Annotated in this window: 111 protein-coding genes and 6 tRNA genes (2 of these 117 cut by a window edge); 29 read left to right on the forward strand and 88 right to left on the reverse strand. The window is 31.5% G+C overall.

Features of this window, described 5'->3' with window-relative positions:
• On the forward strand, positions 1 to 507 hold the 3' portion of the coding sequence (locus tag BXY80_RS00270) for a hypothetical protein (protein ID WP_120199226.1). Its footprint begins 240 nt before the window's first position; only the last 507 of its 747 coding nucleotides appear in the window; the start codon falls outside the window, past its left edge; the stop codon is at positions 505 to 507.
• Positions 508 to 652: 145 nt separating this feature from the next.
• Here the strand turns inward: BXY80_RS00270 and BXY80_RS00275 are convergent, their stop codons facing one another.
• The 19 genes from BXY80_RS00275 to BXY80_RS00365 all read right to left on the reverse strand — a co-directional run bounded on the left by BXY80_RS00275 (position 653) and on the right by BXY80_RS00365 (position 19,917).
• Complete coding sequence (locus tag BXY80_RS00275; RefSeq protein ID WP_120199227.1) at positions 653 to 1,441, reverse strand: class I SAM-dependent methyltransferase; 789 nt, start codon at positions 1,439 to 1,441, stop codon at positions 653 to 655.
• An 18-nt stretch (positions 1,442 to 1,459) separates the two neighbouring features.
• On the reverse strand, positions 1,460 to 2,551 hold the full coding sequence (locus BXY80_RS00280) for a glycosyltransferase family 4 protein (protein WP_120199228.1): 1,092 nt from the start codon (positions 2,549 to 2,551) through the stop codon (positions 1,460 to 1,462).
• A gap of 78 nt (positions 2,552 to 2,629) precedes the next feature.
• Positions 2,630 to 3,478, reverse strand: coding sequence for a glycosyltransferase family 2 protein (locus BXY80_RS00285; RefSeq protein WP_147376087.1), 849 nt, complete (start codon positions 3,476 to 3,478; stop codon positions 2,630 to 2,632).
• Complete coding sequence (locus tag BXY80_RS00290) at positions 3,475 to 4,173, reverse strand: sulfotransferase family protein (protein WP_120199230.1); 699 nt, start codon at positions 4,171 to 4,173, stop codon at positions 3,475 to 3,477. Before BXY80_RS00290 ends, BXY80_RS00285 begins: the two co-directional genes overlap by 4 nt.
• Before the next feature lie 8 nt (positions 4,174 to 4,181).
• Positions 4,182 to 5,114 (reverse strand): glycoside hydrolase family protein, encoded by a 933-nt coding sequence (locus BXY80_RS00295; protein ID WP_120199231.1) that lies wholly within the window; start codon positions 5,112 to 5,114, stop codon positions 4,182 to 4,184.
• On the reverse strand, positions 5,111 to 5,773 hold the full coding sequence (locus BXY80_RS00300) for an acetyltransferase (protein WP_120199232.1): 663 nt from the start codon (positions 5,771 to 5,773) through the stop codon (positions 5,111 to 5,113). Before BXY80_RS00300 ends, BXY80_RS00295 begins: the two co-directional genes overlap by 4 nt.
• Before the next feature lie 5 nt (positions 5,774 to 5,778).
• Entirely contained in the window at positions 5,779 to 6,417 is a 639-nt protein-coding gene (locus tag BXY80_RS00305) for a class I SAM-dependent methyltransferase (RefSeq protein ID WP_120199233.1), read from the reverse strand.
• A complete protein-coding gene (locus tag BXY80_RS00310) occupies positions 6,414 to 7,118 on the reverse strand; it encodes a WbqC family protein (protein ID WP_120199234.1) in 705 nt (234 codons plus the stop codon). The genes BXY80_RS00305 and BXY80_RS00310 overlap by 4 nt, the downstream gene beginning before the upstream one ends.
• Positions 7,115 to 8,188, reverse strand: coding sequence for a DegT/DnrJ/EryC1/StrS family aminotransferase (locus BXY80_RS00315; RefSeq protein WP_120199235.1), 1,074 nt, complete (start codon positions 8,186 to 8,188; stop codon positions 7,115 to 7,117). The genes BXY80_RS00310 and BXY80_RS00315 overlap by 4 nt, the downstream gene beginning before the upstream one ends.
• A complete protein-coding gene (locus BXY80_RS00320) occupies positions 8,189 to 9,322 on the reverse strand; it encodes an FkbM family methyltransferase (protein WP_120199236.1) in 1,134 nt (377 codons plus the stop codon).
• 5 nt (positions 9,323 to 9,327) lie between these two features.
• Positions 9,328 to 10,557, reverse strand: a complete 1,230-nt coding sequence (locus BXY80_RS00325) for an ABC transporter ATP-binding protein (protein ID WP_120199237.1) — start codon at positions 10,555 to 10,557, stop codon at positions 9,328 to 9,330.
• A gap of 88 nt (positions 10,558 to 10,645) precedes the next feature.
• The gene (locus BXY80_RS00330) at positions 10,646 to 11,491 is read right to left on the reverse strand and encodes an ABC transporter permease (protein ID WP_120199238.1); all 846 of its coding nucleotides are present in this window, start codon (positions 11,489 to 11,491) and stop codon (positions 10,646 to 10,648) included.
• A 149-nt stretch (positions 11,492 to 11,640) separates the two neighbouring features.
• The gene (locus BXY80_RS00335; protein ID WP_120200308.1) at positions 11,641 to 12,498 is read right to left on the reverse strand and encodes a class I SAM-dependent methyltransferase; all 858 of its coding nucleotides are present in this window, start codon (positions 12,496 to 12,498) and stop codon (positions 11,641 to 11,643) included.
• 167 nt (positions 12,499 to 12,665) lie between these two features.
• On the reverse strand, positions 12,666 to 13,601 hold the full coding sequence (locus BXY80_RS00340; RefSeq protein ID WP_120199239.1) for an NAD-dependent epimerase/dehydratase family protein: 936 nt from the start codon (positions 13,599 to 13,601) through the stop codon (positions 12,666 to 12,668).
• A 165-nt stretch (positions 13,602 to 13,766) separates the two neighbouring features.
• Positions 13,767 to 14,747 (reverse strand): SDR family oxidoreductase, encoded by a 981-nt coding sequence (locus tag BXY80_RS00345; RefSeq protein ID WP_120200309.1) that lies wholly within the window; start codon positions 14,745 to 14,747, stop codon positions 13,767 to 13,769.
• On the reverse strand, positions 14,747 to 16,039 hold the full coding sequence (locus tag BXY80_RS00350) for a nucleotide sugar dehydrogenase (protein ID WP_120199240.1): 1,293 nt from the start codon (positions 16,037 to 16,039) through the stop codon (positions 14,747 to 14,749). Before BXY80_RS00350 ends, BXY80_RS00345 begins: the two co-directional genes overlap by 1 nt.
• Entirely contained in the window at positions 16,040 to 16,627 is a 588-nt protein-coding gene (locus BXY80_RS00355) for a sugar transferase (RefSeq protein ID WP_245977124.1), read from the reverse strand.
• Between the two features lies 1 nt (position 16,628).
• Entirely contained in the window at positions 16,629 to 19,121 is a 2,493-nt protein-coding gene (locus BXY80_RS00360; RefSeq protein ID WP_120199241.1) for a polysaccharide biosynthesis tyrosine autokinase, read from the reverse strand.
• 4 nt (positions 19,122 to 19,125) lie between these two features.
• Complete coding sequence (locus tag BXY80_RS00365) at positions 19,126 to 19,917, reverse strand: polysaccharide biosynthesis/export family protein (protein ID WP_120199242.1); 792 nt, start codon at positions 19,915 to 19,917, stop codon at positions 19,126 to 19,128.
• 100 nt (positions 19,918 to 20,017) lie between these two features.
• On the opposite strand from BXY80_RS00365, the gene BXY80_RS00370 reads away from it, so the two are divergent.
• The 6 genes from BXY80_RS00370 (at position 20,018) to BXY80_RS00395 (ending at position 27,816) form a co-directional block, all read left to right on the forward strand.
• Entirely contained in the window at positions 20,018 to 21,886 is a 1,869-nt protein-coding gene (locus tag BXY80_RS00370; RefSeq protein WP_120199243.1) for an ABC-F family ATP-binding cassette domain-containing protein, read from the forward strand.
• Positions 21,876 to 22,643 carry an O-methyltransferase gene (locus BXY80_RS00375; RefSeq protein WP_245977126.1) on the forward strand — a complete coding sequence of 256 codons (768 nt, stop codon included), beginning with the start codon at positions 21,876 to 21,878 and terminating at the stop codon, positions 22,641 to 22,643. Before BXY80_RS00370 ends, BXY80_RS00375 begins: the two co-directional genes overlap by 11 nt.
• Before the next feature lie 75 nt (positions 22,644 to 22,718).
• Positions 22,719 to 23,294 (forward strand): cob(I)yrinic acid a,c-diamide adenosyltransferase, encoded by a 576-nt coding sequence (locus BXY80_RS00380; RefSeq protein ID WP_120199245.1) that lies wholly within the window; start codon positions 22,719 to 22,721, stop codon positions 23,292 to 23,294.
• A gap of 149 nt (positions 23,295 to 23,443) precedes the next feature.
• Positions 23,444 to 23,665 (forward strand): DUF2795 domain-containing protein, encoded by a 222-nt coding sequence (locus tag BXY80_RS00385; RefSeq protein ID WP_010177336.1) that lies wholly within the window; start codon positions 23,444 to 23,446, stop codon positions 23,663 to 23,665.
• A 214-nt stretch (positions 23,666 to 23,879) separates the two neighbouring features.
• Positions 23,880 to 27,233, forward strand: coding sequence for a preprotein translocase subunit SecA (secA, locus tag BXY80_RS00390; RefSeq protein WP_120199246.1), 3,354 nt, complete (start codon positions 23,880 to 23,882; stop codon positions 27,231 to 27,233).
• Between the two features lie 178 nt (positions 27,234 to 27,411).
• Positions 27,412 to 27,816, forward strand: coding sequence for a hypothetical protein (locus BXY80_RS00395; protein ID WP_120199247.1), 405 nt, complete (start codon positions 27,412 to 27,414; stop codon positions 27,814 to 27,816).
• Between the two features lie 23 nt (positions 27,817 to 27,839).
• On the opposite strand, the gene BXY80_RS00400 is transcribed toward BXY80_RS00395, so the two are convergent.
• From BXY80_RS00400 to BXY80_RS00420, 5 genes are all read right to left on the reverse strand, one after another.
• Entirely contained in the window at positions 27,840 to 30,221 is a 2,382-nt protein-coding gene (locus BXY80_RS00400) for a T9SS type A sorting domain-containing protein (protein ID WP_120199248.1), read from the reverse strand.
• 114 nt (positions 30,222 to 30,335) lie between these two features.
• Positions 30,336 to 31,028: a peptidoglycan DD-metalloendopeptidase family protein gene (locus tag BXY80_RS00405; RefSeq protein WP_211328337.1), complete on the reverse strand. Its 693-nt coding sequence runs from the start codon at positions 31,026 to 31,028 to the stop codon at positions 30,336 to 30,338.
• Between the two features lie 29 nt (positions 31,029 to 31,057).
• Positions 31,058 to 32,701: a hypothetical protein gene (locus tag BXY80_RS00410; protein ID WP_120199249.1), complete on the reverse strand. Its 1,644-nt coding sequence runs from the start codon at positions 32,699 to 32,701 to the stop codon at positions 31,058 to 31,060.
• 14 nt (positions 32,702 to 32,715) lie between these two features.
• Positions 32,716 to 33,282 carry a hypothetical protein gene (locus BXY80_RS00415; RefSeq protein WP_120199250.1) on the reverse strand — a complete coding sequence of 189 codons (567 nt, stop codon included), beginning with the start codon at positions 33,280 to 33,282 and terminating at the stop codon, positions 32,716 to 32,718.
• Positions 33,266 to 33,817, reverse strand: coding sequence for an RNA polymerase sigma factor (locus BXY80_RS00420; protein ID WP_120199251.1), 552 nt, complete (start codon positions 33,815 to 33,817; stop codon positions 33,266 to 33,268). The genes BXY80_RS00415 and BXY80_RS00420 overlap by 17 nt, the downstream gene beginning before the upstream one ends.
• Positions 33,818 to 34,001: 184 nt before the next feature.
• Between BXY80_RS00420 and BXY80_RS00425 the strand changes: the two genes are divergently transcribed.
• Both BXY80_RS00425 and meaB read left to right on the forward strand, forming a co-directional pair.
• Positions 34,002 to 34,577, forward strand: a complete 576-nt coding sequence (locus BXY80_RS00425) for a DUF2911 domain-containing protein (RefSeq protein WP_120199252.1) — start codon at positions 34,002 to 34,004, stop codon at positions 34,575 to 34,577.
• A gap of 6 nt (positions 34,578 to 34,583) precedes the next feature.
• Positions 34,584 to 35,663 (forward strand): methylmalonyl Co-A mutase-associated GTPase MeaB, encoded by a 1,080-nt coding sequence (gene meaB / locus BXY80_RS00430; RefSeq protein ID WP_120199253.1) that lies wholly within the window; start codon positions 34,584 to 34,586, stop codon positions 35,661 to 35,663.
• Here meaB and BXY80_RS00435 read toward each other — a convergent pair.
• Positions 35,653 to 36,591: an NAD-dependent epimerase/dehydratase family protein gene (locus BXY80_RS00435; protein ID WP_120199254.1), complete on the reverse strand. Its 939-nt coding sequence runs from the start codon at positions 36,589 to 36,591 to the stop codon at positions 35,653 to 35,655. The two genes, meaB and BXY80_RS00435, sit on opposite strands and share 11 nt — an antisense overlap.
• Before the next feature lie 101 nt (positions 36,592 to 36,692).
• On the opposite strand from BXY80_RS00435, the gene BXY80_RS00440 reads away from it, so the two are divergent.
• The 3 genes from BXY80_RS00440 to BXY80_RS00450 are packed head-to-tail and all read left to right on the forward strand — an operon-like array spanning position 36,693 to position 39,653.
• A complete protein-coding gene (locus tag BXY80_RS00440) occupies positions 36,693 to 37,406 on the forward strand; it encodes a glycosyltransferase family 2 protein (RefSeq protein ID WP_120199255.1) in 714 nt (237 codons plus the stop codon).
• Positions 37,406 to 38,041, forward strand: a complete 636-nt coding sequence (locus tag BXY80_RS00445; protein WP_120199256.1) for a lipid-A-disaccharide synthase N-terminal domain-containing protein — start codon at positions 37,406 to 37,408, stop codon at positions 38,039 to 38,041. The genes BXY80_RS00440 and BXY80_RS00445 overlap by 1 nt, the downstream gene beginning before the upstream one ends.
• On the forward strand, positions 38,022 to 39,653 hold the full coding sequence (locus BXY80_RS00450; protein WP_120199257.1) for an ArnT family glycosyltransferase: 1,632 nt from the start codon (positions 38,022 to 38,024) through the stop codon (positions 39,651 to 39,653). Before BXY80_RS00445 ends, BXY80_RS00450 begins: the two co-directional genes overlap by 20 nt.
• On the opposite strand, the gene BXY80_RS00455 is transcribed toward BXY80_RS00450, so the two are convergent.
• Genes BXY80_RS00455 through BXY80_RS00465 form a run of 3 tightly spaced genes read right to left on the reverse strand, consistent with a single transcriptional unit; the run spans position 39,643 to position 41,825 of the window.
• Positions 39,643 to 40,212 carry a phosphatase PAP2 family protein gene (locus BXY80_RS00455; protein ID WP_120199258.1) on the reverse strand — a complete coding sequence of 190 codons (570 nt, stop codon included), beginning with the start codon at positions 40,210 to 40,212 and terminating at the stop codon, positions 39,643 to 39,645. The two genes, BXY80_RS00450 and BXY80_RS00455, sit on opposite strands and share 11 nt — an antisense overlap.
• Positions 40,212 to 40,439: a hypothetical protein gene (locus tag BXY80_RS00460; protein ID WP_120199259.1), complete on the reverse strand. Its 228-nt coding sequence runs from the start codon at positions 40,437 to 40,439 to the stop codon at positions 40,212 to 40,214. The genes BXY80_RS00455 and BXY80_RS00460 overlap by 1 nt, the downstream gene beginning before the upstream one ends.
• Before the next feature lie 3 nt (positions 40,440 to 40,442).
• Positions 40,443 to 41,825 carry an MATE family efflux transporter gene (locus BXY80_RS00465; RefSeq protein WP_211328338.1) on the reverse strand — a complete coding sequence of 461 codons (1,383 nt, stop codon included), beginning with the start codon at positions 41,823 to 41,825 and terminating at the stop codon, positions 40,443 to 40,445.
• Positions 41,826 to 42,201: 376 nt separating this feature from the next.
• On the opposite strand from BXY80_RS00465, the gene BXY80_RS00470 reads away from it, so the two are divergent.
• Together BXY80_RS00470 and BXY80_RS00475 are read left to right on the forward strand one after the other, a co-directional pair.
• On the forward strand, positions 42,202 to 43,128 hold the full coding sequence (locus BXY80_RS00470) for a TolB-like translocation protein (RefSeq protein WP_120199260.1): 927 nt from the start codon (positions 42,202 to 42,204) through the stop codon (positions 43,126 to 43,128).
• Positions 43,129 to 43,244: 116 nt separating this feature from the next.
• Positions 43,245 to 43,748, forward strand: coding sequence for a hypothetical protein (locus BXY80_RS00475; RefSeq protein WP_120199261.1), 504 nt, complete (start codon positions 43,245 to 43,247; stop codon positions 43,746 to 43,748).
• Here BXY80_RS00475 and BXY80_RS00480 read toward each other — a convergent pair.
• On the reverse strand, positions 43,745 to 44,545 hold the full coding sequence (locus BXY80_RS00480) for a LytTR family DNA-binding domain-containing protein (protein WP_120199262.1): 801 nt from the start codon (positions 44,543 to 44,545) through the stop codon (positions 43,745 to 43,747). The two genes, BXY80_RS00475 and BXY80_RS00480, sit on opposite strands and share 4 nt — an antisense overlap.
• A 202-nt stretch (positions 44,546 to 44,747) precedes the next feature.
• On the opposite strand from BXY80_RS00480, the gene BXY80_RS00485 reads away from it, so the two are divergent.
• On the forward strand, positions 44,748 to 45,365 hold the full coding sequence (locus BXY80_RS00485; protein WP_120199263.1) for a DinB family protein: 618 nt from the start codon (positions 44,748 to 44,750) through the stop codon (positions 45,363 to 45,365).
• Between the two features lie 49 nt (positions 45,366 to 45,414).
• On the opposite strand, the gene BXY80_RS00490 is transcribed toward BXY80_RS00485, so the two are convergent.
• The 8 genes from BXY80_RS00490 to BXY80_RS00525 all read right to left on the reverse strand — a co-directional run bounded on the left by BXY80_RS00490 (position 45,415) and on the right by BXY80_RS00525 (position 54,961).
• Positions 45,415 to 46,104 carry an SGNH/GDSL hydrolase family protein gene (locus tag BXY80_RS00490; RefSeq protein ID WP_120199264.1) on the reverse strand — a complete coding sequence of 230 codons (690 nt, stop codon included), beginning with the start codon at positions 46,102 to 46,104 and terminating at the stop codon, positions 45,415 to 45,417.
• Between the two features lie 6 nt (positions 46,105 to 46,110).
• Positions 46,111 to 47,052 (reverse strand): NAD(P)H-dependent flavin oxidoreductase, encoded by a 942-nt coding sequence (locus BXY80_RS00495; RefSeq protein WP_120199265.1) that lies wholly within the window; start codon positions 47,050 to 47,052, stop codon positions 46,111 to 46,113.
• The gene (locus BXY80_RS00500; protein WP_120199266.1) at positions 47,053 to 48,660 is read right to left on the reverse strand and encodes a S8 family serine peptidase; all 1,608 of its coding nucleotides are present in this window, start codon (positions 48,658 to 48,660) and stop codon (positions 47,053 to 47,055) included.
• 33 nt (positions 48,661 to 48,693) lie between these two features.
• A complete protein-coding gene (gene mnmA, locus BXY80_RS00505) occupies positions 48,694 to 49,941 on the reverse strand; it encodes a tRNA 2-thiouridine(34) synthase MnmA (protein ID WP_262603132.1) in 1,248 nt (415 codons plus the stop codon).
• A gap of 129 nt (positions 49,942 to 50,070) precedes the next feature.
• Positions 50,071 to 50,769 (reverse strand): toxin-antitoxin system YwqK family antitoxin, encoded by a 699-nt coding sequence (locus BXY80_RS00510; RefSeq protein WP_120199268.1) that lies wholly within the window; start codon positions 50,767 to 50,769, stop codon positions 50,071 to 50,073.
• Positions 50,770 to 50,976: 207 nt separating this feature from the next.
• Positions 50,977 to 51,330, reverse strand: a complete 354-nt coding sequence (locus BXY80_RS00515; protein ID WP_120199269.1) for a hypothetical protein — start codon at positions 51,328 to 51,330, stop codon at positions 50,977 to 50,979.
• A gap of 7 nt (positions 51,331 to 51,337) precedes the next feature.
• Positions 51,338 to 53,248 carry a membrane protein insertase YidC gene (yidC, locus tag BXY80_RS00520; protein ID WP_120199270.1) on the reverse strand — a complete coding sequence of 637 codons (1,911 nt, stop codon included), beginning with the start codon at positions 53,246 to 53,248 and terminating at the stop codon, positions 51,338 to 51,340.
• 75 nt (positions 53,249 to 53,323) lie between these two features.
• Positions 53,324 to 54,961, reverse strand: coding sequence for a CTP synthase (locus BXY80_RS00525; protein WP_120199271.1), 1,638 nt, complete (start codon positions 54,959 to 54,961; stop codon positions 53,324 to 53,326).
• A 231-nt stretch (positions 54,962 to 55,192) separates the two neighbouring features.
• On the opposite strand from BXY80_RS00525, the gene BXY80_RS00530 reads away from it, so the two are divergent.
• A complete protein-coding gene (locus BXY80_RS00530) occupies positions 55,193 to 55,540 on the forward strand; it encodes a YciI family protein (RefSeq protein ID WP_120199272.1) in 348 nt (115 codons plus the stop codon).
• A complete protein-coding gene (locus BXY80_RS00535) occupies positions 55,540 to 56,784 on the forward strand; it encodes an RNA polymerase sigma factor (RefSeq protein WP_120199273.1) in 1,245 nt (414 codons plus the stop codon). The genes BXY80_RS00530 and BXY80_RS00535 overlap by 1 nt, the downstream gene beginning before the upstream one ends.
• Positions 56,785 to 56,797: 13 nt before the next feature.
• On the opposite strand, the gene BXY80_RS00540 is transcribed toward BXY80_RS00535, so the two are convergent.
• From BXY80_RS00540 to bshC, 6 genes are all read right to left on the reverse strand, one after another.
• Positions 56,798 to 57,028: a DUF3820 family protein gene (locus BXY80_RS00540; protein WP_120199274.1), complete on the reverse strand. Its 231-nt coding sequence runs from the start codon at positions 57,026 to 57,028 to the stop codon at positions 56,798 to 56,800.
• Positions 57,029 to 57,034: 6 nt separating this feature from the next.
• Complete coding sequence (locus BXY80_RS00545; protein ID WP_120199275.1) at positions 57,035 to 57,577, reverse strand: DUF922 domain-containing protein; 543 nt, start codon at positions 57,575 to 57,577, stop codon at positions 57,035 to 57,037.
• A complete protein-coding gene (locus BXY80_RS00550) occupies positions 57,578 to 57,979 on the reverse strand; it encodes an OsmC family protein (RefSeq protein WP_120199276.1) in 402 nt (133 codons plus the stop codon).
• Entirely contained in the window at positions 57,976 to 59,880 is a 1,905-nt protein-coding gene (locus tag BXY80_RS00555) for a PBP1 and LysM peptidoglycan-binding domain-containing protein (RefSeq protein WP_120199277.1), read from the reverse strand. Before BXY80_RS00555 ends, BXY80_RS00550 begins: the two co-directional genes overlap by 4 nt.
• Positions 59,881 to 59,978: 98 nt before the next feature.
• On the reverse strand, positions 59,979 to 61,514 hold the full coding sequence (gene guaA, locus BXY80_RS00560) for a glutamine-hydrolyzing GMP synthase (RefSeq protein ID WP_120199278.1): 1,536 nt from the start codon (positions 61,512 to 61,514) through the stop codon (positions 59,979 to 59,981).
• A gap of 211 nt (positions 61,515 to 61,725) precedes the next feature.
• A complete protein-coding gene (gene bshC / locus BXY80_RS00565; RefSeq protein WP_120199279.1) occupies positions 61,726 to 63,327 on the reverse strand; it encodes a bacillithiol biosynthesis cysteine-adding enzyme BshC in 1,602 nt (533 codons plus the stop codon).
• A 125-nt stretch (positions 63,328 to 63,452) separates the two neighbouring features.
• On the opposite strand from bshC, the gene BXY80_RS00570 reads away from it, so the two are divergent.
• Positions 63,453 to 64,688 carry a DEAD/DEAH box helicase gene (locus BXY80_RS00570; RefSeq protein WP_120199280.1) on the forward strand — a complete coding sequence of 412 codons (1,236 nt, stop codon included), beginning with the start codon at positions 63,453 to 63,455 and terminating at the stop codon, positions 64,686 to 64,688.
• A gap of 62 nt (positions 64,689 to 64,750) precedes the next feature.
• Here BXY80_RS00570 and BXY80_RS00575 read toward each other — a convergent pair whose 3' ends face one another.
• Positions 64,751 to 65,164 (reverse strand): hypothetical protein, encoded by a 414-nt coding sequence (locus tag BXY80_RS00575; protein ID WP_120199281.1) that lies wholly within the window; start codon positions 65,162 to 65,164, stop codon positions 64,751 to 64,753.
• A complete protein-coding gene (locus tag BXY80_RS00580; protein ID WP_120199282.1) occupies positions 65,145 to 65,735 on the reverse strand; it encodes an RNA polymerase sigma factor in 591 nt (196 codons plus the stop codon). The genes BXY80_RS00575 and BXY80_RS00580 overlap by 20 nt, the downstream gene beginning before the upstream one ends.
• A gap of 140 nt (positions 65,736 to 65,875) precedes the next feature.
• Between BXY80_RS00580 and BXY80_RS00585 the strand changes: the two genes are divergently transcribed.
• From BXY80_RS00585 to BXY80_RS00595, 3 genes are all read left to right on the forward strand, one after another.
• A complete protein-coding gene (locus tag BXY80_RS00585) occupies positions 65,876 to 66,223 on the forward strand; it encodes a DUF6249 domain-containing protein (protein ID WP_120199283.1) in 348 nt (115 codons plus the stop codon).
• Positions 66,224 to 66,327: 104 nt separating this feature from the next.
• The gene (locus BXY80_RS00590) at positions 66,328 to 68,118 is read left to right on the forward strand and encodes a DUF885 domain-containing protein (protein WP_120199284.1); all 1,791 of its coding nucleotides are present in this window, start codon (positions 66,328 to 66,330) and stop codon (positions 68,116 to 68,118) included.
• Positions 68,119 to 68,122: 4 nt separating this feature from the next.
• Positions 68,123 to 69,106, forward strand: coding sequence for a peptidase associated/transthyretin-like domain-containing protein (locus BXY80_RS00595; protein ID WP_120199285.1), 984 nt, complete (start codon positions 68,123 to 68,125; stop codon positions 69,104 to 69,106).
• Position 69,107: 1 nt separating this feature from the next.
• On the opposite strand, the gene BXY80_RS00600 is transcribed toward BXY80_RS00595, so the two are convergent.
• Positions 69,108 to 69,788, reverse strand: a complete 681-nt coding sequence (locus BXY80_RS00600; protein ID WP_120199286.1) for a M15 family metallopeptidase — start codon at positions 69,786 to 69,788, stop codon at positions 69,108 to 69,110.
• 593 nt (positions 69,789 to 70,381) lie between these two features.
• Here BXY80_RS00600 and BXY80_RS00605 point away from each other — a divergent pair.
• The 4 genes from BXY80_RS00605 (at position 70,382) to BXY80_RS00620 (ending at position 73,684) form a co-directional block, all read left to right on the forward strand.
• On the forward strand, positions 70,382 to 71,242 hold the full coding sequence (locus BXY80_RS00605) for an SPFH domain-containing protein (protein ID WP_120199287.1): 861 nt from the start codon (positions 70,382 to 70,384) through the stop codon (positions 71,240 to 71,242).
• A gap of 140 nt (positions 71,243 to 71,382) precedes the next feature.
• Positions 71,383 to 71,568: an Arc family DNA binding domain-containing protein gene (locus BXY80_RS00610; protein WP_120199288.1), complete on the forward strand. Its 186-nt coding sequence runs from the start codon at positions 71,383 to 71,385 to the stop codon at positions 71,566 to 71,568.
• Positions 71,569 to 71,630: 62 nt separating this feature from the next.
• Entirely contained in the window at positions 71,631 to 72,941 is a 1,311-nt protein-coding gene (locus tag BXY80_RS00615; protein ID WP_120199289.1) for a DUF819 family protein, read from the forward strand.
• A 50-nt stretch (positions 72,942 to 72,991) separates the two neighbouring features.
• Complete coding sequence (locus BXY80_RS00620) at positions 72,992 to 73,684, forward strand: DUF4369 domain-containing protein (protein ID WP_120199290.1); 693 nt, start codon at positions 72,992 to 72,994, stop codon at positions 73,682 to 73,684.
• A gap of 38 nt (positions 73,685 to 73,722) precedes the next feature.
• Here the strand turns inward: BXY80_RS00620 and BXY80_RS00625 are convergent.
• The 5 genes from BXY80_RS00625 to idi form a co-directional block, all read right to left on the reverse strand.
• Positions 73,723 to 73,796, reverse strand: a tRNA-Thr gene (locus BXY80_RS00625).
• A 58-nt stretch (positions 73,797 to 73,854) separates the two neighbouring features.
• Positions 73,855 to 74,121 (reverse strand): hypothetical protein, encoded by a 267-nt coding sequence (locus BXY80_RS00630; protein WP_120199291.1) that lies wholly within the window; start codon positions 74,119 to 74,121, stop codon positions 73,855 to 73,857.
• A 31-nt stretch (positions 74,122 to 74,152) separates the two neighbouring features.
• Positions 74,153 to 75,124: a type I phosphomannose isomerase catalytic subunit gene (locus tag BXY80_RS00635; RefSeq protein WP_120199292.1), complete on the reverse strand. Its 972-nt coding sequence runs from the start codon at positions 75,122 to 75,124 to the stop codon at positions 74,153 to 74,155.
• A gap of 5 nt (positions 75,125 to 75,129) precedes the next feature.
• Complete coding sequence (locus BXY80_RS00640; protein ID WP_120199293.1) at positions 75,130 to 75,540, reverse strand: 6-pyruvoyl trahydropterin synthase family protein; 411 nt, start codon at positions 75,538 to 75,540, stop codon at positions 75,130 to 75,132.
• Positions 75,524 to 76,063, reverse strand: a complete 540-nt coding sequence (gene idi / locus BXY80_RS00645) for an isopentenyl-diphosphate Delta-isomerase (protein WP_120199294.1) — start codon at positions 76,061 to 76,063, stop codon at positions 75,524 to 75,526. Before idi ends, BXY80_RS00640 begins: the two co-directional genes overlap by 17 nt.
• Before the next feature lie 128 nt (positions 76,064 to 76,191).
• Between idi and BXY80_RS00650 the strand changes: the two genes are divergently transcribed.
• Both BXY80_RS00650 and BXY80_RS00655 read left to right on the forward strand, forming a co-directional pair.
• Positions 76,192 to 77,781 carry a peptide chain release factor 3 gene (locus BXY80_RS00650; protein ID WP_120199295.1) on the forward strand — a complete coding sequence of 530 codons (1,590 nt, stop codon included), beginning with the start codon at positions 76,192 to 76,194 and terminating at the stop codon, positions 77,779 to 77,781.
• A 182-nt stretch (positions 77,782 to 77,963) separates the two neighbouring features.
• Complete coding sequence (locus BXY80_RS00655; protein WP_120199296.1) at positions 77,964 to 78,197, forward strand: (4Fe-4S)-binding protein; 234 nt, start codon at positions 77,964 to 77,966, stop codon at positions 78,195 to 78,197.
• A 67-nt stretch (positions 78,198 to 78,264) separates the two neighbouring features.
• On the opposite strand, the gene BXY80_RS00660 is transcribed toward BXY80_RS00655, so the two are convergent.
• The 31 genes from BXY80_RS00660 to BXY80_RS00810 form a co-directional block, all read right to left on the reverse strand.
• On the reverse strand, positions 78,265 to 78,579 hold the full coding sequence (locus BXY80_RS00660; RefSeq protein WP_120199297.1) for a DUF3467 domain-containing protein: 315 nt from the start codon (positions 78,577 to 78,579) through the stop codon (positions 78,265 to 78,267).
• Positions 78,580 to 78,684: 105 nt separating this feature from the next.
• Positions 78,685 to 82,986, reverse strand: coding sequence for a DNA-directed RNA polymerase subunit beta' (gene rpoC, locus BXY80_RS00665; protein ID WP_120199298.1), 4,302 nt, complete (start codon positions 82,984 to 82,986; stop codon positions 78,685 to 78,687).
• Between the two features lie 75 nt (positions 82,987 to 83,061).
• Complete coding sequence (rpoB, locus tag BXY80_RS00670) at positions 83,062 to 86,874, reverse strand: DNA-directed RNA polymerase subunit beta (RefSeq protein WP_120199299.1); 3,813 nt, start codon at positions 86,872 to 86,874, stop codon at positions 83,062 to 83,064.
• A 124-nt stretch (positions 86,875 to 86,998) separates the two neighbouring features.
• Complete coding sequence (gene rplL, locus BXY80_RS00675; protein ID WP_120199300.1) at positions 86,999 to 87,376, reverse strand: 50S ribosomal protein L7/L12; 378 nt, start codon at positions 87,374 to 87,376, stop codon at positions 86,999 to 87,001.
• A 59-nt stretch (positions 87,377 to 87,435) separates the two neighbouring features.
• Complete coding sequence (gene rplJ / locus BXY80_RS00680) at positions 87,436 to 87,957, reverse strand: 50S ribosomal protein L10 (RefSeq protein ID WP_120199301.1); 522 nt, start codon at positions 87,955 to 87,957, stop codon at positions 87,436 to 87,438.
• 20 nt (positions 87,958 to 87,977) lie between these two features.
• Entirely contained in the window at positions 87,978 to 88,667 is a 690-nt protein-coding gene (gene rplA, locus BXY80_RS00685) for a 50S ribosomal protein L1 (RefSeq protein WP_120199302.1), read from the reverse strand.
• A 12-nt stretch (positions 88,668 to 88,679) separates the two neighbouring features.
• Positions 88,680 to 89,120, reverse strand: coding sequence for a 50S ribosomal protein L11 (gene rplK, locus BXY80_RS00690; RefSeq protein WP_120199303.1), 441 nt, complete (start codon positions 89,118 to 89,120; stop codon positions 88,680 to 88,682).
• Positions 89,121 to 89,189: 69 nt separating this feature from the next.
• The gene (gene nusG / locus BXY80_RS00695) at positions 89,190 to 89,747 is read right to left on the reverse strand and encodes a transcription termination/antitermination protein NusG (RefSeq protein ID WP_120199304.1); all 558 of its coding nucleotides are present in this window, start codon (positions 89,745 to 89,747) and stop codon (positions 89,190 to 89,192) included.
• A 14-nt stretch (positions 89,748 to 89,761) separates the two neighbouring features.
• Positions 89,762 to 89,956, reverse strand: a complete 195-nt coding sequence (gene secE / locus BXY80_RS00700) for a preprotein translocase subunit SecE (protein WP_120199305.1) — start codon at positions 89,954 to 89,956, stop codon at positions 89,762 to 89,764.
• A gap of 148 nt (positions 89,957 to 90,104) precedes the next feature.
• A tRNA-Trp gene (locus BXY80_RS00705) sits at positions 90,105 to 90,177 on the reverse strand.
• Between the two features lie 62 nt (positions 90,178 to 90,239).
• Positions 90,240 to 91,427, reverse strand: a complete 1,188-nt coding sequence (gene tuf, locus BXY80_RS00710; RefSeq protein ID WP_120199306.1) for an elongation factor Tu — start codon at positions 91,425 to 91,427, stop codon at positions 90,240 to 90,242.
• Positions 91,428 to 91,486: 59 nt separating this feature from the next.
• Positions 91,487 to 91,558 (reverse strand) — tRNA-Thr (locus BXY80_RS00715).
• Positions 91,559 to 91,571: 13 nt separating this feature from the next.
• Positions 91,572 to 91,644, reverse strand: a tRNA-Gly gene (locus BXY80_RS00720).
• A 26-nt stretch (positions 91,645 to 91,670) separates the two neighbouring features.
• A tRNA-Tyr gene (locus BXY80_RS00725) sits at positions 91,671 to 91,752 on the reverse strand.
• Positions 91,753 to 91,859: 107 nt separating this feature from the next.
• A tRNA-Thr gene (locus BXY80_RS00730) sits at positions 91,860 to 91,933 on the reverse strand.
• A gap of 101 nt (positions 91,934 to 92,034) precedes the next feature.
• The gene (gene hpf / locus BXY80_RS00735) at positions 92,035 to 92,337 is read right to left on the reverse strand and encodes a ribosome hibernation-promoting factor, HPF/YfiA family (protein WP_120199307.1); all 303 of its coding nucleotides are present in this window, start codon (positions 92,335 to 92,337) and stop codon (positions 92,035 to 92,037) included.
• Positions 92,338 to 92,363: 26 nt separating this feature from the next.
• Positions 92,364 to 93,254, reverse strand: coding sequence for a tyrosine-type recombinase/integrase (locus BXY80_RS00740; protein ID WP_120199308.1), 891 nt, complete (start codon positions 93,252 to 93,254; stop codon positions 92,364 to 92,366).
• A gap of 131 nt (positions 93,255 to 93,385) precedes the next feature.
• Entirely contained in the window at positions 93,386 to 93,580 is a 195-nt protein-coding gene (gene rpsU, locus BXY80_RS00745) for a 30S ribosomal protein S21 (RefSeq protein WP_120199309.1), read from the reverse strand.
• A gap of 367 nt (positions 93,581 to 93,947) precedes the next feature.
• Positions 93,948 to 94,373 carry a hypothetical protein gene (locus BXY80_RS00750; RefSeq protein WP_120199310.1) on the reverse strand — a complete coding sequence of 142 codons (426 nt, stop codon included), beginning with the start codon at positions 94,371 to 94,373 and terminating at the stop codon, positions 93,948 to 93,950.
• The gene (locus tag BXY80_RS00755; protein WP_120199311.1) at positions 94,370 to 94,618 is read right to left on the reverse strand and encodes a hypothetical protein; all 249 of its coding nucleotides are present in this window, start codon (positions 94,616 to 94,618) and stop codon (positions 94,370 to 94,372) included. Before BXY80_RS00755 ends, BXY80_RS00750 begins: the two co-directional genes overlap by 4 nt.
• A gap of 584 nt (positions 94,619 to 95,202) precedes the next feature.
• Complete coding sequence (locus tag BXY80_RS00760) at positions 95,203 to 96,630, reverse strand: carboxypeptidase-like regulatory domain-containing protein (RefSeq protein ID WP_120199312.1); 1,428 nt, start codon at positions 96,628 to 96,630, stop codon at positions 95,203 to 95,205.
• A 181-nt stretch (positions 96,631 to 96,811) separates the two neighbouring features.
• Entirely contained in the window at positions 96,812 to 97,978 is a 1,167-nt protein-coding gene (locus BXY80_RS00765) for an acyl-CoA dehydrogenase family protein (protein WP_120199313.1), read from the reverse strand.
• A 21-nt stretch (positions 97,979 to 97,999) separates the two neighbouring features.
• On the reverse strand, positions 98,000 to 98,878 hold the full coding sequence (locus tag BXY80_RS00770) for a ComEA family DNA-binding protein (RefSeq protein ID WP_120199314.1): 879 nt from the start codon (positions 98,876 to 98,878) through the stop codon (positions 98,000 to 98,002).
• A 41-nt stretch (positions 98,879 to 98,919) separates the two neighbouring features.
• A complete protein-coding gene (locus tag BXY80_RS00775) occupies positions 98,920 to 100,539 on the reverse strand; it encodes an alanine/glycine:cation symporter family protein (RefSeq protein ID WP_120199315.1) in 1,620 nt (539 codons plus the stop codon).
• 94 nt (positions 100,540 to 100,633) lie between these two features.
• Positions 100,634 to 101,659, reverse strand: coding sequence for a potassium channel family protein (locus BXY80_RS00780; RefSeq protein WP_120199316.1), 1,026 nt, complete (start codon positions 101,657 to 101,659; stop codon positions 100,634 to 100,636).
• A gap of 3 nt (positions 101,660 to 101,662) precedes the next feature.
• Positions 101,663 to 101,890 (reverse strand): PspC domain-containing protein, encoded by a 228-nt coding sequence (locus BXY80_RS00785; RefSeq protein WP_120199317.1) that lies wholly within the window; start codon positions 101,888 to 101,890, stop codon positions 101,663 to 101,665.
• Positions 101,891 to 101,906: 16 nt separating this feature from the next.
• Positions 101,907 to 103,178 carry a DUF2851 family protein gene (locus tag BXY80_RS00790; protein ID WP_120199318.1) on the reverse strand — a complete coding sequence of 424 codons (1,272 nt, stop codon included), beginning with the start codon at positions 103,176 to 103,178 and terminating at the stop codon, positions 101,907 to 101,909.
• A gap of 68 nt (positions 103,179 to 103,246) precedes the next feature.
• Entirely contained in the window at positions 103,247 to 104,554 is a 1,308-nt protein-coding gene (locus BXY80_RS00795; protein WP_120199319.1) for a YCF48-related protein, read from the reverse strand.
• Positions 104,555 to 104,621: 67 nt separating this feature from the next.
• Positions 104,622 to 105,425 carry a helix-turn-helix domain-containing protein gene (locus BXY80_RS00800; protein WP_120199320.1) on the reverse strand — a complete coding sequence of 268 codons (804 nt, stop codon included), beginning with the start codon at positions 105,423 to 105,425 and terminating at the stop codon, positions 104,622 to 104,624.
• A gap of 142 nt (positions 105,426 to 105,567) precedes the next feature.
• Positions 105,568 to 106,548, reverse strand: a complete 981-nt coding sequence (locus BXY80_RS00805) for a PLP-dependent cysteine synthase family protein (protein WP_120199321.1) — start codon at positions 106,546 to 106,548, stop codon at positions 105,568 to 105,570.
• 215 nt (positions 106,549 to 106,763) lie between these two features.
• Positions 106,764 to 108,002 (reverse strand): ABC transporter permease, encoded by a 1,239-nt coding sequence (locus BXY80_RS00810; RefSeq protein WP_120199322.1) that lies wholly within the window; start codon positions 108,000 to 108,002, stop codon positions 106,764 to 106,766.
• 8 nt (positions 108,003 to 108,010) lie between these two features.
• Between BXY80_RS00810 and BXY80_RS00815 the strand changes: the two genes are divergently transcribed.
• Positions 108,011 to 109,309 carry an exo-beta-N-acetylmuramidase NamZ family protein gene (locus BXY80_RS00815; RefSeq protein ID WP_120199323.1) on the forward strand — a complete coding sequence of 433 codons (1,299 nt, stop codon included), beginning with the start codon at positions 108,011 to 108,013 and terminating at the stop codon, positions 109,307 to 109,309.
• Between the two features lie 2 nt (positions 109,310 to 109,311).
• On the opposite strand, the gene BXY80_RS00820 is transcribed toward BXY80_RS00815, so the two are convergent.
• The 4 genes from BXY80_RS00820 to BXY80_RS00835 form a co-directional block, all read right to left on the reverse strand.
• Positions 109,312 to 109,710 carry a hypothetical protein gene (locus tag BXY80_RS00820; protein WP_147376088.1) on the reverse strand — a complete coding sequence of 133 codons (399 nt, stop codon included), beginning with the start codon at positions 109,708 to 109,710 and terminating at the stop codon, positions 109,312 to 109,314.
• A 159-nt stretch (positions 109,711 to 109,869) separates the two neighbouring features.
• Positions 109,870 to 110,685 carry a glycerophosphodiester phosphodiesterase family protein gene (locus BXY80_RS00825; RefSeq protein ID WP_120199325.1) on the reverse strand — a complete coding sequence of 272 codons (816 nt, stop codon included), beginning with the start codon at positions 110,683 to 110,685 and terminating at the stop codon, positions 109,870 to 109,872.
• Between the two features lie 27 nt (positions 110,686 to 110,712).
• Complete coding sequence (locus tag BXY80_RS00830) at positions 110,713 to 111,558, reverse strand: sterol desaturase family protein (protein WP_120199326.1); 846 nt, start codon at positions 111,556 to 111,558, stop codon at positions 110,713 to 110,715.
• A 195-nt stretch (positions 111,559 to 111,753) separates the two neighbouring features.
• The gene (locus BXY80_RS00835; protein ID WP_120199327.1) at positions 111,754 to 112,248 is read right to left on the reverse strand and encodes a YkgJ family cysteine cluster protein; all 495 of its coding nucleotides are present in this window, start codon (positions 112,246 to 112,248) and stop codon (positions 111,754 to 111,756) included.
• Between the two features lie 99 nt (positions 112,249 to 112,347).
• Here BXY80_RS00835 and BXY80_RS00840 point away from each other — a divergent pair, with 99 nt between their 5' ends.
• Positions 112,348 to 113,043 (forward strand): class I SAM-dependent methyltransferase, encoded by a 696-nt coding sequence (locus tag BXY80_RS00840; RefSeq protein WP_120199328.1) that lies wholly within the window; start codon positions 112,348 to 112,350, stop codon positions 113,041 to 113,043.
• Positions 113,044 to 113,133: 90 nt separating this feature from the next.
• Here BXY80_RS00840 and BXY80_RS00845 read toward each other — a convergent pair whose 3' ends face one another.
• Together BXY80_RS00845 and BXY80_RS00850 are read right to left on the reverse strand one after the other, a co-directional pair.
• Positions 113,134 to 114,750, reverse strand: coding sequence for an amidohydrolase (locus BXY80_RS00845; protein WP_120199329.1), 1,617 nt, complete (start codon positions 114,748 to 114,750; stop codon positions 113,134 to 113,136).
• Between the two features lie 211 nt (positions 114,751 to 114,961).
• Positions 114,962 to 115,343: the 3' portion of a TonB-dependent receptor gene (locus BXY80_RS00850; RefSeq protein WP_120200313.1), read on the reverse strand. The gene runs 1,355 nt beyond the window's last position; only the last 382 of its 1,737 coding nucleotides appear in the window; its start codon lies off the right edge, out of view — the gene reads right to left on this strand; it ends in the stop codon at positions 114,962 to 114,964.

Consider the following 115,343-nt stretch of genomic DNA (forward strand, 5'->3'; position numbering starts at 1 on the left):
GTCACATCCAGATTAACACAAACCATGAGTCGTGTTAAAAATGAAGATGTAACATCGCCACGTGGCTTACGTACCGTAGCCATTGGCTTGGCAACAGCACCAGGTAAAGCATGGTTAAAAAATTTCGACTTCAATAAAAATGCTGTGCTAGAAAGTGTTTTGCTCACTAACTTTACCCTAAATACCACAAATGGTGAAATTGTTATTACAGATTTAGTACCTAGACAACAATTAGGCACGCCTGAAGGTGCAACACATGTAACCTTTAGTAGCGGCTTTCTAAACCTAGATATGGCAACAGACGAAAAGGACATAGAGTTAAGTGCAAGTGTTAACCTGCCCATCAACCTAACACCTACAACCGTAACCTTATCGCCTGCAACACCAGCAGGTACAGGGCAAGCGTACTTCTTCTTAAAAGTAGCATTCTATCAGGAAATTAACGGCACACAATACCCTCTTAACAACGGTGCATTTAATGCCTTACAGTTACTAGAAGTAGTCTAGTGCTACTACAACACAAAGGCAAGTAATATTTTTACTTGCCTTTGTTATAACATAAAATGCTCTAGCTCCTAAGCGGTCTCTAAAAGTTCCTGCAATAAATATACTAATGCTCACTATTATAAGTAAAACCTAGTACATCAATTTACTATTTAGTACAATTATAAATGAGTTCTGAAGGTATAAAACCATACATTTTCAATTCTTTTTTTGAAAACTTTAAAACGTAATCATCCTCTTTAACTTTAAAACCAACAGCATTTAATCTGTCTTTGTAATCTCTACCATAAAGTCTTACATGGTCATTTTGTCCAAAAGCTTTCTCTCGACCTTCTGGTGTTGTAATAGAAAAATCTTCATAGGTGTCTTCGTTATTGTAATCAATTGGAACCTGAAATATGCCAGTGCCTCCTTTTTTCATAACTCTAAAAAGCTCGCTCATAGCTAATTTATCATCTGGAATATGCTCTAAAACATGACTGCATATAATAAAATCGAAAGTTTCATCTTTAAAGGGAATCTTTGTGATATCAACTTTCATAGTTTTTGTATTACCTGCATAATTATATTCCTCAGGGTTTAAATCACAAGGTATATACGCTACATTTTGCATGTTATCAAAATGATTATAAAACATTTTTTCTGGCGCAAAATGTAGCATTTTAATTTTAGTGCCTTTTCTTAAAAAATCTAACTCTTCTTCAAAATATGTCCAAAGTAATCGATGCCGCTCTAAAGAACCACAAGTAAAACACCTTGCATTTTGCCTTTTAACCAATCCATACGCTTGAAAATACTTAAATTGAGATTTACAAATAGTACACTCTACACCGGTACCAACATGAGCGTTATTCTTTTTATAGCTATTATACTTATAATAGCTATAAAGCAAGCTTTTCGGAAGTACTTTCTTTATAATTTTTTTAATTAAATACATTATCAGTTAGCTTTTTAGTTAAATTATAAGCATTTTGTCAAGCTTTTTTATATGCCGCTCTAAAGAAAAATACGTTTTAATTCGTACTCTACCTGCCACTCCTAGTTGCTTAGCATAGTCAGTAGAATTCAATACGCTTAACATATGTTCACGCATTGTAGCAACATCATGCGCCTCACAAAGCAAGCCTGTTTCTTTATGTAGTATCACATCAGGTATCCCAGCATGGTATGTAGAAATCACAGGCAAACCTGCTGCACTGGCTTCTAAAACAGCAAGAGGTGTCCCTTCCATATCACCATTATCGGCGGTAACAGAGTGCTGTACAAAGGCAAGAGATTCAGATAAATAACCTCGAAACGCTTCTGGTGTAATAACACCTAAAAACTTTACATTACTTTCTATGTTGTAATGCTTTACTAAGTTTCTACAAGCATTAAGCAACGCACCATCTCCTGCCATTAATAATAGGGCTTCTGGGTATTTGCTCAACACCTCTTTAAAGGCCATAATAGTATAATACGGTGCTTTTTTATTAGTAAATCTGCCTATAGCAATAAACTGTTGCTTACTAAACGTTGCTTCAACCTCCAAAAACTCAGGCTGAGGCCCATACACATTATAAACCAATTTAGCCTTAGGGCATCCCAGTTGCAAAAGCATTTGTTCCATAGGTTTTGAAACCGCAATGACCTTATGGGCAAGAGCAAAAACATCTTTATAATAATTACAATGTTCTATCACATGCTTCACGCTAGCATCATAACCATGAAAGTGTACCACAATTGGTATATTCAATATATTTAAAACAGGCAGCAAATGATAAGCATGTGTACCATACTCTATTAAAACGCTATCAATACGGTGCTTTTTTAAAGATGTAATAATTGCATTTGTCCAAAGATAATGATATGGTTTTTTAAAAACCTTACGCTTTATTTTTTGTATTAAGGCAGATACACCTGTTCTCAATAGTTGGTGACCTTCTATCTTTATATGTTCACCAACGCCATAATAATAAAACACATTGCCCTTTAGGTAATTTTTATGTGCCTGAATAAAGGTTTCAGAATATGGATTTTGATTTGGTGTAAAAATTGCGATATTCATTTCTTATTTTTTTGCAATACCATATAGTCCTGTAATCATTTGTCAATTTTACATTTATGAATTGTCTCAAACCCATGATTAAAATTTAAATAGATTTTTAAGTTTCTTATAAGTACTATTACTAAGTTTATTTAATTCTAAAGTATGAAACCTTATAATATCATCTATTTTTTGATGAACACTAACATTAAAATTTTCCTTAAAATGTAACTGTAATACTATCCTGCTTTTATGATATGCCTTTTTTGTAATATGGTTTGTAATTCCTTTTTCATTTTTTCTGTATACACTCATGTATTCATCAATTCTATGAAGACTCCCTTTTGATGCAATAATAGCAAACAATGCCATATCGCCACTTTGTACCTTCAAAACCCAATCAGGAATAAACTCTACATTTTTTCTAAAAACAAAAGAACTAGTATGAAATAAAGCTATTTTTGAAATAGTATCATCTAAATTATAGACTTCTTTATTATAAACTCTCCAAGGTACAAAACTAGTATTAACATCACTTTCATTTGTACTCATTGTATTATGAAAGCTACCAGAAAACGAATCATTCTTCTTCAAAAAATCAATCTGTTTTTGTAATTTTAATGGGTCTGTCCAATAATCATCTCCCTCGAGCATAGCAATATACTTAGCATCACTCTTTAAACACAAATCATATATCTGTTTGGCATTTTTTGAAGGCCCTAAATTTTTTTGATTTAAAATCAAATAAATTTTATCTGGATACCTTTTTTTAAGTTGTTTACATATCTCAGCAGTCTTGTCAGTTGAGCAATCTTCACCGATGAAAAGTTTATAATTAAAGTTCGTCTTCTGCATTAAAACAGACTCTATAGCTTGCTTAATATATGCCTCATGATTATACGTGACCATCCAAATAGCTACAGTCAAACTTGATTCAAATTTATTCAATTTCCAAACATTTTTTTTAATACCGTCTTTGTTTTAAGAACTAAAGATTTATTTTTAGAATCTACAACTAATAATTCTTTTTTTTGAATTTCCGCCTTATTAGCATGAGGGAACTTAGTCTCTGGTATCGGTTTATTTAAAAAAGCACATAAAGTATCCCATCCATCATTCTTAAATAAATTCATAGGTAAGTAGTGAAAATCATTATTATCAAAATGTGTCATTAATTCCTTGTTTGATTCCAAATAATAACTCTGAATATGCTCTTTAGTATTCTCTAAAGTTGTAATATTAATTATTTTTTTTAAATAATAAACTACCCCATATCTTCCTTTAGAATGAAAGACATTCAAAGCTGTATTCAAATTAGAATCAAACTTTGTTAACATTTTTAACAACGAACTATACCATGACTCTACTTCTCTTTGTGTATGTATAAATTTTGCGCGAGGATATTTTGTAGTTAAATATTTGTATAAGTCTGTACCTCCCCAAGGTAAATCAGTAAAAGCGTCATAATAATTGATAAGTCTATCAATTTCCTCAAAATCATTATTAACATATAACCCTATTAAATAGTTTGTATGATTATTATCATAATGACCTTTACAAGTTTTATATCCTAAAATCGTTAATGCTTCTTCTAAAGACGTAGTTCCTGTTTTTGGAAATCCTATGCAAAATATTTTGTCCATTTTATTAGTTAATTCAATATTGCATAACCAAACCCTGTAACACCAAAGCCATTGCCATTATAAAACATAAATTTACTGTTATTATGTTCAATAACATTTGGGTAAGACATCATTTCACTATCCCAGCCATTTTCAGATATGTCAATACCTACCAACGCATCTTTTCTTGACCATTTAATACCATCTATAGACTCAGCATATCCAATTCTATATGAGCAATTTTTGTCTATTCTATAACCTTTTGCTTTTCTGTAGCCATACCACATTTTATAGATATTATCTTCTTTTAATACTGAAGCACTTACAATCCCGCCTTCCTCTTCATTTTTAAAATCTATAGCAATAACACCTTGCCTTTTCCAGTTTATTCCATCTTTTGACTCAGCATACTTAATATGGTAAAACGGTTCTAATTTTGAATCGATAAATTCCCACTTTACACATGACAAATACCACATTTTCCATGTACCATTTTCAATAACTACATTAGAAGTTCCAGTAAAATAAGGTTCTAAATGTGTTGATGGTAAAATCGAACCTTCAAATTGTCTTTTAAAAGTCACTCCATCATCTTCACTTACAGCCAATCCAATTGAATTATGGTAAGGAACAGTTTGTTTAACTGTCCAACCTATATAATAAAGGTATTTTAAATTTCCATATTTGATGATTGACGAAGGCATAAGTCCACTATCATCAAAAGTGCCAATATTTCCAAAATCAAAAAGAAACTTATCATTTCGATATAAGATATTATTTGGGTTACCTGCTTCAACTTCTATATAACTTATTTGACTTTGACCTTTTATATTTCTGGTAGCGTAATAGATTCTCCAAATCTCATCGTTGAGCTTATCAACCACTGGACATTGCGCATGTGTTTTATTCCATTCAAATTGACCATCAACATTAAAGATTAATCCTTTTTTAATCCACTTCATATATCTAGCTCTAAACTGTCTTTACTCTCTAATTTTTTAGCAGGATTACCTACATAAACACCCCAAGCATCTGTGTTTTTAGTTATAGAAGCCGACATTGCTACTAAACTGCCTTCTGCTAAAACAATGCCATCTCTAATGGTAGCATTTACTCCAAAAAAACAATTAGACTCAACTATACAATGACCAGATAAAACCACATGAGATGTAAACATAACATGATCTTTAATAACAGAATGATGTCCTATATGATTACCACTCCAAAGAATTACATTATTTCCTATTTTAGTAAAAGGTTGTATGGTATTATTTTCTAAAATAAAACAATTATCTCCAATTTGGTTATCAAAAACAGTTGCTTTAGAACTAATATAACTTATAAAACTATATCCTTTATGCTGAGCTTCTAAGTAAACTTTTTCTCTAATCTTGTTCATTTTTTTGGGAGACATTGGGGCAAAGAACTCAAACTTTGAAGGTGGATAACTTGTTTCTACATTTTCAAATTCAACTATGGGCAAGCCTCTAAATAGCTTAATTTCTGGCATATATGCTTTATGCAAGCAAAATGCAACAACTTCATGCTCAGAATCATGCTCTAAATAATAATGTGCTAATTCAGCAAAGTCTTGAATTCCAAAAATAATAACTTTAGCCATCCAAACTATTTTTTAAAAACATAAACTGTATATTCAAATAACCCATAATCATTACGAATAATAAAATTTCTTGTTAATTTTTTTGATAAAAAATCACTTAATGCATCTAAAGAAACATGAAACAAATCGTCTCTTTCCCATTCTACAGTTTTAGACATCACATTAAATGCAAAACCTTTTTTTGTTTTGCTATAAATAACTGCAATTAATTTTGTGAAATAGTTCCACATTTCATCAAAAGAAAGTTCTCTTTTTTCTGTAAATATGCCATTCATTATTACGTAATCAAAATTTGGAATACTTTTATTAGAATCTAAAATATCAACACAATAAAATGTACTATTTGGGTATTTATTTTTTGCTATATCAATAAATTTTTGTGAAATATCTAAACCTATATAACTAATGTTATGATAGTTTTTTCTGTCCAAAAAACCAAAAAGATGTGCTGTTCCACAGCCAAAGTCTAGCAGTGACACTTTATTATCAGAATCATTATTAATTCTAATAATATCAACCATTACTTCGTAACGTTTATCAACATCTTCCAGTTTAGGCCAATCGACACCAAGATGCGTATCTCCATGCTTTTTTAAACAATTCTCATAATGCTTAACAATCTTTTTATAACCATCCTCTTTCATAATAATTCATAATTATTAAGTAACTGCTTAACGCTGTTTATAGAATTAAACATTAAAACATCTATAATTGATAACCAAGGTACAAAATCATTATTGAACTGCTTATAAGGTATTGCATTGGGTTTTAAAAAGTTCAAATCTATATTATGAACTTTAAACTTTGGTTTTTCATATAAATCAACACCACCTATTGGATTAATATATTGGATAGCTTTTTCTTTTTTACAAATTGTAATTATTCTGTTTTCTCCTTTTAAAGAAATAGAATCGTGATGAGATATTGAGCTATATTTAAATGTTGTATTTAGGTTTAAGTATTTTGCAACAAGCATTGTGCTTTCTGCTGCCATAACTGAAATAGTTTTTTTATTATCTAAACAAAAAAAGTTTTCTAATAATGGATAAATATTTTTAAAATATGGTGCTTTATTATAATTATGCTTAATAGTGAAGAGTAATTTTGAGATCTCCTTCGAGTCAAAATTTAATTCTGTTTTATTAATAAATTTATTCTGACTTATTTTTTTACAAGAGATTGTAAATGGAGATCTTTCTCCTTTAATTAATAAATTATTTCTGTTTATAAATCCTTTTTTTATAAAATTTACATCATCAAAAAACACAAAAGTATCTACTGCATTTATTAACTGAAAATAGCCAATATATGGAAATATGTAGGGCTGCATTATTGCTACTTTCATAATTGCTTTAATACTAATGCTATAATTTTATTGACATCAATTATAGGCAAATCATAAAATAAAGGTAAGCATAACACTCGTTTAGATATCGTATCAGAAATTGGCTGAGAAACCTTATTTACATAGTCTAAATTATTTAAACTAGGATAGAAGTAACGTCTTGTAAAAATTTGTTCTTTTTCTAAAGCTGCTTTTACGTTTAATAATTGAGTTTCGTTTTTAAAAATTACAGGAAAGTAACTATAATTCCAATTAGTATTCTTTCTAATTTTTAGTGATTGCAATTCTGTCTTACTAAATGCACTTGAATAAGCTTCACAAATAGCCTTTCTTTTATCTATAACATCTTCAATATATGGCAATACAGCTAATCCCATTGCAGCTTGCAACTCACTCATTTTGGCATTAACACCAATACCTTGAATACTTTCCGGTCCTTGATGTCCAAAATTGTGATGATAAAATAAAGTATCATGTATTGCTTTTGAATTGGTAAACATAGCGCCTCCTTCTCCTGTGTGAAATAACTTAGTGGCATGGAAACTACAAGTACTTATATCACCATAATTAAATATGGACTGACCTTTATAAGTAACTCCAAAACAATGTGCCGCATCATAAACTACTTTTAAATTGTGTTTCTTTGCAATGACTTCAATGGCTTTGACATCACATGGGTTTCCAAAAACATGAGTTGCAAAAATAGCTGTAGTTTTTGTGGTAATAGCAGCTTCTATTTTTGTTTCATCAATCGTTAAATATTCTGGGTGAATATCAACAAATATTGGTGTACAACCTTCCCAAACAATACTACTTGTAGTAGCAACATAACTAAAGGGTGTGGTGATTATTTCTCCTGTTAACCCTAAGGCTTTAATGGCAATTTGTAATGGCAATGTCCCGTTGGTGGTTGCAATGATGTTTGGAACTTGTAATTTTTTTTTTAGCCTTTCTTCTAGTTCTTTTACTAATACACCTCTATTAGTTATCCAACCAATATCCCAAGCTTGTTTTAAAATAGCTTGATATTCCTCTTGTGGTGGTAAAAATGTTTTAGTAACATTTATCATTTAGTAATTTTTTGGTTTAGCAAAACATATTGTTTCCTCAGAATGAATCGTATAATGACCTAAGAATATTTCGTAACCTAAATTTAAGTCCAAAATCCAATTAGGTATATTCACAAAGTCGTCAAAACTATGATAAGTTGCTATAGCTAATTTAGGCCTAAAAGTTTTAATGGTTTCAATAGCTCCTTCAAGTGCCATTGGTTCAGCTCCTTCTATATCCATTTTTATAAAATCTACTTTTTTAAGATTTTTTGATTTTACAAAATCATCTACTGAAATAGTTTTGCAGCTACCTGTTTGACCTTCAAATGGTTTAAGTTCAACTCTACTCCCAGGTCCATTATCCATATAATAAATGGTATCCTCCGATTTTTTTGAAACAGGTAGTTGAATTAATTCAATTCTCTTTAGCAACATAGGGTTAAAGGATGTATTGATATTGAACAGTTTAATGTTGTTGGGAATAAATTCAAATGAAAATATTTTTCCATTATCGCCAGACTTATGGGCGAAATATAGAGCTGTATCTCCCCAACATGCGCCAATGTCCAAAACAACATCATCATTTTCAACAGCTACAATATCTTTATCATTAATTTTATAAGCATACTGTTCAATGATATAATCAATAGCTATCCCTATTTCAGAAAAATATAATTTAATATCATAATCAATAGGCTCTAAATCAAACTTTTCGAGAATAAAATGCATGAAATTTGGGTCATACGTATCATTTGAATTGGATAATTTTTTTGCCTGTTCAATAGCATTCCAATATAGTACATTATTACGTGGTAATTTGACTTTTTTAAAGCCCAATAACCTATAAGCAATTAAACTAATTAATAATTTTTTATCTTTCTTAGAAATAATGTCCCAAAGGGAATATATTCCGTGTAGGTAATCTTCAACAAATTCATCTGCTCTTTTATAATACAACTCAATTTCAGCATGATAGCCTATAGTTTTTTTTATTACCTTTTTTAAATTCTTCAAACTTACATTATGCTTTTTAGAATCATTTGTTTTTGATTCATAAGCTCCAAACCTATATTCATCATAGTTTTCAATTCCATAATTATTATTAATGGAATATCTAATTTTTTTATAAAGTGCCTTTTTAAAGTTACTCATGCTATTTAATTAACATATTTTAATTCTGAATCGATCAAATAAGGGTTCCAAATTTGGAGGTCATGATTCACTTGAAAGGTTATTGCCTTATGTACTTTATAAAAAATATTTTTAGATAATGTTTCGGAAGCACTAAACGTTATATTGTAAACTCCCTTTGATAAGTTTATATTTTTAATTTCAATAAGGAATTCAATTTCTGTATTGTGTTCTATCTCTTTTGTAATTTGTTTTAAAGGTATTATCTCTGCTATAGATCTTTGTTCTTTATCATAAATTGCAAAACTTAAAAATGGTGTTTTATTTAAGTTTACATTTTTTATTGTACACTTTAAGTTTATCGTGTCTCCCCAATTAATTTTATAAATCCCATTGTCGCTTTTTGCATTTTCTAAAGTAGCACTAATCAATTCTAAAGAATTATCAGTAAAAACAACATCTGAGTCTTCATTTGTTAAAAAAGAATTATAATATAAATCTATACCTTTAGATACATTTTCGCCTTGAAATTCAGTTTTACCTTTACTCAATAAAATAATTTGATTACAAATTCTAGATATCATTGGCATACTATGAGATACAAAAATAACTGCTGTATTAGGTAAAACAGTATCTATAGCTTTAAAGCATTTTAAAATAAATCCTAAATCCCCAACCGCCAATACCTCATCTATAATAAGTACATCTGGTTCCATTTGAGCGGCTACTGCAAAACCTAAACGCACTTTCATTCCAGAACTATAATGTTGTACTGGCATATCAATAAATTCTTCTAGCTCAGCAAATTCAATTATGGCGTTTAATTTTTCATCTATTTCGTGTCGGCTAAAACCTAAAACTGCACCATTATTATAAATATTTTCGCGACCACTTAAAATAGGATTAAAACCTGCGCCTAGTTCTATTAGCGCACCCACACGACCTTTAATCGTGACTTTGCCTTCGTCAGGATTAATCAAGCCGTTTAGTATTTTTAACAAGGTTGATTTCCCTGCGCCATTATGGCCAATAAGCCCTAAACACTCACCACGACGCAACTCAAAACTAACATCTTTAACAGCCCAAAACTCTTTAGATCGTAATTCACTCCCCTGAGTACTCCCACGCACACCACTTACCAAATCTTTGACACCATACCACAAGCCTGTTTTAAGGTCTTTGCAAAACTTCTTGCCCAAGCCTTCTACTTTTACTAGAACTTCCTCACTTGCTGCTATGTGCTGCGTATCAAACATATCTATTTATAAACTCTTTTTTCTTTATTTTATCCTCTTTCTTCTTCTCCATATTCCCACTATTCACTTTAAACTCAATTTCATCATCCTAAGCACTCAACCGCTCCACAATAATTGGGATTGAAATTCTATAAATAACCAAACCAATAAACAACAAAGGCACACAAACAGCTAAAACAACTAAAAAATAAGTTAAGTATTCTGGGCTTAAACCAACTGCCAAATCGCGTGCTGTTAAAACAATAGGTGTTATAGGGTTCCACGTCATAATACTTTGCATCATACCGCTTTTTGGTATCGCATATACCACAGGAGTAACATACATTAAAAACTGCATCCCAAAAGTAATAATCTTACCTATATCTTTATACAACAACCCCATAGGTGTTACAAACAAGCCAAGGGTAGTCCCAAAAAGGATAGCACCTAAAATGGCAACAGGAAACAATAACAAACTCCAATGAAAGCCTACGCCATAAAAAAATACAAATAAAACTAAGAGTAAAACCTTAATAGAGCTATCAAATAATAACTTATAAATACCAGACACAATCAAAGCCTCCTTAGGAAAGTTAATTTTACTAAGAATACCTTTAGCAGCATTGGTATTTTGAATAGGTGAGTTAATAGACGCTACAACAACAGACCATATTAAAGTCCCTGAAAATGCATAAACCGGATAAGGTATACCTGTATCAGATAACTTAATAGTACCACTACTATTTAAAAAAATCCAAACAAAAGCAGTTGCTATTGGTGTTATCAAAGCCCAAACTATACCTAAGTACGATTGTCTATACTGAGCAGTAATATCGCGTTTTGCTAGTTGTCGAGCCAAAAAACGAGATTGATACATATCTTGCAAACTGGCTTTTAAAAGCGTACCAATTTTAAGAGTACGCTGTTTTTGATAAATGCGAGTTTCTAACGCCATAGATACTTTAAACTAATCCTATATTGATTGGAGCTAATATACTAAATGCATTAGAAATTTCCAGTAGCTCATACAGTTAATTTTGAGTGTAGTATATAGAGTAAATATCGTTTTTAAAACCATAGATATACATCAAAAAATACTGCACCTTAAAATCTAGAATTTCTATATATAACAACTTGACTTCTAGCTCCAAAACAACGTACACCTTTTGGTAACACCTTTTCTAGCTCTAATGCAATACGCTTAAAACGACCTGCATGCTTTTTGTTAACTGGCAACATCCTGCAAAAACGTTCAAAAATCCCTAAAGGGAGTATATCTACAGATCTAAACAATCGATTGCCAACATTCTTATAATGGCGGGAGCTATTATCTCGTGGCGGATGTGGATCTGCGGCTTCCCATGCTTTAAAGGCTTTTGGCTGTAACCATTTTGATGGACGGTCATTCATAGGCACCGCCCAACGCAACTCATCTAAAACCTTACTATTTACTGCAGTTTCAAAAAAACGAGCTTCTCCATCTGGTTTTAAAACGCGAGAAACTAACTTTAATATTTCAAATTCTAAATCTAAGGTGAGATGATGTAAAAAAGCTTTTCCTATAACAAAATCAAAACATTGTGCTTCCAAATTAGTTTTTGTAAAGTCTCCACTAATAAACGTGATGTTATGCTTAAAAGGATAGCTTTTGTTAAGCGCAGCTATGATAGTACCACTACGATCAGATATATCATTTGCAACAACCTTTGCCCCTAAAGCAGCCATAATAGCCACATTAACACAATCGCCACAACCCAACTCCAAAATAGTTTTACCTTTAATACGCTCTTTAAATCCGTTAGCATACATACCAACCCAACTAATATCCGATCTCGTAGCTGCTTTTAAATAACGGTCTACATGATTTAATATTTGTAATATCGCTTTAATATTAACCGCCTTGTATTGCGCATCATAGTGCAACTTATTATGATTAATAGTCGTTTGGGTAGTATTAGGCATTTCCATTATAATACAGCATTAAGGCGTCTTTTTACCAAAAAAAGCAATGGTTTTATACTAAATCATTACACTCCTAGCTAATAATAAAAAGGCTTACAATAGATTTAAGGTTCTAAAATAAAATAAATACAGATGCACTCCTAATATTTATTGGCACAAAATACGTACTAAACGGTAGAGTGCTCTTTATGCAAATGAATGAGATTGATGATGCCTTCATCCAATGTAGTTAACCTTCTATCTAAAAGGGCTTTCATTTTAGAAATGTCTGGACATCGACGTTTCATATCGCCTTCTTTTAAGGCAGGTAAATGTATAATGTCTGAGCTTGAATGCGTTATTCGTTTTATAATTCGAGCCAATTCTAGTATGGTAATTTCCTTATCATTACCTACATTTAAAACATCATTTACATAAGCATCTTGTAACATGGTGTTAACACAAGCGTGAATGGTATCGTTAATATAACAAAAGGAACGTGTTTGCAGACCACTACCATAAATCTCTATAGGCTCATTTTTTAATGCCGCTTTTATAAACCTAGGGATTACAAAATCTTCACTTTGATGTGGACCATAGGTATTAAAAAACCTAAAAATAGTATAGTCTAAACCATAGGCTTTTTGGTACGATCTAAAAAATGCCTCGCCTACGTTTTTAACAATAGCATAAGGCAATCTCGAATTTAATGGTGTGGTATTCTCATTTTGAGGTATTTCAAAAGGTTCGCCATATACTTCAGAAGAACTAGAATAAAACACACGCTTTACTCCAGAGTTTTTAGATAATGACAGTACGTTTTTAATGCCTTCTATATCATTTAAAACCAAAATTGGGTGTTCTAAAGTACGCTTTACACCTACTACTGCTGCAAAATGAAACACATAATCAAAATCATAACGCCCAAAAATAGGCACAACATCTTCATACTTATTAATATTTGCGTTAATAAATTTTACAGTATCGTACTTTGGAATTTTGTCTAAACTACCTGTTAATAGATTATCGACAATTACTATAGTATGGTTTTTATTAACCGATAACTGTTCAGCCAATGCACTACCAATATTACCTGCGCCTCCAGTAATTAAAATGTTTGACATCTATACAAAATTTAGGTTAGACTTCTTAATAGAAAACTATTAAGCCCTAAACATTTTGAGGTCAAGTAGTATTACGTTAAATCACAAAGGCGATTTAAATATAGTAAAATACATTGATAATCAAATCTATAAACAGAAAGTATTTATTTTAAAACAAGGCAGAGTTTAGATAAAGCTATCCCAAGTTACTTTTAAACCTTCTCTAACGGTAAACTGAGGCTGGTAGCCTAAAAGATGTTCTGCTTTAGATATATTAGCTAAAGAATCGCGTACATCACCTTGTCGTTCTGGACCATAATTAGCAGCTAGGCTTGAACCGGCAGCATCTTTTAAAGCATTCCACAGGTAATTTACACTTATACGCTCACCACAGGCAATATTAAACACCTGATTACTAGCCGCTTTTGATGCAAAAAAACCTTTTACATTGGCTTGAATTGCATTATCTACAAAAGTAAAGTCCCTAGTTTGCTCGCCATCACCATTAATCTTTGGTGGTATATTATCTTTTAAAGCTTGCATAAACAACGGAATAACCGCAGCATATGCACCATCTGGACTTTGTTTTGGCCCAAAAATATTAAAATAGCGTAAGCCTATAACATCAGTATTGTAAGTTTTACCAAATACATCAGCATACAATTCGTTAACGTATTTTGTGACGGCATAAGGTGATAATGGATGCCCTATATTTTCTTCAACTTTAGGAAGCGTTTTACTATCTCCATAAGTAGAACTTGATGCAGCATAAACCATACGTTTAACCGTTTTTGATTCCTTTAAAGCAATCATCATATTTAAAAATCCTGAAATATTTACAGCATTTGTAGTCGCTGGATCGTTAATGGATCGTGGTACTGATCCAAGTGCCGCTTGGTGAGACACATAGTCTATTCCATCTATAGCTTTAACACAGGTTTCATAATCTCTTATATCGCCTTCTAATAACTCAAAAGATGGATTGCTTGCAAATGCCTCTAAATTCTCACGATGACCATTAGAAAAATTATCTAGCACTCTTACTTTTTTAGCATTATACTTTAATAAGTATTCTACAAGGTTAGAGCCTATAAAACCTCCACCACCTGTAACTAGAAAAGACAGCTTACTTAAATCGTTTGTATCGTGATATATATTAGTGTACATCATAATCTTGCATCTACTATCTGCTTTGGAAATAAAGACTTGACATCAAAAATAACACCATCTGCAGATTTTAATTGTTTTAAATCGAGTGTTAAAAATTCTTTATGAGATACAGCCAACACAATAGCTTCATATGAAGTTTCTAACGCAGCGGCTTTAGTTAATAATTCTAATCCATACTCGTGGCTTACTTCTTCTTTTGAAGCCCATGGATCGTAAACAGTTACATCAACATGATAGGCTTGAAACTCCCTTATAATATCTATTACTCTTGAGTTTCGAATATCTGGACAGTTTTCTTTAAACGTAATACCCAATACTAAAGCTTTTGCGCCTTTTATCGTTGCTCCCTTTTTTATCATCATCTTAACGGTTTCCTGAGCAACATAACTTCCCATACTGTCGTTCATTTTTCGTCCTGCTAAAATAATTTCTGGATTATATCCAGATTCAATAGCTTTTTGTGCTAAATAATAAGGGTCTACACCTATACAATGCCCACCAACAAGCCCTGGTGTAAAATTAATGAAATTCCATTTGGTGCCTGCTGCCTCTAAAACGGCTTTGGTGTCAATATCTAAAAGACGAAATATTTTTGAAAGCTCATTAACAAAAGCAATATTAATATCACGTTGTGAATTCTCGATAACCTTGGCTGCTTCTGCAACTTTTATGGATGGTGCTTTATGCGTTCCTGCGGTTATTATAGACTTATATAAATGATCTACTCTATCTGCTATTTCTGGTGTAGAGCCAGAGGTTACTTTTAGTATTTTAGTAACTGTATGTTTTTTATCACCTGGATTAATTCGTTCTGGAGAATATCCAGCAAAAAAATCAATATTAAATTTTAACCCCGATTCTGCCTCAAGAATAGGCACACATATATCTTCTGTAACACCAGGATATACTGTAGATTCATAAATAACAATATCACCTTGCTTTAAAACTCGACCAACATTTTCACTAGACTTAATTAAAGGGGTGAATATGGGTTTATTTAAAGCATCTGTAGGTGTTGGCACTGTAACAATGTAAATGTTAGAGTCTGCAATATCACTAGAAGAGTTAGAAATAAATAAACCTTGATCTGCATCAGTAGTATTAACCAAAACAGCTTTTAAATTATCATCTTCAACTTCTAAGGTCTGGTCTATACCTTGTTTTAACTCATCAATACGCTTTTGATTGATATCAAAACCAACAACATGAAACTTTTTTGCAAACTCTACTGCTAAGGGCAAACCTACATACCCTAAGCCTATGATTGTAATTTTATCTTTTTTAGCCATTTAATTAACTATCGATTTAAGTATATACTTCAAATCTAAATAAAAACTCCAATTCTGCACATATTTTTTATTGATTTCAACCTTATCTGTCCAAATAATCGTTCTATTGTATGTTTCAGGGTCAAGTTGTTGTGATAAAATATACTCTTCATCCTTATATTTTAAGGTTGCTGGTCCTGTTATACCAGGTTTCACTTTTAAAATCACTCTATCTTGTCCTTTAAGGATATCTGCAAAGCCTTGCAAATCTGGTCGTGGTCCAACAAAACTCATGTCACCAAGAATAACATTAAATAATTGAGGTAATTCATCCAACTTAGAAGTTCTTAAAAAGTACCCAATAGTAGTTGCTCTAGATGCTAAGGTCCCCAATAGATGTTTGCCTTTTTTTAAAGTTCTAATTTTTAAAATCTTGAAAAGCTTTCCATGTTGTCCAACTCTAGTTTGCATAAATAAACCAAACTGTCTTGTATCTAGTGTTGCTATAAAAACAAGTAGAAAAATAGGCAGCAACAATAGTGGCAAAAGTAAAAGGCTCAAAACCAAATCAAATGTTCTTTTTAAGCTGAGTTCCTTAGAAGTAATCAAATTACAAACGTTTTAAAAAGCGTCTTAAACGGTATAGTATTGAAGGTTTTTCATCGGTTTCATGGTAAGCACTACCGTAAGTACCGTAGCCATAACCGTAGCCATAACCATAGCCGTAGCCATAACCATAACCGTAATTATGGTTTGTTTTGTGTTTGTAAAAGTTAAGCACAAAGCTTATGTTTTTTACTTCTCCAATTTTATGTTTTGCATTGATGAGTGATAACATGCCTTTTTTTGTATAATCCAAACGCACCATAAATATGGATGCATCTGCATATTGAGTTAACTCTAAGGCATCTGTAACCAAACCTAAAGGTGGTGTATCAAGAACAATCATATCATAAGTTTGACGAAGTTTGTCAATAAGTGTTTTCATAGATGCTCCCATTAATAACTCAGATGGGTTAGGCGGTACTGGTCCAGATGGAATGATATCAAGATTTTCAATATGAGCTTTATATTTAATTGTTTCTAAATCACTTTCTCCTATCAAATAATTAACAACGCCTTTATCATTACCTATATTAAAATCTCCAAATATTTTTGGTTTACGTAAATCGAGTCCTAATAGAATTGTTTTTTTACCCGAAAGTGCATATACTGTAGCTATGTTTATCGAACAAAATGTTTTACCTTCTCCACTAACAGACGAAGTTATCATTAAGGTACGTCCTAAACCATCTTGAGCTTGCTTTTTATAAATAAACTGCAAACTAGAACGTATAGATCTAAATGATTCTGAAACGGCAGACTTTGGTTTCTCATAAACAACTAAATTGTTTTTATAATTATACTTACCAACTAAACCGAGAATTGGTATTTTAGATAAGCGTTCTACTTCATCAGACCCATGAATGGTATTGTCTAATAAGAAAATAACAAAAATCATAAACAAAGGCGCAAAAAATCCTATCATAAGCGCCATCATATAATTAAGGCTCTTGTTAGGACCAATCAATCCGCCACCAATATCTTTAGCCTCGTCAATGGCCACAATATCAGATACATTTGCTGCCTTTACAATTGCAGCTTCACTACGTTTAGCTAAAAACACATCATAGGCCTCTTGGCTTATATTCATTTGGCGCTGTATTTTTAAATACTCTTGTTGTTCTTCTGGCAAATCAGTTAATTGAGCTTCAAGCTTATAAATGTTTGCATTAATTGTACTTAATAATTGGCGTATGGTTTTTTTAGTACCATCTAACACTTCTAATAACACATTTTTTTCAGATTCAATTTTTCTATCAATATCCTTAAAAAGCACATTACCTTCTTTTACGGTATACTCTAAATTTTGACGCTCGATGGCTAAACCTGTTATTTTAGAAACACTAGATAAAATGTTACGCTCTTCTATACCTACTGAGGTTGGAGCTGCAATTTTTGTATAATCTGTTTTAGTTTTTAAATAGGTTTCTAACGAATTTAAATAATCTATTTTAGTGTTTTCAGCTTCTTTTTGTACGTCAAATTTTTTAAGTTTCGCAGTTACTAGCTTCATTTCTTGACTAACATCAAATATTTTATTCTGCTTTCTAAAAGCATTCATCTCATCAGTAGCACCTTTTAAATTCAAATTCACAGCATTTAAACTGCTATCAATAAATTTAATCGTATTTGAAGCATATAAATTTTTACGTTCTAATTCTGTTCTACTTAAAATTGCAGTAGTACAATTGAGGTAATCAACAATTTTAGCTTTATTATTACCAATAAGAGATAATTTTAAAACAGAGGACGATTGCTTAGAGAAAGGCTCAATCTTAATAGCGTTTTTATAAGCATTAACTATACCATCAAAATTTGAAAACCGAATAAAAAACTCAGAATTAGGCAACACTTTTTTTCGCTCTCTTTTTGTTATCGTTCCAGAAAAGAATGAGAGTTCTATTGGCTGCCCAAATTGGTAAGTTTGTTTAAAAGCACCTTTTGGCACAGTTACGCTATATTTAGCTTTGTCTAAATACCGTTGAACTTGTCTGCTCCCAGACGAAAAATTAAGAAACAACTCAAAATGGGTTTCATCTAAAAACCGGATTCCTATGGGTTGATTTAACAACTGTCCCTTTTCGGTATTTATAAGAACTTTAAAAGGAGCATCTTTGTATATATCTACTAATCGATATTTCCCTTGAACCAAAAAATTCATATAAGATTGTAAGGAGTCTACAACCTTTTCATTATGAGTTCTCGTTTTTATAGAAGTCATAATTTTTCCTGTCTTTCCAGAAACGCCACCCCAATTAAATGAAATACTTGTATTTGCAGTAAAAAATGGGTTTTGTTCACTCTCTACAGTTATTAAAGAATCTAAACGATAAATATTTTGCTTTCTAATATTAACCCAATAGGCAACTATCAAAGCAACTCCTATACTTAATAAAACAAGCTTCCATAGGTTTAAGACTTTAAATAAAAATCCCTTAAAGTCAAAAGTCATTCCTCTTGCTTCGTTAGCATCTATATCCTGAAAATCATAGTCTGACATAATACTATCTGTTTATTAATAGAATAGTTGTGGTAATCAAACCTAAAACAGATACAATAGTACCCATAGTTTGCACAGCAGTTGTCCCGGTGCCTAAAGATTTTTGCTTTAGGGGTTTAACATAAATAATATCATTAGGTTGTATATAATAATAAGGTGAATTCATAACAGCAACATCGGTCATGTCTAAATGATGAATTTCTTGACCTTGTGGATATTGCCGGATTATTAATACATCTTTCTTATTACCTGTTACTGGAATTTCGCCAACATTAGCAATAGCTTCAAAAATATTAACGCGTTCTTGAAATATGGTTATAGTTCCTGGATTCCCAACCTCTCCATTAGCAGTAAACCTCAAACCAGCCAACTTAACTGTAATAAAAATATTTGCTGTTGCTTTAAATTGCTCTTCAAGAAGTTTCTCTTCAATCATCTTCTCGATTTCCTCTGTAGTAAAACCTAATACATTTAAAGTCCCTAATGTAGGTACTCTAATATTACCGTGTAAATCAACAGTAAAGCCATCAAAATATGCACGTTCTTCACTAGAGGCATTTAAATTACCTTCGCCAACTGGATTAAAAATTGACACATTATCTTGATCTAAAACTTTTACTCTAATATTTAATATATCGTTAATTTGAACACGATATGCTTTTTGTTGCTCAACGAGAACTTGTGTAGAATCTAAAGCCTTTCCTTTGTTTTGTAAATAAAGCGTATCCTTATAAGGAATACAAGAGGTTAATAATACACTTATTACCAATACTGTAACCAATAAAATGCTTTTCATATTAAGGCGCTTGTTGCTTCACAAATATAGTTTATCACTAGGAATATCAAAACTATTATCTATTTTTTTGGTTTATTTACGTTATTTGTAAAAAAACACTTTGAACTACCTTACTGTCGAAAATATTTCAAAAGCTTATGGCGAATTAGAACTCTTCTCTAATTTATCATTTAGCATTCATAAAGATGATAAAATTGCCTTTGTTGCAAAAAATGGAAGTGGCAAAACCTCTATACTAAATATCTTATCTGGAAAAGACACTCCAGATGCAGGACAAATTGTTATGCGTAATGGTTTACGCATTGCTTTTTTATCACAATCTCCAGATTTTGATAAAAACTTAACCATAGAATCTGCAATATTCAATTCAGACTTACCTATACTGAAAATTATTGGTGATTACGAAAAAGCATTACAAAATCCAGAAGATGAAGATGCTTATCAAAAAGCATTTGAACAAATGGAGGTTCATAATGCTTGGGAATTTGAACTTCAGTTTAAACAAATTCTTTTTCAGCTTAAACTAGATCAACTAGACCAAAAAATAAGCACAATGTCTGGTGGACAAATTAAACGCTTGGCATTAGCCCAAGTATTAATTAGCAATCCCGATCTATTAGTTTTAGATGAGCCTACCAATCATCTTGACTTAGAAATGATCGAATGGTTAGAACAATATTTTGCTAAAGCAAAGTTTACTTTGTTTATGGTAACTCACGACCGCTATTTTCTAGAACGAGTCTGCAATGAAATTATTGAACTTGACCATGGCAAGCTATATACTTACAAAGGAAATTACAGCTATTACCTAGAAAATAAAGAAGCCCGCATTACACAAGAGCAAGTAGAAACCGGTAAAGCCAAACAACTCTTTAAAAAAGAATTAGAGTGGATGCGACGCCAACCTAAAGCGCGTACCACAAAATCAAAATCTCGTATTGATGATTTCTCAGATATAAAAAAACGTGCTCATAAACGCAGAAATGACCATAAAATCGAGCTTGAGATTAATATGGAACGTCTTGGCAGCAAGATTGTCGAGTTTCATAAAGTATCAAAAGCATTTAAAGACAAAAGCATTTTAAATGCTTTTGAATATGTGTTTAAAAAAGGTGAACGTATTGGTATTATTGGAAAAAACGGAACTGGAAAATCCACTTTTCTTAATATGCTTACCCAAAATATCCAACCCGATTCTGGCAAAGTCATTATTGGCGACACAGTAAAATTTGGCTATTACACGCAAGGCGGCATTAAAATAAAACCGCAACAAAAGGTCATTGAAGTTATTAAAGAGTTTGGTGAGTACATTCCGTTAACAAAAGGGCGACAAATAAGTGCAAAACAACTTTTAGAACGTTTTTTATTTGACGGAAAAAAGCAACACGATTATGTTGAAAAACTAAGTGGTGGCGAGCAAAAACGCTTATATCTATGTACCGTTTTAATTCAAAATCCAAATTTTTTAATTTTAGATGAACCTACTAACGACCTCGACATTGTAACACTTAATATTCTTGAAGATTTCTTACTCGATTTCCCTGGTTGTCTTTTAGTTGTTTCGCATGACCGTTACTTTATGGACAAAATTGTAGATCATCTATTTGTATTTAAAGGTCAAGGTGAAGTTCAAGATTTTCCTGGTAATTATTCAGATTACAGAACTTATGAAGCTTCTGTTCTGCCTGTAAGTAAAACTAAAGATGACGTCGTTAATAACTCTGAAGAAAAAAATAAAACTAATAAAGCTGAAAAACTATCTTACAACGAACAAAAGGAATACAAAAACCTTGAAAGCAAAATAAGAGCTTTAGAGTTTGATAAAAAAGCCCTTGAAGAACAATTTAATGATACTACATTAACTCAAGATGAGATAACAAAACTATCAGATAAACTTCAGCAAGTAATTAATGACATTGAAACTAAAGAAATGCGCTGGTTTGAACTTTCAGAAAAATTTGAATCTTAGTCACGTGTATCAAATTATTGAATATATAAAGTTTCTTTTTAAATCTACAAATCAGCATGGTGTGCATTCGCCTTTTGTATATCATCTAATCACTAAATGCTTTTATGACAAATACAATTACCCTGAATATTCAGCTTTAAAAAAATACCGAGAAGCACTTTACAAAAATCATAAAACTATTACCGTTAATGACACTGGAGCAGGCAGCAGAACATTTAAGTCTAACTCAAGAAAAATATCACAGATTGCTAAAACAGCAGGAACATCGTCTAAAAGAGTTAGATTACTGTATCGCTTAGTTAACTATCTATCTATTAAACAGATATTAGAGCTAGGTACATCGGTAGGTTTAGGTACTTCGGCTTTAAGGTATGGCAAAAAAGTGATAACCATTGAAGCCTGTCAAGAAACCTCTAATGTTGCTCAACAAAATCTTAACTCTAATACCATAGATTTTAGAGTTAATACTTTTGAGAAAGAACTACCTTTATTAAAAGATAAAATTTTTGATTTAGTCTTTATTGATGGCAATCATCAAAAAGAAGCTACTTTAAGTTACTTTAATCAATTAATAGAACAAACCCATAACGACTCAGTGTTTATTTTTGACGATATACATTGGTCAAAAGAAATGGCAGAAGCTTGGGAAATTATTAAACAACACCACAAAGTAACACTAACAATTGATACGTTTTTTTGGGGATTTGTATTCTTTCGTAAAGAGCAAGCAAAAGAACATTTTATAGTTAGAGTATAATATAGAATTTGAAACTGTTCAAAATTCATTTTAAAAACTTTTAACTTTTAACTTTTAACTTTTAACTTGCATAACATGAAGATTTACACAAAAACAGGAGATAAAGGCACAACAGCTTTATTTGGAGGTACACGCGTACCTAAACACCATATACGTATTGACAGTTACGGCACTGTAGATGAACTCAATTCTCATTTAGGATTAATTAGAGATCAAGAGATTGACCAACACTACAAAGATGTTATCATTGATATTCAAGACCGATTATTTACCGTAGGAGCAATTTTAGCTACAGACCCAGAGAAAGCAATTTTAAAAAGCGGGAAAGAGCGTTTAAATATTCCAAAAATTTCTAAAGAAGATATTAGCAAACTAGAACATGAAATGGATCGTATGAATGCGTCACTTCCGCAAATGACACATTTTGTTTTACCTGGTGGCCATCAAACTGTGTCATTCTGTCACATAGCACGTTGTGTGTGCCGCAGAGCCGAACGTTTAGCGAGTGCACTCAACGATTTAGAGCCTTTTTTACCAGAAGCACTCACCTATTTAAACCGCCTTTCTGACTACCTCTTTGTATTGGCACGAAAGTTGTCCTATGACTTGCAAGCTGATGAAGTAAAATGGATTCCTAAAAAAGAATCTTAATTAGTATTTGCAGATCTAAATATTAGAGTTCTAGGCTTAAAAATCAGTAAAAATTGCACGTTCTTTCAAATTATTTATAATTAATACGTTTTTTTCTTGACTTTTTGAACTATAATTTTATTTTTGCACAAATTTAAAACGCATAACAAATGTATTGGACATTAGAATTAGCATCGTATTTAAGTGATGCACCTTGGCCAGCAACAAAAGACGAATTAATTGACTACGCTATTAGAACAGGAGCTCCTTTAGAAGTTGTTGAAAATCTACAAGCGATAGAAGACGAAGGCGACTCTTACGATTCAATTGAAGAAATCTGGTCAGATTATCCAACAGACGAAGATTATCTTTGGAACGAGGACGAGTACTAACAACGTTCTTAATCTAAATATAAAAACATAACAAATATGCTATGTTTAGAATAAAAAGAAAAGTTAAAAAGTCTCATTTTGAGACTTTTTTTATTCGCTATTCTTTAATAAATATAGTACAACCCTTATCTTTGAAAATGCTTTTAAAAGCGCAAAGATGTAACTAAAATATACAACTGATTTTACAACATCAGTTCAACTAAAATATAAACACATGAGTTTTTTAAATTCAGTATTAAAAGTATTTGTAGGCGACAAATCTAAACAAGATGTCAAAGCCATTAACCCAATTGTAGAGCAAGTTAAAACATTTGAAAGTGCTTTAGAAGTCTTATCTCACGATGAGTTAAGAGGAAAAACAGCAGAATTTAAAGCTAAAATCGCTGATGCAAGACAACCTCTTAATGATAACATAGAAAACCTTCTTAAAGAAGCTGAAGATACAGAAGACATAGACAAAAGAGAAGACATCTATGTTGAGATAGATAAAATTAAAGACGAGGTTTACAAAGTTACTGAAGATGTATTAAACGCCATTCTTCCTGAAGCTTTTGCAGTCGTAAAAGAAACTGCAAAACGTTTTGTACACAATACAACTATTCCTGTAAAAGCAAATGAATTTGACCGTTTAATTTCTGGAGATAAAGACTATGTAACCCTAGAAGGCGAGCAAGCCGTTTGGGCAAACTCTTGGGATGCTGCTGGAAAAGCCATCACTTGGGATATGATTCACTATGATGTGCAATTAATTGGTGGTATAGCAATGCACCAAGGTAAAATTGCCGAAATGCAAACTGGTGAAGGTAAAACTTTAGTAGCAACGCTTCCTATGTATTTAAATGCACTTGCTGGTCGTGGTGTGCATTTGGTAACTGTAAATGATTATTTAGCAAAACGTGATAGCGCTTGGATGGCTCCTATTTTTGAGTTTCATGGTTTAAGTGTTGATTGCATTGATTATCATACACCAAACTCTCCAGCACGTAAAAAAGCATATTTAGCTGATATTACTTACGGAACAAATAACGAATTTGGTTTTGATTACTTGCGTGATAATATGGCTAATTCGCCTGACGATTTAGTACAACGTCCTCACCATTTTGCAATTGTAGATGAGGTAGATTCTGTATTGGTTGATGATGCAAGAACACCATTAATTATTTCTGGACCAATACCAAAAGGAGATGTTCATGAGTTTACAGAATTAAAACCTAAAGTAGACGATATTGTTAATGTACAACGTAAATACCTTACTGGTGTTTTAGCTGAAGCCAAAAAATTAATTGCCGAAGGTGATACCAAAGAAGGTGGTTTTTTATTACTTCGCGCTTATAGAGGTATTCCAAAAAACAAGGCATTAATTAAGTTTTTAAGTGAAGAAGGTGTTAAACAATTACTTCAAAAAACCGAAAACTTTTACATGCAAGACAACAATCGTGAGATGCCTAAGGTAGATGCTGAGTTGTACTATGTCATAGAAGAAAAAAATAATCAAGTAGAATTATCTGATAAAGGTGTTGAATTCCTTTCAGGAAAAGATAATCCAAACTTTTTCGTCATGCCAGAAATTGGTATTGAAATAGCAAAAATTGAAGCTAAAGGTTTATCTAAAGAAGAAGAAGCTGAAGAAAAAGAAGGCTTATTTAGAGAGTTTGGTATAAAATCAGAACGTATACATACACTTAACCAATTGCTTAAAGCTTACGCTTTGTTTGAAAAAGACAACCATTATGTTGTTATGGACAACAAAGTAATGATTGTTGATGAGCAAACGGGACGTATTATGGATGGTCGTCGTTATAGCGATGGTCTACACCAAGCTATTGAAGCTAAAGAAAATGTAAAGATTGAAGATGCTACACAAACCTTTGCCACAGTAACGCTTCAAAATTACTTTAGAATGTATCGCAAACTGTCTGGTATGACAGGAACAGCTGTAACAGAAGCTGGTGAGTTTTGGGAAATATACAAGCTTGATGTTGTAGAAATCCCAACAAACAGACCAATTGCTCGTGACGACAGAGAAGATTTAGTTTATAAAACAAAGCGAGAAAAATACAATGCAGTTATAGAAGAAGTAACGCAATTATCACAAGCTGGTCGTCCAGTATTAATTGGTACAACCAATGTTGAAATTAGTGAGTTATTAGGTAAAATGTTGAGCATACGTAAAGTGCCTCACAATGTCTTAAATGCAAAACTTCACAAAAAAGAAGCCGATATTGTAGCTCAAGCAGGACAACCTGGTCAAGTAACAATTGCAACCAATATGGCAGGTCGTGGTACAGATATTAAGCTTATTGACAAAATAAAAGAAGCTGGCGGATTAGCCATTGTTGGTACAGAACGTCATGATTCGCGTCGTGTAGACAGACAGTTACGTGGTCGTGCTGGTCGTCAAGGAGATCCAGGAAGTTCTCAGTTTTATGTGTCTCTTGAGGATAATTTAATGCGCTTATTTGGTAGTGAGCGTATTGCCAAAATGATGGATAGAATGGGATTAGAAGAAGGTGAAGTTATTCAGCATTCTATGATTTCAAAATCTATTGAGCGTGCTCAAAAGAAAGTAGAAGAAAACAACTTTGGTGTTCGTAAGCGTTTATTAGAGTATGATGATGTGATGAATGCGCAGCGTGAAGTAGTTTACAAACGTCGTCGTCATGCATTACATGGCGAACGTCTTCGTGTAGATTTAGCAAACATGATTTATGATACCTCTGAAGGTATTGCTGAAACAAATAAAGAAGCCAACGATTACAAAAACTTTGAGTTCGAATTGATTCGTTATTTTTCAATGAGTTCTCCAATAACTGAAGCAGAATTTCAAAAATTATCTGTAATGGATATCGCTGGTAAAGTATATAAAGCAGCTTTTAATCATTATAGAGAAAAAATGCAACGTAATGCAGATTTAGCGTTTCCTGTAATTAAAAATGTATACGAAACACAACGTGACAAATTTAAGCGTATTGTAGTTCCTTTTACAGATGGCGTTAAAAACTTACAAGTTGTTACAGACCTTGAAAAAGCATACGAAACACACGGAAAACAACTAGTAAATGACTTTGAAAAGAATATTACATTAGCCATTGTTGATGATTCTTGGAAAACACATTTACGTAAAATGGATGAGTTAAAACAATCGGTTCAATTAGCAGTACATGAACAAAAAGACCCATTATTAATTTATAAGTTTGAAGCTTTTGAATTGTTTAAACAAATGATTGACCAAGTAAATAAAGATGTCATCTCATTTTTATTTAAAGGTGAATTACCTACAGAAACCCAAGACACCATTCAAGAAGCGCGTACTCGTAAACAAGAAAAGTTGCAAACGCAAAAAGACGAAATTCCAAATATGGACGAACGTGCTGCACAAAGTAGAGCGGCTGGAAACACCCAACGTCAACAAGAAGTTATAGAAACTATTGTACGTGATAAACCAAAAATTGGTCGTAACGATCGTGTTACAATTAAACACGTTATGAGTGGTGAAAATAAAACAGTAAAATACAAACAAGCAGAACCTTTAATCGCAAAAGGCGAATGGGTTTTAATTGAAGAGTAGCCACTAATTGGCATTTAATTACTACACACTTTTGACCAAAAACTAATTATTTTGTGTCACACTTAGCGTAGCCGAAGTGTCTCTAATATTAAAAATTTAAACATAGTACATTAATCCTGATAGCATAACTATCAGGATTTTTTATTACCTTCAAACCACTAACTAAACTATACTTATCATGAAAAATATACTAGCAACCATTGTAGGTTTTATTGTTGCATCACTAACCGTATATGTTTTTGAAACATTAATTGGTCATAGTTTATTCCCTTTACCAGAACATATTGACCCAATGAATATGGACTCTATAAAAGAAAACATGCACCTCATACCAACTGGAGCAAAAGTGTGTGTTGTTATAGCACATTTTATGGGAATAGTTGTTGGAATGCTTGTGGCTGCTCTAATTTCTAAAACCAGTATGATTCCTGCCTATATTGTTGGTGGACTTATGCTTGCGGCAACTGCATTTAACTTGATAATGCTTCCTAAAGACACATGGTTTTTAATTGCAGATGCAGGTTTAGCTATTTTAGGGTTTTTATTAGGTAAAAAACTAGCGCAATCAAAAATTAAATCTTGATTTTATAGCTTTTAAAAGTGTATTTATTGTTTCACTATTTTTTGAAGATACTCACCTTTAGTAGATTTCAAATTCACAAAATATACGCCTTTTGATAATTGTCTTACGTCAATAGATTGTAATGATTGCTTACCAATTATAGTAACGGTTTGTAACAAACGTCCATTTACATCGTAAATCGTAGCAGATACAATTGGTTCCAGGCTTTCTATATACAACTTATCTTTAACAGGATTTGGATACACGCTTAAACTTTCAGACAATGTGTTTTCACCAATTGATAAATTGTTTTCAACAGTTGTTAGATAGTCATTGGTAATTATTGGTGCATTAAAATCGAAATAAATTTCGGCCTCATTTGTAAATGTATCTCCAATAGATAAACTAGGCAAGGTTTCTATTTTAAACGTTATATAGCCATCATTATTAGCGTCATCAAATGGTAATTGTATATTCTCAAAAATGAATTCTACTTCATTGGTGTTTCTAACCCTTGTTACAAAATTATGACTTGAACTTAACAGAATTAAAGAACTAACATCAAACTTAGACGTGTCAATAACATCTTTTACAACTACATTAATTGCATTTGCTGTTCCTGTATTTTCAAAACGAATAGTATAATGTACATATTTACCAATCATATCTTCGGTAATGGTTTCGCCTTCTAAACAGGTTTTATCATTTGGATCATAAGAGTTAACTACGGTTTGATTTAAAACAAACATATTATCATCTGGTGTTTCATCTGAAACCGTTGGGTTTACCGTTGCATCAAACACTAAAACATCATCTCCGTTTAATGGGAAATTAGCATCTGTTGGTGTGTTTAAATTCATTGTGAAATCAATTTCTCTAGTTTCAAAAGGTGCTAAATCAACATAATTCCAAGTTAATTGACTTTGTATTTGAAAATCTACCGATGGATTTGCTGATACTAAATTCATCACATCATCTAAAAATGTTAGCATTATATTTCCAGATAGTGTTGATGTGCCTTTGTTTTTATAAATTAATTTATAATCTGTATCAAAACCTGGTCTTGCTAGCTCAAGCGGAACTACAACAACCTCTAAGTCGTTAAAAACACCATTTGGTGTTACACAAAAATCTTGATTATAAGGACTCGTTTCTGATGGGAAATCTATAGTTATACTTGATGGCGTAACAGAATAATAGGTTGGATTTTCAACAATTGGTGTTATGGTATGACTTCCATCTTCAACAGGAAATGAATATGCTCCAGATTCGTCAGCAATAATGATTCCTGAATTATTTCCATCTGTGACATTAAACTTAAAATTTGGATAATTTAAATCACTAACATCGCAGTCATTACTATCACTATCAAGTTTATTTACACCTTCAATAACAAAATATTCGCCTCCTGGATTAAATGAACAATAGGTATTTGCCACTGTATTTGGATGCTGATATAAAGCTGAATTTTGAATATAGCTTAATTGATCTAAATCACAACATATATAAGCTAGATTAGGAGTTGAGCTAATCCCAAATGAACCTTCTACTTTTCCGTTTTTTATAAATAATGATGTAAGTGCATCATTAGTATGACAGTTTAACGTATTTAATTTACTACAATTAGATACGTCAATACTTTCAATTAGCGTATTATTACAATCAAATTCAAATAACTCATAAGCTGTAGATAAATCTATTGCAGTAATATTATTATGATAACAATGCAGCCTTCTTAAAACAGGACAACCAGAAACATCTAGAGTTGTTAACAAATTTCTTCCGCATTTTAATATACTTAGACTTGTACATGTAGATACATCTATATTGGCTAAGTTATTTTGGCTAACATCTAACGAATATAGACTAGTACAACCTGAAACATTTATTGAACTTATTCTTGGCGCATTATAAAGATATGAACCTATGCACTCTAAAGTATATAAGTTAGCTAAACCTGAGACATCTAAAGCGGTAAACATTTCATTGTCTTCAACGTACAAACTTTCTAAATTAGCACATCCCAAAATATCCATTGAAGATAATAAATCATTATTTTTAATTGAAAGCCATGTTAAAGCTTGAAGGTTAATATTTAATGTCGTTACATTAGTTTTTCCAACAATTAACTTATTTATATTCACAAAGCTATTTATACCTTCAAGAGATGAAATAATTGGAGGGCTAGATACAGAATACCCAAGATAGATATAGCTTACTTGTTCTACTTCACTTACTTGAAACTGCCCATCATTATTTGCATCAACATTAGTTATGATACTATTGTTTAAATCTCTTATGAGTGCTCCATTAGCAGAAGGATCCGAAAGTAAATCTCTAAAATCTGCATCTGGTATTGTTACAACTTGAGCTTGCGCAACAGAAAAAAATATAAAAGCAAAAAAGAAAAAGTAGATATGTCTCATAGGTAAATTTAGGTTTTATCTTACAATAATAACCATAATAAGTTTTGTGCAAAAACTTACTCGTTACTTTTCGTTATAAACCTTATAATTTAACCTAAAATATTAATAATGAAGCTATATTAATTTTAAAAGTAAATTTGGGTTTGGACAATTTACTTTGTAAAACTCTAAATCTATTTTATTTGAAACACCAGGATAATCGCCTTTATAATTTTGCAAATCTTTAATAATTTGAAAATGCAAATGTGGCGGATAATCTCCATTTACTGTGGCATCTCCCAAAGTTGCTATTTGCTCGCCTTGTTTAAACTCCTGTCCTACTTTCAGATTCTCTATTGAAGCAATACTTAAATGACCATAGAGTGTATAAAACTCAACACCTTCAATACTATGCTTTAAAATTAGTGTTGGTCCATAATCCCCAAAATTGGTATTGTTTTTAAAACTATGCACCATGGCATGTAAAGGTGTATAAATTGGCGTTCTAGCAGCAATCCATAAATCAACACCTAAATGTATATTACGTTCAGTTTTTGGATTATCATCATTAAAATAATTACTTCGCTTATAAATAGAACGCTGCTCTAAATAACCGCCAAAAGCTACTTTTGCTGTATTTAATTTTATATGATTACTGATATAGTTCTCTAATGCTTCAGAAGATGAAACATCAATAGATTTAAGCGCTTTATTATCTTTTGATAAATCTAAAGCTATGTATTTTGAATTTGAAATGGATGCATCTAAAACGCGAAGTGATGCTGAGGAGATGCTATTTAGGAAATTAGAAAAGTTATTAATGGACATGAAAACAATGTTTCCTCAAAAATAGGAAACTATTGCATAATCACAGTACTAAACTTTGCATTTACAACAATGGTTTTATTACTAGACAAATTACCTGTAGAAAAATTAGAAACACTTTTATTTGCCGCTTTTTCTGGATGACTAAATCGAGTTCTATTGCCTTTATATTGAAAATTATATGCAGTTGTATTTGGTAATGAAATGAGTGCATCACTATTTTCTAAAATCACATTTAAATTATTAAATGACTCATCAATTTTAGCAATTGAAAAGTCGCCAAAACTTCCATCAATAATTGCATTACCAGTTAAATTACCAATTGTAATATTTGAAGAGTTAGAATTTAAAACCATTCTATTAACCGTTTTAATTTCTGCTTCATCAACATAATTTAAGTTTAACTCGCCCAAACCCCATGTTGTAATTAATACTGGCGAATAAGACACATTGATGGAAGTCTCGCTTCCATCAATGTGATTTGCTACTAATGTAGAGTGTGATATATCTGCTTTTAAATTATAAATTACAGAACCAAACTTTAATTCGCCATGCCTAACATTCATTTTTAGCTTGGCTTTTTTAGGCATTTTAATTTTAATTGCCCTTTTTACCTTACCGCTTCTCTTCTCAAGACTTCTAGCGAGTTCTTCACGGCGCTTTTCTAGGCGCTCTTGACGTTCTTCCATGCGCTCAGCAAGTTCTTCTTCCCTTTGTGCCTGTCTCTCTACACGTTCTTCCATACGTTTTTCTAAGGCTTCGTTTCTTTCTTCTAAAGCTTTTGAACGCTCTTCCATTTCTTTCTCAAACTTCTCTCCCCAAGCTTCCATTTTTTTCTCATAATCTTTTCCCCATTCTTTCTCCATTTTTTGGCTCCACTTTTCCATTTTCACTTCCCATTCTTTACCAAATTGTTTTCCAAATTTTTCTCCCCAAGCTTCCATGTCTTTTGCCCATTTACCTTCAAACTTTTTCCCATAGGCTTCTCCCCATTTTTCCATTTTTCCTTGATAATCAGACTCACCAAACTTTCTTCCCCATTCTTTCATTTTATCTTTTAACTCTTTACCATACTTAGCTTCATATTCTTTACTCCATTTTTCAAGATACTTTTCACCATCTTTTTTATAAGCATCATAATCAAAATTAATTGAATGTAATCCATCAGGCAACTCAGGTAACTCAGGGAATTCTGGCATCTCAGGCATATCTGGCATATTTGGCATTTGTACCATTTCTGGCATCATAGGCAACTCTGGTATCTCAGGCATCTCAGGAAGTTCTGGCATATCAGCTAACTGTATTTCTAAGTCTCTAAGCACATCTGCATAGTCACCATCAGTAGTATTTATTACAAATCCAGACCAACCATTTCTGTTTCCTTTTGATTTTATACTAACATAATCTCCAGAACCTTCTATATTTACATTCCAATCGTCTAAAGCTTCTTTAAGCTCTTCTTTAGAGAGTTTATCACTTTCTATATAAGCTTCAATCTCAATCTTGTCTTTGTTCCATGTATCCACTTCAATTTGCACATAACTTGTATTAAGATCAATGGTTACATCTTTATCAGCATTTATAGTTTTTGATAACTTATTTAATTTTTGCTGGGCAATTGCACTAACTGAAAAGCATAGCAAAAGCATTATTAATTTTATTTGTATTGTTTTCATGTGTTTATATTATTTTAAGAAATACTCGCTTGTGTTTCTGGAGTATTTAAATCTTTTAACTGTTCTTTTAAGCGATACAATAGGTTAAGACGTAGTTTTAAATTATCTATTAGAGCACTAACTGTTAACTCATTAGGGCCATGATCCGTTAGCTCAATAGATAAACGCTCGTATTCTTTATTTAATTCTTCAAGACGTAAAACATAACTATCAAACAACTCTTTGTTATCTGGCGTTAGCTTTACTTTAGATAATTCTAAATTAATATTAGCCAAATAATAATTTTCTACCTTTTTTAAGTCTGGTGAAATGTCTCCAAGTGTTTTTAAATTTGTAACGACTTCTTCGCCTTTAATTGACTTTATTGGAGTTTGATTAAAATACGTATATGCTCCAAAACTCAGGCAGAAAAAGACGGCAGCACTTGCAGCAATTTGTAACCAACTGAAACGTTTTTTGATTGATGGTGTTAAAAGCGACTCATCTAATTTTTCTAAAAATCGAGCCTCATGTCCGTTAGGCATTTTTAAGTTGGATACCTTTTGTTCGTTTTCAAACAGTTTTCTAATATCTTGTGCCATTTTGAATTGGTGTTAATAGTTCTTTTAATTTTACTTTTCCTCTAGATAATTGCGTTCGAGAAGCGACTTCAGTAATATTTAATATTTCTGAAATTTCTTGATGGTCATAACCTTCAACTAAATACAACATAACTACATATTTGTATTTATCTGGAAGCCTTTTAATAGCCTCTTTAACTTCATCTAACGTAATTGTATCATCAACTAACCATTCGCTTTCATAAGTTTCATCAACTACTTTGAGGTGCACCTCATCTAACTCAAGCATTTTTTGCTTTTTAGATTTTAGTAAATCGATACTTTTATTAATTACGATACGTTTTAACCAAGCTCCAAAAGTGACTTCTGCTTTGTATTGATCTAGCTTTGCAAATGCTTTAATAAAGGCTTCTTGTACGATATCTTCAGCTTCCATAGAATCCTTTACAAATCGCATAGCAACAATATACATACCATCACAATATTGATTGTATAGCTTTAATTGCGCAACACGATTGTTTTGCTTGCATTTTTCAATAATATCTACTTGAAACATGCTTTAGTTTGCTTTTGGTTTTTGATTAGTTCACTTTAAAGACGATACAAAAAAGTAAGTGTTGCAAAATTTAATCATTTTTTTAAAGTGTAAGAAATTTTATTAAAACAACGTTAAGTATATATTAGATTTTGTTTTTAAAATTATCTTTGCAATTCAACTCGTTTTTTTTTATCCTTTTACTATGAATACGTTTTTAAAGCGACTCTTAATTTTACTTTCAATTATTGCAATTGGGTTATTTTTATATTCTTATTTTGTTGAAGATATTTTCTCAAAACGTTTGAGCCCAAAAGATACTGTTGAGTTTAAACTTAATGACCTTGAGTTAAACGTATTTTATAATAGACCATCAAAAAAAGGACGTGAAATATTTGGCGCATTAGTCCCTTACAATAAGGTTTGGCGTACTGGAGCAAATGAAGCCACCACATTCTCTACCAATAAAAATTTAATGATTGAAGGTCATTATCTTCCTTATGGAGATTATACCTTGTGGACAATCCCAAATGATACATCTTGGCAAGTTATGTTTAACTCAAAGCAATATCCTTGGGGAGTTAACGAGCAAATGCAACCTATGCGTGAGCCAAAATTTGATCTTATAAATATTAATGTTCCTACAGAAAATTTAAATACTATTGTAGAGCAATTTACCATTGCTTTTGATAACACTACAGATAATCTCAAACTAACTATGGCTTGGGATAATACAAAAATTGCTGTACCTTTAAAAGTAATAAAGGATGCTAATGACTAAGGAATTTTGACTAAAAAACCCAAAACTTCTGCTTTACAAGAAAAAGATGGTGTTTCTCAATCTGAAATCACCAATACTATTTCTATAGAAAACATTCAACTAAAACGAAAAGCACAACCAAGCTCTACTGAGCTAGTAGCTCAAATTATAAAAGGAAATATTACAGCATTAAGTAGAGCTATCACACTTGTTGAAAGCTCAAATATAAATCATTCTAAAAAAGCTAATGACGTCATTAAGCAATGCTTACCGTATGCAAACTCATCGGTTAGAATTGGAATAACTGGTGTTCCTGGCGTTGGCAAAAGCACCTTTATTGAAGCTTTTGGAACTCACCTCACAAATCTTGGTAAAAAAGTAGCCGTTTTAGCTGTTGACCCAAGTAGTTCTTTAAGTAAAGGAAGTATTCTTGGTGATAAAACAAGAATGGAAGATTTGGTTAAAAATAAAAACGCATTTATTCGTCCTTCTCCTTCTGGTGATTCTCTTGGAGGTGTTGCACGAAAAACACGTGAAACCATAATTTTATGTGAAGCTGCTGGTTTTGATACTATTGTTATAGAAACCGTTGGTGTTGGTCAGAGTGAAACTGCTGTGCATAGCATGGTAGATTTTTTTTTATTGTTAAAACTTGCTGGAGCTGGTGACGAATTGCAAGGTATTAAACGTGGCATTATAGAAATGGCTGATGCAATTGCAATAAATAAAGCCGATGGAGACAATTTAAAATCGGCTAAACTTGCAAAAGTTGAATTTAATAGAGCGCTGCATTTGTATCCTCAAAAAGCATCTAACTGGCAACCTAAAGTTACGCTTTGCAGTGCTTTAAAAAATAAAGGTATTTCTGAAATTTGGCAATTGATTGAAAATTATATTGAGCATACAAAAAATAATAGCTTTTTTAATATAAACAGAACCGAACAAAATAAATTTTGGTTGTTGCAAACTATTGAAGAACGCTTAAAATCTGATTTTTTTAATCAATCTCAAATCAAAAAAGAGCTCAAATCTCAATTACAATTAATTGAAGCTGGAAAAATAACACCTTTTGCTGCTGCAGAATATTTATTGAACCTTAAAAATTAGCCTTAAACCATTCTACCTGTTTTTTAACAGCTTCTAACAACGTAGTTTGCGGATTATAATTAAGCAGGTTTCTTGCTTTATCAATATTTGCTTTTGTTCTCGATTGATCACCTGGTCGTTTCGGGATTACGTTAATTGCAATTGGTTTTCCTAAAACTTGCTCAACAGCTTCAATACCTTCTTGTGTGGTATGCTCTACTTCGGTTCCTAGATTTATAATTTCACCATCTACAATAGACTCCTTACCAATAACACTTACAACTCCATCAACAATATCTCCAACATAGGTAAAACTTCGTAAATGCTTATCGCTACCTTCAAACAAAGGAAAGGCTTCACCTTTTAAACCTAAATCTATAAGTTTAGTATACATTTTTTCTGGTCGTTCTCTTGGTCCAATTACAGAATAGAGCCTTAAAGAGCAAGCTTTAAAACTAAATCCTCTACTTTTTTGAAGCACTAATTGTTCTGCAGTTAATTTAGTAACGCCATAATGAGATGCTGGCTTTGGGGCAACACTTTCTGGATATGTAGCTTCTATACCATAAATAGAAGACGTCCCAATATTTACAAACAAACTTAAGCTCTTACATGTTTGAGCATAATCTATTAAGTTTTTTGTAGCAATTATATTATTTGTAAAATAATCTTCAAACGTAGAAGTTGATGAAATTCCAGGTTGAGCAGCGAAATGAAAAATATAATTGATATCGTTAGGCAAGACTTCAGCTAAATTAGAATCCCTCAAATCTTGCTTTATAATTTTAATTCCTTGATTTTTTAAAACATTAGCATTTAATTGCTTTAACTCTAAACTATAATAATCATTAAAATTATCTAAGCCAATGACTTCATGACCCAAGCTATGCAAACGTTCAGCAGTATGTGACCCTATAAAACCAACTGCTCCAGTAACGAGTATCTTCATTATAATTTTTTAGATATCACAAAATAACGCTTTTTATGTAAATAAGAATTACTTACTGTTAGATAAAAAAAGAATATTTTTGCATAACTAACTTTTATTAGATGAATTATAAATTCACAATTATTGTTCCTGTTTATAATGAGGAAGACAATTTAGAACGTGTTGAAAAAGAACTTCTTGCTTATAGCAAAATTGCAACACAACCCACCACAATTTTATTTGTAAATGACGGCTCAAAAGATAGTAGTCAAACCCACATTGAAACTATTTGTAATAGAAACGAAAACTTTAACTATATTTTATTTAAAGAGAATAGAGGTTTAAGTGCAGCTATTAAAGCTGGTTTTGACCATACAAACACAGAATTGGTTGGTTATATAGATTCTGATTTACAAACTGCTCCAGAAGATTTTAATTTGCTCTTAGAACATATTGGCGAATACGATTTAGTTACAGGTGTTAGATCTAATAGAAAAGATAGTTTTGTAAAAAACATGTCCTCAAAAATTGCTAACGGAATTCGTCGTAGCTTCACACACGATGGTATGGATGATACCGGTTGCCCTTTAAAAGTTATTAAAACTGAGTATGCAAAACGCATCCCGATGTTTAAAGGCTTGCATCGTTTTTTACCAGCCATGATTCTTTTACAAGAAGGTAAAGTGATTCAAATTTCTGTTCAGCATTTTCCAAGAATTGCTGGTACTGCAAAATTTGGCGTTTGGAACAGGCTTCTTGGTCCTTTAATGGATTGCTTTGCTTATTTATGGATGAAAAAAAAATACATTAATTATCAGGTTGCCAAAAAGAGTTAATGAGTAATTGGGTTATATATAGCATAGGTTTTTTGGCTCAGATTTTATTCTCATCTAGATTAATTATACAATGGATTACTTCTGAAAAACAAAAACGTGTTATCACACCTACGCTTTTTTGGACCTTAAGTTTACTAGCTTCGGTACTTCTTTTTATTTATGGCTATTTACGTTATGATTTTGCCATCATGCTTGGTCAATCACTAACATATTATATATATATTAGAAACCTACAACTTCAAAATCAATGGAAAAAATTTCCAAAAATAGCACGTTGGTTTTTAGTTATTTTCCCTTTACTTATTGTTATTTATTATTTCAATAATAATAAGATCGACGTAAATCTTTTATTTAAAAATGAAGCCATTCCTTTTTGGTTATTAGGTTTAGGCATTATTTCTCAGGTCATTTTCACACTTCGGTTTGTTTATCAATGGTTATATTCTGAAGCAAAGAAAACCTCAACATTACCTTTTGGGTTTTGGTTGTTAAGTCTTGTTGGTTCTATTCTTATTTTAACTTATGCCTTTATAAGAAAAGATCTAGTTTTAATTTTAGGCCATGGTTTAGGCTCTATAATCTATTTAAGAAACATTTACTTAATCCACAAAGCAGATGCTACAGAAGCTTCATAAAAATCCGATACTAACAATAGCCTTTTTGGTTATCATCATGCTTGGGTTTAATCTAGATGCCTTACAAGTAAGCATTATGGAAGCGCGTAATTTTATTACAGCAAGAGAAATGTTAGTAGATAACAATTGGCTTCTAACAACAATGAATGGTGAAGCGCGTTATCAAAAACCACCATTACCAGCTTGGATTAGCACTGTTTTTGCTTTTGTTCTTGGCATAAAAAATGTGTTTGCATATAGGCTTCCTGCATTACTTTTTATAATTATTACAGGAATTTATACGTACCTCATTTCAAAAAAAATAGTTTCAAATTCTGTACATAGTTTTAATAATGCATTAATTATTATCACGTCATTTTATGTTATAGGTATCACTTTTGAAGCACCTTCAGATATATTTACACATAGCTTCATGCTTATTGGTATGTATTATCTTTTTCAACTCTTTAGTAACTATGGTAATTATTTAAAGCACAGTATAATTGCTGGTGTTTTTATTGGTCTTTCTATATTGAGTAAAGGTCCTGTATCATTTTATGTATTATTACTGCCCTTTTTATTAGCCTACGGATTTTCATACAAATACAAGTTTAACAAGCGTCTTTTATTTTCGTTTTTACTTTGCCTTATTATAGCATTGATTGTTGGTGGTTGGTGGTATTTATATGTTAGAGTTTATGATGCTGAAACATTTACTGCTATTGCAAAAAAAGAAACTGGAAACTGGTCTAGTTATAATGTAAGGCCTTTTTATTATTACTGGAGCTTTTTTACACAAAGTGGATTATGGACCATTCCAGCATTTATTGCGCTTATTTATCCATATTTAAAAACTAGAGTTTCAAACTTAAAAGCTTACAAGTTCAGTTTTTATTGGACTATTTTTGCAGTGGTCTTACTCTCTATAATTCCTGAAAAAAAATCAAGATATTTAATGCCAGTTTTAATTCCGTTGGCAATCAATACAGGGTTTTATATTGAGTATTTAATACGAAAATTTAAAGACTTAAAAGATAAAAGAGAAACTATTCCTGTATATTTTAATTTTGGGTTAATTGCCTTAATAGGAATTACTTTTCCAGTAATTGGATATATTTTTCTAGGCGAAAAACTATCTAATCATTGGCTGTTGTTCTCCTTAGCTTCTATAGTCTTATTTAATATTGGATTGTTTATTTTGATTAAACTTAGAAAGAAAAACATACAATCTGTTTTTAATCTAGCTGTTTTATTTTTTATAGCACTACTCTTTTTTGCACTGCCTTTATCTAAGCTTTTAATAAGTGAAAATTACAAACCTATTACAAGCTTGAATGAAAATGCAATGAATAAGAATTTAAACGTTTATAGTATTGACTTATTAACGCCAGAAATTGTTTGGCAATTTGGAGATAAAGTAAAAACCATAAAAAAGGGCTCTGAGTTTGTATTTCCTAAAGAACATACATTTGGTTTATTAGCTAATACTAACAATTTGAATGATATAGAAATTTTAAAAAATGACTATATCGTAGAATATCAAAATACTTACGATATAAATATTTCTGATACCAACTCAAGACAGTATAAAGACAGGTTAGTTAATCAATATTATATTTTAACTAAGAAGTAAATCGTCTTAAAGCAAGTTGGCTAAGCTTATAAAACATAAAGCCAGAAAGCGCTCCAAAGGTCATTCCGCAGACGATATCTAAAGGATAATGTACACCAACATAAATTCTACTGTAAGCAACAATAACGCTCCAAAATAAAAGTATAAATATTAAATTTTTATAATAAGATTTTAAAAGTAAGCCACCAAAAACAGCTGCTGCCATAGAGTTTGATGAATGCCCTGAAAAAAAGCCGTAACGTCCACAATAATTTGCTACTAACCTAATAGTTTCTTGTATCTCTCCATCCTGACAAGGTCGTAATCGTTTTACCAAAACTTTTTTAAATAGGTTCGTTATTTGGTCTGTAAACGTTATCATTAAAACCACAATGACAATAATTATTAGTAGTTGTTTTAAACCTAACTTTTTATATATTAAAAATAAAAGTAAAGCATATAATGGCGCAAAAGTCAACTTATTTGTAATGATTAACCATAAACCATCCCAAGTTTGAGAACCCAAGTTATTTAGATATACAAAAAGCTCTGTGTCGTATTCTATAAGTTGATCTAACATTAGTTATCGTATCGTTCTACTTCTCTATCGTAAAAATCTGTAGCCTGTTGAATTAATCCTTCTGTTTCGGTTTCTAACTCTTTTTGGTCATGCTCATCAAATTCTTCTAACCATTCAACCTCATCGTTTTCTAGATTGATTATAAATCTCGGAAAATCTGTATGAATCACATAGATTGCGTTTGGATGATCTGTATTATCACCTAATATAAATTTTGGAAGTTCCATAAACTATGTCGTTTCTTTCTGTAAAATTAATTTCTTAGTTAAATAATTAAATCGAATATACAATAAAATTGCTGCTGTGGTTAATCCTGCTAATAAACCCATCCATATTCCAAAGCTTCCATAGGCTTCTTCTTTTCCCATACAATAGCTAATTGGAAACCCAATCATCCAATATGAAACAAATGTAATAATCGTTGGTATTTTTACATCTTGCAAACCACGTAATGCACCAAGTACCACAACTTGAATACTATCACTTATTTGAAATATGGCAGCTGCAAGCAATAATTTTGAAGCAATACTAACCACTTCTTTATTATCAATTAAGTTTTCAGCATCATCATAATCCACATAAATTTGAGGAAGATAATCATGAAATAAAAAGAAAATTAGTCCAAAAAAAACAGCTAAAATCGTTCCTAATAAAAATAGAGAAAATGCAATACGTCTCAGTTCAAAATACTTTTGCAATCCTTTTTGGTTTCCAACTCTAATCATTGATGCTACACTTAATCCCATAGCTACCATAAAGGTCATTGAAGATAAGTTTAATGCAATTTGATTTGCTGCCTGAGGGTTTTTTCCTAACAGACCACTTAACCATATTGCGGCTGTAAAAATAGCAACCTCAAAGAACATTTGCATAGCACTTGGCGCACCCAAACTAATTAGCTTATTAAGCATTAATTTATCTAACACAAATATTTTTATTTGAGTAACATAGGCTTTAGATTTTTCCTTTTTTGTTAAAAGCCACCATAAATGCGCAACCATTATAAATCTAGAAATTAAAGTTCCGTATGCAGCTCCTACAATACCCAATTCTGGAAAACCAAACTTCCCGAATATTAAAATATAATTAAGAATAACATTAATAATATTAGCTATAATTGTAGCATACATAGGATATCTAGTCATAGATAAACCATCACTAAATTGTTTGAATGCTTGAAAGATAATTAATGGAATTAACGAAAAAGCCACTAAATCTAAATATGGAATTGCTAACTCAACAACCTCAGCAGGCTGCTTCATTAAATACATTAAGGGCTTAGCAAAAAGCACCAATAAAAACAGTAAAATCCCAAGAACTATACATAAAAACAAGCCATGCTTAAAAGCAGATTTTCCTTGTTTAAAATCTTTTGCAGTATCTGCTTCTGCCACTAAAGGCGTAATTGCTGTAGAAAAACCAATACCTAATGACATTGCAATAAACATAAAGCTATTACCAAGTGAAACTGCCGCTAGTTCTGCAGTTCCTAATTGCCCAACCATAATATTATCTACAAAACTCACAAAGGTGTGCCCAAGCATGCCTAGCATAACTGGTGCAGCTAACTGCCAATTATATTTAAACTCTTTTGTGTATTGTGATAAAACCAACTATATCTTTTTTTGAGTTGCCAAAGATAAGACATCAACTTTATCTTCATCTTTTAAATCTAAAGTATTTGCCATTAGCAATACAACAAACTGTTAATCATTAGTTTGTATTAATAAAATGTTGATAAAATAAAACTTATTCGCACCGCTTAATCTATAAAAACAATTATTTTTATACTATCAAATGTTTTTTTAAACATTTAGAAACTTTTTCAGCTATTATTTTAGAGGGATTTAAAAATTTTGTTGCAAAACGTTTCAATCAAAGAGAGGAAAACTTTCCTCTCTTTGATATTTATATAAAGATTTAAATTAACAAAAAATTAAATTTTAAACCTTCTTGCTTTTGTAAATTGTATTCTAAATTTTCTTTTTTATGAAACAATTTATACTATATTTTATCTTTATAGTTTCTTTTTTCTCTTTTGCTCAACCAAAAGAAGTTCCAACTCCATTTTTAGAAAATGTAGTAAAACAATTCCCAAATGTTAGAGATATTGCGCTAACCAAAAACCAAGACGAAGTTGTGTTTTCTGCCCAAAGCTTTATGGGCGATATGTCTGCCCTAATTGCATGCAAAAGAGTAAATGGCATATGGCAAGCACCAGAATTAATATCGTTTTCAGGACAATATTTTGATATTGAACCTTTCTTTTCTAAAGATGGGTTAAAACTTTTTTTTGCTTCTAATAGACCAATAGATGCATCTTCTAATGAAACTAAAGATTTTGACATTTGGTACGTTACACGAAAAAGTAAATTAGACGATTGGTCTAAACCTATTAATTTAGGAGCTCCAATAAATACGACTATGGATGAGTTTTATCCTGTAATTACTGATTCTAAAAATATTTATTTTACACTTGACAATCCTAAACTAAAACAAAAAGACAACATTTATGTTAGTGAATATATTAATGGTAGCTATACAAACCCTAAGTCTTTAGGAAATGAAATAAATTCTGACGGCTATGAATTTAATGCGTTTGTAGCTCCAGATGAAACCTTTATTATTTATACTTGCTACAATAGAAAAGACGGTTTAGGAAGTGGAGATTTATATTTAAGTAAAAAGCAAGATGACAGAACTTGGAGTGTTGCTACAAATATGGGAGAAAAAATAAACTCCAATAAAATGGATTATTGCCCTTTTGTTGATATTACTAGTAACACACTGTATTTTACAAGCAAACGATTAGGAAATCACACCAAACTTAACTCAAAATCAATTGAAGATTTGCAAAGTATATTTAATCAATATAATAATGGTTTAAGCAGGCTTTACAAAGTTAAATTAGATTAAGTATTAAAGACTTAATCTATTCATAATAAAATATAGTACCATTTGTATAAAAACCAAACAGTTAATAAGAAACGGTGTTACTAAACAATGTATTTTGCTTTATAAATTTTTATTAAATGAATTTAAAATACATTTCTCTTTTATTATTCCTTCTTTTTAATTTTCAAAAGCAAGGCTCAAAAAATAATTTATCAGCTTTTGATACTCTAATAAATAAAACTTGGGTTGCAGAAGGCAAATGGGGAAACAACTCAAACTTTAAACAAGAAGTAACATTTAAATATGGCTTAGACAAAAAAATTATCATTGTAACATCAAAAGGATTTACAAATATTGAGCAGACAAAATACGGATTAAGAAATCATGGTATTAGAAAGTTTGATTCTAAAACAAATAAAATTAAGTTTTGGGAATTTGATGTATTTGGTGGCTTAACAGAAGGTACTGTTAGTTTTAAAGGCAAAAACATTATATACACCTATAATTATCAAGGCACCGAGGTAACAGATATGTGGGAATATGTAAACAACTCTCTATACAATTTTAAAGTTGGTGTTTATAAAGATGATTCTTGGAAAAATGTATTTTTAAGCACTCAATTTATTTTAAAAAAGGGCTAACTACTATACCACGCTTTAAACTCACTATTTAAGTAACGACTTACATTTAATTCAATTATTTTATCATCTATAGTGCTAGGTTTAACTTCAATTCTCAATTTTCTATTTACGTCATTTTTTACAGTTTTGATAGCGTTTTTATTTACTATAAACTGCCTGTTAACCTTAAAAAAAATAGTTTTTGGCAAGACCTCATCTAACTGTTTTAATGATGTGAACTGAGTTGTTTTTTCTGATGTAAACTGATTGAGAAATATTGTCACAATTCCGCCTGAAGATTGGAAACACGAAATAGCTTCATACTTAGGGCGTAACAGTTTACTTCCATTTTTTATTAAAATCTCATCTTTTACTACTACAATAACTTCTTCTTTAGTAGTTAATAATGCTTTTCTAAAAACATATTCAAATAAAATAATTAAAAGGGATATAAATAAATATTTAAAATAGTTAACTAGTATAAAATCAAATCCAAAAACAACCTGATTAATAATTATATATAAGATTGTATAAACAATTGTTGTAATTACAAAGTGAAATATAAAGTCAACAAAAAAGTGTTGCTGTTTTTTTTCACTATAAAAAGCATTAACATTTATCTTATTAACTAGTAAGTGATTAGAAGAGCAAAGAATTAATCCAAAGCTTAAAATAACTAAAAACGAAACCATTGGAAACTTATAGTCTACAGAAAAAGGAAGCTTATTGTAACTCATAAGATGTACAATAATCAAACATAACAAAGTAATTAAAGTATATCTAGTAATTGTGTCTCTGTTGTTTAAAAAAAATTTCATTTAAATAAAATCTCACATATTATCTTCTAAAAATATAGAATAAAACAATGGCTCTATGTTTAAAATTTGTTAAATCACCATGCTATATAAAACACAATACCATTGGTTAATATATTTACTACCATTGGGCATTAATTAATAAAACATTATAAATCTTAAAACTCAGCAATGCTTTAATTTGATTAAACTTAAAATATTAATCATGAAAAATTTATTACTTACATTCTTATTTATCACAACCATTACCTATGGTAGTACAAATTCTGAATTAAAAAAAAATGATAGAGCATTTGCTATTAATTACTTAGAAATGACTTTACAACAATTAGTAGATGAAATTAAAAACTTATCTAAAGAAGAGCTTCTTTACACCCCAAAAGATGGTGGTTGGTCGATTATGAACTGCTTAGAGCATATAGCAAGCACAGAACCAGCTATAATTGAAGGTGCAAAAAAACTAATTATAAAAAATGAAGTTTTAGTAGATAAAGATTTAACAACTAATGATGGTTTGGTAATTACAAATGTAACAGACAGAACAAAAAAAGTAAAATCACCAGAATTATTTAATCCTTCAAATAAATGGACTTCATTAGAAGAAGTTATGAAAGTTATTAAAGCAAATAGAGCATCAACTATTAAATTATTAAAAGAAACTAATGCCGATTTAAGGCACCTAATTGGTAAATATGCTTATGGTGATATAGATGCCTATCAATTATTTATTGTTAGTGCTGCTCATGGGTATAGACATACATTGCAAATAAGAGAAATACTTGACGAACTTAAAAGTGATAAAACAGAAGAAAGTACTGATTGATTTTTTGGTTAATTAGTTTATTTTAACAATAGCTTGAAGATAATTCAGGCTATTTTTTTGTAATTAAATCAATTATTGCGTTAAAAGATGCTTCATCTTTAACCCACTTTTTATACGTCTTATAATCTATTTTATGAAGTTTTTTCTCAGGATAAAGACCATGAAATATTGTTAACGCAGCTAAAAAACTACCAGCTTTAGAGGGATGAAAATCATCATGACTATAAAGACTTACATTGTTTTTTTGTTCCTCATAAGCTTTCCAAATAACACCAACAGGAAATAACTTAGCATCATTAACTTTTGCTGCTTCTCTATGATTATCAATAACACCATCAAATGTATAGTAATAGTATTTAGAAGGCCATACCATAAAATAAGCTAGCTCTGTGCTTTTTACTTTACAAACCGCTTTCATCTTTGCTCCATAATCTAAAAGCATTTTTCTTCCTGGTGGTTGTGATGAAGGTCCTTGCTGCACAATTACAAAATCATATTTGTTTTGATTCATTAATTTATGAAACTTACCTTCAAGCCAATGATCTTCTAAACCATAGTTTGGAAAACATAATGAAGTAGTTTCGATAGATTCATTAAAATCTTTAGCAATACGCTCTAAAATCTCAGGAAGATTATTTGAATACGTTAAACTATTACCAACAAACAATACGCTTTGAGTGTAACCAAAATTACTAACAAATAGTAATGATAAAACCAGTATTTGCAAACGTTTTTTCATAATGCATTACAAACTAGATACATTCTGTTTTGCTGTTTTAAACTCTTGCATCATGTCTTTAACAATTTGAGCTGCTGGTTTGATATCATGAATCAATCCTGCTATTTGACCAATTTCTAATTCACCATCTTCTAAATCACCTTCAAACATACCTCGCTTTGCTCTTGCCCTACCTAGCAATGATTTTAAATCATCAACTGTTGGGCTTTTTTTATAGAGTTCTTGCAGCTCTAAAAAGAACTTATTTTTTATAAGTCTCACAGGAGCCAACTCTTTTAATGTTAGCTGAGTATCTCCTTCTTTAGCATCTACAACTACTTTTTTAAATGCTTGATGTGCAGAAGACTCTTCACTTGCAACAAACCGGCTACCAACCTGTACAGCATCTGCACCCAAAATCATAACAGCTAACATAATTTGACCTGTTGCAATTCCTCCTGCAGCAATTAACGGAATCTCTAACTGCTCTTTAACCATAGGAATTAAAGTAAGTGTTGTAGTTTCTTCTCTTCCATTGTGCCCGCCAGCTTCAAAACCTTCGGCTACAACTGCATCAACTCCTGCATCTTGAGCTTTTAATGCAAACTTTACACTACTCACAACATGAACCACAATAATTCCTCGTTCTTTTAACCAAGGTGTCCATGTTTTAGGATTTCCAGCAGACGTAAAAACTATTTTAACACCTTCGTCAACAATAATATTCATTATCTCCTCAATGTTAGGATATAACATTGGTACATTAACACCAAAAGGTTTATCTGTTGCTTGTTTACATTTTTGAATGTGTTCTCGCAATACATCAGGATACATAGAACCAGCTCCTATTAATCCTAATGCACCAGCATTACTAGCTGCTGAAGCTAATTTCCATCCGCTATTCCAAATCATTCCAGCTTGAATAATAGGATACTTAATACCAAACAGTTTGGTTATTTTATTTGTCATTTACGATTTTATAAATTTGAATGTTTTTGATTCTTTTTCAGATTCTAAAGACATAATATATACACCTGAAGACATTGATGATGTATCTATTGTACTACTATGAGTAGTCATTATTTTTTGAAATACTGCTTTTCCTAAAATATCATAAATGAGTAATGACGTGACTTCATTTGCTGATGGAATCTGAATGTTTAACACATCTTTTACTGGATTAGGAAAAATATTGAACTCAAAAAATTCATCTTCTTGAAGTGATAGACCTATATTGTAAGCTAACTCTAAGTTAGGAATACCAAAACCTAAAAAGAAATCGGGAGTATGATACTGTGATGCAGACATACGTACATATTGCTTAATTTCTTCATTAGTAGCATTTGGTAAAGCTTGCCACAATGAGGCTATTCCGCCAGCCATTATTGGTGAGCTAAATGAAGTTCCGTTATTATTTACAATCGCATTATTTTCATTTATAACAAAAGTGCTTGCGCCACGAGCTGCAACATCTGGTTTTTGGGTAGATTGAAAAACACTTCCTTGCGAACTAAAAGAAGCATAATTACCTTCAAAATCTACAGCACCAATACTTAAAACGCCAGTTCCGTCAGCTGGTGCTCCAACACCACTTATTCCTGAGTTTCCAGCAGATGTAACTACTAAAATCCCTTTTTCATTTGCAATATTTGCTCCTTTGGTTATAAAAGTTGTATTGCCATCTAAATCTTCAGGCAAATGCGTATAGTTTCCATTTGTATATACTCTATAACCTAAAGAGGAATTAATTATATCTACACCTAAGCTATCTGCTCTTTCGGCTGCTTCGACCCAATAACTTTCTTCTACAGGCGTTTCACTTCCAGCATCTTCGGTTCTAAACACATAATAAGAAGCATCTGGCGCTGTACCTACAAACATGTCTTGTATAAATCCAGCCATATCACTCAAAACTTTGGTGCCATGCGTATTACCAGTAAAAGCATAAGGATTTGCTACTCTATCTACAAAATCATAACCACCTAGAAGATCATCATTATCTCTTAACCTTTGAAAAGCTCCCATTGTATTTACATTAGGAAAACCTGCATCTAAAACCGCTATTGTAATGCCTTCGCCTGTAAAATCATCAAGATGCAATTTATCAACATTAATCATCTCTACTTGATTTTGAGTATCACCATATACAAAATCTACAAGTGTTTCTTCTACTTCAAATTTATTATTTGCAGCTGCCATTCTCGATTCAGAATTTAAGCTTTTATCGGCAAAATCAATATGATCAACAAAACTCAAACTACTCAAGGCATTGATATCATCTTCAAGTCCTATAACATGTACAGCGTTAAACCACTTAGATTTAGCTTTCACTTCAATACCTACTTGCTGTTTTAATTGTAAAATATAATTTTCATTAACAGGAACATCGCGTTCATCAATGATAACATTATGAGTGCTTTTTCTGTCAATTGCCTTTTGTGTAAGAATTGTAATGGGATTTTGTATAGATGCATCTACATTTTCTTTATCTGCCAGATAAATCCATGCGTGTTCTGTTTGCGCGTAAGAAATGTATTGAAAAAACACAAAACTTAATAATAGTATTTTCTTAATCATTAGCTATTAATTTGGGCAATTCTTTTATGCAATTTAAGAAATTACTCCCGAACCAACTAATTCATCATTTATATACCAAGCAACAAACTGACCTTCTGTAATTGCAGATTGTGCATTTTTAAATTCTACATACAATCCTGAGTCTACTTTATATAATGTAGCTTTTTGAAGTGGCTGACGATACCTTATCCGTGCTTCTAGCTCCATAGTTTCATCAACTTTTAAAGCTAAATCTTCACGAACCCAATGTAATTCATCATTTGACACAAATAATGCTTTTTTAAATAATCCAGGATGTTCTTTTCCTTGTCCTGTATAAATAACATTATCGTCTACATTTGTATCTATCACAAAAAGAGGCTCTACTTTTCCACCTACGGCAAGCCCTTTTCTTTGACCTTTTGTAAAATAATGTGCACCTTGATGTTTACCTACAACTTCTCCGTCTGTAATAGCGTATTCAATTTTTTTAGTAAAATAGGCTAACTCCTCTTTCTTTGAATCGAATGCCGGCACTTCGTTATTATAAAGTGCTTTCTCTTTAGAAATCTCAACAATAACACCTTCTTTTGGTTTTAATTTTTGTTGCAAAAATTCTGGCAATCTAACTTTACCAATAAAACAAAGTCCTTGTGAATCTTTTTTATCTGCTGTAACTAAATCTAATTTTGAAGCAATTTCACGAACCTCAGGTTTTGTAAGTTCACCAATTGGAAATAAAGCCTTTGATAATTGCTCTTGAGATAACTGACATAAAAAATAAGACTGATCTTTATTATTATCGACACCAGCTAACAAATGAAAAACCTCTTTTTCTTTTCCTGTTTGGTTGCTGAGCTTAGTCGAAGTACCTTTTCTACAATAATGTCCTGTCGCCACATAGTCTGCACCTAAGTCTAAAGCGATCTTCATAAAGACATCAAACTTAATCTCTCTATTACAAAGTACATCAGGATTTGGTGTTCTTCCCTTTTGATATTCATCAAACATATAGTCAACAATACGTTCTTTATATTGCTCACTTAAATCTACCGTTTGAAAAGGAATACCAAGTTTATCTGCAACAAGCATTGCATCATTACTATCATCTAACCAAGGACATTCATCTGAAATTGTTACAGAATCATCGTGCCAATTTTTCATAAATAAGCCAATCACTTCATAGCCTTGCTCTTTTAATAAATAAGCAGCAACACTTGAATCAACTCCTCCAGAAAGCCCAACAATTACCCTTTTATTCATGAGATCAATAATCTTCTTTTTTTTAAAATCACATGTGATTCGCTATTCATAATTTTTATAAACAACGATACTTCTTACACGCTCATTTCACACTGCAAAATTAAGAAATAAAAATAGCAACTATAAAAAGTTGCTATTATAAATTACTATGCTTAAGATAAGTATTATCTATTGTTTTTTAGGATTTTTGCTTCGCCTTGTATGGTCCTTCTCCTCATAGAGTTTACCATTTTTATAATATTTCCAAATACCGTGTTTTCTTCCTTTTTGATAGTTGCCTTCAGCTTCAATCGTTCCATTTACATTATAATATTTTGACAAACCGTGAAGCTCATCATTTTTATAAGTAAATTCTTTTAAAACTAGGCCTTTATCTGAATACCAAATAGATAAGCCTTCTTGCTTTCCATTGATATAGTTAGCTTTTTCTGCTACTCTTCCATCTTTATAATATACAATCCGTTTGCCATCTAATTCTCCTTTATCATTATATTGCTCTGTAGACATGATGGCTTTAGTTTTATTATGATAAAAAGTCCATGATCCAATATATAATTTACCATTCATCTGACCTTCACTAATCAGCTTTCCTGATGACGATAAAAATTGAACTGATGCTATATTATTAGAGTCGTTAAACACTTTTTTAGCACTTAATACACTTTTTTTGTTTTTTAATGTATAAAACTTAAACGTGCCTACTTCTTTACCATGATTAAACTGTCCTTCATAACGAATCTGCTTTGTTTTATCAAAGTTTTTTCTCCAATTACCATGACGTTTTCCATCTGCATCAAATTGGTTAATCTCTTGTCCAAAACTAAAAATTGAAACAAGAGTTAAAATTATAATATATACTTTGTTCATTTTTATACATTAAAAAATGGATTCATACTTGTACAGGAATGACAATAACGCCAAAATCATTTTGAAATTGTATCAATAAAAAGAATCTGTCTGAAAAGTGTCCAACAAGTTTTCATAAAACATATGCAGAAATGACTCAAAACTGAAACCATTATTTATTCAATTGTTGCTCCTATTTAAGAGATTAACTCCGTTTTAGAATTAATATTAAATTCTATTGTATGTCAATTCACTATCAGAATCTAAAACAAGTTGTCCTTCTGAGTTTATAATGTAAGTGAAATTAATTTGAATATTATTCTCACCTGTAGTATAAAGCTCATTTTCTTGAGTGCTCCAGTTAATAGTTTGCGTATTTGTAAAAGATCCATCATGAAAAAAATGAATCCCTGTATTATCTGAATTGAATGTGAATTTCTCTTCAAAAGTGTCACTAAATTCTACGCGTTGCCAAGTTCCTACTAATTCATGTATGCTTTCAGAATCGTCATCGTTATTACAGGATAAAGTTGATGATAAAATAATTAAAGATAAAATGAGGTAAACTACATTATTTTTCATGGTTTTTCTACTTTTTACGTTGCTGAGCTTTCTTTTGTTGTTCAGCTTGTTCCATCATATCTGCCATTCTTTTCTGAAACTTGTTCTGTTTTTTAGGCTTAGCCTTATTGACTTCTATTTTGGCAAGTACTTTATCTTCATCAATGATGTAGTTTTTAATAACTAACATAATACCTATACTAATTAAGTTAGAGATGAAGTAATATAAACTCAATCCCGATGCATATTGATTAAAGAAAAATAGCATTAATAATGGTGAGAAGTAAATCATATACTTCATCATTTTTGCCATATCAGGCATACCTTCTTGCGTTGGTTGCGCCATAGCTTGTTGTCCTGTTGTCATTTTCATATAAAAGAAAATGGCTATTGCTGCTAATATTGGAAATAAACTCACATGACTTCCATATAATGGGATATTAAAAGGTAATTCTGCTATTACATCATAAGATGATAAATCATCCGCCCAAAGGAAACTTTTTTGTCTTAAAGCAAAAGCAGTTGGGAAGAACATAAATAGCGCATAAAATACTGGCAACTGTATTAATGCTGGTAAACAACCACTTAAAGGGCTAGCTCCAGCTTTATTTTGAAGCGCCATAGTTTCTTGCTGCGCTTTCATTTTATTGTCTTTATACTTTTCTTTTATAGCTTCTAATTCTGGCTTTAAAATTTTCATTTTTGCTTGAGACAAAAATTGCTTGTATTGTACAAAAGACATTAAAAGTTTAATTAAAACTGTCATTACAATAATGGCAATTCCATAAGGCAAGAAAGAACTTAAAAAGCTAAATAAAGGAATAAATAATGCTTTATTAATCCAACCAAAGATGCCCCAACCAAATGGTATGCTTTCTTCTAAATTGTCCCCATATTGCTTTAATGTCTTACTATCTGTTGGTCCAAAATACAATCTTAAAGGTTCGTTTAATTCGCCAGAAGCAAAGCTTAAAGGTATTTTAGATGTGAATTGTTTTGTAAAAACCGTGTCTATTTCTTCGTCTTCAACCAAATCTTTAGATGTTAGTTTTACAGTTTTAAAAGGTTTGTCTGCAACTAAAATTGAACTAAAAAAGTGTTGTCTATAAGATATCCACTTAACGTCTTTTTCAGTTTCTTCATCTTCTCCAGCTTGTGCTAACTTATCAATTTTATCCTCTTCATATTGGTATGTTAAACGTGTATATCGATTCTCATAAGTTATACTTTGATCATGACGATAAGTGTTAAGTTTCCAATCTAAATTAATTTCATTAGAGCTATTAATCACGTTTGCTAAACCTTTTGATTGAATAGAAAAACCAATCATATAATCATCAGGCTTCAACTCGTAACGGTATTCTAAAAACTTAGTCTCAGACACTTTAAGTTTCATAGAAACCACTGTGTTTTCACCATTTTTAGTGACTGATGGTTGAAAATATAAATCTTGAGTATTTAAAATTCTATTATCTGTAGTAGGAAAGTTAATATTAAACGCTGCATTACCATCTTTAATAATGTAAATTGGCAACGAATCGTAGTCTACAAACTTCTTTAGTTTAACTTCAGAAATATAACCACCTTTATTGCTAAACTTTAAATCTAGCACATCTGTTTTAACCTCTGTAGTTTTATCTGTTGCAGAAGACAATGTTGATGCATAAGCAAAAGCGCCTAACTTATTTTTTAAACTTTCAAGTTGAACTGAATCTGCTGCAGAAGTATTAGAGAAGTTTTCACTTGAAGTTACAAATGTATCTTCAGTTTTTTTAACTGCTTCTTCTTTTTTCTCTGCATCAATCTGTTCTTGTTTTGCTTTTTCCTGTTCTGCAAGCTCTTCAGGCGTTGGCTGATTTTGCCATAGCATGTATAATAATATCCCAAAAATAAGCACGAAGCCTATTATGGAGTTAAGGTCAAATTTTTTTTCTTCCATTTATTCTTTTATCAATTGATATAATAAGGTTGTAGTTTAACACGAAATTTTCTAACGCAAAAAACTATCCAATACTTAATTTTGTGCCATACTGACACCTTTTCTATTTTCTTTATAATTTAAGGCTGCATTTACAAATGCAACAAACAAAGGATGTGGGTTTGCAACTGTGCTTTTATATTCTGGGTGATACTGCACGCCAACAAACCAGTTATTAGTTGGAATCTCAACTATCTCTACCAAGCCAGTTTCTGGGTTTAGCCCTGTAGCTTTCATTCCTGCTTTTTCTATTTGAGACTTATAATCGTTATTAAATTCATAACGGTGTCTATGTCGTTCTTTTATTGCATTGGTTTTATAAACATTTTTTGCAATACTATTATCTAAAATATTACAATCCCAAGCTCCAAGACGCATTGTGCCTCCTTTATCTGTTACGGCTTTTTGAGATTCCATTAAACTAATAACTGGATACTCAGTAGTTTCATTCATCTCAGTTGAGTTGGCATTCTTTAATCCCAAAACATTTCGAGAAAACTCTATAACTGCCATTTGCATGCCTAAACAAATTCCAAGAAATGGAATATTTTGTTCACGCACATATTTAATAGCTTCAATCTTTCCTTCAACACCTCTTTCTCCAAATCCTGGCGCTACTAAAACGGCATCTAAGTGTCCTAATTTTTTAGCTGAATTTTTAATCGTTAAATGTTCAGAATGTATTGACTCTACCTTTACTTTTACTTCATTCTCTGCTCCTGCATGAATGAAGGCTTCAAGAATAGATTTATACGAATCTTGTAATTCTACATATTTACCAATTAAACCTATTGTAACTTCGCCTTTAGGATTTTTATGTTTGCTTAAAAACTGATTCCATTGTGTTAAATCTGGAGCTTTGCTTTTAAGCGCAAGTTTTTTTAATACTACCGTATCTAAACCTTCATCTAACATTAAATTTGGCACATCATAAATTGTTGATGCATCAATAGATTGTATTACAGAATCTTGGGTAACATTACAAAAACGTGCTAATTTTTGTCTTAAATCTTCAGGCAATTCATGTTCTGTTCTACAAACCAAAACATCTGCCATTACGCCACTTTCCATAAGCGTTTTAACACTATGTTGTGTTGGTTTTGTTTTCAATTCGCCAGCAGCAGATAAAAATGGAACTAAAGTTAAGTGAATTACAATGGCATTATTGTCTCCTAATTCCCATTTAAGTTGACGTACAGCTTCTACATATGGCAAAGACTCAATATCTCCAACAGTACCTCCAATTTCTGTAATTACAATATCATAATCTCCAGATTTTCCTAAAATCTGAATACGATGTTTAATTTCATCTGTGATATGAGGAATAACCTGTACCGTTTTACCTAAAAACTCTCCGCGACGTTCTTTTTCAATAACGCTTTGATAAATACGTCCAGTTGTGACATTATTAGATTGGCTAGTAGGTACATTTAAAAAACGCTCATAATGACCAAGGTCTAAATCTGTTTCTGCACCATCATCAGTAACATAACATTCGCCATGCTCGTAAGGATTTAATGTACCTGGATCTACATTAATGTAAGGGTCTAATTTTTGAATAGTAGTTCTGTAACCTTGTGCTTGAAGCAATTTTGCTAAAGACGCTGCAATAATTCCTTTACCTAGTGAGGACGTTACACCTCCAGTTACAAATATATATTTAGTAGTTGTCATGTTGCGCTGTTAAACGCAGGCAAATTTACAAAATTTAAATAGTTATTTACGAATTACTATTGTTATTAATTAAGAAATGTATGAATCGCTTACTAGCCTTAATCTGCTTGACTTTTTATAAAAAAAAGTCGAACTTCGTTTATTTCGTTTTTATTAAAAAAAGTTTCATAAATGTCCCTCTTTACTATTTAACAAACGTCTTAATGATATAAACAAATTAAACTTAAAATTATGAAAGAATTTATGATGATTTTTATCGGAGCAGATTATGCAGATTTAGGGCTTTCTCCTGAAGAACTTCAAAACCGCATGGGAAAATGGTTTGCCTGGGGAAATAAAATGGAACAAGCTGGCATACTTCGCGGAGGAAACGCACTAACACCTCAAATACGCCGTGTTGTTGGAGAAAATAGAACTGTTACTGATATTACTTCTGCCGAGGTAAAAGAAATTGTTGGTGGTTACTACCTGGTTGAAGCAAAAGATTTTGACGCTGTTCAAGAAATAGCTCAAGATTTTCCAGATTATGATTTAGGCGGTACTGTAGAAATTAGAGAAATAATGGTTTTTGATAGCTAATGGAATCTAAACTAATAGACCATCTTTTTCGCCATCACAGTGGAAAGATGGTCTCTGTGCTTACTCGTATTTTTGGATTATCACATCTTGAAATTATTGAAGATGCCATTCAAGATACATTTATAAAAGCAAGTATTACTTGGAGAAATCAAATACCAGACAACCCTAAGGCTTGGTTAACTCAAGCTGCAAAAAATAGGGTTCTCGATATTTTCAGAAAGCTTAAAACCGAAAAAAGACATCTCCCAAATTTTAATCTAGAAAAAAACACATTAGCAATTGATGATTTTTTTCTTGATACAGAAATTGAAGACGCTCAACTGCGGATGATTTTTACAGCTTGTCACCCAAGTTTAGACTCTAGAGACCAAATCTCTTTCGCTTTAAAAACGGTTTCTGGATTTAGTATTAAAGAAATTGCTTCAGCTCTATTAACAAAAGAATATACTATAAAAAAGCGCCTTAGTCGTGCTCGAAAAACTATAAGTAAATCTCATTTACAGTTTCAAATCCCGCAAGGTAATGAACTTCCAATAAGACTAAATCGTGTTATGGAAGTCCTATATCTTATTTTTAATGAGGGTTTTCATTCTAATAAAAAAGAAAAATTAATTCGAAAAGATTTATGTGGTGAAGCCATGCGGCTATGCAAACTATTATTAAAAAATGAACGCACACAAACTTCAGAAAGTTATGCTTTATTTGCCTTAATGTGTTTTCATTCTGCTCGGCTAGAAACAAAAACCAACGCAGAAAATGAAATTTTAGATTTAAAAAATCAAGATAGAAGTCAGTGGTATAAACCATTAATAGTGTTAGGTAATACTATAATGCATAAAGCAGTTAATGTTACTTCTTTTTCTTGTTATCATTATGAAGCAGCTATCGCTGCAGAACATCTTCGTGCGGCTAGTTTTGAAGACACAAACTGGGAAAAAATACTCTATTGGTATCAATGCCTGTACAAACTACAACCTATGTCTATTCACCTCTTAAATATGGCTGTTGTTTGTTTACAAAAAGAAGATCTCTCTAGTGCCAAAAATTATCTTGACAAACTCAATCCTCAAGATTTTGAACAACGTATTTATCTTTATTATGGTACAAAAGCAGACTATTACAACGCAATAGACAACAAAAAAAACGCCCTATTTAATATAGACTTAGCCTTAGAAACAGTAAACAATTCACTAGAAAAAGAATACCTACTAAAAAAGAAAACAGCTTTTCAGAAAAACTTGTAGTAGCTTGAATATTTTATTTAGAATATTGCTTCTGTATATTTCTAATCAAATCCTCCAAACCATTTAATTTAAGCTCATATACTTGTTTAAGCATATCGCCTAATTTTCCTTTTGGAAAACCTTTGTTGTGATACCAAACCACATAGTATTCAGGTAAATCAATAAGATACTTACCCTTATATTTACCGTAAGGCATTTTGGTATGTGCTAATTTTATTAGGAAATCTTTATTAGGCTGTAACATTATAAACTATTCAGATTTATATGCCTCAAACTCTTTAAGTGCTTTAGCAACAAGGTATTCCCATTGTTCTTGAACTTTAACATTAATTGAATTGTCTGTCTGACTATCGTATTGAGATTGCATTATTGCCAACTCATCATTAATACGTTGATGTAATCTACTCAACTCGTTTCTAAGATTTTGTGTTATACTCAATTTAGAAATTTCGGCTCTAAACTTACGCACATGCAGTTCTGTAATATCAAAATGTAATTGTTCATGTGCCAAAAGACGTGCATTCCCTTTTTCCTTAATGTACCATGATTTCTCTGGATAAAAATGAGCTTCTACACTGGGATTAAAACTTACAATTTTACCATTAGATGTTTTAACAGAATATCCAAATGTAATACCAGAGGCAGTGATAGCAGCAGCTGCTGTATTTGGTTTAATTGGTCCTTTAAAATCGTCCCAAGTTAATTTATAATCATCAGTCCAAGATATTGTAACCTCATCATTAGAGGCTCCATTAAAAAAGAGTAAACAAAATAATAATGCTTTATATATCATTTATTTCCAATTAAATGTAATATCCTTTTCGATATCTGGATGTAAGCTATAGTGTACTGGACATGTGTTTGCTGTGCGTTGTAAAATTTTTCGAGTTTTAGCATCTGCTTCAAACGGAAAATCTAAGACTACTTTAATTTTAGAAATTCGTCTTGGTTCACTAGCCATAAACTTTGTTACCTTGGCAGATGTTCCTTTCATATCAACACCTAAATCTCTAGCTTTAATGCCCATAACAGTTATCATACAACTTGCTAAACCTGTAGCAATAGTATCTGTAGGTGAAAACGCTTCTCCTTTACCATTATTGTCTGTTGGAGCGTCTGTAAAAAAAGAATTGCTAGATTTAAGATGCGTGCTTTCTGTTCTTAAATCTCCTAAATAAACTACTTTTGAGGTCATTGTTTTACTTCGGTTATGGTAAGGTTATCAAATTTTACAACGTAAACAGCTTCATTAAAAAAACCTCCAAATACTTTTTTTGAGTATCTAAATTTATTTTCGACATATTCTGTTTCTATCGTACTAGACGAGGCTTCAAAAAGATTATCTTCTGATGCCAGTCTTAATAACAAATCTAAGGTTAAATCAAAACCTCTAACCGCATATTTGTTAGGAGTTACGCCATAAATTCTTTTATAAGCCTTTACAAACCCGTTTTTAGAATTTCCAGATATTGTTTTATTTACAGAAGGATAATGAAACTTAAGGTTAGACAAGTGGTAGTTAGAAATATTCTTACCTTCAAAAGCCTTGTTTATGCCTGTTGTCATTAAAATAATTTCTTGATCTTCAATATTAAGACCATTTAACATACTAATAACATTTGATGCAAAACCTTCATTTTCTGTTTCTAAAAACACTATGTTTTTTCCAGGTTTAAAAATAGTTTCAAGATCTGTTTGATATATAAAATAAGCCTCTTTACCATCCTTATTTTTTCTTGAATACAATTGTTTTGCTGTTGAAAAATTAGACTTTAACTCATTTGCTATTGCTTTGTGTTTAGAATCTGAAATAATAACAACTTGTGTTTTTAACGTATCTGCTTTAACCAAATTGATAATAGCATTTTTTAATAATTTATCTGAAGGAATTGTTTGAAACACATTATCATATAATTTTTTTGGCATTGTTAATGGAGAAAGCACAGGAATATTTTCGTGCTTCAAATCTGAAGCTACACGATCTAAATGCTCTGGCATTAAAGGCCCAACAATAGCATCATAGCTTGAAAAATTATTTGAGTTTAAAATCTTTGAAACTTCTGATGCATTATTTCTAGTATCAAAAACTTTTAGGTTTGTTGATATTCCTAAACGTTTAGCAGAATCTAATGCTAATAAAACACCAGAATGAAAGTCTAACGATACAGATAACAATCCGTTAGTTCTAATTGCTTTTTTTGCTTCTCTTACAGAATCTACATCTATTCTATTTAAGCGATAAGGTAACATTAAAGCAATTTGTTTTGCATTTAAATTGCTTAAATTATTTGCAAGGTTAGTACTAACAGATTCTTCTTGAGTAAGACTTGTTTCTACATCATAAGGCACTTTTAAAACCATTCCTAATTTTAATCCGCCTTCTTTTAATTCTGGGTTTAATGCTTCTAATTGCTCTTTTGTAACACCTAATTTTCTATTAAGTGCCATATAACCTTCGCTCTTTAAAACTGTGTAATAGTTAAAGTTATCTTCGACAGTCTTTTCTTCGTTGTTACTTATATTTGGTACATTAACTTCATCACCTGGCTGTAAAACAGTATTCATTTTTGGGTTTAAGGCTTCTAACTCAGGAACAGTAATTCCAAATTTATAAGCTACACGCCATTTACCTTCTTTTGGTAATACTTTATATTTTTTAAGCGTATTATTATAGCTTACATTGTTAATAATTGTCTTGTAACGTGGTATTTTAATTCTATCTCCTTTTCTAAGGTTTTCAGCATATAATCTAGAATTGTGCTTTTTAATTTGCTCAATATCTATATTGTATTTTTGAGATAAACTAAATAGAGTTTCTTTACGTCTAACTTTATGCGTTTTAAAACCAATAACTTCTTTATTTTTAGTTTGTATGGCTTCATTTTTAACTCTAGAGCTTGGTATAATTAAAACTGTATTTAATTTTAATTCGCTTTTAGCATCAGGATTTAAAGCATAAATATCAAAAGGGGTAACTAAATATTTTTTAGCAATTTGCTCAATGGTTTCTCCTTTTTTTACTTTATGCGTTTTAAAGTTTTGAGCATTAGCGCAAAAACTTAATAGTAAGATGAAGATTAAAATTAGTTTTTTCATGTGTTATATTTATTTCTTTTCAATGGTCACATGCAGTTTGCTGTTAATCATTCTGTTTAGAATTAAGGTTTTTAACATGCTCGTTTCATATAATTAAATTATTCCCATTCTATAGTTGCAGGTGGTTTTGAGCTAATATCATATACTACTCTATTAACGCCTTTAACTTTGTTTATTATTTCGTTTGAGGTTTTTTGCAAAAACTCATATGGTAAATTCACCCAATCTGCAGTCATACCATCTGTACTTTCTACGGCTCTAAGTGCTACACATTTTTCGTATGTTCTTTCATCTCCCATGACACCAACACTATTAACAGGTAATAAAATTGCTCCAGCTTGCCATACTTTATCATACAAATTCCAAGCTTTTAAATTATCTATAAAAACAGCATCGACCTCTTGTAATATACGAACATTTTCTCTTGTTAGACTTCCCAAAATACGAATTGCTAATCCTGGACCGGGAAAAGGATGACGCCCTAAAAGTGCTTTATCCATTCCCATTGAAGCACCTACTCTACGAACTTCGTCTTTAAACAAAGCCTTAAGTGGCTCAACAACTTTTAGCTTCATAAAATCTGGTAATCCTCCAACATTATGATGACTTTTAATTGTTGCACTTGGTCCTCCAGTTGCAGAAACACTTTCTATAACATCTGGGTAAATTGTACCTTGTGCCAACCATTTTACATCTTTAATAAGATGTGCTTCATCATCAAAAACCTCAATAAACACACGACCAATTGCTTTACGTTTAAGTTCTGGGTCGCTTACGTTTTCTAAGGCATCCAAAAAGCGTGCCGAAACATCAACACCTTTAACATTAAGTCCCATGCCTTCATATTGTTCTAGAACACTTTCAAATTCATTTTTACGAAGTAAACCATTGTTTACAAAAATGCAGTATAAATTTTCACCAATGGCTTTATGCAAAAGTATTGCTGCTACTGACGAATCTACACCTCCAGACAGACCTAAAACAACCTTATCGTTACCAAGTTGATTTTTTAGATTAGTTACTGTTTCTTCAACAAAAGAATCTGGCGTCCAATCTTGTTCGACATTAGCAATATGTACCAGAAAATTTTTAAGCAATTGCTTTCCATCTGTGGAATGATATACTTCTGGGTGAAACTGAATTGCATATGTCGTTTCTCCTTCTATCTTAAAAGCAGCATTTTCTACATCATGTGTACTTGCCAATAGCGTACCATTTGTGGGAAGTTCTTTAATAGTATCACTATGGCTCATCCAAACTTGACTTCCTTTAGAAATGCCAGAAAAGAAATCTTCACTGTCTTTAACAAAAGATAAATTTGCACGACCATATTCTCGTGTATTAGAAGGTGCTACTTGACCGCCAGAAAAATGGGCAAGATACTGAGCACCATAACAAACCGCTAATAGTGGTTTTTTACCTCTAATTTTTGATAAATCTGGATGTAAAACATCTTCTCCTCTTACAGAGTTTGGACTACCTGATAAAACTACAGCCTTAAAACTGTCTGTATCACTAGGAATTTTGTTATAGGGATGAATCTCACAATATATGTTGAGTTCTCTAACGCGTCTCGCAATAAGCTGAGTATATTGCGATCCGAAATCTAAAATAAGGACTTTGTTGTGTTGCATGTGCAAAAGTAAGAATTGATTTTTGAATTATGATTTACGAATTACGATTTTTTGCCACAAAAAACTAAATGCTTTTTTAACATTAAAAAATGAAGGATTGTTGATTGCAAAATTTTAAAAGCTAATCCAAGAAAACTGCAGCTAAAGACTGAACACTGAATACTGAATACTGAATACTGAATACTGAATACTGAATACTGAATACTGAATACTAAATTTCTAAAACTAGAAACTCAGCATTTAAAGGTTCAAGGTTCTGAATTAATTTAGGAATTAATTCTTTTCCATGATCTAAATAAAATTCCGAAAAATTAGTATTTCGTTCTTGTAGGCTTTGACCAGGAAATAACTCGTTTTGAATTTCATTAACACGAGACAAATGATTATTTATCTTTCTTTTTTGCGCTTTCAACAATCGCTTTTCAAGATTTTCTAATCCCTTAATTTGTTTTTTTTCTTGAGCTCTAACGGCTCCTAAAAACGATTTATCAGTTTGCTCTGCAAGCTTATACAATGTTTTAAATTGACTCTTTAAGTGCTCTTTTTGTGGTGAAAAATCTAAATCGATTTCAGAAATAGTAGTAGTGATTTTTGTTCCAAGGTCAAATTGTTTTAAAAACAAATCTTCTATTGATACATTAAGTTTTTGCAACTTCTCTTTTTGCTTACCTGTAATTAACACTACTGAATTACGAAGCAGTAACATAGGAAAAACCACGTTTTGAGCTTCAAAATTAGACCTTAATTGTAACCAATAAGCCAATTCGCCGCCGCCGCCAATATAACAGAGGTTAGGCAAAATAACCTCTTGATACAAAGGTCGCATAATAACATTTGGTGAAAATCGCTCGGGCACCTTATCGAGATGTTTAAGGAGTTCACTCTTGCTCCACCCTATATCTGTATTATTAACTTTAAAAACTTCATCTATTTTAATAATACGTTCCCGTAAACCTTCAGCTATATAGAATAAATTAATTTTTCTTGGATTTACCTGAATTTTATAATTATCATTTAGATTACTTAACGCATTGTTAGCTTGAGATACTTTAGTATAAGATGTGTGATTAAGTAATTCATCTTTAATGTGCGGAATAAACAAACGTTTTAGACTTGAATCATTTCCATCAACAATTACCAAACCATATGCTTTAAACAATTTATTAACTAAATATTGCATAGCATCAGTTAAATTGTCATGCTTAAGATATGCTGCTTTAAAAAGCTGCTTTAACTCTTCTGCATTAGCTGCAGAATTTAATTGACTCTTATAAGCTTCAAAAACTGCTTCAAGACCATCTAAATTCAGCTCTCCAACTGCTCCAGAAGCATGTCTATTCCATTGTACTTTTTTGCCTTTAAAATTGAAGTAATTAATCTCTTCAAAATCGTGATCCTCTGTTGCCATCCAATAAACTGGCACGAAATTTTGATTAGGAAATTCTTCTTTAAGTTGTTTACATAAATTAATTGTAGATACAATTTTGTAGAAAAAATATAATGGCCCAGTAAATAAATTAAGCTGGTGTCCAGTTGTAATTGTGAATGTGTTTTCAGAATTTATAGCTTCAATATTTTGAAGTGTTTCTGAAGAAATGTCGACATCTTTATATTGGTTTTTTAAAGCTTTAGTTAAAATTGTTCTAGTCTCTTTTGAAAAAGACGTTTGTTTATCTTCTATTTGAGCTTTAAAATTTTCAAGCTTAGGAAACCTATTATAAAATGGTTTTAAATTATTTTTTTCATCTAAATAATCACAAATTAATGACGAAAAATATTGAGTATCTCTATACGGAATACAGTCTGTTGGCATAATTACGATTCAATTCTGATGTAAAGATACTGCTCTAAACTTTTTTAACTACTAAATTTTAGTTAATTAGTTATTGCTTTATAATATCTTTACTTTTTAAATACTTCTAGTTTATAAAAACAATTATGTCGTTTAAAGACTTACAACTTAACAAACCCATTTTAAGAGCTATTGCAGAAGCTGGCTATAACGAGCCCACTTTAGTACAAGAGCAAACCATACCTTTAGTATTAGACAAAAAGGATGTTATTACTTCTGCTCAAACCGGTACAGGAAAAACCGCTGCTTTTGCATTACCAATTTTACAATTATTATTTGATAAGCAAGATGCTCCAAAAAAAGGAAAAAAAATAAGAGCCTTAATTGTAAGTCCAACTCGGGAACTAGCTGTTCAAATTGGAGAAAACTTTAAAACCTATAGCAAGTATACCAATTTAAGGTCTACAGTTATTTTTGGTGGTGCATCAATTGAACCTCAAATTGATGTATTAAAAAAAGGCATCGATATTTTAGTTGCAACTCCAGGTCGTTTACTCGATCTACATAAACAAGACTATGTAAACCTAGATTATATTGAAACTTTAGTTCTTGATGAAGCAGATTTAATGCTTGACATGGGATTTATTGATGACGTTAAAAAGGTTGAGCGTCTTTGTCCTGAAAGTAAACAAATACTACTATTTTCGGCAACTATGCCTTTTAAGGTTGAACAATTAGCGAACACTATTTTAAAAGCACCTAAACGTATTGAAGTTACACCAACATCGTCTGCAGCTAAAAATGTGAGTCAGGTTCTATATTATGTACCTAAACGCAATAAAATAGAATTGTGTTTACACGTATTACGAAACACAATAAAAGGAAGTATTTTAATTTTTAGACGCACAAAGTTTGGTGTTGATAAGCTAGAACAAACCTTAATAAAAAATGGTTATAAGGTAGATAGTATTCATGGTGACAAAACGCAAAGTGATAGACAATCTGCTCTCAATAAATTTAAAAATGGATATGTTAATATTTTAATTGCAACAGATGTAGCTGCTCGTGGTATTGATATAAATGAACTTGATGCTGTTATAAATTTTGATTTACCTAATGTGCCAGAAACTTATGTACATAGAATAGGTAGAACGGGACGTGCAGGTAATGTGGGTACATCGTATTCGTTTTGTTCTGCTGATGAAAAATCTTATATAAAAACAATTCAGCAGTTAATTAATGTGCAAATACTTATTGAAGAAAATCATCCCTATCCTTTAGATCCAAAAGCTAAACCTATTGTTCATAAAAAGAAAGGTAGCAAACACAAAAAGGGTCGTAAAAGCGAGGCTTCAAAAAAGAAAAAGAAACGTTGGTATTAATTAGTTGTTAGTTGTTAGCTGTTAGCTGTTAGCTGTTAGCTGTTAGCTGTTAGCAAAATGTATTACACTTCAAAATGCTTATCAAAGTTTTGTTTTAAAAATGTGATTTGCACAAAAAACATAAGTCCAAAAAATGCAACAGCATAGACAAGTGTATTTGAAAAAGATAGTCCAGAAAATGCATCTACCATTTTGTTGTTTGATATAATACTAAAATCTAATGTACTAAGCCATTCTGGAGTTTTAGATTCGATACCAAAAACTAAATAAGTGGTTAAAGTTACAACAGCTATAAGAATAAATAACCAAGATGTTTTAGATATCAGTGGCTTGTAAACTATAGCCTTGCTTTCTTTTAAAGCATTAACTTGAGACATAACAACATCTGTAAAATCAAAAGAAGGACTTTCTATTGAAGCCTGCTTCATAATTTTTTTAGTAAATAGATCTAAGTTTTTATCTTCGTTCGCTTTCATAACTGTTAATTATTTCTGGTTCTAATCGTTGTCTTAAAATAGACGCTAACTTTTTTCTGCCTCTAAAAATTTTCACTTTTACGTTATTAGCTGTTAAGCCTACAACTTTTGAAATTTCTTCTAAAGATTGCTCTTCAAAATAAAATAAGGTTAACAAAAAACTATCTTCACTAGGTAACAAATATAAACAATCTTGTATGGCTTGTTTGCGTTCATTTTCTACTATGTTATCTAATGCATTATCTATTATTTTTACTTGATGTTCTGTAAATTCATCTATAGTAACCTCATTGTATTTTTTTTTATTCTTTTTAATCCTATCCAAACATGTATTATACGCTACTTTATAAATCCATGTTGAAAATTTAGAATCACCTTTAAATTTGCTTAACGATTTGTACGCTTTTATAAATGTATCTTGAGATACTTCTTCTGCTTCTTCCCTATTTTTAAGCATTCGCAAAGCCAATGTAAATACCAAATCCTTATAACGGTCAACTAATACAGAAAATGCATTTGTGTTGCCATCAATAATTAAATTGATATAATGTTGATCGTTGTTAGTTGCCATTTAACGGTAAGACGACAACTATTAATACAAGGTTACAAGAATTTAAAAATTATTTTTTTACAAAAATTGTAACCTAATTCATAAACATGTCGTCATAAGCTATGAACATATTAAATTTAATCAATTAAAAGCAAACAATTATGGGATCAGAATTAATTATCATGCCAATAATAATAGGCTCAATTTTTGGCGTATTTTACTTATATTTTTCTACACGAAATAAAGAGCGATTAGCTCTTATAGAAAAAGGTGCAGATGCAAGCATCTTTATGAAAGGTAAAGGCCATACAGCTCCAATTTGGAAAGTACTCATATTAAACCTTGCCTTATTACTAATGGGTATTGGCGTTGGTACATTTATAGCTACTATGATAGACCATTATTCATCATTAGATACCGATTCAATTTATCCTGCAACGATATTTACAATGGCAGGCGTTGGATTATTTATTGGTTTTAATATGACTAAAAATTTAGACAAAGAATAATACACATAACTACTTAATCATTAAAACTGCTAACATTTTCTTAGCAGTTTTTTTTGTTTTAATACTGTATACTTATCACCTTAAATAAAACAATAAAAACACTAATGAAAAAGATTGTAATAATAGCATGTATTGCTTTAGGCTTCAATGCTTGTAAAAATGACACTAAAACAAGTAGTGACGAAACAACCAATGCAGAAATTGCCTCTAACTTTAATGACATACTTAACTCATATTATGAAGAAGGCTTAAAGCTTAACCCTTTAAATGCAACTTCGGCTGGTGACAACAGATATAATGACAAGCTTCCAGATGTTTTGTCTGATGAGTATACAGCAAAAATTAAAGCGTATTACACAGATTTTAAAAACAAAATCAATCAATTTGATGATGCAAATCTATCAGAAAGTCAACAAATGAGCAAAGCTGTTTTAAATTGGGATTGTAATATCAATTTAGAACGATTAGCATTTAGAGAAGACTTGACGCCAATAAATCAAATGTGGACACAACAACTCACCATTGGTCAATTAGCAAGTGGAGCAAGCTCGCAACCTTTTAAAACTGTTGAAGACTATAATAATTGGCTAAAACGTTTAGATGGCTACTTATTATGGATGAACTCTGCCGAGGAAAAAATGAAAGAAGGTATTTTAATTGGTCATGTGTTACCAAAATCAATCATTAAAAAAGTGCTTCCACAGTTAGAAACTTTAACAACTACTAATTTAGACGAACACTTATTTTATAATCCTATTAAAAATTTTCCTGACAGTTTTTCTGAAGAAGACAAAACTAGGCTTACTGACAAATACAAGAATATGGTTTTAAACAAAATTGTACCTGCTTACAAAAAGCTACATGATTTTATGAGCACAACTTATTTAACTTCAGGAAGAGAAAGTAGTGGTATTTCTGACACTCCAAATGGAAAAGACTATTATAAGCATCAAATAAAAACATATACAACTACAGATATGACTGCAGACGAGGTTCATGAAATTGGACTCAAAGAAGTAGCTCGTATTTTATCTGAAATGGAGAAAGTAAAAACTCAAGTAGGTTATAAAGGAGACCTTATCTCTTTCTTTGATTATGTAAGAAACAATAAAGAGTTAATGCCTTTTAAAACGCCTGAAGCAGTAATTGCTAATTTTAAAAACATTCATAGCAAAATGATGCCTCAAGTAGAAAAACTATTTGATTTAAAACCAAAAACGCCATTTGAAGTAAGACGTACCGAAGCTTTTAGAGAAGCATCTGCAAGTGCCGAATACAATCCTGGATCTATTGATGGTACACGACCTGGCATCTTTTATACACCTGTACCTGATGCTACAAAATACAACACCTTTTCTGATGAGGCCTTATTTTTACATGAAGCAATTCCTGGTCATCATTTTCAAATTTCATTACAACAAGAAAATAAAGACTTACCAAAATTCAGAAAAACATTATGGTATAGTGCTTATGGTGAAGGTTGGGCTTTATACACAGAATCTTTAGGAAAAGAATTAGGTTTATATACAGATCCTTATCAATATTTTGGTATGCTAGGCATGGAAATGCATCGTGCTATTCGCTTAGTTGTAGATACAGGATTGCATGCAAAAGGTTGGACACGCGAGCAAGCTATTGAGTATTCATTAAAAAATGAAGCTGAAAGCGAAGCTAGTATTATTTCTGAAATAGAACGTTATATGGCAAACCCTGGACAAGCATTATCATATAAAATAGGGCAACTAAAAATTAGAAAATTACGAGCTAAAGCTGAAAAAGAACTTGGTGATAAATTTGACATTGCTCAATTTCATAATCAAGTATTAGAAACAGGGTGTATTCCTTTAGCCTTATTAGAAAATAAGATTGACAACTGGATTGCTTCTTTAAAGTAAATTAATGTCTTTTAAAACATACATCTTTATTATTTGTATATGTATTAGTAGTTTTGGTTTTACTCAAACCAATATTATTGATGCAGAAACTAAATATCCTGTATCATACGCCACAATTTCTTTTGGTAATGGTCAAGGTATATTTGCAGATGATGAAGGTGTATTTGTTTTTACTAAAAAATTATATCCAGATATAGACTCACTATATATATCTGCATTAGGTTTTAAAGAGTTAGCAATTTCTACTATTAATTTACCCAAAACAATTGCTTTAGAAACACAGGTTAATGCTTTAGATGAAGTTGTAATCACAAAAAAGATTAATAGAAAATTTAAAAAGGAAACCTTAAAACCCTATTTAGACGATGATTATTATAAGTGTTGGTTACCAACAATAGAAAGTGAAATAGCTGTTTATTTTAAGAATGAAGACCAAAAGTTAAAAAAAATAACAACTGTCTATTTTCCATTTGCTTTAGAATCTAGAAATTGGAAAAAACGTAAACGCACTAATACAGACAAACGTAAATTCTCAACGCTATTTAAAGTAAAGTTTTACACAAACATAAATGGTACTCCAGGAAAACCAATAAATACATCAACTATAGTATTTAGAGCTACAGAACAACATGGCGATAAGTTTGAACTCGATGTATCTAAATATGATATATTTATTCCTAAATCTGGCATATTTGTTTCATTACAAGTATTAGGTTATACAGACCTAAACGGAAAGCTTCTACCTAACAAAAAATACAAAGAAATTAAAACCAGAAATAAAACAGTTAAAATCCCTACTAACTTTAGACCTCTTTTACCTTTCACAGATGAAATCTCTCAATACAATACGTTTATAAAGCGGGTTTTTATAAGTGGAAATAATTGGGTTCAGTTTAAAAAAGGAAATAGCATAGAGTCTAGTTTATTAAAATCTAACCTTAATAATTATGGTATTGGCTTAGGTTATAATGTTTATAAAGATGAATAAGTTATTCTACTTCAAAATCAAAATAGGTTTCAGGAAATGGTTCCCAACGCAGTGTAAAATGCCACCATTCTTTTGGGTAGTTTCTAAAATTATGCTTTAGCATTACAGTTTGCAATAATTGCCGATTTGTTTTTTGTGTTTTCGTAATGTTATCGTGATTCACCCAAGATTCAACACCAAAAAAATCATAAGGACTTCCCATATCTAAAGGTATATTAGTATTACCATCAATAATGGTTAAATCTAAGGTGCTTCCTCTACTATGTCCAGAACGCGTAGCGATATATTCTTCTTTAAACAAAAAACGTTTTTCAACATCTGGATAAAACTCTTGCTTATTTATAGTGTCATTTAAATCTCTAGCCCAATGCATAAAATGATTAACAGCACGCTGTGGTCTGTAACCATCATAAACTCTTAAACATAAATTTTGTTGTTGTAATTCGTCTTGAACTAATTTTAGAGCTTGAGCAGATTGCTCAGTTAAAATAAGAGTATTAGCATTATAACCATCTATAGTATCACCAACAAAGTTATGCGTAGTAAAATATCGCAGCTCAACATCTAAATCAGGGATTATGTCTTTTACATATACAAATCCATCAGGCAAGCTAGATTTTTCTTGCATTGTAAACGCAAAAGTAATAGTTATAAGTACAAGTATTGTTAGTCCTTTTTTCATTATGGTATTAGCTAATTTATATAAAAATAACTACTTCATATTAACATCATAAATATATCGTTAGTTTATAAAAACAAAAAACCAAGGTCCCTCAACCTTGGTTTTCCTAATTTGCGTTTTATATATGTGGTAGATTTAGGGTCTCTAATTCTGCACATATGCAAATATTAATTAATTAATCCATTGAACTAAAAACTAAATTTTAGTACACTTCAAATATATAATCTTATTTCATTGCATCAGTTAAAATACACTATTAATCGATGAAATACATTAAATTTTAACATTTGTAGATGAAATATTGCATTTAATCGATAAAATGCATTTAAGTTATTGCATTAATTTTTGTAAACAGCTGTTTAAAAACTAAAAAAGCATCTCGTATTTGAGATGCTTTTTTACTAACTAACCAACCAAATGTAATGTTACTCCTTTATTTAAGGTAATCACTCCTCGTTTAAAATCATCATAATCATTAACAATTAGTATTAAACAAATGACGTGCCAAACTTTATTTGGTAGAATAAAAATTTTGTTTTACATTTATGATATCAAAATGATATCATTTTAAATTACACAAAATATTTACAATTATGAAAGAAGAAAAAATTATTATTCCTGCAAACGGTTATCTTATGCTAATTGTATTCCTTGTTTTATTCTTTGGTAGTATAGTTGCAATTTCTGTAACACATATTCCATGGTTTGGGTTTACAATTTTTTTGGGTATAATAACTGCATTTGGTTTTTTAATGGTGCAACCAAATAATTCTCGAGTACTTCTATTATTTGGAAAATATGTAGGAACAGTTAATAAAAATGGCTTTTACTGGGTAAACCCCTTTTATACTAAAAAGAAAATATCTTTAAGAGCTAGCAATTTTGATAGTGAACGCTTAAAAGTAAATGATAAACTTGGTAATCCTGTAATGATAAGTACTATACTAGTTTGGAGAGTGCAAGACACATATAAAGCTGCTTTTGATGTTGATAATTATGAAAACTTTGTGCGAGTACAAACTGATGCAGCAGTTCGTAAATTAGCAAGTATGTATCCTTATGATAACTTTGCAGATGAAGGTCATGTAGAAGATATAACATTGCGTTCTAGTGTTAATGAAGTAAGTAACGCATTAGAAAAGGAGATTGACGAACGTTTATCTATTGCTGGAATTGAAGTGTTAGAAGCAAGAATAGGTTATCTTGCTTATGCTCAAGAAATTGCTAATGCAATGCTAAAACGTCAACAAGCAACTGCTATAGTTGCAGCAAGACATAAAATAGTTGAAGGTGCAGTAAGCATGGTTGAAATGGCTCTAGAAGAATTAGGAAGGAAACAAATTGTAGATTTAGACGAAGAACGTAAAGCTGCTATGGTTAGCAACCTTATGGTAATTTTATGCGGAGATAAAGATGCTTCTCCAGTATTAAATACAGGAACGTTAAGTCATTAAACTATGAAAAATTATACAAGAAAAGGTTGGACAATAAATTATATTAAGTGAAGTTTATCCATTAATTATTTTTAAACACAGCAAAGATAAATAGAAAGATAAAACTAATTAAACTATTGAAGCTTTTATAAAACAATACTATGGCTAAAAAGAAAGCCTTTGCATTACGTATAAATGAAGAAATGCTCAAAGCTATTGAAAAATGGGCTTCTGATGAGTTTAGAAGTACTAATGGGCAAATCGAGTGGATGCTTATGCAATATCTTAAAGAAAATAACAGGCAACCAAAACCTAAACCAGACAAGACAGATAAAAGCGACTCATAAGCAAGTTGCTTTTTTTATGCGCTTTAATTTTGGTATTTTGCATCCTTAAAACAAACACTTTCATGGAAAACCAACCATTATTTACTGACGATACTATTGTATTCGGCCTACTAATGCTAGCCTTAGGCTTTGTATTTTATACAGAATCTTTAAAAGGAGGCTTTTGGGAAAAATTTTATAAAATAGTACCAGGCTTATTTATGGCATATATGATTCCGGCCATGTTTACAACATTAGGATTAATAGCTCCAGAATGGGAAACTACTACATCTTCTGGAGAAGTAATAGCTCATAAGTCAAGCTTGTACTATGTTGCTAGTCGTTATCTATTACCAGCAGCGTTAGTTTTAATGACCTTAAGTATAGATTTAAAAGCTGTATTTAACTTAGGTTGGAAAGCATTAATAATGTTTTTCACTGGCACATTAGGTATTGTAATTGGAGGCCCAATAGCCATATTATTAATATCTATGGTATCACCAGAAACTGTTGGCGGTGTTGGGCCAGATGCTGTATGGCGTGGTTTATCGACTTTAGCAGGAAGCTGGATTGGTGGTGGAGCAAACCAAACTGCAATGTTAGAAATATATGGTTATAACCAAAAACTTTATGGAGGAATGGTGTTTGTTGATATTGTAGTCGCAAACATTTGGATGGCTCTTCTATTAATTGGAATTGGAAAACGCAAACGCATCAACAAATGGTTAAAAGCAGACACATCTTCAATTGAAGAACTTAAAGAAAAAGTTTCTACGTTCTCCGAAAGTGTAAAACGTAATCCATCATTAACAGATATCATGATTATTGGAGCTATTGCATTTGGCACAGTAAGTTTAGCACATTTAGGCTCAAACCTGTTAGCACCATTCTTTGATAATTTTGTTGCAACAATTGAGTCGCAAACAACAAGAAATGTATTCACATTTTTAGGTTCAAAATTCTTTTGGATGATAAGTATTTCTACACTTATAGCTATTCTTTTATCATTTACAAAAGCAAAAAATTATGAAGGTGCCGGAGCAAGTAAATTTGGAAGTGTTTTTATATATATACTTGTAGCTTCTATTGGTATGAAAATGGATCTAACACTTATTTTTGATAACCTTGGGTTAATAGCAATTGGTGTCGTTTGGATGACTATTCATGCTATTTTGCTCATTACAGTTGCAAAACTTATAAGAGCACCATATTTCTTTTTAGCTGTTGGTAGTCAGGCTAATGTTGGTGGAGCTGCCTCTGCTCCAATTGTAGCCTCTGCATTTCACCCATCTTTAGCTACTGTAGGTGTTTTACTTGCAGTACTTGGTTATGCCGTAGGAACTGTTGCTGCAATAGGTTGTACAATTTTAATGCAATTAGCTGCTGCTAGTTAGTATTTAAAAAATAATTATAAGATATTTGCGCTCTAAATTTTAAAGCTTAAATGAAAAATTTTCTAGCATTACTTATTTGCATTTTAATAGTGTCTTGTACAAAAGAGGAACACGATTTTACATTAAAAGGATATGTAAAAGGTTTAAAGAAAGGAACGGTTTACCTTCAAAAACAACAAGATTCACTTATAGTTTCTGTTGATTCATTAGAGATTACCGGAAATTCAAATTTCGAATTACATACAGATTTAACTGAGCCTGAAGTATTGTTTCTTCGTTTAGATAAAAATGACACAGATGAAGGTGTTATTGTCTTTTTTGCTGATAAAGGTGTTACCGAAATTAATTCAACCTTAAAAAATTTCAACTTTGATGCTAAAGTAAATGGTTCTAAACAACAAAAAGTATTAGAAGATTACCTTTTAGTAATGTCTAAATTCAATGATCAAAACTTAGACTTAATAAAAGAAAAGTTTGACGCCCAAAAAGAAAAAGATTCTGTTGGCATTTTAGATTTTAAAAACAACTATAATAACTTAATAAAACGAAAATATTTATATACTATCAACTTTGCTGTTACTAATAAAGATAGTGAAGTTGCACCTTATTTGGCTTTAAGTGAAATACCTAATACAAGTATTAAGTATCTAGAAACTATTTACGATGCACTAGATGAAACCATTAAAGCATCCAAATATGGCAAGCAACTAAAAGAAACCATTCAACTTCGTAAAGAAGAATAAAAAAATCCCAAACTAAAATTAGTTTGGGATTTTTTTTGAGCCGATGGAGGGACTCGAACCCACGACCTGCTGATTACAAATCAGCTGCTCTAGCCAGCTGAGCTACATCGGCTTTTGAAGCTGCAAGTATAATTTAGAAAACTAGTTTTGCAAATCTTCAATAAACTTTATTAAAGTTTATTTATTTTTTCAATTAAGTCTTTACCTTTTGCTTCTAGTTCTGCATTAATTGATTTAAAGTGTGCTTTTTTATTCTCTACACTTCTATTATTTACTTTAGCTATTAAGTCATCAAACGTTGCAATAGCTTCATCTATAATTGCTTCGCTCTTTTTTGTGTCTTTGTCTGTATTTGTGTATTCCCAAACATAAACTGCTTCAATAATATCTCCTAAAACAAAATTGATGTCCTTTTTTAAATCTCTAACATTTGCCATAATATAAATTTGTATTTATTTGAGTGCAAAATTACACATAAACCTCTAATAGTTCAGCATTTTTACTCGAAATTTGATAGTTTTTCAATGCCGCTGGAAGTAACAAGGTTTCTCCCTTTTTTATAATCTCTTTTGATGTTTCTGTAATAACTTCTACTACGCCTTTCACACACATATAAATTATAAACGAATCATAATTGTTTTCCTTTTGCAAAGTCTCAGTTAAATGTAAAAAACTAGTTGTAAAGTATGGGCAACTTACCATTTTATTAGATTGATTTTCGTCTCTTTTATAATTGACTCTAAAATCGTCTTTCATTTCAAAATCAAAAGCATCTATAGCCAAATCGTTATGTAACTCACGTTCATTTCCTTCATCATCTACACGATCCCAGTCATATACACGATACGTTATATCGCTTGTTTGCTGTATTTCAGCAAGCATCACTCCAGCTCCAATTGCATGAACTCTTCCCACTTCAATAAAATAAGTGTCGCCTTCTTTGACTTTATCAAAATTCAAAATTTGAGTTAATGTTTTATCTTCTAAATGCTTTAAATATAATTTTGGCGTAACTTTTTGGTTAAACCCTACAATTAAATTAGAGTCCTTATCGGCTTGCATAACATACCACATTTCAGTTTTACCAAACGAATTATGGCGTTTTGCAGCAAGTTCATCATTAGGATGCAACTGAATTGATAAATCTTCTTTTGCATCAATGAATTTTATAAGTAGTGGAAATTTGTTTTCAAAAATTTTATAATTCTTTTCTCCTATTAAATCTCCTTTATAGCTTTCTAACAAATCTTTAAGTGATTGGCCCTTAAGCTCGCCATTAACAACTATGGATGTATCGCCTTCAACATCACTAATTTCCCAGCTCTCACCTACATTAGGTAAATCATTCTCTTTATTAAGAATCGTTTTTAGTTTTTGTCCTCCCCAAATTTTATCTTTTAAAATTGGTTCAAACTTTATTGGGTATAGTATCGTATTCATTCTTTTTATTCTCCTGAGTAAACTACAAAATTGCGTGGTGTTTCGTATAATGTTATTTCGATATCGAACGAAGCATCAAGCTTAGGTTTAATTTTATTATAGATAACAACTACAATATTTTCGGCTGTTGGGTTTAAATCTTTAAATTCTAGAACTTCAAGATTTAAGTTTTTATGATCAAATGCGTCTTCAACTTCAGACTTTATGATATCTTTTAATACTTTCATATCTATCACATATCCTGTTTCTTTATCAATTTCTCCTGTAACACTTACAATAAGCTCGTAATTATGCCCATGAAAATTTGGGTTATTACACTTTCCAAAAATAGCATCGTTTTTTTCATGCGTCCAGTCTTTTCTGTACAAACGATGTGCAGCATTAAAATGCGCTTTTCTACTAACTGTTACTCGCATTATCAATTATATTTATATGTTTATAAAACTTATCAAAAATAATTTTAAACCATTCGGTGTAGCATTCTGGATGCAATTTAATATCTACTTTAACAGCTTCTAAAGACATCCATTTCCAAGCTTCAACTTCATCTGGGTTAATATTGGGTGCTTCATTATAATACCCAATCATAACATGATCAAACTCATGCTCTGTTAAACCATTATCAAAAGGTGCTTTATAAATAAATGAAATTGTTTCTTTTAAATCTGTAACAAAACCCATCTCTTCATTTAAACGTCGCTTACCTGCTTCAATATTTGTTTCACCGTCACGCTGATGACTACAACAAGTATTAGTCCACAAACTTGGAGAATGGTATTTATGCTTAGCTCTTTGCTGTAGCATAAGCTCGTTGTTATCATTAAAAACAAATACAGAAAAGGCTCTATGCAAAACAGCTTTTTCATGAGCTTCGAGTTTTGGCATTAAACCAATTTGCTCATCATTTTCATTTACAAGAATTACATGTTCTTCAATCATAGCTTACAAAAATACCAACTATAATTATAAAATACGTGAATGTTACTATAAATTTAAAATGCAATATAATCTATTATTTAAATGAGGTTAATAATAGTATCTTTGCAAACTATTTGCAATCCTTTATTATGAGTTTTATACAAGAAATAGAAAGACGTAGAACCTTTGGTATTATTTCGCATCCAGATGCAGGGAAAACAACCTTAACAGAAAAATTATTACTCTTTGGTGGTGCCATTCAAGAAGCTGGTGCTGTAAAAAGTAATAAAATAAAGAAAGGTGCTACCAGTGATTTTATGGAAATTGAGCGTCAGCGTGGAATTTCTGTTGCTACTTCTGTTCTTGCATTTGAATATAATGGTATTAAAATTAATATTCTTGATACACCTGGTCACAAGGATTTTGCAGAAGACACCTTTAGAACATTAACAGCCGTAGATAGTGTTATTGTTGTTATTGATGTTGCAAAAGGTGTTGAAGAGCAAACTGAAAAACTAGTAGAAGTTTGCCGTATGCGTAACATACCTATGATTGTGTTCATTAATAAAATGGATAGAGAAGGTAAAGATGCCTTTGACTTACTAGATGAAGTTGAGCAAAAATTAGGGCTTAAAGTTACCCCTTTAAGTTTTCCAATTGGTATGGGTTATGACTTTAAAGGCATCTATAATATTTGGGAGAAAAACGTTAACTTATTTAGTGGTGATAGTAGAAAAGATATTGAAGAAACTGTAGAAATTTCAGATTTATCTTCTCCAGAATTAGATTCTTTAGTTGGTGAACAAGCAGCAAATACACTAAGAGAAGAGATTGAACTTGTAGAAGGCATCTATCCAGAATTTGACAAAGAAACATACCTAAACGGAAACTTACAGCCTGTGTTTTTTGGTTCTGCATTAAATAATTTTGGAGTAAGAGAATTGTTAGATTGTTTTGTAGATATTGCACCAAAACCTAGAGCAAAGCAAAGTGAAGAACGTTTGGTAGAACCTAATGAATCAAAATTTAGCGGTTTTGTATTTAAAATACATGCAAACATGGATCCAAATCATAGAAACAGATTAGCCTTTGTTAAAATTGTTTCTGGTGAATTTAAACGTAACGCACCTTATTTACATGTAAGAAATAATAAAAAAGTAAAGTTTTCTAGTCCTAATGCATTTTTTGCAGAAAAGAAAGAAATTGTAGACATCTCTTATCCTGGAGATATTGTTGGTTTACAGGATACGGGAAATTTTAAAATTGGAGATACATTAACAGAAGGTGAAATTTTAAATTATAAAGGCGTACCTAATTTTTCTCCTGAGCATTTTAGATATATTAATAATGCAGATCCTCTAAAATCTAAGCAGCTAAACAAAGGTATTGACCAACTTATGGATGAAGGTGTAGCTCAATTATTTACACTAGAGCTTAATGGCAGAAAAGTAATTGGTACAGTTGGCGCATTACAATATGAAGTAATTCAATATCGATTAGAACACGAGTATGGCGCTAAATGTACTTATGAAAATTTAAACGTACATAAAGCTTGTTGGGTAGAAACCGAAGATGAAAAGAGTGAAGAGTTCAAAGATTTTTTAAGAGTAAAGCAACGTTTTTTAGCTAAAGACAAACAAAATCAATTAGTCTTCTTAGCAGACTCGTCGTTTTCATTACAAATGACTCAACAAAAATACCCAAGTATAACGTTTCATTTTACTTCAGAATTCAAGTAAAAACAATTAATTATTAGCTAAAATTCTTACAATTTCATATAGCTAAAAAGAGGTCAATCATCTATAAATTTAGCATTTTTTTGTTTTTAAACGCATTTTTTATACATTTAAACGATATTTTGAATTATTTAGAAATTACTAGTATACATTTAAAATAGAATCAACCCCAAATTGATTGACCTATGAAAACTACAGCAAATGTTTTCAGTAATGATGAAATTACTGTTACTTATCAACCATGTGTATGCGTAAACGCAGAACGTTGCGCTAGAGAATTATCAAACGTATTTAGACAATCTATTATTCCTTGGATAGACTTAGATGGTGCTTCAACCAAAAAGATTATTAAACAAGTAAATAAATGTCCATCTGGTGCATTAAAATATCATATAAACAGCAATAAAGAAGTTGCTTAGTTTATTGACTATTAATTGAACCGCTTGAAGAAAAAAACCATCTAAATTAAAATTTAGATGGTTTTTTTTATGCTTGCCCTGTTGGTCCAAAATTAAGAGGAATTGGTGCTTGCTCGTAATCTTTAATTTCACCATGAGCGTTTTCAAAACGCTTAACATTATCACCCAATGCCTTTAATAATCTTTTTGCATGTTGTGGTGTTAATATAATTCTTGACTTTACCTTACTTTTTGGAGTTCCAGGCATAATACTAACAAAATCAACTACAAACTCAGAAACTGAATGATTAATAATTGCTAAGTTAGAATATGTGCCTTCAGCAGTTTTTTCATCTAGTTCGATGTTTATTCCTTGCTTTTTTTTGTTTTTATCTTCTGCCATAACTTATGTTTTTTTTAGTATTTGAATTTAAAATAAAATCCCGCAAGAAACGGGATTTTATTATTATAGTTTGAATTTACATCTTATTAAAACAAAAAGTTATAATTAGTTATAATTCATTTCTTCCTTTGCTTTCATCATTTCGTTAAACTCCTCTTTAGAACCAACTATGATGTTATCAAATTTTCTAACACCAGTTCCTGCAGGAATTCTATGACCAACAATTACATTCTCTTTTAGACCTTCTAAAGCATCTACTTTACCATTTACAGCTGCTTCATTAAGAACTTTTGTTGTTTCTTGGAAAGAAGCCGCAGAAATAAATGACTTAGTCTGTAAAGATGCTCTAGTAATACCTTGTAAGATTGGAGTTGCAGTTGCTGGTTGAGCTTCTCTAGCTACAACCAATTGCTTGTCTTCTCTACGTAAGATTGAATTCTCGTCTCTTAATTCTCTAGTAGAAACTATTTGTCCTGCTTTTAAATTCTGAGAATCTCCAGCATCTTCAACTACTTTCATTCCGAAAATTTTATCATTTTCTTCAATAAAGTCAGCTTTATGAGCTAATTGATCTTCTAAGAAAATTGTATCACCAGAATCAATAATTCTTACTTTACGCATCATTTGTCTAACAACTACCTCAAAGTGTTTATCATTAATTTTTACACCTTGTAAACGATATACTTCTTGTACTTCGTTTACTAAGTATTGTTGAACAGCTGAAGGACCTTTAATATTTAAGATATCGTTTGGTGTTATTGAACCATCAGATAGAGGCATACCAGCTTTAACATAGTCATTTTCTTGAACAAGAATTTGATTAGATAATTTAACTAAGTATTTCTTAATATCTCCTGTTTTAGATTCTATAATAATCTCTCGATTACCTCTTTTAATTTTACCAAAAGAAACCACACCATCAATAGCACTAACGACTGCTGGGTTAGAAGGGTTACGAGCTTCAAACAACTCAGTAACACGTGGTAAACCTCCTGTAATATCACCTGCTTTTGCAGATTTACGAGGAATCTTAACTAAAATTTTACCAACATTAATCTTATCTCCATCATCAATCATTAAGTGAGCACCAACTGGTAAGTTGTATGATCTAATTGTTTCTCCTTTAGCATCATCAATATGAAGCGTAGGAATTAGTTTTTTATTTCTAGATTCTGAAATCACTTTCTCTTGGAAACCAGTTTGCTCATCAATCTCAACTTGGTATGTGATACCTTGTTCTATATTTTCGTAACGAACTTTTCCTGCAAATTCAGAAATAATTACACCATTATATGGATCCCATTGACAAACAACTGCTCCTTTTTTGAGTTTCTGACCATTTTTTACAAAAATAGTAGAACCATAAGGAATATTATTTGTACTTAAAGTAATACCTGTTTTAGCATCTACAAGTTTTAACTCAGAAGTTCTAGAGATAACAACGTCTATTTCATTGCCTTCGTTATCTGTACTCTTAACCGTTTTAAGATCTTCAATCTCTGCAACACCATCAAACTTAACTGTTAATTTATTTTCTTCAGAAATGTTACCTGCAATACCACCTACGTGGAACGTACGAAGCGTTAACTGTGTACCAGGCTCACCAATAGATTGAGCAGCAACTACACCAACAGCTTCACCACGTTGTACCATTTTACCTGTAGCAAGATTACGTCCATAACATTTAGAACAAATTCCTTTTTTAGCTTCACAAGTTAATGCAGAACGTACTTCAACAGCATCTAAAGGAGATTCTTCAATACGTTTAGCAATAACGTCATCAATATGTTCACCAGCTCCAACTAAAAGCTCTTCAGTAATTGGGTCATAAACATCATTTAAAGATGTACGTCCAACTATTCTAGCTTCTAGAGTTTCTATTACTTCTTCATTTTTCTTTAATGGAGTAACTTCAATACCTCTTAATGTACCACAGTCTTCACTATAAATGATTACATCTTGAGATACATCTACTAAACGACGTGTTAAGTAACCAGCATCGGCAGTTTTAAGTGCTGTATCTGCAAGACCTTTACGTGCACCGTGAGTTGAAATAAAGTATTCTAAAATTGAAAGTCCTTCTTTAAAGTTAGAAAGAATTGGATTTTCAATAATCTCTCCACCACCTGCATTAGATTTTTTAGGTTTCGCCATTAATCCACGCATACCTGTTAACTGACGAATCTGTTCTTTAGATCCACGAGCTCCAGAATCAAGCATCATAAACACCGAGTTAAACCCCTGTTGATCTTCACGAATACGCTTCATAGACAATTCTGTCAATTCTGCATTTGTAGACGTCCAGATATCAATAACTTGGTTATAACGTTCGTTATTTGTAATAAGTCCCATGTTATAGTTACCCATAATACCATCAACTAAGCCATTAGCTTTGTCAATCATACCTTGTTTTTCAGCAGGAATAATAATATCACCTAAACTAAATGATAAACCACCTTGGAAGGCAAATTTATATCCTTGTGTTTTTATTTCATCTAAGAATGCAGCCGTTTCAGGTACACTTGTCTTTTTAAGAATACCATGAATGATATCTCTTAAAGATTTCTTAGTTAATACTTCATTAATGTAACCAGCTGCAGCAGGTACTTTTTCGTTGAAAAGTACACGACCAACAGTAGTTTCAATAATTTGAGTAGTTAACTCTCCTTCTTCGTTAAAATCTTGAGTTCTTACTTTAATTCCAGCATTTAAGTCAACTTTCTTCTCGTTGTAAGCAATTGTTACTTCTTCTGGAGAATAGAATGTTAAACCTTCACCAATTACAGGAACATCTTTAGTGGATTTTCTGTGCTTAGTCATATAATATAAACCAAGTACCATATCCTGAGAAGGTACAGTAACTGGTGATCCATTTGCTGGATTTAATATATTATGAGATGCTAACATTAAAAGTTGAGCTTCAAGAATTGCTTCTGGCCCTAATGGTAAATGCACTGCCATTTGATCACCATCAAAATCGGCATTAAATGCAGTACACACTAATGGGTGTAACTGGATTGCTTTTCCTTCAATTAATTTTGGCTGGAAAGCTTGTATACCAAGTCTGTGTAAAGTAGGAGCACGATTTAAAAGCACTGGATGTCCTTTTAAAACATTCTCTAAAATATCCCAAACTACAGGCTCTTTTCTATCTATAATTTTCTTTGCAGATTTTACAGTTTTTACAATACCTCTTTCAATCAGTTTTCTAATGATAAAAGGCTTATACAATTCTGCTGCCATATTTTTTGGCAATCCGCATTCAAATAATTTTAATTCTGGTCCAACAACAATTACAGAACGTGCAGAATAATCAACACGTTTACCAAGTAGGTTTTGACGGAAACGCCCTTGTTTACCTTTTAATGAATCTGATAAAGATTTTAATGGTCTGTTAGAATCTGTTTTTACTGCTGAAGCTTTACGCGTGTTATCAAACAATGAATCTACAGATTCTTGCAACATACGTTTTTCATTACGTAAAATTACTTCTGGTGCTTTTATCTCTACTAATCGTTTTAGACGATTGTTACGAATAATTACACGTCTGTATAAATCATTTAAATCTGAAGTTGCAAAACGTCCTCCATCTAAAGGCACTAAAGGTCTTAATTCTGGTGGAATAATTGGAACGGCTTTCATTATCATCCATTCTGGTCTATTCTCACGATTTAAGTTGGCATCTTTAAATGCTTCAACAACTTGTAAACGTTTTAAAGCTTCAGTTTTACGTTGTTTAGACGTTTCTGTATTTGCTTTATGACGTAAGTCATATGATAATTGCTCTAAATCAATTCTTGCTAAAAGGTCAATTAAGCATTCTGCTCCCATTTTTGCAATGAACTTCTCTGGATCTGTATCATCTAAATATTGGTTTTCTTGCGGAAGTGTTTCAAGAATGTTTAAGTATTCTTCTTCTGTTAAGAAATCCATTTTTTGTAATGGTTCTCCTTCGGCATTTTTTGCATTACCTGCTTGGATTACTACATAACGTTCGTAGTAGATAATCATATCTAATCGCTTAGATGGTAAGCCTAATAAATAACCTATTTTATTTGGTAACGAACGGAAATACCAGATATGAGCTACAGGAACTACCAAGTTGATATGTCCTACTCTATCTCTACGTACTTTCTTTTCTGTTACTTCAACACCACAACGGTCACAAACAATACCCTTGTAACGTATTCTTTTATATTTACCACAAGCACATTCAAAATCCTTAACAGGACCAAAAATACGTTCACAGAATAAACCATCACGTTCTGGTTTATGTGTTCGATAATTAATAGTTTCTGGTTTTAAAACCTCACCACGAGATGCTCCTAAAACAGACTCTGGAGATGCTAGACCAATTGAGATTTTATTAAATCTCTGTATTGTATTCTTATCTTGTCTTCTTGCCATTTCTTTATAGTATTCAGAAATCAGTATTCAGTTGTCAGCGTTAACTGCTAACTGAATACTGGTTTAACTGTTTAATTATTCTTCTAATCTAATATCTAATCCTAATCCTTTCAACTCATGCATTAATACATTGAAAGATTCAGGTAGTCCAGGTTCTGGCATTGGCTCTCCTTTTACGATTGCTTCGTAAGTTTTAGCTCTACCAATTACATCATCAGATTTTACTGTTAAGATCTCACGTAATGTAGCTGAAGCTCCATAAGCCTCAAGAGCCCAAACTTCCATCTCACCAAAACGTTGACCTCCAAATTGTGCTTTACCACCAAGAGGTTGCTGTGTAATTAATGAGTATGGTCCTATAGAACGTGCGTGCATCTTATCGTCAATCATATGACCTAACTTAATCATATAAATAACTCCAACGGTAGCAGGTTGATCAAAACGATCACCTGTTCCACCATCATATAAATAGGTATGACCAAATCTAGGTACACCAGCTTCATCAGTAAATCCATTAATTTGATCTAAAGTTGCTCCGTCAAAAATTGGTGTCGCATAAGTGCGTCCTAATTTTTGTCCAGCCCAACCAAGAACAGTTTCATAAATCTGACCAATATTCATACGCGATGGTACACCTAATGGGTTTAATACGATATCTACAGGTGTTCCGTCTTCTAAGAATGGCATATCTTCTTGACGTACAATACGTGCAACAATACCTTTGTTACCATGTCGTCCTGCCATTTTATCACCAACTTTTAGTTTACGTTTTTTAGCAACATAAACCTTAGCCAATTTAATAATACCTGCTGGCAATTCGTCTCCTACAGAAATTGTAAACTTCTCACGACGTAATGATCCTTGTAAATCATTTTCTTTAATCTTATAGTTGTGAATTAAATCTTCAACTAAAGCGTTTAATTTGTCGTCTGTAGTCCAAGTTCCAGATGTTAAATGTGCATAATCATCTACAGCATTTAACATTTTTAATGTATACTTTTTACCTTTAGGAATAATCTCTTCTCCTAAATCATTAAAAATACCTTGTGCAGTTTTACCATTAACAAGTGCAAATAGTTTTTCAACTAAAATAGCTTGTAAATCGTCAAACTTAGCATAATAGATATTCTCTAATGCTTCGATATCTTCTTTATCTTTAGCTCTCTTACGCTTATCTTTTACAGCTCTTGAGAATAATTTTTTCTCAATAACAACACCATGTAATGAAGGTGATGCTTTTAAAGATGCATCTTTTACATCTCCTGCTTTATCACCAAAGATGGCACGTAATAATTTTTCTTCTGGAGTTGGATCAGATTCTCCTTTTGGTGTAATTTTTCCTATAAGGATATCACCAGGTTTAATCTCTGCTCCAATACGAATCATTCCGTTTTCATCTAAATCTTTTGTAGCTTCTTCAGATACGTTAGGAATATCATTAGTTAACTCTTCGTTACCTAATTTTGTATCTCTAACTTCTAATGAATACTCATCAATATGTATAGATGTAAAAATATCATCGCGTACTACTTTTTCTGAAATTACAATCGCATCCTCAAAGTTGTAACCTTTCCATGGCATAAATGCTACTTTCATGTTACGACCTAATGCTAATTCTCCATTTTCAGTAGCATAACCTTGACAAAGTACTTGACCCTTTTTAACTTTATCACCTTTCTCAACAATTGGCTTTAAGTTAATAGATGTACCTTGATTTGTCTTTCTGAATTTTACAAGCGGATATGTTTTAGTATCACTTTCAAAACTTACCATTGCTTCTTCTTCAGTACGTTCGTACTTGATGGTAATTTCATTAGCATCAACATACTCTACAGTTCCAGCGCCTTCAGCATTAATTAATACTCTAGAATCTGAAGCTACTTGGCGTTCTAATCCTGTTCCTACAATAGGTGCTTGCGGACGTAATAAAGGTACAGCTTGACGCATCATGTTAGATCCCATCAAGGCTCTATTGGCATCATCATGCTCTAAGAAAGGAATTAATGAAGCCGAAATAGATGCAATCTGGTTAGGTGCAACATCAGTATAGTGAATTTCACTTGGTGAAACCACTGGAAAATCACCTTCTTCACGAGCAATAACTTTATCATGAAGGATTTTACCATTTTCATCTACTTCAATGTTAGCCTGAGCAGTTTTCTTTTCTTCTTCTTCCTCAGCACTTAAGTAAATAGCATCTCCTTTAATATCTACAACACCATCTTTAACAGGGCGATAAGGTGTTTCTAAGAATCCCATTGAATTCACTTTAGCATAAACTGAAAGTGATGAAATAAGACCAATATTTGGTCCCTCAGGCGTTTCAATTGGACATAATCTTCCGTAGTGCGTGTAGTGAACATCACGAACCTCGAATCCTGCTCTTTCTCTAGATAAACCTCCAGGTCCTAAAGCTGATAAACGACGTTTATGTGTAATCTCTGCTAATGGATTGGTTTGATCCATAAATTGAGACAACTGGTTTGTACCAAAGAATGAATTAATTACAGACGATAATGTCTTAGCGTTAATTAAATCTATTGGAGTAAACACCTCGTTATCACGAACGTTCATACGCTCACGAATTGTACGCGCCATACGTGCTAAACCAACACCAAATTGAGAAGACAATTGCTCACCTACTGTACGCACACGACGATTAGAAAGGTGGTCAATATCATCAATCTCAGCTTTAGAGTTAATAAGCTCGATTAAATATTTTATTATAGTAATGATATCTTCTTTGGTAAGCACTTGCTTATCCATACCAATATCAAGTTGTAATTTTTTGTTCATTCTATAACGACCTACTTCTCCTAAAGAGTAACGTTGGTCTGAAAAGAATAATTTGTCAATAATACCACGTGCTGTTTCCTCATCTGGCGGCTCAGCATTACGTAGTTGACGGTAAATATGTTCAACAGCTTCTTTTTCAGAGTTTGTTGGATCTTTTTGAAGTGTATTATGAATAATGGCGTAATCTCCTTGTTGTGCACTTTCTTTATGTAAAAGAATAGTTTTTACACCAGCTTCAAGGATTTCTTCAATATTGTCTTTATCTACTATAGTATCACGATCTAAAACAATTTCGTTACGTTCAATAGATACAACTTCACCTGTATCTTCGTCTACGAAATCTTCATGCCATGTATTTAATACACGTGCAGCTAATTTACGACCGATTACTTTTTTAAGTCCTGATTTTGAAACCTTAACTTCTTCAGCAAGGTCAAAAATTTCAAGAATATCTTTATCACGTTCAAAACCAATAGCTCTAAATAAAGTTGTTACTGGTAATTTTTTCTTTCTATCAATGTAAGCATACATTACTTGATTGATATCTGTTGCGAATTCTATCCAAGATCCTTTAAAAGGAATTACTCTTGCAGAATACAATTTTGTTCCATTGGCGTGGAATGACTGACTAAAGAATACACCAGGAGATCTATGTAACTGAGATACAACTACACGCTCAGCTCCATTGATACAAAATGTACCACTTGGCGTCATGTAGGGAATTGTACCTAAGTATACATCCTGTACAATGGTTTCGAAATCTTCATGCTCAGGATCTGTACAATATAGTTTTAACCTTGCTTTTAAAGGTACACTATAAGTAAGTCCTCTTTCAATACATTCTTCAATTGAATATCTTGGTGGATCTATAAAGTAATCTATAAACTCTAATACAAACTGATTACGAGTATCAGTGATTGGAAAGTTTTCCATGAAGGTATTGTAAAGCCCTTCATTACCTCTTTGATCTGACTTAGTCTCTAATTGGAAAAAATCCTGGAAGGATTTTATTTGAATATCCAAGAAATCTGGATATTCTGTTCTATTTACAATAGAAGAGAAATTTAATCTTTCAGCTTTATTTGCTAACATCTATGAACGAGATTTTGATTAAAAAAAATTTAAAACGTGTACATAACATTTATATACACAAAAGGGTTTAGGTCATAGAGACATCTCTAGACCTAAACCATAATTTGTAGGTTATTGGTTAAGCTTACTTAAGCTCAACTTCTGCTCCTGCTTCTTCTAATGAAGATTTTAAACCTTCAGCTTCGTCTTTAGAAACACCTTCTTTGATTGCACTTGGTGCATCGTCAACTAATCCTTTAGCTTCTTTTAATCCTAAACCAGTTAATTCTTTAACTAATTTTACAACTGCAAGTTTAGAACCACCAGCTGCTTTAAGGATTACATCGAATTCAGTTTGCTCTTCTGCGGCGTCTCCACCAGCAGCAGCTCCACCAGCAGCAACAGCAACAGCTGCAGCAGCAGGTTCGATACCATACTCATCTTTTAATATTGTAGCTAATTCATTAACTTCTTTTACTGTTAAATTAACTAATTGTTCTGCGAAATCTTTTAAATCTGCCATTTTCTATCGTTTTAATAATTTTAATAAAATATAATTTGTTTAAGTGCGTACTTAGTTGATTATCCTTCTTTTTCGGATAATGTTTTGATAATACCTGCTATTGTTCCGCCACCTGATTTAAGTGCTGAAATAACATTCTTAGCTGGTGATTGTAATAATCCAACGATTTCTCCAATCAACTCTTCTTTAGACTTGATATCAACGAGCATATCTAATTGGTCATCTCCAAGGTAAACAGCTTCTTCAATAAAAGCTCCTTTAAGCAAAGGCTTTTCAGATTTTTTACGGAAGGCTTTAATTACTTTAGCTGGAGCGTTACCAGTTTCAGAATACATCACCGATGTATTACCTTTTAAAACTGTAGGAAGTTCTCCGAAATCTCTATCAGAAGCTTCCATAGCTTTAGTTAATAATGTGTTTTTTACTACGTTTAATTGTACGTCTGCTTTAAAACAAGCACGACGCAAATCTGAAGTGCTACCTGCATTTAGTCCAGAAATATCTGTTAAATAGATATTAGCATTATCTGCTAACTGTGCAGTTAACTCTTCAATTACTTGTGATTTTTCTTCTCTTGTCATAATATTAAAGATTTAACTACTTAACTTAATTTTGCATCTACAGCTATACTTGGGCTCATTGTACTAGACATAAATATGCTTTTTACGTAAGTTCCTTTAGCCGTAGTTGGTTTTAATTTCATTATCGTTGATAACAACTCATTAGCATTTCCCACTAATTTATCTGCACTAAAAGATGCTTTACCTATTGGTGCATGCACAATTCCTGTTTTATCAACTTTAAAATCAATTTTACCAGCTTTCACCTCAGTTACAGCTTTAGCAACATCCATAGTTACAGTTCCTGTTTTAGGGTTAGGCATTAAACCTCTTGGTCCTAAAACTCTACCTAATGGTCCTAGCTTACCCATGATAGCTGGCATTGTAACGATAACGTCAACATCTGTCCAACCACCTTTTATTTTCTCTAAGTATTCGTCTAATCCAACATAATCTGCACCAGCTGCTTTAGCTTCAGCTTCCTTATCAGGAGTTACTAATGCTAAAACTTTCATATCTTTACCAGTACCATGTGGAAGAGAAACTACACCTCTTACCATTTGATTAGCTTTACGTGGATCTACTCCTAATCTAATTGCTAAATCAACAGAAGCATCAAATTTTGTGTAAGTAATCTCTTTTAACAGAGCAGAAGCTTCTTCTAAAGAGTAAAGTTTATTTTTTTCAACTTTAGCTCTTGCGTCTTTTTGCTTTTTTGTCATTCTTGCCATTTCAAAAAATTTTTAGTTTGGTGCTTCACCACCTTTAACTGTGATTCCCATTGATCTTGCAGTACCAGCAACCATTTTCATTGCAGAATCAACTGTAAACGCATTTAAGTCTACCATTTTGTCTTCTGCAATTGCTTTAATTTGGTCCCAAGTTACTTTTGCAACTTTTTTTCTGTTCGGTTCTCCAGATCCTTTTTTTACTTTGGCCGCTTCCAATAATTGAACTGCAGCTGGAGGTGTTTTAATTACGAAATCAAATGATTTGTCTTTGTAAACAGAAATTACAACTGGAAGAACTTTACCAGGTTTATCCTGAGTTCTAGCGTTGAATTGCTTACAAAATTCCATAATATTAACTCCAGCAGCTCCTAAAGCGGGTCCAACCGGTGGCGACGGATTCGCTGCACCTCCCCGAACTTGTAATTTAACTACTTTACCTAATTCTTTTGCCATTTTAAATAATTTAGTGTGTATCTCTTTTAATTGGAAGCAAAAAAGATATACGTTCTATTGTAACAATTATTAAACTTTTTCTACTTGCATATAGCTTAACTCTAATGGTGTTTTTCTTCCAAAAATCTTAACCATTACTTCAAGCTTACGCTTTTCTTCATTTATTTTCTCGATAGTACCATCAAATCCATTAAATGGTCCATCAATTACTTTTACTGTTTCACCGATAGTGAAAGGTATAGCGACATTTACATCTGCATCTACAGCTAATTCATCAACTTTACCTAGCATTCTGTTAACTTCAGATTGTCTTAATGGCACAGGATCACCTCCTTTTGTTTCTCCTAAAAAACCAATAACATTTGTTATAGATTTGATTATGTGAGGAATCTCTCCACTCAAATTAGCTTGAATCATAATGTAACCTGGGAAATAAACTTTTTCTTTGTTTATTTTCTTTCCGTTACGTATTTGAATCACTTTTTCAGTAGGTACTAAAACTTGTTCAACAAAATCTTCTAAGCCTAATCTAGAAATTTCATTCTCTATATATGCTTTGATTTTGTTTTCCTGGCCGCTTACAGCTCTAACAACGTACCACTTTTTATCTACACTTGTTTCAGACATTCTTTATTATATTTTTAGCTAATCCAGCTAAAGTATGCTTTAATAACTTTACTAAAAACTGTATCAACTCCCCAAATAGCTAATGAAAATATAATTGAAAACACAGCTACAAGTATTGTTAAGCTTTGAGCTTCTGACCATGTTGGCCATGAAACATTATTTTTCAATTCTTCAAAAGACTCTTTGATGTAATTTGCAATTCCTGCCATTTGATTATCTTTTTAACTTGTTAAGCAACTTGCACTTAAATAATGAAATTTAAAAGCCCTTCTTAACTTGTGTTTTTCATTTTGCACGGGTTGAGAGACTTCCTTCGACTTCGCTCAGGATAAACTTCTCGCCACGCATTTCTATTTGCACGGGTTGAGAGACTCGAACTCCCGACACCTGGTTTTGGAGACCAGTGCTCTACCAACTGAGCTAAACCCGTAAATATAAATCAAGGCGTCTTGCAAAAACAAGACACCTTAATACATATTTATATACTATATGTTAGTCTAAAATTTCAGTTACCTGACCTGCACCAACTGTTCTTCCTCCTTCACGAATTGCAAAACGTAAACCTACATTCATTGCAATTGGTTGGATTAATTCTACAGTAATAGTAAGGTTATCACCAGGCATTACCATCTCAACGCCATCAGGAAGCGCAATGTTTCCAGTTACATCAGTTGTACGTACGTAGAACTGTGGACGGTAGTTATTATGGAATGGCGTGTGACGTCCACCTTCTTCTTTTTTAAGGATATAAACCTCAGCTTTAAATTTAGCGTGTGGTGTTACAGATCCTGGCTTAGTAATTACCATACCTCTAGAGATTTGAGATTTCTCAATACCTCTTAATAAGATACCTGCATTATCTCCAGCTTCACCTCTATCAAGGATTTGACGGAACATTTCAATACCAGTAATAGTAGATGTTAATTTCTCAGCACCCATACCAATGATTTCAACTGGATCACCTGTATTAGCAACACCAGTCTCGATACGTCCTGTAGCAACAGTTCCACGACCTGTAATTGAGAATACATCTTCAATCGGCATTAAGAATGGCTTATCCATATCACGTACTGGCTCTTCAATCCAGTTATCAACAGCTTCCATTAATTCCATTACTGTATCTACCCACTTTTGTTCACCGTTAAGTGCACCTAAAGCAGAACCAGAAACAACAGGTCCATTATCTCCATCATACTCATAGAAGTTTAATAAATCTCTAACTTCCATGTCTACTAACTCTAAAAGCTCTTCATCATCAACCATATCTACTTTGTTTAAGAAAACAACGATACGAGGAATTCCTACCTGACGTCCTAATAAGATATGCTCACGAGTTTGTGGCATAGGACCATCTGTAGCAGCTACTACTAAAATAGCACCATCCATTTGAGCAGCACCAGTAACCATGTTCTTCACATAATCGGCGTGACCTGGACAGTCAACGTGTGCATAGTGACGATTTGCTGTTTGATACTCAACGTGTGATGTATTAATTGTAATACCTCTTTCTTTTTCTTCTGGAGCATTATCGATAGTATCGAAATCTCTTGCTTCAGATAAACCTGCATCAGCTAATACTTTAGTAATAGCAGCAGTTAAAGTTGTTTTACCGTGATCTACGTGTCCAATAGTACCTATGTTAAGGTGTGGTTTTGAACGATCGAAAGTTGCCTTTGCCATGTTTAATTTATTTAATCTTAATTTATATTAGTGTTCAATTTAATTTTATACTATAAATGAGCCAATGACGGGATTTGAACCCGTGACCTCTTCCTTACCAAGGAAACGCTCTACCCCTGAGCTACACCGGCTTAAAAAAAATAGAGCGAGAGACCGGGTTCGAACCGGCGACATTCAGCTTGGAAGGCTGACGCTCTACCAACTGAGCTACTCTCGCAATATTAAGGTCTATTTTAAAAAAAGTGGGGAGAGCAGGATTCGAACCTGCGAAGACGTAGTCAGCAGATTTACAGTCTGCCCTCGTTGGCCGCTTGAGTATCTCCCCAATTTAAAATATCATCAACTTTTTAAAGAACTTGAATTATTAAATAATAATTTGTATCATTTAAAAAATTCGTTTTTAAAAACACCTTTTTAACTAGTGTTTTTTAGAGCCGATGGAGGGACTCGAACCCACGACCTGCTGATTACAAATCAGCTGCTCTAGCCAGCTGAGCTACATCGGCTTTTTAACTACTTTTTTGCTATAAAAAAAGTCCGCTATTTCTAACGGACTGCAAATGTAAAGATTTATTTTTTTATTCAAAACATTTTTTGAAAAATTTTATCATATATGTGCTCTTAATTTCTCTTTTCTCTTTTTTAGTTGTCTTTCTAGAGACGAAATTGCCATATCTGCACCTTCTTCAAAAGTCTTGCATTGCTTTTTTACGATAAAACTATCTCCTGGTACATTTACTCTTGCTTCAAATACTTTGTTTTCTTTTTGACTAGTGTTTTCTAATTTTAGATATACATCTGACTGAATTACTTTATCATAAAACATATCTAACTTATCCATACGTTTTTGAATAAAGTCGATTAATTTTTTGTCTGCGTTAAAGTTCACTGATTGTGTGTTTACCTTCATACTCTTCTTTTTTTGGTTAGACAATATTATTTTTTACTTCTTGGGTGTGATTTTGAATACACTTTTTTAAGTTCGGCTATACTATTATGCGTATACACTTGCGTTGCTGCTAAACTTGTATGACCTAGAAGCTCTTTTACTGCATTTAGGTTAGCACCTTGGTTAAGTAAATGAGTCGCAAACGAGTGCCTCAATATATGCGGACTTCGTTTTACTTTACTAGATGCAATACTAAAATACTCATTTATAATTCTGTAAACAAGTGTTTCATATATTTTCATTCCTTTTTTAGTTAAAAAAAGAAATTCTTTATCTTCTATGTCTTGTAATGTACTTCTAGAATTTAAATAATCTGCTGCTGTTTGCACTACAGAATCTATTAACGGAATGTATCTTTCTTTATTTCTTTTACCTAGAACTTTTAACGTTTTATTAGGTAAATCTAAGTCTCTAATTTTTATTTGAACTAACTCTATACGCCTAATACCTGTGGCATAGAATAATTCTATTATTAGTCGATCTCTTATACCTTCAAAATCTGTTTCAAATTTCAATTCGTTTAAAACAATTTGCATTTCTTGTTCTGAAAATGGAACTTGAACTTTTTTACTAACTTTTAATGCTTTATGTTTTACTAGTGGATTAGCTGTAATCGTTTCTGTTTTTAATAGAAATTTATAATAAGAGTTGAGTGAAGAAACTTTCCTATTAATACTTCGGTTTGAAATTCCATCTTCAACTAAACTTACTATCCATGTTCTTATCTGTTGATAGTTGATGTTATTTATTGTATTGGAATCATATTCATTTATTATAAACTCCTGAAAATTTTCTAAATCTCTTTGATATGCCTTTATGGTAAGCTTAGAGTAATTTTTCTCTAGAAGTAAATAATCTGTAAACGATTTAAAAGACATATATAAGATTATGCATTAAACCTTAAATGTACAAAGTTTTCTTTCTATTACGTTTTTAAACAAAAAAAATCCTGCAACATTTCGACAGAGCTCAATGAACAGCAGGATTTTTATATCTATATAAATATGTATTATATATTTTCTTGGTCTTTTAAACCCTGTACGTATTGCGCTTTTTGAATTTGTGCTCTACGCTCAACTGAAGGTTTAGTAAACTGCTTACGTTCTTGCAATTGATTTTTAACAGTTGTTTTAACAAACTTACGCTTGTAACGTTTTAACGCTCTTTCTATATTTTCTCCTTCTTTTACTGGGATTTTTAACATAGTATCTTAACCTCCTTTCTTTTAGATTTTCAGGCTGCAAATATAAAAAGGAATTTAAAACTAACAACAGCTATTATAGAAAAGTAAATCTTTGGTTAAAAAAAACTCCAATCTTAATTACCTATTTCTTTACGATTAATCATATATCCTATTATTATTCATTTGCAGTAATAATTGTTATTTTCCAAATACTATGATTTACTATCGTTTTTGTTTTTTCTATACAATTTGATGAAATAAATTAATAAAGAAACAGATAATAAAATATATTGAACTATAAGATATTTATCTTCTTTATCATAATACTGTATTAATAAAATTAAGACAACTGGCAAAAAAATGATATACTTTTTTATTATTTTCATTGTTAGCAATTTGAATTACATTTTTCAGCATCACTTTGTGTTTCTGCCATGCAATTCACATAATAAGCAGCTGTGGCAATACTTCCAACAGCTGTCCCAATGCCAAGTGTAAAACCACCTGCAATCCAAGTTACAGCTGTGGATATGGCGTAATTTCTAGCACATCGGTTCTGACCTATTTCCCAATTATCTCTGCATATGCAAGTACAACAACCTTTATTTAAAATATTATTGTTGGTCATTAATTTTTCTTCAAGCTGTGCGTCATACAGCATATTTAACTGCTCTTTTATATTTTCTTCTATATTAGTATTAATATAATCTCTATTTGATTTAAACAATAGAGACCTACTATATTCTTGCATTGTTATTATCTCTATTAATTCATCAGCTCGGTTAACATTAGAATCGTTTAATAAATTCTTCAATTCGCTAAGGCTTTTATTTCATTTATAGAAGAATTTAATAAATCATAATTTATATTACTTTCATTTTTTAATAATGCTAATAATGAATTAGATAACTCAAAATGTTCTTGAGCAAACTTTTCGACACTTATTATATTTTCTTCTATTTCGTTATTATTAGTTGGTGAGCTACAAGATAAAATAAGGATTAGTAAAGTGTAAAATATTGAAAAATATGGTTTTCTCAGTGTTTTTAATATATTCATGTTTTTTGTTTTCAAGGAAATTAATTTTATAAGTTAATTTATTTTTTTGTAGTTGACTTTAAAATCAATCATAAAAAAAATATAATAAGAAGCTTTATAAACTAGAAACTTTTTTAGAAGTATTAATAAAAAACTGACGCCAGTCAGAATTAATTCATTGCTAACTGCATCTTTTAATCAAGCTTCTAAACAAATTAAAATCAACAATTAACACGTCTAATATATATATATACAGAATCCAATCATTATTTTTAATTATTGTTTTTAACAGCGTATTGTTAAAAACAATATTACTATAAGTAGCCTATACCAATATTGAAGAGTACGGAAAAACCGTAACTAAAAAGGATTTACAAGTAAAACTTTAACAATTTATTTAACTACTAATTTGTGAGAAATTTTGTATTAAAATAGCATTACATTATACTATTACTTTTACTGTTTCTATTGTTTTATTGGATTCCATATCACACTTCGACTGCGCTCAGCGGGACAATACGGAATGACAAAATCATTAGTTCTTTACCAATCGTAGATTACAGGTATAATCCTGTCGAAGTAATACATTTAGTTAAGTCGTTTAACTATTCTTTAAATAATGAAGCGCGTTGACTTAAATCTTGAATTAGCTTCTCATCTTCTTCACTTTCTAGTAAGACATTGTAATTATCCCAAAAGGCTTTATCATATGGTTTGGGTGCAAAAATATCTGGATTCCATTTAATCTTTAAATAGTTATTAATCTCAGTTTTATCTAAAATGATTTCTGAAAACAAAATCTCTTGAACCGTATAATAATAGCGTTCTTCTTTATTATAACGTTCTTCCTCTTCTTTACTTACTTTCTCTGTTGGTTTTAAACCTACGTTTACAAGCTTTGGTGTTTCATAATATATGTAATTAGGATACATTTTATCTTCATACTCTATATAAGTAATTATAAGTTTATGATTGATTTGTGTATCAAACAATCGCTTACTTCTTATTTTTTGAGCATCCGAAGCTGCAACAAGCTCGTACTCAATTTTTTTAATAGCATAATTATCATAATAAATATACAACCAACCGTTTGCTACAAAGCCTTCATTAAAAATACCTTTAGTATCTAAACCAACAAAATCGGCACTTTCAGAAATTTTTATTTTATAAAGTTTGCGTTCATTATCGACTAATATAGTATCTAATTTAAATTGATGCTTTTTTAAAATGTCTTCACCAAACAATGCTTTGGCATTAGTATTATTACGGAGTAAATTAAGTTTTCCTTGAAAAAGGTTTTGCAGACCATTAACTCTGGTATCATTCCATTTTATGGCTTTTATTAACTGAGACGTACTTAGCGATCTACGGTCTACATCTTTTGGTCTGAGCCTGCTTCTTTTAGTATTTTGATTATTATACGCTACATATGAAAAAATACTATCTACATCACGCAAATCATAACTCTTTCTTACCTGATCTACATTAACTTTTAAATACGCTTTACTATTTGAAGCATATCCAGAATCGTAGACTGTAATAGCACTTTCTATAAGCCACTTAAACTCTTGCTTATTTCGCTCTTTATGTCTTAAAAATCCTTTTTGGATGTATGCAGAATCTGGTAAGTTTTCTGAAAGTTTTTCTAAAGCGCGCAACACAATATCATTTCCTGTTTCTGGTCTGTTTTCTGCTACTATTAAAACTTCATCTAAAGCTGCAATATCTTCTTCTAAATAAATTTCGGCTGTGTTATCAAATTCACTTACTAGGCTTTTAAAGCTTTTATAACCAATAGATGATATAACTAATGTGTCATTTTTAAATTCTTCATCAACCAACAAAACAAATTTACCATCAGAATTACTAACCGTACCTACAGTTGTATTTTTTACATAAATACTAGCACTTTCAATTGGAAGTAGCGTTGAGAAATCTACAATCTTGTTTTTTAGTTCGGTTTGAGAGTATCCCAAAACTCCAAAAAGGAAATAGATTAAATAAACAAAACGATTTATAGTTTTAAATGACATAATTATAGTTTGTTATTAGGTCGCTGGTTTATAGTCTTTCTTATCGATTCCCATTTTTGCAAATTGTTATACATTTTCGCAAAAAAGCAATAAACAACTTACGTTGCTGGTTTATAATCTTTCTTATCGATTACCATTTTTGCAAATTGTTATACATTTTCGCAAAAAAGCAATAAACAACTTATGTTGCTGGTTTATAGTCCTTCTTATCAATGACCATTTTTGCGATAATCTCTCTCAAGATTTCAGAGGTGCCGCCACCTATTGGTCCCAGTCGGCTATCACGCAATAGTCGTGCCATAGGATAATCTTCCATATAGCCATAACCGCCTAAAAACTGTAAACATTGATAAGCAACCTCATCTGCCATTTTGGTAGATTGCAATTTAGAAACCGTTGCCTCTTTAACTACATACTCACCTTTATTTAATTTATAAGCTACTGAATAGTTATACTCTCTACAAACTTCCATATAACTATAAGCATCAGCAAAAGCATGACGCAAGGCTTGATATTTATTTATGGTTTTTCCAAAGGTTTGACGCTCAGACATATATTGTTGTGCATAGTCTAAAGCATATTCTGCTCTTGCATGCGCATTAACGCCCATAATTAAACGTTCTAAAGCAAAGTGTTGCATGATGTAAGGAAAACCTTGTCCTTCTTCTCCCATTAAATTACTGGCAGGAATAGTAACATTGTCAAAAGCAATCTCTGCAGTATCAGATGCTCTCCAACCCAACTTATCTAATTTAGTTGATGAAATTCCAGGCGTATCTCTATCCATTATAAAGATACTAATTCCTTTATTACCTAGTTCTGGACTTGTTTTAGCCGCTACCACTAAATAATCACTATAGACACCATTAGTAATAAATGTTTTTGACCCATTAATAACATAGGTGTCTCCTTTTTTTACAGCAGTAGATCGCATACCTGCTACATCGCTACCTCCAAAAGGCTCTGTAACACATAAGCAACCAATTTTTTTACCTGTAATGCTTGGTACTAAATATTTTTCTTTAATAGCATGGTCTCCTTCTTTATTAACATGTGTCATTGCTAAATAAGTATGTGCCCAAATATTAGCTGCAAACCCACCAGAATTAATTTTCTGCAATTCTTCTAGAAGAATTACTGTGTAAAACAAATCAAGATTTAATCCGCCATATTCTTCAGGATACGCCAAACCAAAAAATCCCATTTCTCCAAATTTCTCCCAGATGAAACGTTCTACTGTTCCTGTTTTTTCCCATTTTTCGATATGCGGAACGACTTCTTTATTTAAAAAATCTTTGAGACTTTGTCTAAAAAGTTGATGTTCTTCGGTGAAGTACATGCTATTCATATATATAGTGTTTTCTTGTAATTAATTGAGTGTCAAATATAACTTAATTATCTCAATTTTCTTTACAGGAAAGTCTTTTACTTTTAGTAATTCGTCTAAAGATTTAAAGCCTTCTCGTAATGTTCTTTGTTCAATAATATAATGTGCAATTTCATAATCTATATGCTGTATGGTTACCAACTCATCTATTGTTGCAGTGTTAATATTTATTTTTTGAATTTGCTTAGGTGTCTTAACTGTAAACTCATTTGTAACTCGCACAATCACTTCTGGTGACAAACCATATACCTCTTGAAGTTGCACATCTGATATAAAACCACCAGGCAAACTATTTCGGTATTTCACAATACGTTCAGATAGTTTTTCACCAATACCATTAACTCGTTTTAATTGTTGAGCAGTAGCTACATTTAAATCCTGTTTTTCTGAAAAAGTTTTTGGTTTGTTTGTATATGAGTACGTGTACTTAGGTTTAGGCTTAGGATTTGTAACCCAATCTGGAAATTTAAAATATGGTGAAATAATTTCAAGCAATGAATCTGAAACCTTAGTTACCCTTTGAAAATCTTTAGCAGAATTAACCCATTTGTCTTGTTTTCTAAATGCTAATAACCTGTCTATTTCTTCATTAGTCATACCCAATGTATAACCTTTATAATCTGTTATAAAGTTTGGGTTGAAAGGATATATTTTAGGTTTTCTATTCTCAATCTCAACTAATTTAAGTGAATCTAGCTCTTGCTTAAATATTTTAAGTTCTTCATTGTTTACTAGAGCTTCTTCAGAAGAAAAATCTGCAAAGTAGTAGACACACTGAAAGACTAATATTAAAAACAGTAATAAAAAAATCCCATTTCGTTGTCCTTTAGAAAACTCGAAATGGGATTTTACTTTGCTCATCTTTAGATTATTATAAAGATGAATTTACAAAATATCTTTTATTATTTTGCTTCTTTAATTGCATTAACATATTTAGATATCTCTTCTCTAACTTTAGGGAATAAGAAAAACAACCCAATCATATTAGGGAATACTAATGCTAATATCATAGCATCAGAGAATTTAATTACGGCATCTAGTGTTGCTGCAGCTCCAATAACTATAAATACTAAAAACAAAACTTTATAAACTGTATCTGCTGTTTTTCCTTTTCCAAATAAGTATTTCCAAGATTGTAAACCATAGTACGACCAAGAAATCATTGTAGAGAATGCAAACAACACAATTGCAATTGTTAATATGTATGAGAATCCTGGGATAACAGAATCAAAAGCCATTGAGGTTAAATCTACACCGCCAATTGAACTTCCATCAGAATTTAAAACTACGTTACTAAATCCGTCACCTCCATAATTAAAGACACTTTGCATATTAGTTCCATCTATATTAAAGAAGATAATAACTAATGCCGTCATAGTACAAATAACAACAGTATCAATAAAAGGTTCTAGTAATGCAACTACACCTTCTGATGCAGGATATTTAGTTTTTACAGCTGAATGCGCAATTGCTGCAGAACCAGCTCCTGCTTCATTTGAAAATGCCGCACGTTGAAACCCTACAATTAAAACACCTACTAAACCTCCAAGTCCAGCCATAGGTGTAAATGCTCCTTCAAAAATTAATCCGAAAGCATCTCCAATATAATTAATGTTTGCAAAGATTATTATTAATGAAGCTAACACATAAATACCTGCCATAAAAGGCACTATTTTTTCAGTTATACTCGCAATTCTTTTAATTCCCCCAATAATAACTATTCCTACTAATACTGCTAGAATAATACCAATAATGAATCCCATTGATCCACCTTCTATTCCTAGCATGGATGTTATCTGTACAGTGGCTTGGTTAGATTGAAAAGCATTTCCTCCACCAAAAGAAGCGCCAACACAAAGTATAGCAAATAGAGCTGCTAAAATTTTTCCAATTCCTGCAAAGCCTCTTTCTTTAAGACCTTTAGACAGATAATACATTGGGCCGCCATAAACTGTTCCGTCTTCTCCTACATCTCTATATTTTACACCAAGTGTACATTCAACAAATTTTGTAGACATACCTATTAATCCACAAACAATCATCCAAAATGTTGCACCTGGACCTCCTAAAGCAATGGCAACTGCCACACCAGCAATATTACCTAAACCTACAGTGCCAGAAACTGCTGTAGCTAATGCTTGGAAATGTGATACCTCACCCTCTTTGCTTTCATCACGAATTGTATCTGGTATGTCTCCATCGATTGACATGTTTGGATCTCCAGAGCTATGACCTCCTTCAATTTCATCATATTTTCCTCTAACAGTATTTATAGCCAAGCCAAATTTTGTAATACTTGGAAATTTAAAGTAAAATGTAAAAAACGTTGCTCCTAAAACTAAAAGCAGTACCACTAAAGGAATATTGTATGAGCCTATTGGTATAGTTGTAAGGATAAAACCTTCCCATGCCGTTGCTATTGGCATAAAAGCATCGTTTATTTTTTCATCTATACCTTTACCTTGAGCAAAGGTTAAAATTGGTACTAAAACTGTAAAAATTGAAAGAAGATATTTCTTCATAATCTGTGAAAAGTTAGTTAGTTTTTTGTTTTTAGAGTTGACAAGATGCTAAAAAAAAATCGTTTTTTAAAACATCTCTTGTTAAAAGGAGGTTTTAAGAACTAATATTGTAAACCGAATTTAGCTTATGAATCTGTTCTGGGCGACCTAATACAATAATTTTAGAATTGGCTACGAGCTTTATATTTGCTTCTGGGTTAACAACATAATCACCTTGACCATCTTTATAACCAATGACAGTACATCCTGTTTTTTTTCTTAAGTCTAAATCTCTAATTGTTTTTACTTCTTTGGTATTATAAAGTTGCTCTACAGCTATTTCTTCAATATTAATATTTGTTTCACCTACAATCGATAAATTATCAATAAACTCAATTAAATCTGGAACTACAACTAAAGATGCCATGTGATCACCTCCAATTCTATCTGGTAGAATTACATTATTTGCTCCAGCTAATTTTAATTTATTGTAAGATGTTTCTTGAGATGCTCTACTAATAATACTCATGGTTTTATTTATTTGTCTTGCAGAAAGCACAACAAATAAGTTATCTGCATCACTAGGTAAAGCCGAAATTAATGTCTCTGCGCGATCTACACCTGCTAACAATAATGTTTCGTCTTCATTAGCGTTTCCTAAAACAAATGATACTAATTCGCTTTGAAACTTATCTATAATTTCTTTATCTTTTTCTATTACAACAAAAGATTTTTTATATGCTAAAAGCTTTTTTGCAGCTTGCTTTCCGTTGCGACCATATCCACAAATAATAATATGATTCTTTAGAGCATCTATCTTTTTTTGCATCTTTTTTTGTTTTAATTCTTCAATGTTATTTTTACTTAAAATGTATTCTGTTATTACTTTTATTGCATAACCAACAATCACAACGCTAGCTAATATTAAAAATACAGTAAAAATTTTCGAGAAATTATCTAATGGTTGTACTTCTCCAAAACCTACCGTTGTTATGGTAATAACTGTCATGTAAATTGCATCAATCCAAGTGTAATGTGATAAAAATTTAAAACCCAAAACACCAACCATTAGCAATATTAGTAACATTAATATTGCTACGTACATCTTAGATCTAAAAAGCCTTATAAGTGGATTATTCATAAATTACAAATCAAAAACTGAAGAACGCTTGGTATATACAAGGTCTTTAATACGCATCCAAAATGCAAAAAATAAATATAGTGCAAATCCAAAGCCTAAAGTTACAAATGTTAAATACATAAATGATGTTCTAACAACCTTAGCTCTAATACCTAAACGGTCTGCTATACGTTGGCAAACATAATAACCTCGCTTTTGAAAATAGAGTAATGTTTTATAAAAAACGTTCATGCTGCAATTTAATAATTTATTTAATGATTAAAGCATTACCAACCGCACATTGCAAGCATTTATTTTTATTACAATATTCTGTCTTAAGCTGTAATAATGCTTGTGAGTCTAACGCTGAATTTGATGTTGGTTTTAAATTATTAAATGCATCTATAATTGCATTCTTTTCAGACTTAATTGTTTTTGCTAGTTCTAAAATTTCATCTTGAATATCTTTTCCAGATTGCTTAGCATAACTAAACTTTACTGGGATAATTGTATTTATTAAAAGTAAATCTATAAAAGCTTTTGTTAATTGTTTTTTAGTATGTTTAGATTCCTTTAAAAACGTATAATGCGTCTCCCAAAAGCTTGACGTAACAATATTAAACACTTCATAAAAATCTTGTTTTGATGTTATGGAAATAATTTTTGAAAACAAATTTTGGTGCTCATAATATAAACTAGCAAGTTGCGACAACCTAATTGTTGGGAAGTTTGATGGTCGTAATCTAAAAAATTGTAGTGGTACAACCTGTTTGTTTGATAGCTGAAACTTCTGCTTTAAAAACTCATAATCTATACAGAGTGTTTTGTAATATGTATTTTGAACATCATCTGCTAACAATCCTGCTTGACCAAAAAACAAAGCTTCTAGCTGTTCTTGTTTTGATTGCACTTTACGTACAACCGAAAAAGGGATAGATTCTGCTAGACTTAAAAAGGAATCTCCATTAACTTTAAGTCCGAAATTTTTGGCAAGCAAGTTAAACAATACGGCTTCCCAATTATTTTTTGAAGCTTTCAATAAATCTTCAATGTTTTTAGATTTTCGTTCAAGACGCTCAAAGTACAAACGCTCTAACCAATTGTTTAAAACAAAACTATCAACCTGAGCAAAATCTTGTTCGCAATTAATCCATTTGTTTTTATTAGAAAACAACTTATTGTAATTAATTAGTAACTCTTTATCTATATATTCTTTTAATTCTAAAGTAGGAATCTGAGAATTATCCTTTCTAAAAATTTCTGTATCATGTTCGTAAACAACATGTAATATTACATTATCATAAGCTTTGTCTTGCTCGTGATTGTGTACAAACCAATCGCTCGATTTAATGTGTATTTCAACATTACCAGCCCAAAGTTGATTATTTATTTTTAATTGTGCATTAAAAAAGTCTGGTCCAGAATCGTGGTTATGACGTCCTACAGAAACTAAATGGATTGGCTCCAACTGTGTGGTTTTGAGATGAAGTATATCAAACTTTTTAAACTTCCAAATGTAATGTAGAAAATTTTCTCTCACTTTATAAAAGTACTAAAATGAAGGAAAGATGCAATAAAATATAGATTTTAAACTATTAATAAGTAACTCTAATCAATAATAATTTTTATCGACTCGTAGCCATGATAGGTATAAAGCACTACAAAATACTGTCCTTTTGAGATTGTTTTGACACTAAATGGAATTTCATAATGACCAGCATTTCGTCTTCCTTGACTTATAGTTTTTATGCGCTGACCTATAGTATTATAAATACTGAGTTCGCAATATGTATTATTAATTAAATCTAATTCTAATATAGCGTTGTCTTTAATGATATTTGAACCTTGAACTTGCATCGTATGTCCTTTTGGTTTGTTGATTTCAAACTCTTCAATACTTAAAAGTGATGGATCTACATACTTATAAACATTTGTTCCTGAGGTATACATTAAGGTATCATTAATACGTTGAAACCGGTTAAAACTAGTACCCACAGTTGGTTTATAATCCCAATTGTTACCTTGGTTTGTGGTTTCATAGAAAAATGTATCATAACCACCAACCCAGCCTATGTCTTCACTTAGAAAACCAATACCTTGTATGGTTCCTGAAACACCTACTGAGGTTACCGAATTGAGCTGCCAAGTTAGTCCACCATCAACCGATTTATAATATTCTGGTGTATCTGTATGTGCTTCAACAGAACCATACATCACTGAGTCGTTTAATTCTTGAATTTTCCAAATGCGTTCATTTGAGTCCTCACCTAAAACAACAGTATTCCAAGTTTGACCTGCATCAATGGTTCTAACAATAATTCCTTTTAAACCAGTGCCTTGAGCACTTTGTCCTGCTGCATAACCCATATTTTCATCTTTAAAATATATATCAACCAAGGCGTTACATAAGGTTCCCATATCAGTGTACGTCCAAGTATTTCCTTGGTCTACAGATTTCATGATATATGCATCTGCATAAAATAATCCTGTAATATAAATGGTACTTTCATCTACCATATGCATGCCACAAATTCCTGCAACACTTACTGGCAAATTGCTTGAAATGTCTGTCCAAGTCGTTCCGCCATCTATTGTTTTTAATAATGTTGCCGTTGGATTTCCATTTGCAAGCGTTCCTGCAAAGCCTATGTTTTCATTATAAAACTCAACGCTTCTAAAATAATAATCGCTATTATAATATTGTTGTGTCCAACTAAGTCCACCATTAGATGTTTTTAAAATTTGTCCGCCTCCATCAACAACCCAACCGGTTTCTGTATTTACAAATTGCATATCTTCAAAACGCCAACCAAATGCATTTGCATTTAAGGTTTGCCAAGTTTGAGCTAAGGATACAAAAGGTACAAATAACACAAAAAGAACACAAGCGTATTTAAGGGTGTTTAGTCGTTTCATAAGTTATTATTTAACGTTCACAAAATAGGCGTTGCTATGTTTTTGAAATAGTAAAAATGCGAAATATTCAATCGATATGAAGATTAAGAATATCACCATCTGGATTAATTGATTTCAAAAATTTAGAAGGGTTAAGACCAGTAAACTGCTTAAAATCTTTAATAAAATGAGTTTGATCAAAGTAATGATGTTCCAGAGCCAATTGCGTTAATGATGACATAGATTTATTCTTCATTTGCTCAATAACACCATTTATACGTAAGGTTCTCAAGAATAGTTTAGGAGAAATTCCTATTTCATTTTTAAAACGTTGCTGCAATCGTCTTCGGCCAAAGTTAGCTTCTAGTTCGCTTATGTGTTGGATACCAATATCTAATTGTTTGAAAATAGTTTTTAAACTCTTTTCATCATTATAACATATATATGGCAATAAATACGTTTCAATAAGTTGTATACGTTCTTGAGTTGTATTTACAGCACAAATTTGTTCTTGTAAAATCTCCATTTCTGGAAGGTCAATATCTGTAAGATTTAAGCATTCATTGGTAAGGTAATGCATGTCTACTTTCCAAATTTTATTGGCTACCCATGGATGAAACTTAACTCCAAACGCATTTAAATGTCCTTTAGGAAGTGATACATCTATGTACTTTTTTATTTGTCCGAACACATGAAACTTTCCTGTTTTAGATTGACATTCGACATCTGGAAAGTCGCACTGCCAAGGTGATTCTAAATGAAACACCCAATCAACATAAGCATCGGGAACAAATCTATATGTAGAAGTATCACAACTTGAAGACTTAATTGTCCAGAAATAGGCAATAAGATGTTCGTAGGCTTTTGATGGATTGTATTTTTTGAATTTCATTGGTTGTAAATGAATAGCATTAAAAATAAGAAATCTATATGTATTAGTGATATCATTTATTTTTTGAAAACAAAAAAGCCTGAATAAATTTCAGGCTTTTATTTTATATGAGATTCTTAACTAGGTTCAGAATGACAAAGAATTATTCTATATAACCCATTTCTCGCATCCAATCGTCATTAAACATTTTACCTACATATCTGCTTCCGTGATCATGAAATAATACCACAACCACATCATCTTTTGTAAACTGTTCTTTTAATTGTAATACCCCTTTTATAGCAGAACCTGCAGAGTTACCTAAAAACATACCTTCTTCTTTGGCTAAACGTTGTGTATATACACAAGCATCTTTATCTGTTACTTTAGTAAAACCGTCTATAATATCGAAATCAACATTTTTTGGTAAAATATCTTCACCAATACCTTCTGTTACATAAGGATAGATTTCATTTTCATCAAAAATTCCTGTTTCATGGTATTTTTTGAATACAGAACCATAAGTATCTACACCCCAAATTTTAATATCTGGATTTTGTTCTTTTAGATATTTTCCTACTCCAGAAATTGTTCCTCCTGTTCCAACACCTACCACAAAATGTGTAATCTTTCCTTCTGTTTGTTTCCAAATTTCTGGTCCTGTACTTTCGTAATGTGCTTTTGCATTGCTTGGGTTGTCATATTGATTTACATACCAAGAATTTGGTGTTTCTTCTCCTAATCGTTTAGAAACTGAATAGTAACTACGTGGATCGTCTGGCTCAACAGCTGTTGGACATACAATTACCTCTGCACCAACTGCACGCATGATATCTACTTTTTCTTTACTTTGCTTGTCTGCCATTACAAAAATACATTTGTAACCTTTTACAATAGCGGCTAGAGCTAATCCCATTCCTGTATTCCCTGAAGTTCCTTCAATAATAGTGCCTCCTGGTTTTAAACGTCCATCTGCTTCGGCATCTTCAATCATTTTTAAGGCCATTCTATCTTTTACAGAGTTTCCTGGGTTAAAAGTTTCATATTTAGCTAATACCAAACAAGGTAAGTCTGCTGTTAGTTTATTTATTTTTACTAAAGGTGTATTACCTATAGTTCCTAATATATCTTTTGCGTATTCCATAGTATAAATTTGCTTTGCAAATTTAAGTTAAAAGTTAAAAGCTAAAAATAAAAGTGGGTTTTTATTGCGTTAAGGATGGAGTATTTCGACTGCGCTCAACACAAGCTTATGTTGGAGCTCCTTGAAAAGAGTCCTTCGACTGCGCTCAGGATAAACTTATTCGCGAACCTGATTTTGATTCTTGAGCCAATCTAAAGAGAAAGGTAAATTCTAAATTACTCAAACCTAATGGCTTTTACAGGAGAAATTTTTGTTATAATAAACGATGGCACCAGCAACATTAGCATACATGCTACAAATGTGCCTATGTTTAATAAAACAATATAATCTAAACTTATATGTACAGGAATTACTGTAACATAGTATTGTTCTGGGTTTGGAAATTTTAGTAAACTAAATTTTTGCTGTGCAAACAATAAACCTAAACCTATTACATTACCAAAAAGCAAACCTAAACCTACTAAATACATGGCATTGTATAAAAACACTTTACGAATACTCCAATTTGAACTTCCTAAAGATTTTAAAATTCCAATCATTTGTGTACGCTCGAGAATAAGAACCAATAAGGCTGTAATCATATTAATACCTGCAACAATTATCATTATACCAATAATACCATAGGTGTTATTATCAAAAATTCTAATCCACTCAAAAGTAGTGTAATACTTTTGCTCTACGGTTTGTGTATTTAAATGCGATGGTGTGTTTTTATATATTTCGACACCTTTAGTTTCTAATTTTGAAAAGTCGTCTATAAAAACCTCAAAATTACCTACTTGGTCTGGTTTCCATTTATTGAGTCGCTGTACATGACGTATATCTCCTATCATAAATGTTTTATCTAGTTCTTGAAAACCAGAATTATATATACCAACTATTTTAAACTGTCGTATACTAGGAACTTGGTTTTCGCTTTGCTTACCAAAAACAGTTTGAAACGTGTCTCCAACTTTAAATTGTAATCTATTGGCTAAATAGCTAGATATTAAAACATCATTACTGATTTTTGATTTGTAGTCTGGCAACTTACCTTCTACTAAAAACGCTTTTAAATAAGACCAATCATAATCTGCACCAACGCCTTTTAATACTATGGCATCAAAATCTGTTTTGGTACGAATAACACCAAATTTTGTTGCTACAGCTTGTATATGTTTTACACCTTCTACATCATTAAAGTCAGGATAAAATTCTTGGTTTTTAGAGATTGGTGCTAATGATTCGTTTGAAGCATTAGTATCGTAATTATTAATTGTAACATGACCATTAAATGCAACAACCTTATCTCTTACCTTTTTTTGAAGCCCTAAACCAGTAGCAATTGCTATAAGCATTACTATTATACCAATTGCTATAGCTGTAATTCCAATTTTTATTATTGGAGCCGAAACACTATTTTTATACGCTTTACTACCAATAATGCGTTTTGCTATAAAAAACTCGTAATTCAAAATTATATATGCGATTAAACGTTTTCAAAAATACTGTTTTATTATTTGTTTTAGTATTGATTTCTTGTGGGAATAAGTTTAAGTCAGAAGATGGAGTAAACATAGTAGAAGACACTTCGACTGCGCTCAGTGTGACAAAGGCTATTGTTGTTGGTGCAAATCAAACAGAACTATATTTACCACTTTTAAACGGAAAGCGTGTTGGTATTGTTGCCAATCAAACCAGTGTTATTTTTGAAAATAAAATGGATTCAATTTATGAAGTTGACCCTGAAACTAATGCGTTAATATTATATGAAACACAACATAGAAACACGCATTTAATAGATTCATTAATTAGTTTAAATGTTGATGTTGTAAAAGTATTTGCTCCAGAGCATGGCTTTAGAGGAAAAGCTGATGCTGGTGAGCTCATAAAAGATGGTATAGATTTAAAAACTGGGTTACCTATTGTTTCGCTTCATGGAAAAAACAAAAAGCCAACTAACGATCAACTTTCAGATTTAGATATAGTTGTTTTTGATATACAAGATGTTGGTGCTCGTTTTTATACTTATATCTCTACTTTACATTATGTAATGGAAGCTTGTGCCGAAAATAATATTCCTTTAATTATTTTAGATAGACCAAATCCAAATGGAAATTATGTTGATGGTCCAACTCTTGAGAAAGAACACCAAAGTTTTTTAGGAATGCATCCAATTCCATTAGTTCATGGTATGACCATTGGCGAATATGCTAAAATGATTAATGGTGAGCAATGGCTTTTAAATGGAGTGCAATGTAATATAACAATCATTACGTGTGAAAATTACACACATAAAACACCTTACAGTTTGTCTATAAGGCCTTCGCCTAATCTACCAAACGACCAATCTATAAAACTCTATCCTAGTCTTGGATTGTTTGAAGGCACTACTATTAATGCAGGAAGAGGTACAGAGTTTCAATTTCAAAGATATGGTGCTCCATTTCTTAACCCTGAGACCATGACTTTTACCTATACACCACAATCAAACTTTGGAGCAAAGCATCCTAAACATAAGGATAAACTGTGCTATGGTGAGGATTTGAGTGATACTTCTGTAACTAATGAAATGACTTTAAAATGGGTTATAAAAGCCTATAAAAATGCACTAGACAAATCCTTGTTTTTTAATACTAATAATTTCACCAAACATGCTGGTACTAAAAAACTACAACAACAAATTGAACAAGGGCTTTCTGAAAATGAAATTAAAGATAGTTGGAAAAAAGACTTAGAAAAATTTCGAGTGGTAAGAAATAAATATTTACTATATAAATAACATTACTCTTCATTTTGAAGTGCTGTTAACTTTACATCCGTATCTAAAACGCGTGTATTGTTCTGCAAAACACGAACTACAAAAACTATTCTTAAAGGCGATTGTACAACAACAAAAACATGTTTCCCTTTACTTAATTCTGTTAATGGAACTTTGTAAGAATTAGCATTAATTTTTGTATCAACTTCACGCTCATACTTCATATTAACAGCATACACTTTATTTATCATCTTATCACTTTTAAGCAATAAGGTATCTTTAGTTTTATTTAAATAGTGAGTAATACCGTTTGCTCTAACATTTACGTTAGGCTCTAATAAAGCGTAGTCTTCTTGGGCAGAAACTTTATTATAAAGCATAAAAAAAAGGACTGCAAAAAATAATCTTAAATATATTCTCATTAATACACGTTTAAAGTGTCAACTTAATAGAACTCTACACTATTTTTTTAATCCCGAATGGCAAACCTAAATGGTTTCTTACGTTCTAAAAAATAAATTCTGTGAAGTGTCATAAAAATCAGAGGAAAGACTTTTTTTGTTAATAAGTCTGTTGAAAACTTAGTTTTTAAGCATCTTAATTAGCTTATCTGGATAATCTGTAATAATGCCATCTACTTTAAAATCTATTATACGCCTTATATCAGATTCTTGATTAACTGTCCAAGGAATAATTTGAAAACCGTCATTCTGAAACTTAAAAACAGTTTCTGCATCTAAAAGTTTAAAATATGGGCTAATTATTTCTGGACTGTAACTTAACTGCGAAAGTTTTTTAGTAATATTTTCTCCTTCATCTACCAACAAAGCCACTTTCATTTTAGGTGCTTGTCTTTTAATTTCTTCAAGAATACGCAAATCAAACGATTGTAAATTTGTTCTTTCAAAAACAGGATACTTTTCTATAACATCTAATATTAAGCTAACAAAAACCTTAGGGTTTGGTGTAAAAAATTCGTCATACTTTGGCTTGCATTTAACCTCAATATTATATTTTATTGAAGGATTCTGAACATTAGAAGCTTTAAAAACTTCATCTAATGATGGTTTATAGCAGTTTATCTTTTTTTGTTCTGGATAATCTGGATGAAATTTTAAACCACAATCAAATTGTTTAATTTCTTCATGAGTCATTTCATATAAATTATGCTTCATATCTTCACTCTCAGGAATTTCTTCTCCAGAAGGTTTTAAGCATATTCTTCGACTCATAAAGGGTTCGTGTGATACTATAACTTTATCATCTTTAGAAATAACGACATCCATCTCTAAAGTATGGACGCCAAGCTCTATAGCTTTTTTAAAAGCTGGCAATGCGTTTTCTGGGAGCAATCCTCTACAACCTCTATGTCCTTGAATGTCAATATTAGAAATCATAATTCAACATTGTGAAAGCAAACTTATTTATTGCTCTTCATTAGTTGGCAAAATTGTAGGTTTTTGGTATTCTTGAAATGGTTGTTTTAAAAGCTCAATAATACTTCCGTTTTTTATTTCATCTGGAAACACATCAACGCCATAGACTATAGCATCTCTGTCTAATTTCATAAACGTTCCAAAAAGCCTGTCCCAAATAGAAAATATGTTTCCGTAATTAGAATCTGTATAAGGCAATACATAATGATGATGTACTTTATGCATATCTGGTGAGACCAACACATAACTTAGCATATCATCAACTTTTTTTGGCAATTTAATATTAGCATGACTAAACTGTGTTGCTATTAATGACATAGATTGATACAACATAACGATAGCTATTGGTGTACCAACTACAAAAACTCCAAATAGTGTAAATGCAAACCTGATTAGACTTTCTAAAGGATGATGCCTATTAGCTGTTGTTGTATCTACTTTATGGTCTGTGTGATGTACCAAATGTATCATCCACAATGGTTTCACTTTATGCTCAACAAAATGTGCAAGATAAGCGCCAAAAAAATCTAACAATAAAACACTAATGCTAACATAGATCCATAATGGCATTTCTGGCAACCAGTTAATAATTCCGAAGTCATTATGTTGCACCCAATCTGAAGTACCAAGAAGTAAAAATGCTAATCCAAAATTGATAATAATTGTTGTTAATGTAAAAAAGATATTTGGTATAGCATGTTTCCATTTTTTATAGTTAAATCTATATAACGGTAGCGATCCTTCTAATAACCAAAAAAAGGTAAGTCCACCAACTAATATTAAACTTCTGTGCAACGACGGAATACTTTCAAAGTAATTTATAATACTTTCCATTAACTATTCTTTTATAATTTAAATATACTAAAAAGTTGAAATTATTTTTGTTTGCTTGCTATTGCTATACTACCAATACGTCAACCTGAATTTATTTCAGGTTCTCACTTTACAAGATTGGTTTCTAACTTTTATGAGATTCTGAAACAAGTTCAGAAAGACGTTTTCAACTTTATTTTATTTTACTATTAATCATTAAAGCTTAATTCTCTTTTTCATGGCTTCAACAATATTGTAAGCTGCTGGGCAAATTTCAATGTTTTTCATAGTAAGATTAGAAATCTGCTGAAATTTTTTACGGTTAGTATGCGGAAACTCTCTACACGCTTTTGGTCTTACATCATAAATAGAACAGTAATTATCTGCTCCTAAAAAAGTACATGGCACAGATTGCAGAACGTAATCATTATCTTCATCTATTCTTAAATACTGCTCAATAAAGAGATGCTGTTTCATTTTAAAATGTTTTGCAATGCGCTCAACATCTTTATCAGTAAATAATGGTCCAGTAGTTTTACAGCAATTTGCACATTGTAAACAATCTGTTTTTTCAAACTCATCATCATGAAGTTCTTGCATGAGATAGTCTAATTGCTTTGGCGGTTTCTTTTTAAGTTTATTAAAGAAGGTTTTATTTTCCTTATGATTATCTTTGGCGAGCTTTGGAAGATTATTGATGATGTCTTGCATATAGCAAAAATAATGTAATTTGTCATTCTGAACATAGTGAAGAATCTAAAAAAACTAGAGATGTTTCGGCTTTGCTCAACATGACACAAAACTAAACTTTTGAAAGATTTATTCGGAAAAGCTTTGCGCGATTACCATAACGGAAATTATACTGAAGACCTCATCACATCTACAAACATTTCTGGTGAAGATGAATTGCCGCTTCCCTATTTATTTAGGTCGTACTCCAAAATGCCAAAGCTTGAACAAAAAGCGTTGCAATTAGCAACAGGAAACGTGCTTGATGTTGGTTGTGGTTCTGGCAGCCATAGTTTACACTTACAAAGCAAAGGTTCAAAAGTAAAAGCTATTGATATTTCTGAAGGTGCTGTTGAAGTTTCAAAACTTAGAGGTGTAAAGCATGTAGCGTTGAAAAATATTTTAGATGAAACTGAAACTTTTGACACCATTTTATTATTGATGAATGGCACAGGGATTTTTCAAGAATTATCTCAAGTATCTATCTATTTAAAACATTTAAAGTCGCTTTTAAATACTAACGGTCAAATATTAATAGACTCGTCTGATATCAAATACATGTATGAAGATGATGATGGCGGACTTTGGATAGATACTAATGCTAATTATTATGGAGAACTCGATTATTTTTTAAGTTATAAAGGCGAAGACGAAACACCAATGAAATGGTTGTATCTTGATTTAGAACGCTTACAATTAGCTTGTGAAACTGTTGGATTACACTGTGAGAAAATTATGGATGGTGAACATTTTGATTATTTGGCGAGGTTGAGTTAACCCAAATTTGTCATTCCGCACTTGATGCGGAATCCACAACAATGTGGTAATCAAGTCTTTTTTGAAGAGATTCCTGCCTTCGCAGGAATTTCACTGTTTCTCGCCATTAACAAATGTTTGCTCTACTTTAATATTAGGAATCTCGTTTTGATTAACCGTCATAATATCTTTGTCTAAAACAATAAAATCGGCAAATTTACCAGCTTCAATACTTCCTTTTTCTTTTTCTTCAAAATTAGAATAAGCAGCCCAAATGGTCATTCCTTTTAAGGTTTCTTCTCTCGATAATGCGTTTTCCATTTGGTAACCATCTTTAGGATATTGCTTTAAATCTTGTCTAGCTACCGCTGCATAAAATGTGTAAAACGGACTTACATGCTCTACAGGAAAATCGGTTCCTAGAGCTACTTTTCCATAAGCTTTTAATAATTGCTTATACGCATAAGCACCTTTAACACGCTCGCTTCCTAAACGATCTTCTGCCCAATACATATCACTTGTGGCATGTGTTGGCTGAATTGAAGGCATCACATTTTTATACAATTTAAAATCTTCAGGAGATACAACTTGAGCATGCTCAACACGCCAACGTCTGTTTGGTTTGTTATTTAAAACCTTATTATACGTTTGAAGCACAGAGTGATTTGCAGAATCACCAATAGCATGTGTATTCATTTGATATTCTGAATTTGCTATTCTTTTAGCAGCTTCATCAAAAGTTTTCAAATCTGTAAGTAATAATCCCAAATGATTATGTTTATCACTATAAGGTTGACGCAACATAGCGCCTCGTGAACCTAAAGCACCATCTGCGTAAAACTTAAACGAACGCACATTAAGCCTATCTGTTTTAATAATGCCTTTATTTAAATAATAATCTAAATGCTCTTTTGATGCAGAAACCATTGCATAAACACGCATGTTTAAATCGCCTGTTTTTTGTAAGCTATCTATAATTTCTATCTCATCTCTATCTAATCCAGCATCATCAACAGTGGTTAATCCTAAATCAAAACACATTTTCTGTGCTTGTAACAAAGCTTCAGCTTTTTGTTTTCTAGATGGTTTAGGCCAATAGTCTAAAACTAAAAACTCTGCATTATCAACTAAAATGCCTGTAAGTTGACCATCTTTAATAACAACTTCTCCACCTTCAACTTTACTGTTAATAGTTACATTACCTAAATCTAAAGCCGCTTGATTGCATAAAATGGCATGTCCATCAATACGAAATAATACAATTGGAGTTTCTGGAAAAAGTTTATTAAGTAATTTGTTATCAGGAAATTCTTTAATATCCCAATCATTTTGGTCCCAGCCGTTTCCTAAAATAAAGTCTTGATTTTTCTTATTTTGAAATCTAATTACACGTTTAACGACTTCAGGAAAACTTTCAGATCCAATTAAATCAACAGATAATTGATCAAGACCTAATCCTAAAAAATGACAATGTGCATCGATAAACCCAGGAACAATGGTTTGTCCATTAGCGTCTATAATTGTATCTGATAAAAACCTCTTTTTTATAGCTATAGAAGTTCCGACTTCTACAAACTTTCCGTCTTTAATAGCAAAAGCTTCAGCTTTATTAAAAGCGTCATTTACGGTATACACATTTGCATTAATGACTATTGAATCTACGTGTTCCTTCTCTTGTTGACACGAAAAGGTGATTATTAAAAGCAGAAGAATGGTTAGTTGTTTCATCTGTATATAATTATTATTTTTTATAGGTCATATGTAACATTCATTTAATCATTTCCCTATGTATCGAAAATTTAGTATATGAATGTTTCATCATTTTAAATTGTAATATCAGTAAAAATAGAAAAAGCGTTCGAGATGAACGCTTTTTCTGTTCTTTATTAATGAGATTCATTAAAATAACACTTCGACAATCTCAGTGTGATACGATGTGTCAAAAATCGAACTGATAGGTTGCTCCAGCTAAAAACTGAATGCCTTGTACTGGATAATTTAACCAACGTTGATAATCTTGATTTGCTATGTTATTTGCTTTTAAATACGCAGATAAACGGTCGTTTATTTTATAACCAACGTGCGCATTAGCATCAAAATAACTATCAAGTGTTATAGTAATTGGTGTAGAAAACACCAACGTTCCTTCTTCATAAAATACATCTTTGCGTTCTCCAACATAAAATAAACCTGCACCTGCAAACCAATGGTCATCTATTTGGTAATCTAAAAAGAGAGAGCCTTTAATGTCTGGTAAGTTCCAAGGTTCTGCTTCATTATCCATACTATAATTAAAATACTCTGCTTTTAAACCTAACTTA

It is taken from the genome of Ichthyenterobacterium magnum (assembly GCF_003610635.1).
Lineage (GTDB): Bacteria > Bacteroidota > Bacteroidia > Flavobacteriales > Flavobacteriaceae > Ichthyenterobacterium > Ichthyenterobacterium magnum.

Bases quoted from the DNA above. Each gene is read 5' to 3' on its own strand.
- BXY80_RS00275 (WP_120199227.1), bottom strand. From the start codon at position 1,441: ATGTATTTAATTAAAAAAATTATAAAGAAAGTACTTCCGAAAAGCTTG.
- BXY80_RS00280 (WP_120199228.1), bottom strand. From the start codon at position 2,551: ATGAATATCGCAATTTTTACACCAAATCAAAATCCATATTCTGAAACC.
- BXY80_RS00290 (WP_120199230.1), bottom strand. From the start codon at position 4,173: ATGGACAAAATATTTTGCATAGGATTTCCAAAAACAGGAACTACGTCT.
- BXY80_RS00295 (WP_120199231.1), bottom strand. From the start codon at position 5,114: ATGAAGTGGATTAAAAAAGGATTAATCTTTAATGTTGATGGTCAATTT.
- BXY80_RS00300 (WP_120199232.1), bottom strand. From the start codon at position 5,773: ATGGCTAAAGTTATTATTTTTGGAATTCAAGACTTTGCTGAATTAGCA.
- BXY80_RS00305 (WP_120199233.1), bottom strand. From the start codon at position 6,417: ATGAAAGAGGATGGTTATAAAAAGATTGTTAAGCATTATGAGAATTGT.
- BXY80_RS00310 (WP_120199234.1), bottom strand. From the start codon at position 7,118: ATGAAAGTAGCAATAATGCAGCCCTACATATTTCCATATATTGGCTAT.
- BXY80_RS00315 (WP_120199235.1), bottom strand. From the start codon at position 8,188: ATGATAAATGTTACTAAAACATTTTTACCACCACAAGAGGAATATCAA.
- BXY80_RS00320 (WP_120199236.1), bottom strand. From the start codon at position 9,322: ATGAGTAACTTTAAAAAGGCACTTTATAAAAAAATTAGATATTCCATT.
- BXY80_RS00325 (WP_120199237.1), bottom strand. From the start codon at position 10,557: ATGTTTGATACGCAGCACATAGCAGCAAGTGAGGAAGTTCTAGTAAAA.
- BXY80_RS00330 (WP_120199238.1), bottom strand. From the start codon at position 11,491: ATGGCGTTAGAAACTCGCATTTATCAAAAACAGCGTACTCTTAAAATT.
- BXY80_RS00335 (WP_120200308.1), bottom strand. From the start codon at position 12,498: ATGCCTAATACTACCCAAACGACTATTAATCATAATAAGTTGCACTAT.
- BXY80_RS00340 (WP_120199239.1), bottom strand. From the start codon at position 13,601: ATGTCAAACATTTTAATTACTGGAGGCGCAGGTAATATTGGTAGTGCA.
- BXY80_RS00345 (WP_120200309.1), bottom strand. From the start codon at position 14,747: ATGTACACTAATATATATCACGATACAAACGATTTAAGTAAGCTGTCT.
- BXY80_RS00350 (WP_120199240.1), bottom strand. From the start codon at position 16,039: ATGGCTAAAAAAGATAAAATTACAATCATAGGCTTAGGGTATGTAGGT.
- BXY80_RS00360 (WP_120199241.1), bottom strand. From the start codon at position 19,121: ATGTCAGACTATGATTTTCAGGATATAGATGCTAACGAAGCAAGAGGA.
- BXY80_RS00365 (WP_120199242.1), bottom strand. From the start codon at position 19,917: ATGAAAAGCATTTTATTGGTTACAGTATTGGTAATAAGTGTATTATTA.
- BXY80_RS00380 (WP_120199245.1), top strand. From the start codon at position 22,719: ATGAAGATTTACACAAAAACAGGAGATAAAGGCACAACAGCTTTATTT.
- BXY80_RS00385 (WP_010177336.1), top strand. From the start codon at position 23,444: ATGTATTGGACATTAGAATTAGCATCGTATTTAAGTGATGCACCTTGG.
- secA (WP_120199246.1), top strand. From the start codon at position 23,880: ATGAGTTTTTTAAATTCAGTATTAAAAGTATTTGTAGGCGACAAATCT.
- BXY80_RS00395 (WP_120199247.1), top strand. From the start codon at position 27,412: ATGAAAAATATACTAGCAACCATTGTAGGTTTTATTGTTGCATCACTA.
- BXY80_RS00400 (WP_120199248.1), bottom strand. From the start codon at position 30,221: ATGAGACATATCTACTTTTTCTTTTTTGCTTTTATATTTTTTTCTGTT.
- BXY80_RS00405 (WP_211328337.1), bottom strand. From the start codon at position 31,028: ATGTCCATTAATAACTTTTCTAATTTCCTAAATAGCATCTCCTCAGCA.
- BXY80_RS00410 (WP_120199249.1), bottom strand. From the start codon at position 32,701: ATGAAAACAATACAAATAAAATTAATAATGCTTTTGCTATGCTTTTCA.
- BXY80_RS00415 (WP_120199250.1), bottom strand. From the start codon at position 33,282: ATGGCACAAGATATTAGAAAACTGTTTGAAAACGAACAAAAGGTATCC.
- BXY80_RS00420 (WP_120199251.1), bottom strand. From the start codon at position 33,817: ATGTTTCAAGTAGATATTATTGAAAAATGCAAGCAAAACAATCGTGTT.
- BXY80_RS00425 (WP_120199252.1), top strand. From the start codon at position 34,002: ATGAATACGTTTTTAAAGCGACTCTTAATTTTACTTTCAATTATTGCA.
- BXY80_RS00435 (WP_120199254.1), bottom strand. From the start codon at position 36,591: ATGAAGATACTCGTTACTGGAGCAGTTGGTTTTATAGGGTCACATACT.
- BXY80_RS00440 (WP_120199255.1), top strand. From the start codon at position 36,693: ATGAATTATAAATTCACAATTATTGTTCCTGTTTATAATGAGGAAGAC.
- BXY80_RS00445 (WP_120199256.1), top strand. From the start codon at position 37,406: ATGAGTAATTGGGTTATATATAGCATAGGTTTTTTGGCTCAGATTTTA.
- BXY80_RS00450 (WP_120199257.1), top strand. From the start codon at position 38,022: ATGCTACAGAAGCTTCATAAAAATCCGATACTAACAATAGCCTTTTTG.
- BXY80_RS00455 (WP_120199258.1), bottom strand. From the start codon at position 40,212: ATGTTAGATCAACTTATAGAATACGACACAGAGCTTTTTGTATATCTA.
- BXY80_RS00460 (WP_120199259.1), bottom strand. From the start codon at position 40,439: ATGGAACTTCCAAAATTTATATTAGGTGATAATACAGATCATCCAAAC.
- BXY80_RS00470 (WP_120199260.1), top strand. From the start codon at position 42,202: ATGAAACAATTTATACTATATTTTATCTTTATAGTTTCTTTTTTCTCT.
- BXY80_RS00475 (WP_120199261.1), top strand. From the start codon at position 43,245: ATGAATTTAAAATACATTTCTCTTTTATTATTCCTTCTTTTTAATTTT.
- BXY80_RS00480 (WP_120199262.1), bottom strand. From the start codon at position 44,545: ATGAAATTTTTTTTAAACAACAGAGACACAATTACTAGATATACTTTA.
- BXY80_RS00485 (WP_120199263.1), top strand. From the start codon at position 44,748: ATGAAAAATTTATTACTTACATTCTTATTTATCACAACCATTACCTAT.
- BXY80_RS00490 (WP_120199264.1), bottom strand. From the start codon at position 46,104: ATGAAAAAACGTTTGCAAATACTGGTTTTATCATTACTATTTGTTAGT.
- BXY80_RS00495 (WP_120199265.1), bottom strand. From the start codon at position 47,052: ATGACAAATAAAATAACCAAACTGTTTGGTATTAAGTATCCTATTATT.
- BXY80_RS00500 (WP_120199266.1), bottom strand. From the start codon at position 48,660: ATGATTAAGAAAATACTATTATTAAGTTTTGTGTTTTTTCAATACATT.
- BXY80_RS00510 (WP_120199268.1), bottom strand. From the start codon at position 50,769: ATGAACAAAGTATATATTATAATTTTAACTCTTGTTTCAATTTTTAGT.
- BXY80_RS00515 (WP_120199269.1), bottom strand. From the start codon at position 51,330: ATGAAAAATAATGTAGTTTACCTCATTTTATCTTTAATTATTTTATCA.
- yidC (WP_120199270.1), bottom strand. From the start codon at position 53,248: ATGGAAGAAAAAAAATTTGACCTTAACTCCATAATAGGCTTCGTGCTT.
- BXY80_RS00525 (WP_120199271.1), bottom strand. From the start codon at position 54,961: ATGACAACTACTAAATATATATTTGTAACTGGAGGTGTAACGTCCTCA.
- BXY80_RS00530 (WP_120199272.1), top strand. From the start codon at position 55,193: ATGAAAGAATTTATGATGATTTTTATCGGAGCAGATTATGCAGATTTA.
- BXY80_RS00535 (WP_120199273.1), top strand. From the start codon at position 55,540: ATGGAATCTAAACTAATAGACCATCTTTTTCGCCATCACAGTGGAAAG.
- BXY80_RS00540 (WP_120199274.1), bottom strand. From the start codon at position 57,028: ATGTTACAGCCTAATAAAGATTTCCTAATAAAATTAGCACATACCAAA.
- BXY80_RS00545 (WP_120199275.1), bottom strand. From the start codon at position 57,577: ATGATATATAAAGCATTATTATTTTGTTTACTCTTTTTTAATGGAGCC.
- BXY80_RS00550 (WP_120199276.1), bottom strand. From the start codon at position 57,979: ATGACCTCAAAAGTAGTTTATTTAGGAGATTTAAGAACAGAAAGCACG.
- BXY80_RS00555 (WP_120199277.1), bottom strand. From the start codon at position 59,880: ATGAAAAAACTAATTTTAATCTTCATCTTACTATTAAGTTTTTGCGCT.
- guaA (WP_120199278.1), bottom strand. From the start codon at position 61,514: ATGCAACACAACAAAGTCCTTATTTTAGATTTCGGATCGCAATATACT.
- bshC (WP_120199279.1), bottom strand. From the start codon at position 63,327: ATGCCAACAGACTGTATTCCGTATAGAGATACTCAATATTTTTCGTCA.
- BXY80_RS00570 (WP_120199280.1), top strand. From the start codon at position 63,453: ATGTCGTTTAAAGACTTACAACTTAACAAACCCATTTTAAGAGCTATT.
- BXY80_RS00575 (WP_120199281.1), bottom strand. From the start codon at position 65,164: ATGAAAGCGAACGAAGATAAAAACTTAGATCTATTTACTAAAAAAATT.
- BXY80_RS00580 (WP_120199282.1), bottom strand. From the start codon at position 65,735: ATGGCAACTAACAACGATCAACATTATATCAATTTAATTATTGATGGC.
- BXY80_RS00585 (WP_120199283.1), top strand. From the start codon at position 65,876: ATGGGATCAGAATTAATTATCATGCCAATAATAATAGGCTCAATTTTT.
- BXY80_RS00590 (WP_120199284.1), top strand. From the start codon at position 66,328: ATGAAAAAGATTGTAATAATAGCATGTATTGCTTTAGGCTTCAATGCT.
- BXY80_RS00595 (WP_120199285.1), top strand. From the start codon at position 68,123: ATGTCTTTTAAAACATACATCTTTATTATTTGTATATGTATTAGTAGT.
- BXY80_RS00600 (WP_120199286.1), bottom strand. From the start codon at position 69,788: ATGAAAAAAGGACTAACAATACTTGTACTTATAACTATTACTTTTGCG.
- BXY80_RS00605 (WP_120199287.1), top strand. From the start codon at position 70,382: ATGAAAGAAGAAAAAATTATTATTCCTGCAAACGGTTATCTTATGCTA.
- BXY80_RS00610 (WP_120199288.1), top strand. From the start codon at position 71,383: ATGGCTAAAAAGAAAGCCTTTGCATTACGTATAAATGAAGAAATGCTC.
- BXY80_RS00615 (WP_120199289.1), top strand. From the start codon at position 71,631: ATGGAAAACCAACCATTATTTACTGACGATACTATTGTATTCGGCCTA.
- BXY80_RS00620 (WP_120199290.1), top strand. From the start codon at position 72,992: ATGAAAAATTTTCTAGCATTACTTATTTGCATTTTAATAGTGTCTTGT.
- BXY80_RS00630 (WP_120199291.1), bottom strand. From the start codon at position 74,121: ATGGCAAATGTTAGAGATTTAAAAAAGGACATCAATTTTGTTTTAGGA.
- BXY80_RS00635 (WP_120199292.1), bottom strand. From the start codon at position 75,124: ATGAATACGATACTATACCCAATAAAGTTTGAACCAATTTTAAAAGAT.
- BXY80_RS00640 (WP_120199293.1), bottom strand. From the start codon at position 75,540: ATGCGAGTAACAGTTAGTAGAAAAGCGCATTTTAATGCTGCACATCGT.
- idi (WP_120199294.1), bottom strand. From the start codon at position 76,063: ATGATTGAAGAACATGTAATTCTTGTAAATGAAAATGATGAGCAAATT.
- BXY80_RS00650 (WP_120199295.1), top strand. From the start codon at position 76,192: ATGAGTTTTATACAAGAAATAGAAAGACGTAGAACCTTTGGTATTATT.
- BXY80_RS00655 (WP_120199296.1), top strand. From the start codon at position 77,964: ATGAAAACTACAGCAAATGTTTTCAGTAATGATGAAATTACTGTTACT.
- BXY80_RS00660 (WP_120199297.1), bottom strand. From the start codon at position 78,579: ATGGCAGAAGATAAAAACAAAAAAAAGCAAGGAATAAACATCGAACTA.
- rpoC (WP_120199298.1), bottom strand. From the start codon at position 82,986: ATGGCAAGAAGACAAGATAAGAATACAATACAGAGATTTAATAAAATC.
- rpoB (WP_120199299.1), bottom strand. From the start codon at position 86,874: ATGTTAGCAAATAAAGCTGAAAGATTAAATTTCTCTTCTATTGTAAAT.
- rplL (WP_120199300.1), bottom strand. From the start codon at position 87,376: ATGGCAGATTTAAAAGATTTCGCAGAACAATTAGTTAATTTAACAGTA.
- rplJ (WP_120199301.1), bottom strand. From the start codon at position 87,957: ATGACAAGAGAAGAAAAATCACAAGTAATTGAAGAGTTAACTGCACAG.
- rplA (WP_120199302.1), bottom strand. From the start codon at position 88,667: ATGGCAAGAATGACAAAAAAGCAAAAAGACGCAAGAGCTAAAGTTGAA.
- rplK (WP_120199303.1), bottom strand. From the start codon at position 89,120: ATGGCAAAAGAATTAGGTAAAGTAGTTAAATTACAAGTTCGGGGAGGT.
- nusG (WP_120199304.1), bottom strand. From the start codon at position 89,747: ATGTCTGAAACAAGTGTAGATAAAAAGTGGTACGTTGTTAGAGCTGTA.
- secE (WP_120199305.1), bottom strand. From the start codon at position 89,956: ATGGCAGGAATTGCAAATTACATCAAAGAGTCTTTTGAAGAATTGAAA.
- tuf (WP_120199306.1), bottom strand. From the start codon at position 91,427: ATGGCAAAGGCAACTTTCGATCGTTCAAAACCACACCTTAACATAGGT.
- hpf (WP_120199307.1), bottom strand. From the start codon at position 92,337: ATGAAGGTAAACACACAATCAGTGAACTTTAACGCAGACAAAAAATTA.
- BXY80_RS00740 (WP_120199308.1), bottom strand. From the start codon at position 93,254: ATGTCTTTTAAATCGTTTACAGATTATTTACTTCTAGAGAAAAATTAC.
- rpsU (WP_120199309.1), bottom strand. From the start codon at position 93,580: ATGTTAAAAATCCCAGTAAAAGAAGGAGAAAATATAGAAAGAGCGTTA.
- BXY80_RS00755 (WP_120199311.1), bottom strand. From the start codon at position 94,618: ATGAATATATTAAAAACACTGAGAAAACCATATTTTTCAATATTTTAC.
- BXY80_RS00760 (WP_120199312.1), bottom strand. From the start codon at position 96,630: ATGTCATTTAAAACTATAAATCGTTTTGTTTATTTAATCTATTTCCTT.
- BXY80_RS00765 (WP_120199313.1), bottom strand. From the start codon at position 97,978: ATGAATAGCATGTACTTCACCGAAGAACATCAACTTTTTAGACAAAGT.
- BXY80_RS00770 (WP_120199314.1), bottom strand. From the start codon at position 98,878: ATGAGCAAAGTAAAATCCCATTTCGAGTTTTCTAAAGGACAACGAAAT.
- BXY80_RS00775 (WP_120199315.1), bottom strand. From the start codon at position 100,539: ATGAAGAAATATCTTCTTTCAATTTTTACAGTTTTAGTACCAATTTTA.
- BXY80_RS00780 (WP_120199316.1), bottom strand. From the start codon at position 101,659: ATGAATAATCCACTTATAAGGCTTTTTAGATCTAAGATGTACGTAGCA.
- BXY80_RS00785 (WP_120199317.1), bottom strand. From the start codon at position 101,890: ATGAACGTTTTTTATAAAACATTACTCTATTTTCAAAAGCGAGGTTAT.
- BXY80_RS00795 (WP_120199319.1), bottom strand. From the start codon at position 104,554: ATGAAACGACTAAACACCCTTAAATACGCTTGTGTTCTTTTTGTGTTA.
- BXY80_RS00800 (WP_120199320.1), bottom strand. From the start codon at position 105,425: ATGAAATTCAAAAAATACAATCCATCAAAAGCCTACGAACATCTTATT.
- BXY80_RS00805 (WP_120199321.1), bottom strand. From the start codon at position 106,548: ATGGAATACGCAAAAGATATATTAGGAACTATAGGTAATACACCTTTA.
- BXY80_RS00815 (WP_120199323.1), top strand. From the start codon at position 108,011: ATGCGATTAAACGTTTTCAAAAATACTGTTTTATTATTTGTTTTAGTA.
- BXY80_RS00820 (WP_147376088.1), bottom strand. From the start codon at position 109,710: ATGAGAATATATTTAAGATTATTTTTTGCAGTCCTTTTTTTTATGCTT.
- BXY80_RS00825 (WP_120199325.1), bottom strand. From the start codon at position 110,685: ATGATTTCTAATATTGACATTCAAGGACATAGAGGTTGTAGAGGATTG.
- BXY80_RS00830 (WP_120199326.1), bottom strand. From the start codon at position 111,558: ATGGAAAGTATTATAAATTACTTTGAAAGTATTCCGTCGTTGCACAGA.
- BXY80_RS00835 (WP_120199327.1), bottom strand. From the start codon at position 112,248: ATGCAAGACATCATCAATAATCTTCCAAAGCTCGCCAAAGATAATCAT.
- BXY80_RS00845 (WP_120199329.1), bottom strand. From the start codon at position 114,750: ATGAAACAACTAACCATTCTTCTGCTTTTAATAATCACCTTTTCGTGT.